Here is a 103,715-nt window from a genome sequence, read left to right as displayed (position 1 = left end):
GACATATGAGCGCAAGCGATCCGATCAAATCATCTTCAGCCAAAACCTTGCAAGCAGGGGGCCGTCCACATATGAGCACCGGAAGCGCAGGAAGCCACTGTTTGCAGGCCGGCATCCCCTGAATATCAATAGATCCAAAAAAAGGCCGGCAAGGGAAGATCCCTCGCCGGCCTGCCTCACCCGCCCGTGGGCCGGCTATCAGAACGATCCCGTCATCTGAAAGAAACCGGCCGTCATCGCCACTACCGGTTACCGCCCAGCGCCGAGGCAAGGCGCACAAGCGAAAGGAACTCGGACCTGTACCCAAACGGGTCGGCTCCTCGGGCGGCAGTGGCAATCTCCATGATCTTGTCGTAGCCGAACTTCGCGGTCGCATCCTCGTCGCGCAGCTTCTGGCCGAAGGCCGCGACCGCGACGGAAAAACGCTGATCGGTGCTCGCCTGGTCGAAGGACGCCACCTCATTGGCCGAGGTCACCGGCGTGGTGATCAGCTTCGAGACGTCCTCGTTGGGCAGCTTGTAGCGGATCTTGACGAAGGCATATTCGTCCGCATTGGCAACGCCGCCATTATTCACCGTGGCCTGGCCATAGCGCAGCGGATCGATCTGCTCGCCGCCACCGCCTTTGGGCGTGATCTCATAAATCGCGGTGACCGAATGCCCCGAGCCGATATCGCCGGCATCGACGCGGTCATTGTTGAAATCCTCCCGATTGAGCGCCCGGGTCTCGTAGCCGATCAGGCGGTATTCGGAGACCTTGTTCGGATTGAACTCGACCTGGATCTTCACATCCTTGGCGATGGTGAACAACGTCGAGGAAGCGTCCTCGACCAGCACCTTCTCGGCCTCGGCCAGCGTGTCGATATAGGCGGCGGTGCCGTTGCCGTTCTGGGCAATGATCTGCATCATTTCATCGTTGAGATTGCCGCGGCCGAAGCCGAACACCGACAGGAACACGCCGGTCTTGCGCTCGCTCTCGATCAGTCGCTTCAGGTCGTCGTCATCGGTCTGGCCGACATTGAAGTCGCCGTCGGTGGCAAGCATCACCCGGTTGACGCCGTCCTTGATGAAGGACTGCTGGGCAAGCTTGTAGGCTTCCTTGATGCCGGCTTCGCCTGCCGTCGAGCCACCGGGCCGCAGATTGTCGATGGCATTGAGGATCTTGTCCTTCTCGGCAACCTTGGTCGGCATCAGCACGGTGCCGGCGTCACCGGCATAGGTGACGATCGAGATCGTATCGTCTGCCTTCAGCTTGCTGACCAGCAGCCGGAACGCCGACTTGAGCAGCGGCAGCTTGTCCGGTTCGTCCATCGAGCCCGAGACGTCGATCAGGAAGACCAGATTGGCCTTCGGCTGCTCGGTCGGCTTGATGTCGAAACCCTTGATGGCGACATGCATCAGCTTGGTGTGCGTGTTCCACGGCGTCGGCATGACGCTGACGGTCGAGTTGAACGGCGTCGATGCCGAGTCCGGCCCCTTCCAGTCGTAGGGGAAGTAATTGATCATCTCCTCGACGCGGACCGTATCGGCCTGCGGCAGGTAGCCCTGCTTCAGCGAGCCGCGCACGAAGGAATAGGAAGCGGTGTCGACATCGATCGAGAAGGTCGAGACCGGGTCTTCCAATGCGGCGTGCACCGGATTGGTCTTGAAATCCTGGACGCGGTCGCGGTTTTCCTCCTGCGGCGCGATCTGGTCCGCCGGCGCCATGGCCGGCTGCTGGACCATCAGCTTGGATTCGGCCGCCGGCATGCGGGCCACCCGCGACGTGCTGGGCGCGCCAGTGGCGCCATCCAGCGCGAATTCACCGGTCGGCGCCGGCGGTGCTGGTTCGGACAATATTCCGCGCTCCGTCGAAGTCTGCTGCGCTGCCCTGCCCGCCTGGGCCGATTCGGACTTTGGCGGTGAGGCCGGAGCCACGAGAGCATCGGTCGCATCGCGGCTTTCCACATCCGCGTCGGCTTTCTTGTCCTTGGTCGGCGCAGTGGTCACGGTCGGCTCGTCGGCGGCCCGATCTCCCGGTGCCTGCTTGGCCAATGGCGTCAGCGTTGCCGGCTTGTCGGCCAGCGTCTCGGTGATCTTTTCGTCGCCGCCGAACGGTGACGGCTGTTCCCTCAGAATATGGAAGGTGGCGTATCCGGCGATCGGCAGGGCGACGAGCCCGGCAAGGGCCGGCGCGGCAATGAGTTTCTTTTGCATGATCTCGCTCCAGAGCTTTTGTGCTCGCTCTGTGAGACGAAGGCCGCCGACCGATCCTTGGGTGACTTCGGAAATATTTTCCTGATCGTAGGCGCGCAGGGCAGCCTCGAAGGCACGCGCCTTCGCGCTCTCGCCGGGTGCGGGTATTGCTGCGTCGCGCAGCTTCCTGAGTTCGTTGTCGTCGACCATCGTCACACTTCCCCGGCTGAACGCATCAACGTCTTCAGCCGTTTCTTCGCTTCATGGATGTGCCAGGAAACCGTCGTCTCCGAGATCGCCATCGCCTCGGCGGCGGCCGCGTGGCCCAAGCCTTCGCCATAGACAAGCATCACGGCATCGCGCTGCTTGTCCGGCAATTGCCGCACCGCCGCCCAGAGCGCCTCGGCGGGGTCTTCGCTCTCGGCCGGGACCTCGCCCGAAATCAGCGCATGGACGCCATAGGCCTCGGACTTGACCGTCTCGCGCGCGGTCTTGCGCATCATGTCGCGCGTGGCGTTCATCGTCATGGCATAGAGCCATGTCGTGAACGCGCCGCCGCCGCGATAATCGCGGATCGCCTTGCCGAGCCGGACGCAGACTTCCTGGGCGATGTCTTCCGCATCGGCCTTCCTGCCGCACCAGCGATAGGCGGCGCGATAGACGAAGTCGTAGTGGCGCTCCAGCAACTTGCCGAAAGCCCCCCGGTCTCCGCCCTTCGCCCGCCCGATCAGTTCGGCGTCGGAGGCTTCGCTCTCATCCAGCATCATCGCCATCATTTGCCTGTTGGACGAAGGCTAATGGCTAATCCTTGGGGTGATGGAAAGATTTTTTCGAACAGGGACTTTTGCAGCTGTTGGCAGGTTGAGATTCAGGTCAGGCCGGCTTCACCTGAATGTCAACACGCCTGGCCCGCCGCCCAGCCCGACGACCACGCCCATTGGAAATTATAGCCGCCGAGCCAGCCGGTGACGTCGACGACCTCGCCGATGAAAAACAGGCCCGGCACCAACTTCGCCTGCATCGTCTTCTGGTCGAGGCCGTTGGTGTCTACCCCGCCTAGCGTCACTTCGGCGGTCCGGTAGCCCTCCGAACCGGCCGGCTTGATGCGCCAGTCGTTGACCGCGGCCTCGACAGCTTTGATCTGGGCCTCGGAAAGATCGGCAAGATTGCCGTCGAGCCCGGTTCGCTCGGCTATCGCCTGGGCCAGCCGTTTCGGCAAATGATTTGCGAGCACGGTCTGCACCGCTTGCCGGCCATTGCCACGCCTGGCGGCGCGGACGAGCTCAGCCACATCCGTGCCTGGCAGCATGGCGATGCGGATTTCATCACCCTCGCGCCAATAGGATGAGATTTGCAGGATGGATGGCCCGCTGACGCCGCGATGCGTGAACAGCATCGCCTCGGAAAACCGTGTCTTGCCGCAGGCAATCTCGGCGTCGACGGCGTTTCCGGCCAGGGGCGAAAGCCGCTCGAGCGTCTTTGCATCGAAGGTCAGCGGCACCAGGGCAGGCCGCGTTTCGACGACGGCAAGGCCAAACCGGTCGGCAAGCTCGTAGCCGAAGCCCGTCGCGCCCATCTTTGGGATCGACTTGCCGCCACAGGCTACGACCAGGGACTGGCAAGAGACCGGGCCGGTGGAGAGCGTGAGGTCGAACCCTTCCTCGGCTTTGCTGATAGTCTCAACGGAAGTCGACAATACCAGCTCGGCGCCCCTGCCCCGCATTTCCGAGACCATCATGTCGATGATCTGGCGCGCGGAGCCGTCACAGAACAGCTGCCCCAATGTCTTCTCGTGATAGGCAATGCCGTGACGTTCGACGAGCGCAATGAAGTCGCGTTGCGTATAGCGGCTGAGCGCCGAGATGCAGAAATGCGGATTCCTGGAGATAAAATTCTTCGGGCTCGCATGGACGTTGGTGAAATTGCACCGGCCGCCGCCGGAGATGCGGATCTTTTCGCCAGGTGCCGCCGCATGATCGAGGATCAGCACCGAACGGCCGCGCTTGGCGGCCTCCACGGCGCACATCATTCCGGCGGCGCCGGCGCCGATGATCACGACATCATAGGATTGCATCAGGTTGATCGTTCCCGCATGACCCCGCGCCGCACCAGCCGGGCGAGCCGCTCATCCCGCCTGATACCTCCAATGTGCCGTGCGGCCAACAGGGGGGCGAAGGCTCAGACCAGCGTCTCGGCGAACAAGTCAGTCAATCGCTTCCAATGCCGCTCGGCACCGGCTGCATTGAAGACGCTGTGGTCCGGCACGCACCAGCCATGTGCCATGCCGACATAATTCTCCATCAAATGGTCGACATCAGCGTTCCGCAGTGCCTCTTCCAGCCGCGTCGACTGTTCCGGCGGAAAGCTCCGGTCGACCCCCGCCATGCCGACATAGACGCGCGCCTTGATGGAAGCCGCCTTGCGGTGCGGACTGTCGGCCGCATCGCTGGCGAGATTGCCGCCATGAAAGCTGGCGGCGGCCTTGATCCGGTCTGGGTGGGTCGCGGCGGCGTTGATCGCCCGCGCACCGCCCATGCAATAGCCGACCGTCCCGATCGGCCCCGTAACGCCTTCGCCGGCGAGCGCCTCGAGAAACGCGCCGCTGTCGCTGATGGTCATCTCCTGCGTCGTGCCGGTGACCAGCGCCATCAACGCCGCCTTGGTCTTTTCCTCGGTGAAGGCGGTCTTGGCGTCGAACGGACCGTAAGGCGCGTTGCGATAGAAGAGGTCGGGCACCAGCACCGCATAGCCCTCGCCCGCCAGCCGTTCCGCCATCTGGTCAAGCGCCGGGCGCGGACCGAAGGCGTCCTGGTAGAGAATGACACCGGCCTTGGCTGGAGAAACCTTGGCCGAACGGAACAGGCCCGCCTTCGCCACACCGTCACGGGTCTTGATCTGAAAGTCCTGCTTCGTCATTGCCTGCTCCGTTGATCAGATGCGCGATACATATCCGCGCAAGCAGCCACGGCAAGGCGTTCCCCGGGCCCGCCAGTCAACATTTCGTGGGGGATCGCGTGAGGCGCTAAAGACCGGCGAATGCAGCCATATGGAAGGCTTGAACCTCTGCCGGATAGCGGTAGCTTGTGCCATAGGGGCAGGCGTTGCGATCGAGGCAACCGCCAGTGCGGCACGGCTCGCCATTCGCCCCCCGCACATGGGCCAGGCAGGCTTGGTAGGCGAACCCTTCCGAGGAATAGGCATCGACCGGGCAGGATTTCAGACAGGGTTTATCGACGCATGTATCGCAGAGATGGACCGGCTCGCGGGGCTCGGGAAGCGCTATCTCTTCCTCGAACAGCAACGCGCCGCGATAGGCGTGCCAAAGCCCGTATTGCGGATGCATGAGGATCCCGAGCGGCGACGGCCTCAGCCCCTCCGCCCGAACAGCCCATTGCTGGAACGGCAGATAAGGCTTGTCCGACGGCGAAACGGCGCGCGCGCCAAACCTTTCTGCCACAGCGCCAATCACCTGGCGCGACCAGGTATCGAGCGGATTGGCGATCGCCTGCGGCTGCTGTTCCCGCCAGCGCAGGAAATGCCGCCAAGGCGCGGCACCCGCCTGCCCCACCAGCAGGACAGACTTTGCCGGTGCGCCCAACGCGCCATGAGCGATACCCTCGTGATCGGGAAAAAGAAAACCGCCACGCAAGATGAGGCCGTGGGCGCCAAGCGCGGCCGTGATCTCCTCGATCATGCCGCGCACGCAAATCATCCCTTCTTGTCCGGATCGGAGAAGGCGCTCCGCCAGACTTCCTTGTGGATGATGTTGGCGACTTTAGCCCCGCCTGACTCGGGCTCCTTTCAGGTGAAGGCGTCGGGCATCGACCCCTTCTTCTTGGCGATGAAGTCCTTCAGGGCTTCGTCGATGCCTTCATCGAGGTGCGGCGCCTCATAAGCCTCCAGCCAGCGCCGCGCGAGATCGTTGGCGCGCTGCGGCGCGGTCTTCTGACCCTCGGCCAGCCACTGCTCGTAGGAGTTGTTGTCGGCGATCGACGAGCGGTAGAAGGCGGTCTGGAAATTGGCCTGGGTGTGGTCGCAGCCGAGATAGTGGCTGCCCGGCCCGACCTGGCGGATGGCGTCCATCGCCTGGCCGTTTTCCGAAAGATCGACGCCCTCGGAGAATTTTTGGGTCATGCCGAGCTGGTCGATGTCCATCATGAATTTTTCGTAGCAGGACGCCAGGCCGCCTTCGAGCCAGCCGGCCGAATGCAGCACGAAATTGGTGCCGGCGAGAATGGTCGAGTTCAGCGTGTTGGCGCTCTCATACGCCGCCTGCGCGTCCGGCACTTTCGAGGCGCAGAGCGAGCCGCCGGTGCGGAACGGCAAGCCAAGACGGCGAGCGAGTTGCGCCGCGCCATAGGAGACCAGCGACGGCTCCGGCGTGCCGAAGGTCGGCGCGCCCGATTGCATCGAGATCGACGAGGCGAAGGTGCCGAACAGCACCGGCGCGCCCGGACGGATCAGCTGCGTGAACGATGCGCCGGCCAGCACTTCGGCCAGGACCTGTGTCAGCGTACCGGCCACCGTCACCGGGCTCATCGCGCCGGCGAGGATGAACGGTGTGACGATGCAGGCCTGGTTATGCCGCGAATAGACTTTCAAGGCGCCAAGCATGGTTTCGTCGAACACCATCGGTGAATTGGCGTTGATCAGGCTGGTCAGCACAGTGTTGTTCTCGACGAAGTCGTCGCCGAAGACGAGCTTGGCCATCGCCACCGTGTCCTCAGCGCGCTCCGGCGCGGTCACCGAACCCATGAACGGCTTGTCGGAATATTTGATATGCGCGTAGACCATGTCGAGATGGCGTTTGTTCACCGGCACGTCGACCGGCTCGCACACCGTGCCGCCCGAATGGTGGATCGACGGCGCCATATAGGCGAGCTTCACGAAATTCTGGAAATCCTCGATCGTCGCATAGCGCCTGACACCATCGAGATCGCGCACGAAGGGCGGACCGTAGACCGGCGCAAACACGGTCGCGTTGCCGCCGATCTGCACCGAGCGTTCCGAATTGCGGGCATGCTGGGTGTAGATGGGCGGCGCGGTCTTCAGGAGCGAACGGCAGAGCCCCTTGGGAAAATGCACGCGCTCGCCCTTGACGTCGGCTCCGGCCTCTTTCCAGAGCTGCAGCGCTTCCGCGTCATCGCGAAAAATGATGCCGATTTCCTCGAGCACCGTGTCGGTGTTCTTCTCGATCAGCGCCAGGCCTTCCTCGTTCAGCACTTCGTAGACGTTGATCTTGCGCTTGATGTAGGTGAGCTGGGTGCCCGGGCCGCCGCCGGAGCGCGCCGCGCGCCTTGCCGCTGCTCCGCCGCTGGCGCCGCGCCCACGCCGCGCGTTTGACGCTTCCTGGTCGACTGCCGCGTGTTCGCTCATGATCGCTCTTCCCTGAATATGGCCTGCCTGACTATGGCCGGTCCGTAACCGTTGCGGCCGCATGGCGCGGCTTTCGCCGGATCGTAGCCATGCACCCTATTCGAAACGGCCCGTCCGCGCCAACGCCTGTCGCAAAATCGACAAGAAATCCGATAGATTTTCCAGTCGCTTTCCTTTTGCGGGAAGTCGCAAATCAGCTATGGATACCCGCCCGTTGCGGGTTAGGTATGAACGCCATTATTTTGTGCCTTGCGACACAGTCGCGATGCCGTGAGGAGCTGGATTAAAATGTCCGACGACGAGATTATCCTTTCCGAACTTTCCGACGATGAGTTGGTGCAGCAGATGCACGACGATCTCTATGACGGTCTGAAGGAAGAAATCGAGGAAGGCACGCGCATTCTGCTCGAGCGCGGCTGGGTGCCCTACAAGGTACTGACCGAAGCGCTGGTCGAAGGCATGCGTATCGTCGGCGAGGATTTTCGCGACGGCATCCTGTTCGTTCCCGAAGTGCTGTTGTCCGCCAACGCCATGAAGGCCGGCATGTTCATCCTGCGCCCGCTGCTCGCCGCCACAGGCGCGCCGAAACAGGGCAAGATGGTGATCGGCACCGTCAAGGGCGACATCCATGACATCGGCAAGAACCTCGTCGGCATGATGATGGAAGGCGCCGGCTTCGACGTCATCGACCTCGGCATCAACAACGCGGTCGAAAAGTATCTCGATGCGATCGAGCAGCACCAGCCCGACATCATCGGCATGTCGGCGCTGCTCACCACCACCATGCCCTACATGAAGGTCGTCATCGACACGATGAAGGAAAAGGGCATTCGCGACGACTATGTCGTGCTGGTTGGCGGCGCACCGCTCAACGAGGAATTCGGCAAGGCCGTCGGCGCCGATGCCTATTGCCGCGACGCCGCGGTGGCGGTCGAGACCGCCAAGGACTTCATGAAGCGCAAGCACAACGTGCGTGCTTCGGCCTGATCCAAGGCATCAGGACGACGAAAAAGAGCCGCGCCTTGCAGCGCGGCTTTTTTGTTCCCAGATGAAGGAGGTGGCTGCCGATCAATTGGCGACAGTGTCTTTGACCGCCCTCGCGGTCGATTTGACATCCTTGCCGACACCCCGAATGGTGTTGGCGCAGGCCGTGAGTGCGAGCGCGCAGGCAAGGACAACCATCGGCGCTACCCGTAGCAGTTTCATGGACGGTGTCTCCCTCGACAGATAAATTAACCCCGCAGCGAAAAGCCGGCTCGACTTGGTCAAGACGAAAAAAACGAAACCGAATCAGACAGACAGGCTGCTCGTCATCGCCTGCGGGATGATTGCGCGCGAGGTGTTGGCCGTCAAGGAACGGCTCGGGCTGGATCACCTCGAATTGACGTGTTTGCCGGCGGAATTCCATTTCTATCCCGACCGCATCGCACCGGCCATGGACAAGGCGATCGAGAAGGCCAAGGCGGAGGGTTATGAGCACATCTTCGTCGGCTATGCCGATTGCGGCACCGGTGGCCTGCTTGACCGCGTATTGGAGAAGCATGGCGTCGAGCGCATGGCCGGCCCGCATTGCTTCGCCTTCTATCAAGGCATGGACGCCTATGCGAAGGTTGCCGACGACGACATGATGTCGTTCTACATGACGGACTTCCTGTGCCGCCAGTTCGATGCCTTCTTCATGAAGCCGCTCGGGCTGAACAAGCACCCGGAGCTGATCAAGGACTATTTCGGCAATTACGAGAAGCTGATCTACCTTGCGCAGACCGACGATCCGGAACTCGACAAGGTCGCCGAAAAGGCCGCCGCCCTGCTTGGCCTTACCTATGAGCGCCGCTCCACCGGTTTTGGCGACCTGACGCCGGGCCTGGCGCGGGCGGCCGCGAACGCCTGACGGCTCAGCTCCCGTCTTCGGCTGCCAGCGCCGCCAGCACGTCGGCAAAGCTGGTCCTGCACTCAAAACCCAGACTGTCCCTCGCCCGCGATGTATCATAGACCCGGTCGATCGAGGAAAACATCGTCCAAACTTTGCGCGCATAAAGCATGGGAAACTCGGGAAAATAACGCGCCACGACCGATGGAGCGTCTGCGATCAAGTCCGCGCAATCTTCGGGCTGGAACGGCGTTGGCGCGCAGACGATGAAGATGTCGAAGCCGAGCTCCGGTGCCTTCTCCAATGCAGCGACATGTGCCTGCGCCGCGTCGTCCACCGTCAGCCGCCGAAACAGCAATTCGTTCGCCTTGGTGTTGGCGTCCGACTGCTCGATCGCATGCGCCATGTCGTCGGCCTCGGGGAAGAAACGTGCCGTGCGCAGCACTACCACCGGCAGCCCATGTTGAAGGTGATAGAGCCGGCAGAGATGTTCGGCGGAGAGCTTGGTCACCCCATAGATGTTGCGCGGCTCGGGCGACATCGCTTCCGTCAGCCACGCCGCCTTTCGCGCACCGCCCTTGAAGCCGTCGCGTATCGCCTGCGAGATCATCAACGAAGTCGTTGACGTGAAGACGAAGCGTTGCACGTTGGCCGCCACCGCCGCATCGAGCAAGTTCAGCGTGCCGTGCACGTTGGTGGCGACGAAATCGCTGTTGGCGTGGCTTTCTATGTCGGGCTTGTGCAGCGCGCCGCTGTGAATGATGGCTTCAGTTCGATTGTCCCTGACCGCTCGCATGACCAGATCGCGATCGGCGATCGAACCGACGATCCGCGTTTCGGCCGATGGAACGGGATCGAGGCCGGTGACGTCATGTCCAAGCCCGCGCAGCAGCGGCGCCAACGCGCTTCCCAGCCAACCCGACGATCCCGTGAGCAAGATTCGCATTCGTCACACCATGAATTTCGACCGTGACGCTGTTAAGCACGGATGACAGGCGCCAGCGACCCGGTAAGTTATGCACCAGACGGCAGCGGCGCCGTTCCAGAACAAAAAACAGGGAATCCTTTGATGAACCTTCGCCCCTTGCTTGCCGCCCTTGTTTTCCTCTGCTGCGTTTTGCCCGCCCTTGCCGATGGTCAAGTGCAGAAACTGATCACCGCCGCCGACAAGGAGCGGCTCGACAAATATGGCGACATCCGCAAGGCGGCGCTCGCCGAGGCAGAGGCGGGCGACCCCGCCGAGGTCGAGCAACTCGACGCACTGCTGGCCAAGCCGCTGGCCGCCTTCTCCGACAAGGACCTCACCGGCAGCTGGCGGTGCCGCACGATCAAGGTCGGCGGGCTGAGCCCGCTCGTCATCTATGGCTGGTTCAAATGCAGAGTGACCGATGATGGCTCCGGCTGGCGGCTGGAAAAGATCAGTGGTTCGCAGCGCACCCGGGGCCGCTTCTTCGACGATGGCGACAAGCGCTCGATCTATCTTGGCTCCGGCTCCGTCAACGACGACCGGGCAAAGCCCTATGGCAGCGGCTCGCAAACCGACCAGGTCGGTTACGCTTTCCGCAACAGCGCCAAGGAATGGCGCATCGAATTCCCCGCTCCCTACTACGAATCGAAGCTCGACATCATGGAGTTCAAGCGCTGATAGGCATCTTCATGCCCTCGTAAGGCTTCCGGCATACCAAGGATTAACCCACCTGCCCTAAGGTCCCAGCCACATCAGCCGGTCCGTGGAGCTATGGCAAGATCAATGGCAGCGTCGCAATCCAATCCGCGACCGATTGTAGTCGTCACCGGTGGCGGCGCACACGTCTGGGCCATGATCAACGACCTCACCGACCGCGTCGGCCCTGTCAGCGTCGTCCTCGAAATCCCTGAATCCAAAAAACAATTGCTGCGCGGCCGCGCCCGGCGCCAAGGCTGGATCTCCGCCATGGGCCAGCTCGGCACGATGGTGCTGAGCAGGCTTGGCAAACGGCTTAATGTCAAACACGCCGCCCGGTTGATTGCCGAGGAGAAGCTTGAAACGGAACCGCGGCAAGGCCAGGTCATCGTCCATGTGGCGTCCGCCGACAGCCAGGAATGTCTGCAGGCGATCGAGACGATCAAGCCTGGTGTCGTGCTGCTCAACGGCTGTCGGCTGATTTCCAGGGAGATGCTGGGTAAAATGCCTTGTCCGGTGCTCAACTATCATGCCGGCATCACGCCGAAATATCGCGGCATGAATGGCGGCTATTGGGCGTTGACGTCAGGCGATCCGCAGAATTTCGGCACGACCGTCCATCTGGTCGATGCGGGAGTCGACACCGGCGGTGTGCTGAAGCAGGCGCGCGGCAAGCCGAAACAAGGCGACACCATCTCGAGCTATGCGCTACGCCAGACGGCGTTTTCGCGCGATATCTGCGTCGAGGCGGTCAGCGACGCGCTGGCCGGAAAACTCGCGACGTTCGATCCAGGCCTGCCATCGAAACAGTGGTACCACCCGACGATCTGGTTCTACGTCTGGAAAGGGCTGAGAACCTGCATCTGGTAACGCATCCGGCGTCGGAACAGCGCAAACTCCGCCGCCATTACTGCTGCATCGACCCCGTCGCGACATGGGTCGCAAACGAATAAACCCACCTTTCATTTTACGACATCGAAATGCGTCGCTTTTGAATGCGCGCGCGTCGTCCCATAACAAGCAGCCTTTCGACGCTTGCGGCAATGCTCGGAATATCGAGGAGCGAGAATTCATGGCCGATCTTATCGTCGTCTACTGGCGCGACATCCCTGCCCAGATCATCGTCAGGAAAGGCCGGCAGAACGCCAAGCGCGAACTGCCCTTGCGCTTCACCGAGGCGATCGACATGTGTGCCATGCGCACCGGCGCCGGTGGCACCGATGACTATCTCGCCGAATGGCGCAAGGCCGATCCGGTTCCGGTCGGTGACGATCTCGAAGCCGAGGTCGAAAAGGCGTTCCACGAACTTGACGCGAAATACGACCGCGAGCGGCTGGTCGCTCTGGTCAAGGCGGGCGGAAAAGAAAATGTCTGACGAGAACCCGGCGGTTACCCAGGCCACGCTGGTCAAGAAGGCAGCGCCGAAATCCGACTACAAGCCGGCCGACGTGTCGCCGCAGCGCCGCGTACAGCGCTCGTTCGCGGTGAGATTATGGTCTGTTCGGCACTCGCGATTGCTCGAATGGTTTTATGCCCGTTTTTCCGACGCCTTCCTGCTGCTGCACCCCTTGTGGAAGGGCATCGGTTATGGCCGCGTCGAAGCTCCGATCAAATTCGTCGAAAAGCGCGTCAAGGGATTCATGTTCGACTGCCGCATGTGTGGTCAGTGCATCCTGTCCTCGACCGGCATGTCGTGCCCGATGAATTGCCCCAAGCAGTTGCGCAACGGCCCTTGCGGTGGCGTGCGCGCCAACGGCAATTGCGAGGTCGAGCCCAATATGCCCTGCGTCTGGGTCAAGGCCTGGGAAGGTTCGCAGAACATGGTCAACTCCGACAGGATTCTCACCGTGCAGAAGCCGGTCGATCAGTCGTTGCGCGAAACCTCGGCCTGGCTGCGGGTGACCGCGCAGGCCGCGGCAGCCCGTGAAACCGCCCCTGCCGCGAAGACCGGAGCCTCCGCATGATCGGCCGCCAGCTCGACGAAAATCCGGCCGGCATCCATTTGCCGCTCGATCCCCTGCCCGGCCACACCTCTCGCGGCCGGCTGGAGCGGGTGCTCAGGCGCGGCGAGTTCGCGGTGACGACCGAGCTCAACCCGCCCGACAGCGCAGATCCCGAGGACGTCTACAACCGTGCGAAGATCTTCGACGGCTGGGTCGACGCCATCAACGCAGTCGATGCGTCCGGCGCCAATTGCCACATGTCCTCGGTCGGCATCTGCGCATTGCTGACCCGCATGGGCTATGCGCCGATCATGCAGATCGCCTGCCGCGACAAGAACCGCATCGCCATTCAGGGCGATGTGCTGGGGGGTGCTGCAATGGGCGTCGCCAACATGCTGTGCCTGACCGGCGACGGCGTGCAGGCCGGCGACCAGCCGGGTGCCAAGCCGGTGTTCGATCTCGATTCGATGTCGCTGCTCGAGACCTGCCGCATCATGCGTGACAACGGCAAGTTTCTGTCCGGCCGCAAGCTGACGACGCCGCCGCAGCTGTTCCTGGGCGCTGCAGTCAATCCGTTCGCGCCGCCCTTCGACTTTCGCCCGATCCATCTCGGCAAGAAGATCACCGCCGGCGCGCAGTTCGTGCAGACGCAGTATTGCTTCGACGTGCCGATGTTCAAAACCTTCATGCAGAAGGCCCGCGATCTCGGTCACACCGAAAAGGTGTTCATCCTGTGCGGCGTCGGCCCGCTCGCTTCCGCCAAGACGGCAAAATGGATCCGCTCCAACGTGCCCGGCATCCATATCCCCGACACCGTCATCAAGCGGCTGGAAGGCGCCCAGGACCAGAAGAAGGAAGGCAAGCAGCTCTGCACCGACATCATCAACGAGGTGAAGGAAATTCCCGGTGTCTCAGGCGTCCATGTGATGGCCTACCGTCAGGAAGAATATGTCGCCGAGATCGTCGACGAATCGGGCGTGCTGAAGGGCCGCCAGCCATGGAAGCGTGAGATCCGCCGCGACGACCAGATGGTCGCCGAACGGCTGGATCACATCCTGCACGACGAAATTACCGAAACCCAGGTGGATATGGTGAAGACCGCGCATTGAGAGCGCTGCGCGATCACCATTCGCTTGATCGACAACAGATAACGATATAAAGAACTCTTTATATCACGACGGAGAGATTTCATGACCCGGACCATCGTCGCCTCGGCGACACGAGAAATCATCATCGGCTTCGACCAGCCCTTCTGCGTGATTGGCGAACGCATCAACCCGACCGGCCGCAAGAAGCTCGCCGCCGAGATGGTGGTTGGCAATTTCGAGACCGTCATCAAGGACGCGCTGGAGCAGGCCGCATGCGGCGCCACCATGCTCGACGTCAATGCCGGCGTCACCTCGGTCAACCCGAACGAAACCGAACCTGGCCTGCTGGTGCAGACGCTGGAGATCGTCCAGGGCCTGGTCGATCTGCCGCTCTCGATCGACAGCTCCGTCAGCGCCGCGATCGAGGCCGCGCTGAAGGTCGCCAAAGGCCGCCCGCTGGTCAACTCCGTCACCGGCGAGGAAGAAAAGCTCGAGGCCATCCTGCCGCTGGTCAAGAAGTACAACGTGCCCGTCGTCGCCATCTCCAACGACGAGACCGGCATTTCGATGGACCCGGATGTGCGCTTCGCCGTCGCCAAGAAGATCGTCGAGCGCTGCGCCGATTTCGGCATTCCGGCGCATGACGTCGTCGTCGACCCGCTGGTCATGCCGATCGGTGCGCTTGGCGATGCCGGACGCCAGGTGTTCGCGCTGCTGCGCCGCCTGCGCGAGGAACTCAAGGTAAACACTACCTGCGGCCTGTCGAACATCTCGTTCGGCCTGCCGCACCGCCATGGCATCAATGCCGCCTTCATCCCGATGGTGATCGGCGCCGGCATGACCTCGGCGATCATGAACCCGGTTCGGCCGCAGGAGATGGAAGCCGTGCGCGGCGCCAACGTGCTGAACGGCACCGACGAGAACTGCACCAAGTGGATCAAGACCTACAAGGATTACAAGCCGGCCGAAGGCGGCCACGCGGTGGCGGCGCCGACAGCGGTCAATGCACCGGGCGAAGGCGGCGGCAATGGCAGCCGGCGGCGCGGCGGTCGTGAAGCCCGGATGGGCCGGGGATAAGCGCGCAATCGTGAATTCACCTGCAAATATTACCGATCCGCTCGTGCTGTTCATGCCGTCAGGCAAGCGCGGGCGGTTCCCTGTCGGCACGCCGGTGCTCGACGCCGCGCGCCAGCTCGGCGTCTATGTCGAGAGCGTGTGCGGCGGACGCGCTACTTGCGGGCGCTGCCAGATCGAGGTGCAGGAAGGCAATTTCGCCAAGCACAAGATCACCTCCTCGAACGATCACATCTCGCCCAAGGGCCCCAAGGAAGAGCGCTACGAACGCGTGCGCGGCCTGCCCGAACGGCGCCGCCTCTCCTGCTCCGCCCAGATCCTCGGCGATCTCGTCATCGACGTGCCGCAGGATACCGTCATCAATGCGCAGACCATCCGCAAGGATGCAGACACCAGGGTGATCGCCCGCGATACCGCCATCCGCATGTGCTATGTCGAGATCGAAGAGCCCGACATGCACAATCCATCAGGCGATCTCGACCGGCTCAAGATCGCGCTGATGAAGGACTGGGGTTTTAAGAACCTCGAATTCGACTTCTATCTGCTGCCGCAGGTGCAAGGCATATTGCGCAAAGGCAACTGGACCGCGACAGCCGCCATCCACAAGGATGCCGACAGCGACATCGCGCGCGTCATCGCGCTGTGGCCTGGCCTCAAGAACGAGGCCTATGGCCTGGCCTGCGACATCGGCTCGACCACCATCGCCATGCATCTGGTGTCGCTGCTGTCGGGCCGCGTCGCCGCCTCGTCCGGAACGTCGAACCCGCAGATCCGCTTCGGCGAGGATCTGATGAGCCGCGTCTCCTATGTGATGATGAACCCCGATGGCCGCGAAGGCATGACGGTTGCCGTCCGCGAGGCGATCTCCGGCCTCGTCGACAAGGTCTGCGCGGAAGGCAATGTCCAGCGCAACGACATCCTGGATTCCGTCTTCGTCGGCAATCCGATCATGCATCACCTGTTCCTCGGCATCGATCCGACCGAACTCGGCGGCGCCCCCTTCGCGCTCGCCGTCTCGGGCGCCGTGCGCATCAAGGCCTCCGACATAGGCCTCAAGCTCAACCAGGGCGCGCGCCTCTACATGCTGCCTTGCATTGCCGGCCATGTCGGCGCCGACGCGGCGGCGGTGACGCTGTCGGAAGGCCCGCATCGCCAGGATGAGATGATGCTGATCGTCGATGTCGGCACCAATGCCGAGATCGTACTCGGCAATCGCGCGCGTGTTGTCGCTGCCTCCTCGCCCACCGGTCCGGCCTTCGAAGGTGCCGAAATCTCCGGCGGCCAGCGTGCCGCGCCAGGGGCCATCGAGCGCGTGCGCATCGATCCCGACACGCTGGAGCCGAAATACCGCGTCATCGGCTCGGAACTGTGGTCCGACGAACCGGGCTTCCTCGACAGCGTGCAGGCGACCGGTGTCACCGGCATCTGCGGCTCTGGCATCATCGAGATCGTCGCCGAAATGTATCTCGCCGGCATCATCTCGGAGGATGGTGTCGTCGACGGATCGCTTGCCGCGCGCTCGCCGCGCGTCGTCGCCAACGGCCGCACTTTCTCCTATATGCTGAAGGAAGGCGAACCCAAGATCACCATCACCCAGACCGACGTGCGCGCCATCCAGCTTGCCAAGGCGGCGCTCTATGCCGGCACCAAGTTGTTGATGGAAAAGCAGAACACCGAGCATGTCGACCGCATCCATTTCGCTGGTGCCTTCGGCTCCTTCATCGATCCGAAATACGCCATGGTGCTCGGCCTTATCCCCGATTGCGATCTCGACAAGGTCTCGGCCGTCGGCAACGCTGCCGGTGCCGGTGCCCGCATGGCGCTGCTCAATCGTGGCTATCGCCGCGAGATCGAGGAGACGGTGAGCCAGATCGAGAAGATCGAGACCGCACTGGAGCCAAAATTCCAGGAGCATTTCGTCTACGCCATGGCGCTACCCAACAAGGTCGACCCGTTCCCGAAACTGTCGGCGGCGGTGAAACTGCCGCCACGCAAGACGGTGAGCGAGGATGGCATCGCCGGAGATGCAGCACCGCGCCGACGCTCCCGCGAAGGCCATGCTGCTCGGCGCAGTCGCGACTGACGCTTCAGGCCATCGCGGTCAGATTCACGAGTCCCGTGCAAGTGGGGTCTCTTGTCCGAGCTTGGAGCCTTAGGGGCGCGAGGGGTGCAGCGCCCGGATGAGCGGCTTTTCGACGACCAGATAAAGCATCGCCGAGAACGCAAGGCTGAGAACGACGATCACTGCCGGCTGCAGTGCCGGCAGCATGCCGAGCCGCAAGGTGATGCCGGTCAGCGCGACGCCCATCAGGGCGTGCCAAAGATAGATCGAATAGGAGGCCTCGCCGAGGAAGTTGAACAAGGCCACAGGCCTGAATGGCCGAGCACGTTCGGCAAAGACCGCGCCCGTCACGATCAGCATGGCCGGGATGCCCCAGCGCAGTACGCGCGGCATATCGGCATCCGCCACAGGGGTGACGGCAAGCAGAAGAAACCCTCCAACAAGCAGCGTCAGGGCCAGCGCAAACGAGAGCCGAACGTCCTGGACCCACAGGCGTCCGACAATGACACCGGCCGCGAACTCGAGCACGATCGGGCTGGTGAAGGAGCGTGGATATCCGTCAGGCAAGACAAGATGCAGCGCGACGATGATGGTGAGAACGCCGACGAGCACGCTCAAACGCCATCGTTCGCCCAGAAAAAGAGTCAACGCGAAAACGAGATAGAACATCATCTCGTAACTCAGCGTCCAACCCTGGAGGACGATTGGGTGCAATGCGCCGTTTTCCCGAAGCGGCAAGAAGAACAGCGAGCGGCCGAGATTCAGCGGACTGAACAGATGATCGTAAAAAAACTGCGGCTTGATCAGCATGGCTGCCGCAATCAGCAAGGTGACGATCCAGTAGAGCGGCACGATGCGGGTGATCCGGCGGCTGATGAAGCCCGCTGGATCCGCCGGGCGGCTCGCCGTCGTCACCCACATGATGAAACCGCTGATCACAAAGAAGATGTCGACCCCGGCGGCGCCGACCGAGAACGGGCCGCCGAACTGCTCGCTGACGTGGAAGCAGACCACGGCGCTCGCGGCCAACGCCCGCAGGTATTGAATACTATGGATACTCGGCACGATGACTCCCGGTCATGGTTTCCGTATTTGCGCTGCAGCGCACACTTCTTCTGCTGCACTGCACAATTACGGGCAGTTGCGGGGCGACTTGTCAACCACTTTCTGTTCGAGTCGCAGCGCACCACCGCGCGAGGACATGGAATTTTTCGGAGCCTGAAAACGGCTTCAGCGCCTCGGAAACTCATTTGTATGCAATGTTTCCAGATCAGGTGGATCTTGAAACGAACGCTCTATTTTCGCGAAATCTATCCGATACATGTCAGGCGCATTTACCCCGCATCGAACGGCGGCCGAAGACAGTCCTTGGCCAGCGCCGTTCATCAAGGGAGATGAAAATGTCGATGTTCGAAAATCTCGGCCGCTTCGGTGTGGCCATCAGGCAAACCCATGCCAGGAACAAGGCGATCCGCGCGCTGAACAGTCTTCCGGCGCATGTCCAGAAGGACATCGGCTGGCCCGCATCGCCGCCGAACGATCCGCAGGCCACGCTTGCCTCGCTGCTTCTGGGGACGACGCGCTGATGACCTTCTCCGAGAAATGCAAATTGCTCGGCCTCCGCCGGGGACCTCGTACGTTCCCGACGGCCAACAACCGGCTGCGCGCGGCACTTCTGCCGCGCCACTGATCACACCAGCGTGTGGACAAGGCGCTGATCTTGACATCTTTGGCCGGGGCACGATCTTCAAGAGCGAAGGGGAATTCTCTTAGTCGGCTGCAGCCGAAGTCCGTGTATCCGCATGCCAAGTTTGAAAAGCCACGTCGTGTCCTTCGTGCTCAGGTACAGCCGCAAGCAGGCCTTTTCCAGCCCGGAAAACCTGCAGCGCTGGATCGCGGCCGCGCGCAAAACCGAGGATCACCATCCGCCGGCCGCGCTGAAGCAGCGTTACGACATCCAGACGCGCACCGTTGACGGTTTCCCGGTCTACGAAATCGCCCCCAGGGCTGGAGAGCACAAACGGATACTCTACCTGCATGGCGGTGCCTATGTCTTTGAGATTACGCCTTATCACTGGTATCTGATCGCCGACATGGCCGAGCGGCTGGGCTACGGCATCACCGTGCCGATCTATCCCATCGCCCCGGAACACGATTTCCACGCCATGTTCGGCATGGTCGGCGCTGTCTATCGCCAGATGCTCGACGAGACAGAGGCGGAGGACATCATCTTCATGGGCGATTCCGCGGGCGGCAACATGGCCGTGGTACTGACCATGATGGCGGCGGAAGAGGGTTTGTCCGTACCCTCGCGTCATGTGCTGATTTCACCCGGGCTCGACGTCTCGCTCGCAAACCCCGAAGTGTTCGAGGCGGAGCGGAACGATCCATGGCTGGGCATTGCCGGTGGGCGGGAGGCAATCCGGCTCTATAGTGCCGGCATGGATCCGACCGACTGGCGCATCAGCCCGGTCTATGGCGAACTGTCGGTATTGCCGAAGACATTGCTCCTGACGGGCTCCCGCGATCTTCTCACGCCCGACAATCTGATCTTTGCACAAAAAGCCCGCGCCGCCGGTGTCGAGGTGGAGTTGGTCTACGAGGAAGGCATGTTCCACGTTTGGCCGTTGATCGACATGCCGGAAGCGCGGCGCGCGCGCCAACACATCGTCGCTTTCCTGAGCGAGAGCCCCTCGCCGATCGTTCAAGGCACGGCGGCAAGGTTCAAAGCGCCCTCCGAAGAGGTGGCGGAGCAAGGCCTTCGGTCCGAGTATCCCGGATGATCAGAACTTGCCGGTTTCCCGAAACACCTCGAAGGTCGCGCGAATGTGGTCGGCAACGGCCTTGACCGGCGCGCTGGCGTCCGGCGCCACCACCATGGCAAGATTGTAAGTGCCGATATCGGGCATTCCGTCCTTCGGGCAGAGTTCGACCATGTCGTTGCCGAGGAACGATCTCGGCAGCGGCGCGACCGCAAGGTCTGCCATGATCGCGGCACGCTGGCCTGCGGTATGGGCGCTCATGTAAGCGACGCGATAGTTGCGGCCCTCGCGGCCCAATGCTTCGAGCGCACCGGCCCGCCAGGCACAGCCTTCTTCCCACAAGGACACCGGCAGCGGTTCACGCAGATGCGCGCAGCCGCCCTTGGCGCCGGCCCACACGATCGGCTCGGTCAAAAGCACCTCGGCGCCGAGCGCGCTGGTCTTGTAGGAGTTGGTCAGAAGCGTGATGTCGAGCGCCCGGTCGTCCATGCGCCGACGCAGATTGCTGCTCTGGTCGATGGTGACGTCGACGGCGATCGAGGGATGCGACTGCGCGAAACGCTTCAGCACATGCGGCAGCACGCGCTCGCCATAGTCGTCAGGTGAGCCGAGCCGCACCACGCCGACAATGTCGGGGATGATGAACTTCGACACCACCTCGCGGTTGATCGACAAAAGCCGGCGGGCATAGCCGAGCAGCATCTCGCCGTCCGTGGTCAGCGTCACCGAACGCGCGTCGCGCGCGAACACCGAGCGGCCGAGAATGTCTTCCAGCTTTTTGATCTGCATGGAGACCGCCGACGGTGTGCGGAACACCGCATTGGCCGCGGTGGTGAAACTGCCGGTCTCGGCAATCGCCACGAAAGTGCGCAAAACATCGAGGTCGAGTAGCGGCAGCGGGTGATTGAGTGGGGCGTTCATGGCGATCAGCCTTCAATTTTTCTGATACAAAGCATCATTCCATTTCGTTTGATTGAACATCAGATCAGGAGCATAGTCAACTCCATCGAAGCAGCATGCTGCCAGAAGCGGTCACGAAACGCCCACGGCGCAGACCTGCATTCGACGTGAAATGAAGCTGAAACAGACTGACGTAACGCATTGCCGGCGCCTCCCGCGCCGCTGCAAAGGAGATCGAAATGTCTATCCTGTCGTCCCTCGGCCGCATCGCGACCGAATTCAGCGCGGCCCGCGCCCGCTACCAGACCGAACGCGCCATCCGTTCCCTGCCGATCGAGTTGCAGAAGGACATCGGTTGGCCGGAAGCTTCCGACACCAAGACCGGCATTCGCAATGGCGTCGGATCCTGGGCTGGAGTAAAGTAGATCGTGTGTACCCCGTGCTGAAGGCCTGCCGCGCAACCCGCCCGGCAGGCCTTCTCTATTTTATTTGTATTCAAATGAATTCAGGAGCCATGCTGCCGCCGCATGGCGCATATGAGCAAGCCGCATGGCAGCTCGCTTTTGAAGCTAACCATCTGTAACTATTCGTAAATATTGAGAACACCACCCACACCCTGCCCAAATTTGTCGCATTCGGTGTCGTTTTTCATATCAAGCGCTTCGCTTTTGCGATTTAGTTTCTGCTTACACGAGCCTATATCAGCGCCAGCAAACGAGCTGCCCCACTCCATCAAGCGAAGGCGACCCGTCTGAGCAACCGATTGGAGATGATCATGAAGCTTTTTGCCCGCCTCTTCGCACGCCGCGAAATGAACTTGACCACGGCTCTCGAGCGTCAGCGCCTTGCCAAGACCATGCCTGGCCAGACCGGCGCCATGGCTGCCGCGCGTCTCGGCTTCGTCGCCTGAACTGCGTAAAAAATAGCGAATACAAAGATATCTCCAGAGCCGTGCTCCCTGCCACGGCTTGAGAGTTGACTGCCGCCGCTTCGGTTCCGCCGAGGCGGCGTTTATCTCGTTGCGCTTCCATCGCCTTTTCACAACCTGGCGGTGGCCTAGTTTGAGCAGCACCGCGCGGCGATTGTCCATTTGCGACCCATGTCGCAAATTTAATCTTGCCAAAGCCGTCTAGCCAATTGACAGGAATGGTTTTTCCTGATGACGCTATGCTATTCGCGACATCCTGTTCGCGTCATGGCCAGATGAGGTTCCCCGTGAACGCCGTCAAGCATCCGATCAAGCGATCGTTTGTGTTCTTCCTTGTCCCCGATTTCACCATGATCGCTTTTGCGACCGCGCTAGACCCGTTGCGCTCCGCCAATCGGATGCTCGGCTACGAGGCCTATTGCTGGCGTCTCGCCAGCATCGACGGCAAACCCGTGCGCGCCTCGAACGGCGTGGAGTGTGCGGTCAACACCTCGCTCGAGGAGGAACGCAAGAAGATGGCAGGGCCGGATCGCCCCAACATGGCCATCGTCTGCAGCGGCATCAATGTCGAGCGCTACCAGAACAAATCGGCCTTTGCCTGGCTGCGCGAGGAATACAACCGCGGCGTCGCCGTCGGCGGCCTGTGCACCGGTGCGCATATCCTCGCCGCCGCCGGGCTGTTGTCGAACAAGCGCTGCGCCATCCATTGGGAAAACCTGCCGGGCTTTTCCGAGGCCTTCCCGAAGGCCAATGTCTTTGCCGACCTGTTCGAGATCGACCAGAACATCTACACCTGCGCCGGCGGCACCGCCGCGCTCGACATGATGCTGAAGCTGATCGGCGACGATTTCGACGAGAACCTCGTCAACCGCGTGTGCGAGCAGGTGCTGACCGACCGTGTGCGCAGCCCGACCGACCGCCAACGCCTGCCGCTGCGTGCCCGCCTCGGCGTGCAGAACTCGAAAGTGCTGACCATCATCGAACTGATGGAGGCCAATTTGTCCGAGCCGCTGTCGCTGATCGAGATCGCCGACCATGTCGACTTGTCGCGCCGCCAGATCGAGCGCCTGTTCCGGACCGAGATGGGCCGCTCCCCAGCCCGCTACTATCTCGAAATCCGCCTCGACCGCGCCCGGCATCTCTTGATCCAGTCGTCGCTGCCGGTGGTCGAAGTGGCGGTCGCCTGCGGCTTCGTCTCGGCCTCGCATTTCTCGAAATGCTATCGCGAGCTCTACGCCCGCTCGCCGCAGCAAGAGCGCGTAGACCGCAAGCAGTTGCTGGCGGCCTGATCCAAACCATACGCGCGAACGACCGAGCCGCGAGCGGTTAGTGCGCGTCTGCCGTCCGCATCGCCTCGACGCGGATGTCCTCGGTCAGCCGTGCCTTCAACGCCGAGAATTCCGGACTGGTCTTCAGCGTGTAGTGGCGCGGATGCGGCAGGTCGATGGCGACATCCGACTTGATGCGGCCGGGCCGCGCCGTCATCACGATGACCCGCGAGGCCATGAAGATCGCCTCCTCGATATCGTGGGTGACGAACAGCACCGTCTTCTTGCGCCGTTCCCATATGCCTAGCAGCAATTCCTGCATTAGCCCGCGCGTCTGGTTGTCGAGCGCCCCGAACGGCTCGTCCAGCAACAGGATTTCCGGATCGTTGGCCAGTGCCCGCGCTATCGCCGTGCGCTGCTGCATGCCGCCGGAAAGCTGCTTCGGCCAATGGTTCTCGAATCCCTTCAGCCCAACGAGATCGACATAGGAGGCAACGATCCCGTCCCTCTCCTCTTCGGCCATGCCGCGTTCGCGCAGGCCGAAGGCGATGTTTTCGGCGACCGTCAGCCAAGGGAAAAGCGTGTAGGACTGGAAGACCATGCCGCGGTCCGGTCCCGGCCTCGTCACCGCCTTGCCATCGAGCAGAACGCGGCCTTCGCTTGGCGCCTCCAGGCCGGCGACGATCCTCAACAGCGTCGACTTTCCGCAACCGGACGGCCCCAGTATGGTGATGAAATCATTCGCCGCGACCGCCAGGTCGACCGGCATCAGCGCCCTGACCGGCTCTCCGCCGCGCACGCCGGCAAAAGTCCGGGAAACGCCCTCGATGAGAAGCTTGCTCACGCCAGGCTCCACGGAAAGAGCCAGCGGTTGAACGCCTTGAAAGCGAAGTCGGACAACAGCCCGATCAGGCCGATGACGATGATGCCAAAGATGATCTGACCGGTCGCCAGCCGCGATTGGCTGTTGATGATCATGTAGCCGATGCCGGACGACGAACCGATCAGTTCGGCAACGATGACATAGGTCCAGGCCCAGCCGAGCACCAGCCGCAACGTCTCGGCGATCTCGGGCGCGTTGGCCGGCATGATCACCCGCCTGACGATGCCCTTTCCGGTCGAGCCCAGCGTATAGGCGGCCTCGACCAGGTCGCGCCGCGTGGAACCCACCTTGACGGCAATGATCAGGATGATCTGGAACACCGAACCGACGAAGATGACGAGCAGTTTTTCCAGTTCGCCAATGCCGGCCCACAGGATGAGCAGCGGAATGAAGGCCGACGCCGGCAGATAGCGGGCGAAGGAGACGAAGGGCTCCAGAAACGCTTCCACCGGCTTCCAGGCGCCCATGGCGATGCCGAGCGGCACGGCGACGACCGAGGCCAGCACAAAGCCGCCGAAGACCCGCCAGATGGTGATCAGTATGTCGAGCCAGAAACGGTCCTCGACCAGCAGCCGCCAGCCGTCCCGCAGCATCGACAGCGGGTCGGCGAGGAAGATGCGGTTGACGTGGCCGCCAAGCGTGATCCAGGCCCAGAAGGCCACGAACAGCACGAAGAAGGAAATGCCGAGCACTGTTCGCAGGCTCGGTGAGACAGGATGCAAGGGGCGCATCTTCGTCCTTTGTCAGGGGGAAGGCGGCGGCGCTCTGCGCCACCGCACGATGCCCAGGGGTTGAACCGTCAATTCGCCATGGCGCTGGTGTCGGCCAGCGTGGCGACGTCGGGCGCCTCCTTGATCAGCCCCATCTGCAGCAGCAGTGCACCCGCGGTCTTGGAAAAATCCTGGAATTCCTTGGTGAAGAACTGCTTGTTCTCAGCCTTGTCGGCCCATTTCAGGTACTTCGCCGAATCCTCGAATTCCTTGGCCGACTGTTTCACGTCGGCGCCCATGATCTCGTAGGATTTCTGCGGATCCTTCTTGATCATGTCGAGAGCATCGAAATAGCTGTCGGCAAGCGCCTTGGCGGCGTCGGGATTGGCCTTGAGGAATTCGGGCGTACAGCCGACCGTGTCGAGAACCATCGGATAGTCGAGCGTGGTCGCCAGGATATGACCCTGGTCGGCCTTGTCGCGCACGGCCGAAAGGAACGGCTCATAGGTGACCGCCGCATCGTTCTGGCCGGCGAGGAAGGCTTGCGCCGCCGCGTCAGGCTCGAGATTGACGACCGTCACGTCCTTGGTCGACATGCCGTTTTTGTTGAGCACCCAGGCGAGCAGGAAATAGGGCGACGTGCCTGGCGCCGAGGAGGCGACGGTCTTGCCCTTGAGATCGGCGACGGTCTTGATGTCGTTGCGCGCGACGATGCCGTCGGCGCCATAGGATTTGTCGAGCTGGAAAATCTGCTTGGTGGCCACCCCGCTGGCGTTCCAGACCAGCCAGGTCTCGACCGTGGTGGCGGCGCATTGCAGGTCGCCGCTGGCGATGGCGAGCGGACGGCTGGCCTGCGGCACCTTTTTCAAGGTCACGTCGAGGCCATGCTTCTCGAACAGCCCTGTCTGCTTGGCGAGCGTCAGCGGCGCGAATCCGGTCCATCCGCTGATGCCGATGGTAAGTGACGTGGCGGCCATCGCCGGCGCGGTCAAACCCGCGGCAAGCGTCAATGTCGCGGCAAAGACGGTTATCCTGTTCATGTCGGTTCCCCTTTTGTTTCTCTGGGGGAAATTGTTCACAGAGGCCGATGGGCTTGTCAATCGACAGGAACGTGTTTGCGTGGAAAGCAGCCGGCAACCGGTTTCAGATTGTTCTACCTGGTGTCGGGCATCCAGTTGCGGTTGCGCCACATTTTCTCGCCGACCTGGCAGTCGGCGGCGGGTTTGTCCTGCGCCAGCACCACTGGCGGGTGATCCGCCTCCTCCGCCGCCCATTGGCGCGACGCCGGGCCGGCAAGCTCCAGCACCAGCTTGCGGCGGATGGCTTCGGGAAATTGCGTCCAGTCGTTGACCGGGATCATGAAGGCGCCGGCGCCGCCGATGACGCAGTCGCTGTAGTAGCGGTCGAGATCGTTGACGTCATAGACGCCGGAAAAGCCGCCTCGGGTCATCAGCGGCAGGCCGTTGATGACGATGCCTTGCCTGACCACGCCGTCGCGGGCGAGATTGACCGGCGCGCCCTGGTTGTTTGGCCCGTCGCCCGAAATGTCGATGACGCGCTTGGTTCCCTGGTAGCCGCTTTCGGCGAAAAGGTCGCTACCGAACTCCAGCGCACCGGAGATCGAGGTGCGCCGCGCGCTGTCGGGCGGCTGGGCCGAAAATTGCGCCACAACCCGCTCGGCGTCGGCCCGGCTTGCGATCACCGTCCACGGCACGATGACGCGTTGCCAGCTGGTACCGGCCCATTCGACATAGGTGACGGCGATCTTGCCATAGACGCCATCGGCGATCGCCTGCAGCACATTGTCATGCGTCAGCGCCGCTGCGTAGCCATGGCGCTGGATCTCAAGCTCATCCGCCGACATCGACAGCGAAACATCCACCGCCAGCACCAGCTCGACATCGACCGGCTCGTCCGCGCGGGACATTGGCGCCGGCCAGAGCATCAGTCCCAGTACGGCAGAGGCGGAAAACAGATGTCTTGCGCAGGGCAAACCAGACATTCCGCGAGGGTAAGCCAGAATCGCCCACCGAAAAAGAGAAAAGCCCGGCCTTTGCCGGGCTGATCCAATCTGTGCGCGCCCTGGCGTTGGGCGATCAGCTCCGCGGCTTCAGATTCTCCGGGTCGTAAAGCGGCTTGTAGCCGACGCTTGCCACCTCGACCGGATAAGTCTCGCCGAAATACTCGACCTTGAGCTTGCGGCCCTCCTGGGCATAGGCCCAGGGCAGATAGGCGAGCGCGATGTTCTTGCCGATGGTCGGACCATAGGCGACCGATGTTGTGAAGGAGCGGCGGCCGAGTTCGTCAACCAATGTTTCCCCGCTCTCGGGGTCCATCACCGGCATGATGCCGACGGGATAACGGGCGACACCCTTGGAATCCGTATTCTCGGTCATCACCAGCGTGCACAGCATGGCGGGCTGATGCGCGCGTTCGCGATACCCCACATGCTTGGCCTTGCCGCAGAAATCGTTCTCCTTGACCTTCGGTCGGGCAAGGTCGGCCTCGAGCAGATTATACTCGGTCAGGAGATCGGCGTTCTGTAGCCGCAGGCTCTTCTCCATGCGGCGCGTGTTGGCGTAGGTCTCGACGCCGAATGGCATGACACCGGTCGAGCGCAACGCGTCCCAGACGGCGAGACCATCCTCGTAGCGCATATGCAGTTCCCAGCCCTGCTCGCCGACATAGGAGATGCGGAAGGCGGTGACATCCTTGCCGCCGATCCTGACCGGCTTGATCGCCGCGAACGGAAAATTCTCCGGCGAAAGCCCATCCGGGTTCTCGACCACCTTCTGCAAGGTCGTCCGCGCGTTCGGTCCCCAGATGCCGATGGTGACGTACTTCTCGGTCACATCGGTAATGGTGACGTCGAACCCTTTGTCCTGAGCCGTACGGCGCATGTACTGGAAGTCGCGCGGCCCGGCGTCGGCGCCGTCGATCAGCCGGCAGCGGTCGGCCATGCGGATCACGGTGAAGTCGGCGCGCACCATTCCTTCCTCATCGAGGAAGTGGGTGTAGATGCCCTTGCCGATGTTGTTGTCGCCGCCGATCTTGGCCGCGCACAGCCATTCCAGCAGCGCGACATGGTCGGGCCCCTCGATGTCATACATCGAGAAATGCGAGAGGTTGACGATGCCGCAATCCTCGCTCATCGCCAGGTGCTCGGCGTTGGAGACGCGCCAGAAATGGCGGTTGTCCCATTCGTTCTCGCGCACCGGCACCCGGTTGCCATACTTCTCGAGCAGATGCTCGTTGGTGGCATAGCCATGCGCGCGCTCCCAGCCGCCGAGCTCCATGAAATAGCCGCCGAGTTCCTTCTCGCGCTCCCAAAATGGCGAACGCCTGATATTGCGGGCCTTGGAGAAGGGTTCGCGCGGATGCACCGCCGGATTGTAGACCTTCATCGCCGTCTCGGTGCAGCGATCCCAGATGAACTGTTCCTTAGTCTGGTGTGGATAGAAGCGCGCATAATCGATGGCGTGGTGGTCGATCTCGGTGCGGCCGTCGGTCATCCAGTCGGCGATCAGCTTGCCCATGCCGGGGCCGTCCTTGACCCAGATGGCAACGGCATACCAAAGGCCCCTCACCTTCTGGCTTTCGCCCATCGATGGGCCGCCGTCGGCGGTCACCTGCAGCAGGCCATTGAACGAATGGCTTTCGTTATAGCCGAGTTCACCCAGGATCGGCGTCAGTTCCATGGCGCGTTCGAGCGGCGCCAGGATCTGCTCCATGTCGAGGTCGCGCTGCGACGGCGACAGCCGCGCCTGGTCCTTTTCCAGGAGATCGCGCGGATGGCAGAGGCGCGGATTGGCCTCTTCGTAATAGCCCCATTCGATCTGGCCGCCCTCGGCGGTCTTGGGATCGCCGGTGTCGCGCATATAGGCCGAGTTGCCCTGGTCGCGCAGCAGCGGCCAGCCGATCTCCTTGCCGGTGCCGGCGAACTCGGTGTAGGGGCCGAAGAAGGTCAGCGGATGGTCGATCGGCATGACAGGCAGGTCCTCGCCGACCATTTCGGCGATGAGCCGGCCCCAGATGCCGGCGCAGACGATGACATAGTCGGCCTCGATCGTGCCGCGCTCGGTCACCACGGCGCTGATGCGGCCGTCCTTGACGACGAGCGACTTCGCCGGCGTGTTGGCAAAGGATTTGAGCTTGCCGGAGGCTTCAGCCTGGTCGACCAGCTTGCCGGCGACCGTCTGTGAGCGCGGAATGACGAGACCGGCGTCCGGATCCCACAGGCCGCCCTGCACCAGATCCTGTTCGATCAGTGGGAATTTTTCCTTGATCTCGGCGGGTTCGATCAGGCGTGCGCGCGTGCCGAAAGCCTTGGCCGAAGCGATCTTGCGCTTGATCTCGTCCATGCGGCTGTCGTCGCCGACACGGGCGACTTCCAAGCCGCCGACGCGCGCATAATGACCCATCTTCTCGTAGAAATCGATGGAATAGAGCGTCGTCCAGCACGACAGGAAATCGTGGCTGGTGGTGTAGCAGAAGTCGGAAGCGTGCGCGGTCGAGCCGATGTCGGTCGGGATGCCCGACTTGTCGATCCCGACAATGTCGTCCCAACCGCGCTCGATCAGATGATGGGCGATCGATGCGCCGACAATGCCGCCGAGGCCTACGATGACGACCTTCGCCTTTTTCGGAAACTCTGCCATTGCCCGCGACTCCAGAATGCTGTTGCGGGCGGCTTCGGCGCCCGTTTGATCGGCGCACAATATGCAGGCGACGGGCACGGCGCTACCGCCTGTTTGCGACACGCCGCGGATGCGGCGCGACCCCTCCCAAATCAGGGAAAACAGCTACCCATCAGGCAAATGCCCAGACATCCTCGGCCTGGAAACCGACCTGGTAGCCCGCCGTCTTCAGCTTGACCACGACCTGACCGATCTCCAGGGCAGGCAGAGCACCGACCTCGACCTTGATCATACCGGGACGATAGCGCTTGAGGTCGAGCTGCTCGAATACGATCCAGTCTGCGCCTTCGCAATCGACGAGGAAGGCATCGATATGGGTGATGCCATTGCGGTCAAGCAATGTCTGCAAGGTCTCCGATGGCACCTCGATGTCTTTCAGGTGCGGCGCGAACTTGTTGAAATTCGCGTCGGCCTCGCCCCAGGCATTCTTGCCCGACATCAGATTGGTGTCCGTGACCGACGAGCAGCCAATGAACTCGATCGGCAGCGTGCCGGCCTCGAGCGCGGCCGCGTCAAAGGTGTGGACGGTGATCGTACCTTTTGTCCTCGTCACTGCCACCGGTTCGATGACGAAGCGGTCCGTGTCGGGATAATTGGCGCGCAGCCGTTTCTGGTTGTACGGGATTGGCTCGACCAGCATGGCGCGGGCCGTTGGAATGCGGTGCAGCCACGGCGTCACGTCATCGAACAGCGCACCATCGCAGGCGCCCACATTGACCATCTGGAATGGCCGGCCGCTACCACCGAAGCGTGCCTTCAGCGCCGCTTTGGCGAGGAACTTGGTGCCGCGCAGCGATGGCCCGCGATCCAGCAGGCCGGCGGGAAGGCCAAGCGACAGGGCAATGCGCGCCAGGCTGGAAACTGAGCTCATGATTTGTCTCCTGGTATGACGTGCAAGGCGACGCGGTGCTGGCCGCGGGCGACCGCCGCCCACAGCGCCATGAAGGGCGATGCCAGCAGCAGGAAGGGCGGGACCAGATGCGGAAAATAGATGCGCGTGTCGTGGATCGGGAAGACGGTGAATTTGGCCAGCGCACCGAGCACCAGCGCCGCAAACAGGATACCGGCGCGGCGACCGAGCCCGAAGCCGGCACGGTTGGCCGCAAACCAGCCGGCCAGCGCCAGCACCGAGACCCCGACCCAGCTGTTCAGATTGACGGCGCGCAGCAGCGAGGTGGCAAACGCCCGGAGATAGGCGGTGACGGAAAAAGCCGGCTCGAACCCGTCCATGTTGTAGTGCTGTTCGATGCTGGAGAACCACAGATGCGGCCACCAGCCTGGATGATGGGCCCAATGCGAAATGGCGAAATAGGCGAGCAGCGAGGCGGCAAAGCCCGCCAATGCGCCCCATGCCTTCTGCCGGAACACGACCAGCAGCACTGCGAAAACGGCAAGGAACACGATGTTGTCAGGCCGCACCATGAAGGCAAGGAAGAGCAGGATCGCCGTCGCCGCCTCGCGGCCTCTAATATAGGCATAGAGCCCGCCGAGCAGCAGCGCCGACGTGAGCAGGTCAGGCGTCGAGGCGCGCGCCGCATCGCCGAAATCGGCCATGGTCAGCACCGCGCCGACCACCGGCGCCAACGCCAATGCCTTTTCCCCACGCAGCCAGAGCAATGTGATCGCGCCGAACAGCAGTACCGAAAAAACCTGCACCAGCCGCATCGCCTTGATCGGCGACATTACGGAACTCAGCGTCGACAGGATCTCGGCATAGAGAAACTTGATCCGGTACATGCCGAGCAGCGAATGGAAGTCGGCGGCGTTCTGCGCCATGTGGCTGCGAAAACCGCCGCCATCGTCGGTCAGCGCCTTGTAGTCGCCGGCCGACACACCCGATTTGACGGTGTTGAAGGCATAGTCATGCAGCGTCTGCGCATCGGGATGGGCGCCCTCCTCGGCTATCGCGAGATAGGGCAGGATGTCCCAGTTGGCATCGGGCATCACCCAGGCCGTGAACGCCGTCAAAAGGATATAGAGCGCGAAAGCCGCCGCACCGATCGGAGCCGCCAGCCGTGCATAAGTCCGCTCGCCCCACGCCAGACCGGCTTCGGCGAACCGGTCAAGTGGATTTTGCGGAGCGGGCGACGTGGTCAGCATGTCTGATCAGCGAACGTTCAACGGACCTGGCTTTTCACGAAGTCCTTCACGATCGCCACGATGCCGCGTGACAGCAGGCTGTCGAAGGCGTCGACGAAACGGTCGACATGTTCGCGCTGGCAGATCAGCGGCGGCTCGAGCCGGATGACGTTGCGGTTGTATTCGGTGAAGGCGACGAGCACGTCATAGTCGCGCAAGAGCAGCGCGCCGACGAAGCCGGACAGCGAGCCTTTCAGCTTGTCGTCGAGCACGCTGACGATGGGGCGCAGCACCATCGGCAAGGTCTGCGAGAAGTCGTGGAACTCCAGGCCGATCATCAAACCCTTGCCACGCACGTCCTTGATGATCTTCGGATATTTTTCTTTCAGCGCCTGCAAGCGGGTCAGCAGATAGTCGCCGGTGATCGCGGCGTTGTCGATCAGCCCCTCGTCGTAAAGCACGTTGATGCCCTCGATCGCGGTGGCACAGGCTTCGCCCATGCCGCCGAAGGTGGCCATGGCGTGGATCATCGCCGTCTTCGGCGTGCCATAGGCCTTCATGTAGATTTCGCGACGCGCAATCATCGCGCCGACCGCGGCCTTGCCGGCGCCCAGAGACTTGGCCAATGCCGTCACATCAGGCACGACGCCATAGTGCTCGAAGGCATAGAAGCGGCCCGAGCGGCCATAACCGCACTGCACTTCGTCGGCGACCCACAGCACGCCATGCTGGTCGCACAGCGCGCGCAGCTTCTGCCAGTATTGCGCCGGCGCCTGGATGATGCCACCGCCGCCCTGGATGGTTTCCAGCACGATGACGCCGATCTCCGGATTGGAGCAGAACAGGTACTCGACCGCCTCGATGTCGGCGAAGGGGATGCGGACCGTATTGTCGGCCATCTTGAAGTCGGCGCGGTAGAGCTGGCCATCGGTGATGCCCAGCACGCCCTTGGTCTTGCCGTGGAAGGAGTTCTCCGCATAGGCGATCTTCGGCCGCTTCGGGCCGGCGGCGCGTTCGGCAAGCTTCACCGCCGCTTCCATCGCCTCCGAGCCGGACGAGCCCAAAAATACCATGTCGAGGTCGCCGGGCGAGCATTTGGCGATGTTATGCGCCAACGCGGCCGCATATTGCGACATGAAGGCGATGGCGATCTCCTGGCGCTTTTCTTCCTGGAATTTCTTCCTCGCTTCCAGAATGCGCGGATGGTTATGGCCGAAGGCCAGCGACCCGAAGCCGCCGAAGAAGTCGAGGATCTTGCGGCCATTCTGGTCGATGTAGAACATGCCCTCGGCACGCTCGATCTTGATCTTGTGGAAGCCGAGCAACCTCATGAAATGCAGCTGGCCGGGGTTCAGATGCGCCTTGAACAGGTCGGTCATCCGCGCCACGTCCATCGCCTTCGCCTGCTCGACGCTGATCAGGTCGGGCTTGGCGATGGTGGCGGGCGAAAGCGCCGGCGCGCTGACCAGGGTGCGCGCATTCGTCTGTTCCGGCTTGGCCATGATGGTCATTTCAATCTCCTGTCCGCGCCTACGACCAGCGTCGTGCGCCATAAAACTGTTTGGCTATCCGCTATTCGGCGGGCACATGTTTGGTGGCGACGGCGTGCCCGGCCTTCTTGGCACGGTATTCGCAGTAGGCGGCGATCAGCATGTCCTCATCGCGATATTGCGGGACCCAACCGAGCTGGCGCTCGGCCTTGGACACGTCGAGCACGCATTCCTCGTCGGCGATCAGATATTGCTCGGGATCCATGATCGGCAGGTTGATGAGATCGAGCAGGTCGAGCGTGCGCTTGACCGCCCAGCCGGGCGTAGGCAGCAGGATCGACTTCGAGCCGGCATGTCGGATCAGGTCGCCGAGCAATTTCTTCACCGGTGGCGGGTTGAGCGAGCCAAGATTATAGGCCTCGTTGGGCACACCGGCCTTCCAGGCGGCACGTGCGGCCTCGGCGCAGTCGAACACCGAGATGAACTGATAGGGGTTTTTGCCCGAACCGATCATCGGCACCGGAAAACTCCAGTCGATCAGCTTGAACAGTTTTTCGAGGATGCCGAGGCGGCCTGGCCCGATGATCAGGCGCGGGCGAAACAGCGAGATCGACATACCGCGCTGGCGCCATTCGGCGGCCAGTTCCTCGGTCTTCTGCTTCGACCAGCCATATTCGCCGAGTGGCGCGACCGGGTGCTCCTCGGTCATCGGCTGGGTGACCGTGTGGCCGTAGATCATGTCGGTCGTATAGTGGACGAGCTTGGGGGCACCTGCCTTGTCCATGGCCTGCATGATGTGCTCGGCGCCATGGAAATTGACCGGGAAGAAGAAGTCATGTCGCTTGGCACGCACCTGGATCGGCGACAGCATCTTGGCCGACAAATTGTAGACCATGTCGTCGGCCTTGAGCCCGACGGCGGCGACCGACGCCGGATCGGTGACATCGCACTTGATAAAGCGGACATTGCGGTAATGCGCGAAGTCGTTTTTGACGATGTCGGCAACGACAACCTCTTCGCCATCGGCCACGAGCTTCGGGGCAAGATGGCGGCCGACGAAGCCGTCACCGCCGAAAATCACATGTCTCATCGAACGATCTCGTTTGCTTGTATCTTGTCGGAGATGATGGACGCGGTCTGATCCTCATGCCCTCGCCCACTTTGCGCGATCAGCACCGTGCCGACGCAGATGCAGGCAATGCCGGCGATGCGCCAGCCATTGAGATCCTCGCGGAAGACGAAATAGGCGAAGATCGCGACGGCGACGTAAGCCAGGCTCAGGAACGGATAGGCGAAGGAGAGTTCGACCTTGGACAGCACATAAAGATGCGAGGCCATCGAAATGACGAAGGTGCACAGGCCAAGGAAGACCCAGGGGCTGAAGACGATCTGCAGCAGCTTGATCAGCGGATTGGTGCCCTCGAACGAAATCGGTCCGAGCGATATCATGCCTTGCTTCAGCATCAGCTGCGCAGCGGCATTGGTCATGACCGTAAAGAGAATGAAAAAGATATATTTCATTTCAGCCCGCCATCCTCGTGATATTAGCTAATACAAACCTAAAAATATTTCGTGAACTCACAAGACTGTTTTGGGTAAACCTTGGTGTTAAGCATTCGGAAACCATGATTCATTCTAGTTTTACCTATTCGGCCGCCTCGGCGCCGCGCCGCCGCAGTTCGATGCTCCCGGCCGTGCGCGCCCAGAAATCGGACATGAAGGCAGGGTCGCGCAACGCTTCCAGTCTCGGCCAGTCGGCGAAGGAGGCGGCGAAGGTCGCAGCGCCCATGCGCGCATCCTTGTAGGGGTTGACCGCGCCACCGGCCGCTATGGTCATGCGGTCGAGTTCGCCGAGCAGGGCAAGCGTCGCGGCTCCCTTGTTGGGGAAGTCCAGCGTCAGCGTGTAACCAGGCCTCGGGAACGACAGCAATGCCGGCGAGCGGACCGCGCCGAAGCGCTTCAAGACGGTGAGGAGCGACCCCTGCCCGGCCTGCCGGGCAGCCTCGAGCAATGCCGGCACGATCGTGCGTGCTGCCTCTTCCGGAACCACGCTCTGATGCTGGAACAGCCCCTTCGGTCCATAGAGCCTGTTCCAGTCGCGAACGCCGTCGAGCGGGAAGAAGAAGCCCTGGTATTCGATCTGGCGCGGCACGGCAGCGCGGCCCTTTTTCCACCTGTAGGCAGCGTTGAACGCGGTCAGGAATGGCCGGCCGAGCACGTTGAAAGGCGGCTGGAACGGCACGGAGAATTTCCCGCTCGCACGCACGGCCACATGCGAGCCATGCTCGGCATGGTTGCCGGTAAACAGCAGCCCCCGTCCGCTGTTGCGGCCACCGGCAAGCTGGTCGATCCAGGCGACGGCATATTCATTGGCCTGGTCCGCCGCTTCGGCGAAGTCGAAATATTCGCCGAGATCGCGGAACCGCGTCGTCTTTTCCATGATGTCGAGCGACGGAACCCGCATCAGCCGGATCGAGGCCGACAGGATCAGGCCGGTGAGACCCATGCCGCCGATGGTCGCCCGAAACAGCCGCGGATTGTCAGTCGCCGAGCAGCGATAGCTGCGTCCATCCGACCGCAGCACCGTAAAGCTTTCCACATGGCAACCGAAAGTGCCGCGCCGGTGATGGTTCTTGCCGTGGACATCGTTGGCAATTGCGCCGCCGAGCGTGACGAATTGTGTGCCGGGGACCACCGCCGGAAAGAAGCCGTGAGGCGCGGCATGTGCAATGACATCCGCAAGCAGCACACCGGCATCCGCTTCGAGCAGACCGCTCTCGGCGTTGAAGCCGCGAATGCGGTTCAAGGGCCGCATGTCGATGACCGTACCGGCCTGGTTCTGACAGGAATCGCCGTAGGACCGGCCATTGCCATAGGCAAGCAGCGATGCTTGCCTCGCCTGGCCACCCTTCAGCAATGCAATGGCGTCATCGGCATGGATCGCCCTTGCCGCTGGCGGTGTGGCACGGCCAAAGCTCTGGAAGCGTTCGGCCATACTTACCAGCCCCCGATGACCAGCAGCACGGCGCCGATCGCCACCACGATCTGGCTGCGCCAGTCGCTGATGATGAAGACGACCGGGTCGTCGTGCATTTCGTCGCGGCGCGCCAGGATCCAGACGCGCATGGTGAGATAGAGCACGATCGGCGCCAGCGGCCAGATCAGCCAGGGATGCGGATAGAGTTGGCGCACCGCGACGCTGTCCATGTAGAGCGCCAGCACCAGCGCCGAGGAGAAGGCCGAAGCCATGCCGGCCTGGGCGACGATCTCCTGATCTTCCGTGCGATAGCCGCGGCCGGCAATGCGTTCGCCTGGCGGTATGGCTGTGGTGCGCAGTTCGACGAAGCGCTTCACCAATGCCAGCGAGAGAAAGAAGAAGATCGAAAAGGCGAGCAGCCAGAACGACACGTCGACGCCGGTCGCGGCCGCGCCGGCGAGCACGCGGATCGTATAGAGCCCGGCAAGCGTCAGCACGTCGACCAGAAGCATGCGCTTGAACGACAGCGAATAGGCCGTGGTAACGACCATATAGCCACCGAGCACCCCGAGGAATTCGATCGGCAGAAGGCAGCTGGTGCCGACGCCGATCGCCAGCAGCACCGCGATTGCGCCGAGGCCGAACGGGATCGAAAGTGCGCCGCTGGCAAACGGCCTGTTGCGCTTGGTGGGATGCTTGCGGTCGAGCGCAAGATCGAAGAAATCGTTGAGGATATAGATCGCCGACGCTACTGCGCTGAACGAGATGAACGCCAGCAAACATTGCCAGATCATGTTGGGATTGAAATATTCGTGCGACAGCATCATCGGCACGGCGATCAGGGAGTTCTTCAGCCACTGGTGGACGCGCAGCATCTTGACGATGGTCCGCAATGTCGGCTTCGGCGCCGGCATCGTTTCGGCGCCATGCGCCGCCTGCCAGCGCGCGGCATGACGGTCCGGCGCCACCACGATCGCGCTGCGCGCCGCGTCGAAGACCTGGAGGTCATGGCGGCTGTTGCCGGCATAGTCGAAACCGGCATCGCCATAGGCATCGAGGAGCGAGGCGCGCTTCTTGCCCGAAGTGAGATTGTCGAGGCCGTCAGTGGCCAGCACCCGATCGAAGATGCCGAGATGGACAGCAATGGCATCGGCGAACTTGCGCGGCGTGCCGGTCGCCAGAACGAGCTTGCGGCCTTCGGCGTGCTCGGCGCGGAGCCGGTCGAGCAGCGGCGCCCGATAGGGCAGCATCGCGGGGTCGATGTCGATGCGCTGGGCGATCGCCTGCTTCAGCCGCGCTGGCCCGCCGGCCGCCCAGAAAGGGACAAGGAAGAGATAGAGCGGGTTCTTCTTGAGGAGGATGAACAGTCCTTCCCACAAAAGGTCCGTCGCGATCAGCGTGCCATCGAGATCGACCGCAAGCGGTATTGCGTTCCTGTCCGACCGCGCGTCCATGCCCGTCCTGCCCTGCCAGCGTGTGATCCGGAAACCGGAATCCCGTTGAGCGCCGTGTTTCGGCGTCTTGGACAGCGGTATAGCGGGGGATCGCCTAGCAAACGTTAAAACGCAGGGTTGCAAGCGGCTGCCGAGGCGGTATTTTCAGCGTCATTGTTAAACAACCGCTACCGGAAACGATAAAAGGCAGGACAAACGCCCGGCCTTTCCAATCATGCCGCAGAGACTACTTGATGCGGGCGACGCCGCCGGAAATCTCGACGGTTTCCGAACCGGTCAGAGCTTCGAGGTCACCGTTCGGCAAGGTGACGAAGCAGCCGTTCTGGCAGAACTCGACGGTTTCACCGCCGGCCAGCGCGAGCTCGGTCTTGCTGCCGCCCTCGGTCACGACCAGCGTGCGGGTCTCGGCGTCCTTGTTGACCGCGCTTGCGGCATGGGCCGAGCCGCTCACGGCGAGCATGGCCAGGGCAGCGACGAGAGACTTCCACATTTTGCAGTATCGGTGTTCCCACCGCCTCTGTTGCATTTCACAAGGCATTTTCGCCTTTGCATGGGAGCTTATATGAGATGGAAGCTGAACCGCAACTGAATGCCGCATTCATGCCGCAATTGGCCTTGGCGACGTGCAACCCTGAAATTCCAATCTAATCCGGATCGGGCTTGCGTGTCCTGCGGCCCGATTTGGCTTGACGCTTCGCCTCGGCTTCGGCTTGCGCTTTGGCCTCCTGCTGCTCCGCGAAATCGGCCTCGATCTTGTCGTCATCGGTCGGCCAAGCCACGTGCTTCTTGGCCTCGACGACCGCGCGCGGCGTGGAAGGGATTTCGATGTGCTGGTCGACGAATTTCTCCAGCACGGTGAAGCGGACGTCGTTCTGCACGACGTTGCCGTTCGTCACATCGGCCAGGAACAGACGAATCTCGAATTCGAGCGCGGCGGGTCCGAAATTGGAAAACAGCACGAACGGCTCGGGGTTCTTCAGCACCAGCGGATGGCTGCGCGCGATATCCAGCAGGACGGCGTGAACCTGCTTGACGTCGCTGCCATAGGCGACGCCAACCTTGATGTCGATGCGGCCGAGCTTGTTGCGGTGCGTCCAGTTGCCGACGGCATTGTTGATCAGGTTCGAATTGGGCAGGATCACCGACTGCCGCTGGAAAGTCTCGATCTCGGTGGCGCGCACGCTGATCTTCTTGACCGTACCGCTGACGTCGCCGGCCACGATCCAGTCGCCGACCTTGAACGGGCGTTCGGCCAAAAGGATCAGGCCGGAGACGAAATTGGACACCACATTCTGCAGACCAAAGCCGATACCGAGGGAAAGCGCACCCGCGACCAGCGCCAGGCTGGAGAGGTCGATGCCGGCCGCCGAAATACCGACCAGCGCGGCGAGCGCAACGCCGGCATAGCCCACTGCCAGCCGGATCGAGTTGCGGACCCCGGTATCGACCTTGCCGCGCGCCATGACCGAGCCGTCCAGCCAGCCCTGGAACCAGCGCGTCAGGAAATAGCCGATGACGAAGACGACGATGCCCGAAAGGATCCCGGTGACCGAGATCGTCACCGAACCGATGGTGATCCCAGTCGCCAGCTTGTAGGCCCAAGCTTCGATGTCGCCGGGCTGGAAGCCCCACATCAAAAGGATCAGCGGCAGGAACACCAGCACGATCATCACGTTGATGGCGATGCTGACGACCAGGCCGAGCTGGTCGAGTGCGGTATCCTCGTAGCTGGAATTGGCCGACAGCCAGCGCCCGACCGACGTGTTGGTGAAAGCGCCCTCCTCGCCGATCGCCTGCGCCGACAGGAAGCCGATATAGGCGGTGATCAAGGCTGTGCCTGTGACCACGACTTGCAAGGAGACAAAGAGCGCAAGGCCAATATAGCCAAGCAAGGCGGCTATGATTGTGAACAGGCCAAGGGATAGCGACAGGTAACGCAGCCATGCGGGCCAAGGTCGCCAGCTACCGTCGCGCGCCTTGAACGGCCGCAGCATCGCCATCAGGATCAGGATGATGCCGACGACGATGGTGGCGACGAAGCTGCGCGCGATCGTCAGTGACAGGGGCGACCCCATCTTGTCATTGATCACCGAGAGGAAGGTGTTGAAGCTGATGACCACGGCCATGGCTGTGGCCAAGCGGACCAGCCAGCGCGCCGGCCCGGTCTCGACAGGGATCAGGCGCCAGTTCGGCAGCCGCGGCGAAAGGGCTGCGTTTGTCAGCCGGTTGACGCAGAACACCACTCCGACGACCATCGCAAGGGCATTGAGAAAGAGGCCGATATCGCCGCGCAAGACATTGTAATAATTGAAGAAGAAGATCGTCGATCCGAGAAAGGCGCCGACTGCAAGCGTCGGCAGTAGGGTCGACCAGAAGGCCACCGAAAGGCGAGTGAGATAGGACGGGTCCTCGTTGGTCGGATCGGCTTCGAAAACCCGTCCGAACAGGCGCCTGCCGCCGACCAGCAGCACCAGCGCAAGGCCGAGCGCCACGAAGGTTGCCGCGAGGATGGCCTGGAACTTGAACCTGAAGGCGAAGCTCAGCCAGGATGACACTGCCTTGTAAAAATTGCCGAACTCTTCCCGGGCATCGGAAAAGACCTGCGGGCTCAAGGCGTCCGAGAGCACATAGCGCTTGGTCAAAAGATTGCGGAAAAGCGCGCTGCGCATGTTGCCGATCTTGTCGATCAGCCCGCTGATACGGATCGACAAGGCCTGAGCTTGCGAGATGACCGCGTTGATCTCCGCCTTTTCGGACGTCAGCGCCTGGCGTTCGCCGCTGACGATGCCGGGCTCCGCCGGTTGGCCGGCGGCAGGTGCCGGCCCGAGCTGTTCGAGCCTGCTGTTGATTTCGCCCAGGCGTGTCCGGAACGCCAGCGCGCTGGTCAGCGATTGCCGTGACAATTCCTCGAGTTGCAGGCGGATATCGACGAGGTTGCTGTCGTCCTCGCCATCCTGTTGTATCTGCTTCTCGAAATTGTCGGCCTTGGTCGTCAGGCCCTGGATGATCTTCTGCTGGTCGGCGACCAGTCCCGCGGGCGCCTGGCCAACGCCTTGCGCCGCCGCCTCGAACGACAGCGGCGCCGAAACGACAAGCGCCAGGATCAATATGAGGCGAAGCAATCGAAAAAACATGATGGATCGGCGACTCGCGGGCGGCAAAGGCATTCAAAAAGCCTGTCCTTGATAAAGACGGCCATATCATGGGGCAAGCCACCGCGACCGATCGCACACATCAAGCGTCGGCCAGTCGAAAGGCGATGGCGCAATATTGGCTTTCTATCAGCCCCCTGCTCTATAGTCTGCCGCATCGCCCGCAACGGACACCATACACATGGCAGAGTACTCGGCCCTTTCGCTGCTTGCGAACGCGTTCAAGGGAAACAAGGACTGGAAGCCGGCCTGGCGCAAGCCGGATCCGAAGGCATCCTACGACGTCATCATCATCGGCGGCGGCGGTCACGGCCTGGCGACGGCCTACTATCTGGCCAAGGAGCACGGCATCACCAATGTCGCGGTGCTGGAAAAAGGCTGGCTCGGCTCCGGCAATGTCGGCCGCAACACCACGGCCGTTCGCTCGAACTATCTCCTGCCCGCCAACACCCGCTTCTACGAACATTCGATGAAGCTGTGGGAGAACCTGTCGCACGAACTCAATTACAACGTCATGTTCTCGCAGCGCGGCTGCCTGAACCTGGCGCACACGCCGGCTCAGTTCGACGACTATGCAAGGCGCGGCAATGCCATGCGCCATCTCGGCGTCGATGCGGAATTGATGACCCCAGCCGAGATCAAGCGCCTGATCCCGGCGCTCGACATCTCCAGCGATGCACGCTTTCCTGTCGTCGGCGGCCTGATGCAGCGGCGCGCCGGCACCGCGCGACACGATGCGGTCGCCTGGGGCTATGCACGCGGCGCCGACCGGCGCGGCGTCGACATCGTCGAGAATTGCGAGGTCACCGGCTTCCTGCGTGACGGCGACCGCGTCACCGGCGTTACCACCTCGCGCGGCGATATCAGGGCCAAGAAGGTCGCGGTCGCGGTCGCCGGCAGCACCGGCCGCGTCATGCAACTTGCCGGCGTCGAGACGATGCCGATCGAAAGCCATGTGCTGCAGGCCTTCGTCACCGAATCACTGAAACCCTTCATCGACACGGTCGTGACCTTCGGCATGGGCCATTTCTACATGTCGCAGTCCGACAAGGGCGGCCTTGTCTATGGCGGCGACATCGACGGCTACAACAGCTACGCCCAGCGCGGCAACCTGCCCATCGTCGACGAGGTGATGAGCGAGATGCTCGCGCTTTTCCCGGGCCTTGCGCGTGTGCGCATGCTGCGCTCCTGGGGCGGCGTCTGCGACATGTCGATGGACGGCTCGCCGATCATCACCATGGGGCCCCTGCCCGGCATGTATCTCAATTGCGGCTGGTGCTATGGCGGCTTCAAGGCAACGCCGGCTTCCGGCTGGTGCTTTGCCTGGACCATCGCCAAGGACCAACCGCACGATTTCAACGCCCCTTTCACGCTCGACCGCTTCCATCGAGGCCTCGTGATCGACGACAAGGGCCAGGGCGCGAATCCGCGGCTTCATTAGGAACATTCCGTGCTGATCACTTGCCCCTATTGCGGCCCACGCGACGTCATCGAGTTCACCTATCAGGGTGACGGCAACCGCGAACGTCCCGATCCTGCCTCGCAGAATTTCGAGGCCTGGAACGCCTATGTCTACGACCGGCTGAACCCGGCCGGCGACCACAACGAGATCTGGCAGCATTCCGGCGGCTGCCGGGCTCACCTGAGGGTTGTGCGCAACACGCTGACGCATGAGATTTCCAGTGTCGCCTTCGTGCGCGGCGATCACAGCTCGGCCGCGCGCCGCAAGGCGGAGGACAAGCCATGAGCCCGCGCCGCACCGACACCGGCGGCCGCATCGACCGGCTGAAGACGATCCGCTTCACTTTCGACGGCGTTGCCTATACCGGGCATGGCGGCGACACGCTGGCATCCGCCCTGCTGGCCAGCGGCGTCACGCTGTTCGGGCGTTCTTTCAAATACCACCGCCCGCGCGGCCTGCTGAGCGCAGGCGTGGAAGAACCCAATGCGCTGGTAACGGTGCTGAAGGGTGAAGTGCGCGAGCCCAACATTCCTGCAACCATGGTCGAGATCCATGACGGGCTGATCGCCGTCAGCCAGAACCGTTTTCCCTCGCTCACCTGGGACATCCATGCCGTCAACCAGCTCGGCGGCAAGCTGCTGTCGGCCGGCTTCTACTACAAGACCTTCATGGGACCGGTTGTCGGCCCGCTGAAAGGCACGCGCTTCTGGATGTTCTGCGAACACTTCATCCGCCGAGCCGCCGGCCTCGGCAGCGCCGGATCGGCAAAGGACCCGGCCCGCTATGAGCGCATGAGCGCCTTTTGCGACGTTCTGGTGGTCGGCTCGGGCCCGGCCGGCCTGATGGCCGCCAAGACCGCCGCGGATCAAGGCGCCCGCGTCATGCTGGCCGATCTCGAGCCGCGTTTCGGGGGTTCGGCCAACTGGTCCGGCGAAACCATCGATGGCGCGCCCGCCGCAGATTGGGTGCGGCGCACCGTCGCCCAACTCGAGGCGCGGGACAATGTCCGGCTTCTGCCGCGCACCACGGTCTGGGGTTACTACGACAGCAACACGCTTGCCGCGCTCGAGCGGGTCAGCGACCACAAGGCGCAGCCCGCCAAGGGTGAGCCGCGCCATCGCTACTGGGCGATCCGCGCCGGATCCGTCGTGCTGGCCACCGGCGCCTTCGAAAGGCCGCTGGTGTTTCCGGGCAATGACAGGCCCGGCGTCATGCTGGCGCATGCGGCGGAGCGCTACGCCAACGAATTCGGCGTGCTGCCGGGGCAGCGGGTCGTCGTGTTCACCAACAATGACAGCGCCTACCGGTCGGCGTTGGCGCTGAAGCAGGCAGGTGCGGCGATCGTTGCCATCGTCGACGTGCGCCCGCAACCGTCCGCCGAGATGAGCGCCCTGGCCGGCGAAGCCGAGGCGGAATTGCTTTCCGGCCATGCGGTTGTCGCCACGGAAGGCAGCAAGGCCTTGTCCGGCCTCAAGGTTCAGCGGTTCGACATGGTCGCCGGTGCGCTGAGCGGCGATGCACGCAGCGTCCATGCCGATTGCCTGCTGATGTCGGGCGGCTGGTCGCCGACCATCCATCTGGCCAGCCAGGCCGGCGCCAGGGCGGAATGGAATGAGGCGCTGCAAGCCTTCCTACCGCCGATGCCGACGCAGAAATGGGTAGGCGCCGGCGCCTTCAACGGCCATTTCATGACCCTTGAAGCAATATTGGACGGCCGCAACGCAGGTCTCACCGCGGTCGGGGCGACAGTTGCGCCAATGGCGTACCCGGACATCGAATCCTTGCCTTGTGACCCCTGTCCCGCGCCCGTGTTCGAGATCAAGGGCAGCGGCAAGAGCTTTGTCGATTTCCAGCACGACGTCACGGCGGAGGATGTCCGCCTGGCGCATCGCGAAGGCTTCGTCTCTGTCGAGCACCTGAAGCGCTACACCACGCTCGGCATGGCCACCGACCAAGGCAAGAGCTCCAACGTTCCCGGCCTCGCCATCATGGCGGAAGCGCTCGGCAGGCCGATCCCGGAAGTCGGCACGACGCGCTTCCGACCGCCCTTCGCGCCGGTGTCGATCGGCTCGCTGGCAGCCGAACGTTTCGGCGACCTCAAGCCCGAACGGCTGACGCCGATGTATGACTGGCATGTCGACAATGGCGCGACCATGTATTCGGCCGGCCTCTGGTACCGGCCGATGATCTACGGCCACGCGGGCGAAACCGTCGAACAGGCCTATGTGCGCGAAGCCAAGGCGACGCGCGAAAGTGCGGGCATCGTCGATGTCTCGACGCTGGGCAAGATCGCCGTGCAAGGCCCCGACGCCGCCGCGTTCCTCGACCGTGTCTACACCAACATGTTCTCGACGCTCGCCGTCGGCAAGGCACGCTATGGGCTGATGCTGCGCGAGGACGGCTTCGCCTTCGACGACGGCACCACCTGGCGGCTCGGCGAACAGGATTTCCTGATGACCACCACCACGGCCAATGCCGGCAAGGTGATGCAGCATCTGGAATATTTCCTCGACGTGATCTGGCCGGAACTCAAGGTCCACGTCACCTCGGTGACCGACGAATGGGCGGGAGCCGCGATCGGCGGCCCGAAAGCGAGGGAGATTCTCGCAGCCTGTGTCACCGGCACTGCTGTCGACAATGCGACGCTGCCCTTCATGGGCATCGTGCATGGCGAGATCTCAGGCGTGCCGGTGATGATTTGCCGGTTATCCTTCTCCGGTGAAATGGCCTTCGAGGTCTATTGTGGCGCCGGGTACGGCACCAATGTCTGGGAAGCGTTGGTCGAGGCCGGCAAGCCGTTCGGGCTGGTCACCTACGGACTCGAGGCGCTGGGCACGATGCGCATCGAGAAGGGCCATGTCACCGGCGCCGAGATCGACGGCCGCACCACGGCGCGCGACCTGCATCTCGACTGGATGCTGTCGAAGAAGAAGCCGTTCATCGGCTCGGCGATGATGGACCGGGAAGGCCTCGTCGCGTCCGAGCGGCTGGAATTGGTCGGCCTGATCGCGCTCGACAACCGGCCGCTCAATGGCGGCGCACACATTGTCGAGGAAGTCGACGAAGCCAATCCGCACGGCTCGATCGGGCACATCACCGCCTGCTGCTATTCGCCGGCGCTCGGCAAGCATATCGCGCTGGCACTGGTCAAGGGCGGCAAGGCCAGGCACGGCACGCGTGCCCATGTCTCCGATCCCTTACGCAACCGCTTCGGGCCCGTGGAGATCGTCTCCAACCACTTCTACGATCCGGAAGGGACCCGCATGCATGGCTGAGCGTCAATCGCCTCTCGAGCCGGAATTCCATGTCGGCTCACACGGCAATTTCGAGCATGGCGTCGAGATCCTGCTCACCGAAACCAGGCCGGGCTCGATCGTGCAACTCGCGGCATGGCCTGGCGAGGAGAAGAAACTGATCGCGGCCATCCACGCTGTCACCGGGCTTGCGCTGCCCGACGGCGCCGGCGGCGGCTCGAGCGACGGCGTGAAATCGGTGTTCGGCTTCGCACCGGGAAAGTTCACGGTAGCAGATGAGGCCGAAGGACTGGCTGCGGCCTTCGCCGAGCCGGTGACGCCGGCCATCGGCACGGTGACAGATCTGTCGCATGGCCGCACCGCCATCCGCATCGCCGGGCCGAAAGCCGAATGGGTGCTGTCGAAATTCTTCGCCATCGACTTCGCCCTGCCCGCCTTTCCGGTCGGCGCCGGCCGCTCGACAACGCACCACGATGTCTTCGCCCAGATCCAGCGCACCGGCACCGACCAATTCGACATCTATGTCTTCCGCTCCTTCGCCCGCTCGTTCTGGAAGGCGCTTTGCCACGCCAGCGAGGAAGTCGGCTACGAGGTGCAGTAGGCGGCCTGCCCTTAGAGCCGCTGCCTCTGGCCTCAATGCCGGCCGGTTCTGCCGCTAGAGAATCCCGCCTTTGGCGCCCATGATGGAAAACGTGGCCGCCCAACCGGTCCAAGGGATGAAAGTCCCGTCTCAGAGTCGGCATATTTGGTTCGAACATCCCTATGACCGCTGAACTATCAGCCGGCGCCACCGATCGCGCCGATGTGCCGGCAAGAGCGATGCTCCTACTGCCGCTGACGGTCGCCTGCGGCGTGTTCATGACCAGCCTCGACCAGAATGTCGTGGTGACGGCGCTGCCGGGCATCAGTGAAAGCCTTGGCCGTCCGCCAAGCCAGCTCGGCCTGCTGATCACCGTCTACGTCGCGAGCCTGATCATCTCGATGCCGCTTGGCGGCTGGGCCGCCGATCGTTTCGGCCTGCGCAACGTCTATTGCTTCGCCTTGCTGGTGTTTGCCGCTTCATCGGCCCTGTGCGGGCTGTCGAACGACATCTGGACACTCGTCGGCGCCCGCGCGCTGCAGGGCTTCGGCGGTGCGCTGATGGGCACGCTCGGCCAAGTCGTCATCCTGTCGACCTTCCCTCGTAGCCGGACCTTGAAGATCAACATGTATATCTCGCTGGCCGGCCAGTCCGGGCCGCTGGTCGGTCCGCTCGTCGGCGGCGCGCTGACCACCTACATCTCCTGGCGCTGGATCTTCTTCATCAACGTGCCGTTCGCGCTCGTGGCGGCAATCCTTGCCGCCTCACTGTTCCCGACAATGACCAAGCCGTTGCGCACGCGGTTCGATTTTCCAGGCTTTTTGCTGGTCGGCAGCGGCATGGTCCTGCTGGTCTTCGGCATGGACTCGCTCGCGGCGAAAGACGCGGCCGGCAGCATGATCGCCGCCGAGCTCGTGCTGGCGCTCATCATCCTTGCGTCCGCCTCCTTCTACTGTCTGCGTGTGCGCAATCCCCTGCTCGATCTCAAGCTCCTGCGCATCCGCACCTTCCGCATCTCCTTCCTTACCGGCGGCGGGCCGGATACGATCGGTCTCAGCTCCGTCGTCTTCCTGCTGCCACTGATGTTCCAGCTCGGCTTCGGCATGAGCGCGGTGCAGGCGGGATCGCTGACCTTCGTGGCAGCGGTCGGCTCGGTGGGTATGCGTGTCTTCATGCCATGCCTTCTCAACCGCTTCGGTTTTCGCCGCGTGCTGGTCTTCAACACGCCCGTTGTTGCCGGCATGGTCGCTGGCTTCGCCTTGATGCAAGCAACGACGCCGGTCTGGGTCACGCTCACCTACATCTTCGTCTTTGGCGTCTTTCGCTCGGTGCAATGGGCTTCGACCGGCAACCTCGCCTATTCCGACATCGCGCCCGAACAGCTCGCCCGCTTCAGTGCGCTCTACTACATCCTGTGGCAGCTGGCGGTCGCGATCAGCGTCGGCCTGGCGGCTGCGATGCTGTCGTTTCTCGCCGGCGGCGGGCCGGCCGTCGCCAGCGACTTCCGGATCCTGTTCGTGATCGAAGGCGTCATCACGCTCTGCGCCCTGCTCGCCTATCTCAAGCTGACGCCACAGGACGGCGCCCATGTCAGCGGTCACGGCGCGCACATGAATACGGAATAGCGGGCCTGCGGCGGGCGAAACCTACTCGCTGAACGTCACCCATTCCTCGAGCGGCTCACGATCGGTGCGGAAGGCGTTCTCAGGCTTGGAAATGTCTTCATAGCCGAGCGCCATGCCGCAGACGACGATCTCCTCGTCGGGAATGTCGAGCACCGGCCGGATCTGCCGGTGGTAGGGTGCGAAGGCCGCCTGCGGACAGGTATGCAGACCCCTGCCCCGCGCCGCGACCATGATGTTTTGCAGGAACATGCCGTAGTCGATCCACGAACCCTGGTTGAGCCGGCGGTCGATGGTGAAGATCATGCCGACCGGCGCGTCGAAGAAGACGAAGTTGCGGTCATGCTGGGCACGCATCTTGTCGACTTCCCGGCGGCCTATGCCGAGCGCGCCGTAGAGGCCGAACCCGTTGGCACGGCGGCGGGTGAGATACGGTTCGAAGAACTGGGTCGGATAATAGCGATATTCGTCCCAGTCGGCTTTTTCCGCGCGGATGCCGGAATTCATGATGGCATCCGTTATCCGCTGCTTGGTCCCGCCCTTGGTGACGTAGACCCGCCAGGGCTGCATGTTGGTGCCGGAGGGAGCGCGCGCCGCGACAGCCAGTATGTCACGGATCGTCTCGTCGTCGATCATGTCGGGCAGAAATGCGCGCACCGAACGGCGCGACATGATCGCATCGTCGACGATCTCGGCATCAACCGCGATTCGAGCCTTCTTTTCCAGCATGGGCCGTCCCTTAGCCATGTTCTCGATCGGACGTCCCCACTCGCCGCTCGCGGCGGAGCCTTTGCATGAACCGTCAAAATCCTGCAAGCAAATCTTGAGCATTGGTGAAAATCTACTTGATTTTTTCATGAGCTTCATTTCTCATGAAATTCGACTGGAATTTTTCATGAAGTGAGCGATTTGGTCTCCCCTACCGCACGAACATTACAGGGACCTGACGAGCGAGTCCTGGCCGGCGATATCAGGGCCTTGCGCCGGGTGCGAGGGCTGACGCTTGCCGAGATCGCGCTGCAACTCGGCCGTTCGGTCGGCTGGGTCAGCCAGGTCGAGCGCGGACTGTCGACGCCGTCGCTCAGCGACCTCAGGGCTTTCGCCGATTTGTTCGGCGTGCCGATCAGCCTGTTCTTCAGCCATGACGTGCCCGTGGAAAGCGAGCGCGGCGTGGTGGTGCGCGCCGGCAAGCGCCGCACCCTTGGCACCAGCGAATCCGGCCTTGTGGAGGAGCTTCTGTCACCGGACCTCGGTGGTAGCTTCGAGATGGTGCGCTCAGTCTTCGCGCCTGGCGCGGAGTTGAAGAACGAGGCCCGCCGGCCGACCGAGGAGGCTGGATACATCGTGTCCGGGCAGTTCGACATCGAAATAGCCGGGGTCTGGCACCGGCTCGGCGAAGGCGACTCCTTCCGCTTCGAAGGCAAGCCTTACCGCTGGCGCAACCCGGGTAGCGAGCCGGCGATCGTAATCTGGGTGGTTTCGCCACCCGTCTATTGAATGCATGGCACCTAAAACCGTGCAGCGGTTTTGGGAAAAGGACGTGCATCAAACAAAGATAGAAGCGCGACGCGCTCGAAGATTGGGAGAAGAACATGGCGGGTTTGCCGAGCACGGCGCGCGTGGTGATCATCGGAGGTGGCGTTGTCGGCACCTCTTCGCTCTATCATCTGGCCAAGGCCGGCTGGACCGACTGCGTTCTTCTGGAAAAGAACGAGCTGACCTCGGGCTCGACTTGGCATGCCGCCGGCAATGTGCCGACCTTCTCCTCCTCCTGGTCGCTGATGAACATGCAGCGCTATTCGACCGAGCTCTATCGTGGCCTCGCCGACGCGGTCGACTATCCCATGAACTACCATGTCACCGGTTCGCTCAGGCTCGCCCACACAAACGAGCGCATGCAGGAATTCCAGCGCGCCAAGGGCATGGGCCGCTACCAGGGCATGGACATAGACGTGGTCGGGCTCGACGAGATCAAGCGCCGCTACCCCTTCCTTGAAACGCATGAGTTGAAGGGCGCGCTCTACGATCCGAGCGACGGCGACATCGACCCGGCGCAGTTGACGCAGGCGCTGGCCAAGGGCGCGCGCGACATGGGCGCGAAAATCATCCGCTTCTGCCCCGTCACCGGCGTGCGCCGTGAGAAGGACGAGTGGGTGGTCGTTACGGCGCAAGGCGAGATCCGCTGCGAGATCGTCGTCAATGCGGCCGGCTATCGTGCCGCCGAAGTCGGCAGGATGTTCGGGCGCGAAGTGCCGATGATGGTGATGAGCCATCAATACATATTGTTCGAGGAGATCCCCGAACTCGCCGCATGGTCGAAGGAACAGGGCAAGAAACTGCCGCTGCTGCGCGACGTCGACACCTCATACTATTTGCGCCAGGAAAAGGCCGGCATGAATCTTGGCCCCTATGAGCGCAATTGCCGCGCGCATTGGGCCACCCACGACGATCCCATGCCGGACGACTTTTCCTTCCAGCTCTTCCCCGACGATCTCGACCGGCTGGAACATTACCTGGCCGATGCGGTCGCCCGCGTGCCGATCCTCGGCACCGCCGGCCTGTCCAAGGTCATCAACGGCCCGATCCCTTATGCGCCGGACGGCAATCCGCTGATCGGGCCGATGCCGGGCGTTCCCAATGCTTTCGAGGCTTGCGTCTTCACCTTCGGCATCGCCCAGGGCGGCGGCGCCGGCAAGGTGCTGGCCGAATGGGTGACGCAAGGCCAGACTGAATGGGACATGTGGTCGTGCGATCCGCGCCGCTTTACCTCTTTCGCCTCAGCACCGGATTATTGCGTGGCCAAGGGCATGGAAATCTATGGCAATGAATACGCCATCCAATTCCCGCGTCACGCCTGGCCGGAAGGACGTGACAGGAAACTGTCGCCGATCCACGATCGCATCAAGGCGTTCGGCGCCCGCTTCGATGCCTATAATGGCTGGGAACGCGCCACCTGGTACGCGCAGGACGGCGACGACGTCTCCGAGGAAGCGACGCTGACCTTCCGCCGCGAAGGGCCCTGGCAGCAACGCGTCCGCGAAGAGTGCCTGGCGGTCCGCGACGCCGCCGGCATCCTCGACCTGCCCGGCTTCTCGCGCTTCAACCTCGAGGGTCCAGGTGCCGCCGAATGGTTGAGCCGGCAAGTGACCGGCCTGGTGCCGAAGCCGGGCCGCATCGGCCTCGTCTATTTCTCCGACGACAAGGGTCGCATCGTCACCGAAATGTCGGTGGTGCGCCATGGCGAAGAGTCCATGACGCTGATCACCGCGGCGGTGGCGCAGTGGCATGACTTCGAATGGCTGAAGTCGCACATGCCCGGCAATGCAGAGTTCAAGCTGATCGACCGGACAGAGGAATTCTCCACGCAGATCCTGGCCGGTCCGAATTCGCGAAAAATCCTTGCCGATGTCTGTGAGGCCGACCTGACCTTGCCATGGCTGACGCATCAGGAGACCAGGATCGCCGGTCGCTGGGCCAAGCTGGTCCGCGTCTCCTTTGCCGGCGAGCTCGGATGGGAGATCCACACCAGGGTCGACGACACCGCGGCAATCTTCGACGCGATCTGCGCCGCCGGGCAAAATCATGGGCTGAAGCCATTCGGCATGTACGCGCTGGATTCGCTGCGTCTGGAAAAGGGCTACCGCACCTGGAAGGGCGACCTGTCGACCGACTACTCGATTCTGCAGGGCGGGCTCGAGCGTTTCGTCAAATGGGAAAAGCCGGACTTCCGCGGCAAGGCGGCGCTGCAGAACGAGAAACAACAAGGCGTGAAGAAGCGTTTCGTCACGCTGGTGGTCGAAAATCCCGGCGACTGCGACGCGCCCTACATGTCGACGCTCTGGCATGACGGCCAGATCGTCGGCGAGACGACCTCGGGGGGCTGGGGCCATCGCATCGACAAGTCGATCGCGCTCGGCATGCTGCGCGCTGATCTGACCGAACCCGGTACCTCTGTCGAGGTCGATATCTTCGGCGACCGCTTCAAGGCAGTCGTGCAGCCGGACGAGCCCTTGTGGGACCCCAGGAACGAAAGGCTGCGCGCATGAAGCCTGTCATTCTCACCGACGGTGGCATGGGCCAGGAGTTGGTGCGGCGCAGCAAGTCCGAGCCGACGCCGCTGTGGTCGGCCAGGGTGCTGATCGACGAACCCGACCTCGTGCGCGGCTTGCACGCCGAATTCATTCGCGCCGGCGCCAGCGTCATCACCATAAACACCTATTCGGCGACGCCCGAACGGCTGGCGCGCGAAGGTGCAGAAGACCTGTTCAAGCCATTGCAGAAGCGTGGCATCGACCTCGCCAGGCAAGCGCGCGACGAAGCCGGCGACGCGGCGATCGCCGGCTGCCTGTCACCGCTTTTCGGCAGCTACGCGCCGGCGCTGACCATTTCATTCCAAGACACGCTCGACATCTACCGTCGTATCGTCGCCGAGCAGGCTGATGACGTCGACCTGTTCCTGTGCGAGACCATGGCGTCGGCCGAAGAGGCACGCGCTGCGGCCACCGCCGCATCGGAAAGCGGCAAGCCTGTCTGGGTGTCATGGACGCTGGCAGATCACGGCACGCCGCGCTTGCGCAGTGGCGAGACGATTGCTTCGGCGGCGGAGGCGCTCGGAGATCTGCCGGTCGCGGCGCGGCTGCTCAACTGCTGCCGCCCGGAAGCGATCGCGGCGGCCTTGCCGGAACTGATCGAGTTGGGCGGCACGGTCGGCGCCTATGCCAATGGCTTCACCTCCACCGAAGCGCTCAAGCATGGCGGCACGGTGGATGTACTGCATGCCCGCCACGACCTCGGTCCGGATGCGTACGCCGACCAGGCTGTCGGCTGGGTGGAAGCGGGTGCGGACATCGTCGGCGGTTGCTGCGAGGTCGGTCCTGCCCATATCGCCGCCTTGCGCGACCGACTGCAACAGGACGGCTACGCGATCTCGGGAGTCTCACATGCCTAAGCCATCATCGCGCATTACCGGCATCGTGCCATCGGGCAAGGACGGCTGGGAGGTTCACTTCGCCGCCTGGAACCGCAAGGAAGCCGGCGAGGACATCATCATGCTGTCGGTCGGCGACCATGATTTCGACACGCCGTCGGAAACGATCGAAGCCTGCGTTGCCGCGGTTCGCGGCAGCAATCATCACTACACGCCGCTCCCCGGCCTGCCGCGCCTGCGCAAGGCGATGGCGGCGGCCTCCAGCGCCTGCACCGGCGTCGAGACGATGCCGGAAGAGGTCATCGCCACGCCGGGCGGCCAAGCCGCACTTTACGCGGCCGTGCAGGCCGTTCTCGACCCGGGCGACCACGCCATCGTCGTCGCACCCTACTATGCCACCTATCCCAACACCTTCAGCGCGGCGGGTGCCAGTTTCACCGTGGTCGAGACACCCGCCGAGGATGGGTTCCAACCCCGCGCCGACATGATCCGCGCGGCACTCAGGCCCAACACGCGCGCCATCTTGATCAACACGCCGAACAACCCGACCGGTGCGGTCTATTCGCGCGAGCGGCTGGAACAGCTGGCCGAGGTTTGCCGCGAGCATGACCTGTGGCTGCTGTCGGACGAGGTCTACTGGACGCTGGGCGGCGGCGAGCACATCTCGCCGCGCTCGCTGCCAGGCATGGCCGAGCGCACGCTGGTCATCAATTCCATGTCCAAGAGCCACGGCATGACCGGCTGGCGCATGGGCTGGCTGACCGGTCCGGAGAAAATGATCAAACTGCTGATCAACCTCAACCTGGTGACGACCTACGGCCTGCCGGCCTTCATTTCGATCGCTTGCACCGAGGCGCTGGAGCAAAACTATGGCGTCAAGGACATCGCCGAACGCTACGCCGCACGCCGCACCGTCCTGCTCGATGCGGTACGCGGCATGAACGATGTCACCGTGCGCGGTTCCGAAGGCGGCATGTATGTCATGCTCGACATATCGGATGTCGAACCCGATGACGAGAAATTCGCCTTCGCCTTCCTCGACAAGGAGAAGGTCGGCGTCATGCCGGGCTCGAGTTTCGGCGAAGCCGCGGCCGGCCATATCCGCATCAGCCTGTGCCAGCCCGAGCCGGTACTGCGCGAAGCAGCCGCCCGGCTGCGCCGTTTTGTTTCCAGCTATCGCCGCGAGGCCGCATGACCGCCAGGACCATTCCCACCAAAGCGCGGGCCGTCATCATTGGCGGCGGCGTCTCCGGCTGCTCGGTCGCCTACCACCTGGCCAAGCTCGGCTGGACCGACATCGTGCTTTTGGAGCGCAAACAGCTGACCTCGGGCACGACGTGGCACGCCGCCGGGCTGATCGGACAGTTGCGCGGTTCGCAGAACATGACAAGGCTGGCGAAATACTCGGCCGATCTCTACGTCAAGCTGGAAGCCGAGACCGAGGTCGGCACCGGCATGCGCCAGGTCGGCTCGATCACCGTGGCGTTGACCGAGGAGCGCAAGCACGAGATCTACCGGCAGGCGTCGCTGGCCCGCGCCTTCGACGTCGACGTGCGTGAGATTTCTCCCAACGAAGTCAAGGAGATGTACCCGCACGTCAACGTCTCCGACGTGATCGGCGCCGTGCATCTGCCGCTCGACGGCCAGTGCGACCCGGCCAACATCGCCATGGCGCTGGCCAAGGGTGCGCGTCAGCGCGGCGCCACCATCGCCGAGAATGTGAAGGTCACCAAGGTCCATACGAAAAATGGCCGCGTCTCCGGCGTGTCCTGGGCGCAAGGCGAAGAGCAAGGCACGATCGAGGCCGACATCGTGGTCAACTGCGCCGGCATGTGGGCGCGCGACCTCGGCGCACAAAATGGCGTTAACATCCCGCTGCACGCCTGCGAGCACTTCTATCTCGTCACCGAGCCGATCCCCGGCCTCGGCCGCCTGCCGGTGCTGCGCGTGCCGGACGAGTGCGCCTACTACAAGGAAGACGCCGGCAAGATGATGCTCGGCGCCTTCGAACCGGTGGCAAAGCCATGGGGCATGGACGGCATCCGCGAGGATTTCTGCTTCGACCAGTTGCCCGAGGACATGGACCATTTCGAACCGATCCTCGAAATGGGCGTCAATCGGATGCCGATGCTGGCCACCGCCGGCATCCACACCTTCTTCAACGGCCCGGAAAGTTTCACCCCCGACGACCGCTACTATCTTGGCGAGGCGCCGGAGCTGCGTGGTTACTGGATGGCTACCGGCTACAATTCGATCGGCATCGTCTCGTCCGGCGGCGCCGGCATGGCGCTGGCGCAGTGGATCAACGATGGCGAAGCGCCGTTCGACCTCTGGGAAGTGGACATCCGCCGCACCCAGCCGTTCCAGAAGAACCGCCGCTATCTCAAGGAGCGCGTTTCCGAAACGCTCGGCCTGCTCTATGCCGACCACTTTCCCTATCGCCAGATGGCGACGTCGCGTGGCGTGCGCCGCTCGCCCCTGCATGAGCATCTGAAGGCGCGCGGCGCCGTGTTCGGCGAAGTCGCCGGCTGGGAGCGCGCCAACTGGTTCGCGCGCGAAGGCCAGGAGCGCGAATATCGCTATTCCTGGAAGCGGCAGAACTGGTTCTACAACCAGCGTGAAGAACATCTGGCCGTCCGCAACAAGGTCGGCCTGTTCGACATGACTTCGTTCGGCAAGATCCGCGTCGAGGGCCGCGACGCCTGCGCCTTCCTGCAAAGATTGTGCGCCAACGACATGGATGTGGCGCCGGGCAAGATCGTCTACACCCAGATGCTCAACCAGCGCGGCGGCATAGAGAGCGACCTCACCGTGTCGCGGCTTTCGGATACGGCCTATTTCCTCGTCGTGCCGGGCGCCACGCTGCAACGCGACCTCGCCTGGCTGCGCCGGCATATCAGCGAGCAGTTCGTCGTCATCACGGACGTAACCGCGGCCGAAAGCGTGCTCTGCCTGATGGGGCCGGATGCGCGAAAACTGATCCAGAAGGTCAGCCCGAACGACTTCTCCAACGAGAACAATCCGTTCGGCACCTTCCAGGAGATCGAGATTGGCATGGGCCTCGCTCGGGCGCACCGCGTCACCTATGTCGGCGAACTCGGCTGGGAGCTTTATGTCTCGACCGACCAGGCGGCGCACGTCTTCGAGGCCATCGACGAGGCCGGCGCGGATGTAGGCTTGAGGCTCTGTGGCCTGCACACGCTGGATTCCTGCCGCATCGAAAAGGCTTTCCGCCATTTCGGCCATGACATCACCGATGAAGACAACGTGCTGGAAGCGGGCCTCGGCTTCGCGGTGAAGACGGCCAAGGGCGATTTCATCGGCCGCGATGCCGTGCTGCGGAAGAAAGAGGCCGGAGTGAACCGCCGTCTCGTCCAGTTCCGCCTCAAGGACTCGCAGCCGTTGCTCTTCCACAATGAGGCGATCCTGCGCGATGGCAAGATCGTCGGTCCGATCACTTCGGGCAACTATGGTCACCATCTCGGCGGGGCGATCGGGCTGGGCTATGTGCCTTGCCAGGGCGAGAGCGAGGCGGATGTGCTCGCCTCGACCTACGAAATCGAAATCGCCGGCGAACGGTTTGCGGCCGAGGCGTCGCTGAAGCCGATGTATGATCCAAAGGCGGAACGGACGAAGATGTAGCGCCTTTTACCCTTCTCCCCGTTCTACGGGGAGAAGGTGGCCCGAAGGCCCGGATGAGGGGCGGCGCCGGATCCGGAAAAGTTCGCGCTGCCCCTCATCTGCCTGCCGGCATCTTCTCCCCGTAGAACGGGGAGAAGGACGCTAATTTCGCCGCTCAAAACCGCTCCAGCTTCGCCCGCACCTTCACCAGGAACGCCGCCCTCGTCGCCGGCGTCGAAGCGTCCATCAAATAATGCGCCAGGAAGAAAGTCTTGCAGCGTCTGGCGCACAGCGCCCGCATGCCGCGCAGCAAGGTTTTGCGGCCGGGTTGGCCGACGACGACGCTCCACCAGGTCGGCGCACCACAGGTGGTGATGACGCCGACCTTGGTGACATGCGTCATCAGCGACCTGATCCCGCCCTTGCCCACTGGGAGCTTGAAGGCGATGTCGGTCGCCCACACCCGGTCGAGCCAGCCTTTCAGCATCGCCGGCAGCCCATACCACCAGGTCGGATAGACGAACAGGATCGCCTCGGCCCAGTTGAGCAGTTCGAAATGCGGCTTCAGCGCCGGATCCTGCGGCGCCTGATTGTTATAGCTGCGCCGCTCCTCGCAGCTCATCACCGGGTTGAATTTTTCGGCATAGAGATCAAGCAGCCGCACGTCCCAGCCTCGTCGCGTCAGCACATCCAGGGCGGTGTCGCGGATCGCGGCGCAAAAGCTCTCCGGCACCGGATGGCAATAAACGACAAGCGCACGCATCAGAATGCATCCATTCTGGCCGCGACCTTCGCCGTGAAGGTCTTCCGGGTTTCATCGGTCGACAGGTTCATCGCGTAATGCGCGAGGTAAGTTACCGGTGCGCCCGGCTTTACCGTGGCGCGCAGCATGCGCTTGATCAGCTTGCGCGGCGGGTCGCCCATGAGCATGGCGCGGAACCGGCTGCCGCCATAGGTGGTGACCGCCGCGACTTTTTTTATGTTGTGCAACGACGGCTGCACCTTGCCGTCGACCAGCCTGAACGACACGCCCGGCAGGAAGACGCGATCGAAGAAGCCTTTCAGGACCGCGGGAAAGCCGTAATTCCAGACCGGATAGGAAAGCACCAGCGCATCGGCGTGCAGCAGGCGCTCGACATAAGGCGCCGCAGGATCTCCGGGGCCGCGTTGATCGTGATAATCCAGCCTCTCCCTGCGCGTCAGCCGTGGGTCGAAATCCTCGGCGTAGAGATCGCAATCGTCGACCGTATGACCCGCCGCCGTCAGCCGCTCGACGATCATCCGGTGCAGGCCGGCATTGAAGCTGGTCTCGACCGGATGGGCGTAGAGGACGAGGATGTTCATGGAAGGACATCCCGCAAGTCAGCGCGAGGCGCCCCCCTCTGCCCTGCCGGGCATCTCCCCCTCAAGGGGGGAGATTGGCAGGTTCGACGTCCCCAATCTGTTTCGGCGTTGGTAATTGGCGAAAGCCCAAGCGACATCCAATCTCCCCCCTTGAGGGGGAGATGGCCGGCAGGCCAGAGGGGGGTGGCTTGGCGCCAACGCTTCATGGATCAGCTTGCCCTCTGCAGCCCCTTGAACAGAAAGGTCCGGCCGGAACGATAATCGTAGTCCGGGTTTTCCCAGGCGATCATCTTGCCGGGGTTGAGCAGGCCTTGCGGGTCGGTCTCGCGCTTGAAGGCGAGTTGCACCGCGTCGGTCTGCTTCATGCCGCCCTCTTCCAGCGTGTAGCGGTGTGGGTTGAAGATCGGGCAGCCATTTTCCTCATGCAGGCGGATGATCTCGTCGAGCCGCGCCTCGGTGGTGAACTTGACCAGCGGCAGGCCGAAGCAGGTGATATTGCCGTCCAGCCGCACGAATTCGAGATGAGAAAACACTTCGCCGGGAAACATCGCATCCATTTTCTCGACCAGCGCCAGCTGGTTGGGAAAGGGATAGAGCGACTGCAGGTAGGTGATGGCGGGATCGACCCGCAGCGCCCTGAGCGTGGTGTGGTTCCAGGCCAGTTCATAGGCCGGCGGCAGGCCCTTTTTCTCTTCCGGCGCAGCAAGAGCGGCGTTGAAGATCACTTCGCCCCCGGCGCGTCGCGTAAAGGCAAGGAACGCGTCCAGCCCATGCTGCGCCACCATGACGACGCATATGCTTTGCCCTTCCCTGAAGAATTTCTGGTGCCGCTTGAAATAGAGCTGCGGCACGGGCGCTGCGATCGGCGTGATCAGCTTGGTCAGGATGCCGTCCTGGCAGGCCAGCGCGTTACCATAGCGGGCCGCATCCATGAAGGCGTCGAAGCCGACGATGACGTCGATCCACTCATAGGCTGCCGTCAGCGGCATCTCGACTTCCGAGATAATGCCATTGGTGCCATAGGCATGGGTCACCTTGTGCAGGTCTTCGCCGGTGAGTTCGAGCACCCTCGGCTCGGCCTCCATCGTCACCACGCGCAGCCGCAGCACATTGCCGAAATCACGCAATCCGCCGAAATTGATCGAGCCGACGCCGCCGGAGCCGCCGGCGATGAAGCCGCCGATCGAGGCGGTGTTGTAGGTTGAGGGCGACAGCCGCAGTTCCTGTCCGGAATGCGCCCGTGTCGCCTTGTCGATGTCGGCCAGCACCGCGCCCGGACCAGTCACCACGCGGCCCGGGGCGATTGACTTGATCTCGTTCATCTCGGCAAGGTTCAGCACCACCCCGCCCGACAGCGGCATCGCCTGGCCGTAATTGCCGGTGCCGCTGCCGCGCGGCGTCACCGGCACGCCATGGCGATGACAGGCGGTAAGCACGCGGATCAGTTCGGCTTCGGTCTTCGGCGTCACGATGAGGTCACCGGTGACATGGTCGAGCTGCTGTTTCAGCACCGGGCTGTACCAGTAGAAGTCGCGGCTCTTCTGCTGCACGATGGCCGGATTGTCGTCGAGTTTTATCCCGTCCAGATCGCTTTTGAGCGCCGAAACATCCATCATTCCACCATCAGCTCGTCGAGTTCGGCATAGTCGGGCAATTGCCGGTCGATCGCGCGTCCGGCGCGCACAACGATGCGATCCGATTCGGGCCGTGACAGCAATTCCGTCCAGCTTCGACCTTTGAACAGCACGAAGTCGGCATCGCCGCCGGCGGCAAGCGTGCCGAAGCCATCGAGCCGCATCACCTTGGCCGGCGTCGCGGTGACCGTCTGCGGCCAGTCGGCGACCGGATGGTCGAAATGCAGGATGCGTGTCGCCATGCGGTAGACCTCCAGCATGTCGAGATCGCCATAGGCGTAGAACGGGTCGCGCGTGTTGTCGGAAGCGACGGCCACTGGAATGCCCCTCGCCTTCATCTCGTGCAGCAGCGTCACGCCACGCCAGCGCGGAGTGGTTTGGTCAGCGCGACGGTCCTGCAAATAGAGATTGCACATCGGCAGCGATACGATTGCCAGCCTGGCTTTCGCCACTTTGTCCAGCGTGTCCAGCACCTCGAGATCGGGCTGCCGTGCCAGCGAGCAGCAATGGCCGACGAGGATTTTTCCCTCGAATCCGTTCCACAGGGCTGCTTCGGCGATCTTCTTCAGCGAGATCGCGGCGACATCGTCGGTCTCGTCGGCGTGAAAATCGAGGTCGAGTCCGTGCTTGATGGCCTGCGCGAAGACGTGGTCGAGCAGTTCTTCCAGGTCCGGCACCATATAGGTGACGACGCCGAGCACACCCTTGGCGGCGGCCACCCTTTTGGCCAGCCTGTCGAACCATTTCTTGTCGCGCACGCCCTCGATGCCGAGCAGGCAGGCACCCTGCAATTCGATGCGGCCGCGCCATGCCTCGCGCATCGTCTCGAACACCGGCCAGGAGATTTCCTCCTGCGGCGCGACGCTGTCGATATGAGTCCTGAGCGCCCTGGTGCCATGCGCGTAGGCCGAGCGCAGCGAGAAGTCCATGCGGCGCGCGACGTCCTCGGCGCTCCAGCGCGCCACGCGGTCGGCGCCGGTGGCATTCAGCGCGCCCATGAACGTACCGTCGGGATTGGGCTTTCGCGGCCAGATATGGCCCTTGTCGATATGCGTGTGGCAGTCGACGAAACACGGCAGCACGATACGGCCGCCAAGGTCTATGGCGCCGGCCGGTACCTTCGATGCGGCGTGCGTGGCGATGCTGGAAATCTTGCCGTCGGCGACGGTGATGTCGGCAAGGGCGAAACCATCGCTGTCGAAGGTCGCAGCACGACCCGGCGTCAGCGACGCATGAAGCCGGATGTTGGTTAGGTGGTAAGGACCGGAGGTTGGTATCAAGGCACTAGCGCTCCTGCTTCAGCGCGCTCTCGTGCCAGCGCCGCAGAATGAGATGCGAAATCAGCGACAGCACGAGGAAGATCAGGATGCCGGTAAGCGAAATCAAAAACAGCGCCGCGAACAGCCTGGGCGCATTCAGCCGGTAGCCGGCCTCGATGATGCGCGACGCCAGCCCCGAGGACTGACCGGTGGTGCCGGCGACGAACTCGGCGACCACGGCGCCGATCAGCGACAGGCCGCCGGCGATCTTCAGCCCACCGAGAAAATACGGCATCGCCGCCGGCAGCCTGAGATAGCGCAGCTGCTGCCAGCGCGTCGCGCCGTTGAGCTTGAATAGGTCGCGCAGATTGCGGTCGACCGAGTTGAGGCCAAGCGTGGTGTTGGACAGGATCGGGAAGAAGGCGACGATCCAGGCGCAGAGCAGAAGCTTGGTCGTCTGATTGTCGACATAGATGTTGATCAGCGGAAAGATCGCCACGATCGGCGTTACCTGCAGCACGATGGCGAACGGGAAGAACGACATCTCCACCCACTTCGACTGGGCGAACAAGACCGCCAGCCCGACCCCGCCGACAACCGCGAGCAGCAGACTGAGGAAGGTGATGCGCAAGGTGACCAGCAGTGCGGAAAACAGCAGGCCGGCATCGTTGTAGAGCGTTGTCAGCACGACGCCGGGTCGCGGCAGGATGTACTGCGGAATCCCGTTCCACACGCAGATACGGTCCCACAGCCAGATCGCCAGGATCATGATCGCCAGCGGCAGCACCCAGCGGCCGATCCGCTCGAGCCGTTCCTGGCGCACGCGGCGCGCTTCCTCGGGGTCGAGTTTCAACGTGCCGTCAATGACCGTCATGATGCGAGCCCGCTGTTGAATTGATGGCATTGACCAGCACATCCGAGGCTTGCCGGCAGAGGGCCGCATAATCCGGCGAGGTGCGGAAAGCCTCGTCGCGCGGATAGGAGGCCTCGATGGCGAGTTCGTCGAACACCCTGCCCGGCCGCGCCGCCATGACGACGACGCGGTTGGACAGAAAGACGCTTTCGAACACACTGTGGGTGACGAAGACGACGGTGAAGCGCTCATCCTGCCACAGTTCCAGCAGATCGTTGTTGAGCTTGAAGCGGGTGATCTCGTCGAGCGCCGCGAACGGCTCGTCCATCAACAGCACGCGCGGCTTGGTCACCATGGCCCGCGCGATCGAGACACGCATCTTCATGCCGCCGGACAGCTCGCGCGGCACGGCGTCCTCGAAGCCGGTCAGGTGCACCCGCGCCAGCATCTCCGTGATCGCCGGGGCGGCCTTGGCGCGGGAAATGCCTTTCAGCCTGAGCGGCAGCCAGACATTGTCGAAGACGCTGGCCCAGGGCAGCAGCGTCGGCTCCTGGAAAACAAAGCCGATATTGGCGCGGTCGAGCGAACCGCCGCCGCGCCAGTCGAGCCCACCCGATGTCGGCGTCGACAGGCCGGCAATCAGCCGCAGCGCCGTCGACTTGCCGCAGCCCGACGGCCCGAGCAAGCTGAGGAAATCCCCTTCCCGGATCGTCAGGTCGACATCGCTGAGCGCCGTCACGCCATTGGAAAAGACCTTGCCGACGCCACGCAGCGCCAGCAAGGTCGGAGCCATGTCCGAGGCGGGCGTTTTCGCCACCTGTTCCCGCATCATGCCGGGCCGGCCTATTTCTTCAGCTCGAGCCCGACACCCTTGTTGATGAAGGCCAGCGTGTAGGCCTTCGTGATGTCGATGCCTGCAGGCGTGACCTTGGCCTTGACCATCTTGTCGTAGAAACTCTTGATCCGCGCATCGGTCATGGCGCCGATGCCGAGTTTCTCTGTGTCGCCGGAATCGGCAAGGCCGAACTTCTTCATCTGCTCGATCGAGAAGGCGATCTGCTCGTCGCTCATGTCAGGATTGTCTTTCTTGATCATGTCGTTGGCGGCCTTGTTGTCGCCGTAGAGGTACTTGTACCAGCCCTTGGCCGAGCCATCGACGAAGCACTGGACCACCTCGGGTTTCTTGTCGATCGTGTCCTGCATCACCTCGATCGTGGTCGAATAGGTGTCCCAACCGTAGTCGGCGAGCAGGAACTGGTTCGGCACGAAGCCGCCTTCCTTCTTGACCGCGAATGGCTCCGAAGTGACGTAGCCCTGCTGGATCGACTTCTTGTTGGCGATGAAAGGAGCGGTGTTGTAGGTATAGGGCACGCGCTTTGACGCGTCGAAGCCGAGTTCGATGACCATCCACTGGAAGAAGGTCTGCGCACCTTCATCGCCCAGAATGTACTGGTCGGCATTCTTCAGGTCTTCCCATTTGTCCAGCCCCTCACCGGGGTGGGACATGATGACCTGCGGATCCTTCTGGAAGTCGGCGGCCACGACACGCATCGGAATGCCCTGCTGGACGGCATCGAAGGCCGACAGCAAATTGCCGCCCATGTAGAAATCGATCTTGCCGGCCAGGAGCATCGGCCGGCCGCTGACCTGCGGGCCGCCCTGCATGATGGTGACGTCGAGACCACAGGCGGCATAGGTGCCATCCGCCACGGCCTGGTAATAGCCGCCATGTTCCGGCTCGGCGAGCCAGTTGGTGCCGAAGGTGACTTTTTCATTCGCCGCCGCACCCAGAGTGCTGCCCGCAAGGAGCGCCACCACCGCGACCGAAATCTTCTGTTTCACGTACATTGACACCGCCCTTATTTTGCACCGGCGCGCTGCGCGCCGTGCTTGACACCAAAGATTCAAGAAGCAAGACACATGCCACCGGCGTCGCTCGCCAGGACCCGCCCGCCTGCACCACAGCCATCTGCGAAAGCCGGAAAGGTCGTGCTGCACCGAAGGGCATCGTGCCTATTTTTTGAACGCCTGTCCACAATCGCACCGGCGACATGCACTGCCATCTTGATGGTGCAAGGCATCCGGCCTTAGGCTGGCGATATCCAGGAGATTGCCATGTTCAAGTTCCTCGCCCCGAAGTCGATCAAGCCGCCCTTTGCCCGTTACAGCCACGGCGTCGAGGTGCCGGCCGGCAAGAGGCTGGTGCTGTGCTCCGGCCAGGTTGCCATCACGGCGGACGACCAGATCCCGGAAGACGCCGGTGCGCAGGCAGAACTCTGCTTCAGGAACATCGCGGCGATCCTGGGCGAGGCCGGGCTGGGACTTGGCGACATCGTGCGCATCAATGCCTACGTCACCGACCGTGCGCATCTGCGGCCCTATATGGAGGTTCGCGACCGGCTGTTTTCGAGCCCGGCGCCGGCCTCGACGCTGATGATCGTTTCCGGCTTTGCCCGGCCCGAATTCAAGGTCGAGGTCGAAGCCATCGCGGCCGGGTGATCGACAGGCCGGCCGCACCGCGCTAGGTCTGCCCTGTTCATTTGAAGAGGCGTGACATGACCGTAGCAAAAAGACGCGTCTGGTGGGGCGACTACCGGACAACCGAGTATGCCTCGATGGATCCCGAGGCGACGATAGCCGTGCTGCCGGTCGCGGCGATCGAGCAGCATGGGCCGCATCTGCCCGTCTCGACCGACACCTCGATCATGAACGGCATGCTCGACACGGTGATTTCACGCCTGCCCGAGGACCTCGACATCCGCATCCTGCCGGTCCAGGCGGTGGGCAAGTCGAACGAGCATCTGCACGCGCCGGGCACACTGACCCTGCCGGCAACGACGCTGATCGAGGCGTGGACCGAGCTAGGCCTGTCGATCGCGCGCGCCGGCGTGCGCAAGCTCATCGTCGTCAATTCGCATGGCGGCAATGAAGAGATCATGGGCATCGTCACGCGCGAACTGCGCGTGCGCGAAAAGATGCTGGCGGTGAAGACCAGCTGGCAGCGCTTTGGCCGCCCGGCCGGCATGTACACCGAGCTCGAGGACCGTCACGGCATTCATGGCGGCGACGTCGAGACTTCGCTGATGCTGCATTTCCGGCCGGATCTCGTCGACATGGGCAAGGCCGACAATTTCGTTTCCAACGTCGCGGACGCCGAGAAGGAATTCGCGCTGCTGCGCCAGACCGGCACGCATGCCTTTGCCTGGATCGCCAGCGATCTCAACCCGAACGGCGTGGTCGGTGATGCCAGCATTGCAACGGCAGAGAAAGGCCGATTGACCGCGGAATATCAGGCCGACGGCTTCATCGGCCTGGTGCGGGACGTGCGCAAGGCAAAGCTCGCCGAGTGGCTGAAGTAGCTAGCCGTCGATCTTGAGGGCGAAGGGCGTGCCTTCGAAGGCGTCGGCGCCGCGCCCGATCGCCTCGATCGCCTCGATCATGCGGCCATTGCGGTCGAGCAGCGTGTCCGCCGCCGCGATCAGCCGCGGATTGGGCGTCGCCGAAGGCGACAGCGCGCGCAACGTCTGCGCCAGTTCCACCTCGTCGCGTTTCGGCGCCAAAGCTGCGGCGATAATATAGGCCGAAGCGGTCGAGCGGCTGATGCCGGCATAGCAATGCACGACCATGGGCTTCACCCGGTCCCAGCGGCGCGCGAAATCGAGCAGGTTGCGCACATGCTCCTCGCCCGGCATGGTCATGCCCTCCTGCGCCACCGCGATGTCATGCATGACCAGATGCAGGTGGTTTTCCCTGGGGATCGAAGCCGGACGCACCACCTCGGTGCCGGCCGCAAGCAGCGACAGCATGCGGTCGGCGCCGGTCCTGGCCACGGTTTCCTCGATCTTCGCCAGCGAGCAGACATGGATCATTGTTTCGAACCTTTCGACCGATCCTCGCGCCGCGACGCCCAGTCCGCAAGAGCGGATTCAAGCCTGCGCCATTCCTCCTCACTCCCCGGCAGACCGGCGCGCAGGACATGCGGCCGGTCGGAGAAATGCCGGAGCAAGATGCCGCTCTCGCCAAGCGCGGAAAACAGGCCGCCGGCATCGGGCAGGCTGAGATAGCGGAACAATGTGGTGCCGCCCGCGACGCGAATGCCGAAACGACCGAACAGCGCATCGAGCCGCGCCGCGGCATCCGCCAGCGACGTCCGCATCGCATCCTGCCAGTCGAGATCGGCGAGCGCGCGGATGCCGTATTCCAGTGCCGGTCCGGCGACGGCCCACGGCCCGAACTGCATGTTCAGCCGTTCAGCCGTCGGCGCATCGGCAAGCGCGAACCCAAGCCGTAGACCGGCCAGACCAAAGAACTTGCCGAAGGAACGCAGTACGATGATGCCACCCTGGCCGACATAGGCGGCGAGACTGTGTTCGCGTGGACCGACATCCATGAACGCCTCGTCGACGACCAGCAGCCCGCCCTTGGCGCGAAGTCCGGCAGCCAGCGCCAGCAGCCGGTCACGCTCGATGATGCGCCCATCCGGATTGTTCGGATTGACGATGATGGCGAGGTCGGCTTCGGCCAGCGCCGCGAAGTCACGGACCTCGACCACCTCGTGCCCGGCAATCGCGGCCGCCCGGGCGTGTTCGGCATAGGTCGGCCCCAGCACCAATGCCTTGCCGGGCTTCACCAGCGAAGTCACCCGCGGCAGCAGGATCTGCGTACCGGGCGCCGCCACGACGTTTCCTGCGGAAGGCGCGCCATATGTCTTGGCCGCGATCTCAATCAGTTCGCGCCCACGCGCGGCCTCCGGCAATCGCCACAGGGAGGTGGCGGGCAGGTCGAAAAGCGGGTAGGAGTGCGGATTGATACCGGTCGAGAGGTCGACGAAAGGCAGCACGGCACTGGGGAAAAGCGCCCTTGCCCGGCCAAGACTTCCACCATGGTCCACCGCTCCTTCAAGAAGCCTCATGTCAGTCCTGATCGCTTTCCTGTCATTGGTTGTCGAATTCGCCCTCGGTTATCCCGACTGGCTGTTTCGCGCCATCGGCCATCCGGTGACGTGGTTCGGCAGGCTCATATCCTTTCTCGACTTAAGCCTCAACCGCGCCACTGATCCCGACGCGCTGCGTCGTCAACGCGGTGTCCAGGCGCTTTTGGTCATTGTGCTGATGCCGGCGCTAACAGGTCTTTGCGTGCAGCTTGTTCTACTCTGGTTCGTCCCCTTGGGGTGGATCATTGCCGTCCTTCTGGCGACATCGCTTCTGTCGCAGAAGAGCCTCTATGAACATGTCGAAGCCGTCGCCGACGCGCTCGACAGTGGAGGCCTCGACATGGGCCGAGCCGCCGTCTCGCGGATCGTCGGCCGTGATCCAGAAACGCTGGATCGCGCCGGCGTCTGCCGTGCCGCGATCGAAAGCCTGGCGGAGAATTTTTCCGATGGCATCGTCGCCCCAGCCTTCTGGATCGGCGTCGGCGGGCTGGCCGGCGGCGCCGCCTACAAGGCGGCCAACACCGCCGATTCGATGATCGGCCACCGCACCCCACGCCACGAGGCCTTCGGCTGGGCGGCGGCGCGCTTCGACGATTGGATCAACCTGCCGGCATCACGGCTGACGGCGCTGCTGATCGTGCTGGCGGCTTTCCTGGTTAAGGGCACCGACCCCAGCAATGCCTGGCAGGCGGTACGGCGCGACGCGAAAAAACACCGCTCGCCCAATGCCGGCTGGCCGGAAGCAGCGATGGCCGGCGCGCTTGGCCTGGCGCTCGCCGGGCCACGCAGCTATGGCGGCGTGGTGGTGGACGACATTTTCATGGGCGAAGGCGGCCGGCGCGAAGCCGACAGCCTCGACATAAGGCGGGCGCTAACCCTCTATCGAGTCGCCGATTATCTGCTGATTGGCCTGTTTGGGCTGGTCTCGGTGGTTGTTTTTGTAGTGTGATCGTCCGGAGCGGTTGCGAACTGCCTCACCAGCTAACACGGGCCTCTTTTGCATTTGGATTTGCTGCCTTCCCGAACCTTTTGATCGCATAGCCACCGGTAGCTGCAGGAGAAGATTTGAGCACGGGTTCGATGACAGCAAAAAGTCGTTCGGCATCCGGTCCATACATGTAGAGGACACATTTGCCCCCACCAAATTCATCGCCATCAAACTCGCCTGCGGATGCGTTCCCGACAGCTTGCTCCAGTCTCTGCTCAAGAGCGATAATGGTTTCTCGTTCCTGTGGCGTTCCGAACTGACCGTCGCTGAGAAGAAGATAGACGATTACTGCTTGCTCCAATGAACAGCCTCCGGTTGGTGAACAATCAGAACTCGATCCCCTGCTGAGCTTTCACGCCCGCCGAGAAATGATGCTTGGTCACGCCCATCTCGGTGACCAGATCGGCGGCCCCGATCAGCGCTGGCTTGGCGTTGCGGCCGGTAACGACGACATGCAGGCCCTCGCGCCGGCCCTTCAGCGCCGCTACCACCTTGTCGAGATCGAGATAATCGTAGCGCAGCGCGATGTTGAGTTCGTCGAGCACGACAAGGCTGATCGAGGGATCGTCGATCAATTCCCGCGCTTTGGCCCAGGCAGCCTCGGCGGCCGCGATGTCGCGCTTCAAATCCTGCGTCTCCCAGGTGAAACCCTCGCCCATGGCGTGCCAGACGACCCGGTCGCCAAAGGCGGCGAAAGCGTCCTTCTCGCCTGTGTGCCATCTGCCCTTGATGAACTGCACGACACCGACGCGCTTGCCGTAGCCGAGCATTCTAAGCGCCAGCCCGAAGGCGGCCGTGGTCTTGCCCTTGCCGGGACCGGTGTTGACGATCAGCAACCCCTTCTCGATCGTCTTGCCAGCAACCTCGGCGTCCTGCACCGCCTTGCGCTTGGCCATTTTGGCGCGATGGCGTTCTTCATCCTTGTCGTCGATGTCAGTCATTTCACTTCACCTTGAGCGGTAGCCCCGCCACCATCAGCAGCACCGTGTCGGCGACCGCGGCGACCCGCTGGTTGAGCCGGCCGGCGTCGTCGCGAAAACGCCGCGCCAGCGCATTGTCGGGCACGATACCTTGCCCGACCTCGTTCGATACCACGATCCATGGTCCGCGCGGCCGCGACAGCACGTAGGCCAGCCGTCGGCACGCCGCGTCCACGTCGTGGTCGGCCAGCATGTGATTGGTCAGCCACAGCGTCAGGCAGTCGACAAGCACCGGCTGATCATCCGGCAAGGCTTCCAGCGCTTCGGCAAGGTCGAGTGGCGCATCGATGGTCGACCACCCTTCGCCGCGCCGCGAGCGGTGCAACGCGATGCGCTCGCGCATCTCGTCGTCATAGGCTTGCGCCGTGGCGATATAGGCCCATGGCGAGGGCAATGCCGCCACCAGGGTTTCGGCGTGCGCGCTCTTGCCGGAGCGCGCGCCACCGATGATGAAGGTCAGCTTGCGGCGATCAGGCAAAGCTGTCGCGCAGGCTGGTCGCCGTGCCGGTGAAGCGTCTGCGCACCACGCCGACGACGGCGCCGAGCACCAGCCAGAACACCAGATTGGTCACCGTCACCGCCACCACGAACTGGTGGTGCAGGCCTTCCGGGATCGGTGTTTCGAAACTGTCGGGCTGCGGCGCGCCGACGATATGCGGGGCGACGATCAGCAAGACGGCGAGAATGGTCAACGGCAGCGATCTGCGAAACACGATCAGGCCAAGGCCGATGGCGGTCGCCGCCGCCGTTGCCGTCCACCAGATCTGACGCGGAAGAAGATCGGCCGCCGGCATTGCCGGCAGTTCCGGCTGCAGGCCGAGGCCAGGCGCCAGCGTGAACACGGCAAAGCCGGCCAGCCCCCAGAACACGCCCTGGCGCCAATTGCCGATGCCGCCGGCAAACTCGGAAACCGCGACCAGGACCAGCGCGAAACCGATGCCGGTGACGATATTGGCAACCACGCTGAAGGCGAAACGCTCGAAACCGTCGGCCGGCGCCCAGGCTTCGTCTTCCTCCGCCGGCGTCTTGGCTTCGACGGCTGCTGGCGCGGCAGAACTCATCGCATTCCCAGCGGGCGCGACCGTGCTTACGGCGCTGGTATCGGTTGCGGCGGGTGCCGCGCCATGGTCGTGGTGATGGCCGCCGCCGGCCTTTTCGTAGACCTCCGCCTTGAGGATCAGCGGCACTGTCGCATAGGCCTGCATGCAGGCGAGAACGACACCGGCCACGAGCCCCGCGATCGCCGCGACGAACACGACGTTGCGAAACAGATTCATGATGTCAGATCCTCGTCAGTGGCAGGGAAACGCCATCGAGTGGCGATAGTCGTGGGCGGCATTGTGGACCGCATCGATATGCGAGAAACCGACAAAGCCGACGACGAAGATGCCGAGCAGCGCCGCGAGCGCGAGCTGCATGAGGCGCGACTGCGAGGAGACGGAGGCGCCGAGGGAGACGGAAGCGGTAGTCATGTCTTGTCCTTTCGCCCTCCACCCGAGGGCATCGAAGTCAGTTTCCTGTCGCCGGCAGGTCTCCTGGCTCGCGGATAAGCGCCCTTCCCCACCTTCCCGAAGGAAAACCTTCAGTGGCATATGGAGAGGACTACCGCACACAGTTGCGGGGGCAGCCACGGCATTAGACAGGAATTCCTGTCCGCACCGCATTCCCTCTTGGCTCCAAAAAGGAACCGACGACGCTGGTGACTATAGGGAAATTCGCCGCGCGCGGCAAACCAAATTCCGACAGCCGCCAGCGCAGGAGCGTCGTATCGGCAAAGCCGCTCCCATCCCGTCCTGATTGACAAACTCCATGGCCGGGTGTCGGCTGGCAACCCGCACAGGAAGCCAGCCATGCAGCCCGATGCCAGCGAGCGCGAGCCCTATAACGGCCTGACCCGAAGCGAGCCGTCGCTGCCCTCATCGGCCTATTGGGACCAGGAGAACTATCAGCGTGATCTCGACGCCATCTGGTACAGAGACTGGCTGCTCGTCTGCCGCGAGGCCGACCTTGCCCAGCCTTTGGCATTCCGCACCTTCCGCGTCGGTACGCAGGAAATTCTTGTCCTGCGCGACGAGACCGGTGCGTTGCGTGCCTTCCACAACACGTGCCGGCATCGCGGCTCGCAGCTTTGCCAGGAAAGCGAAGGACGGCTGAAGGCGCGGCTGATCACCTGCCCGTATCATGCCTGGTCCTATTCGCTGCGCGGCGACCTTGTGCGCGTGCCATCGAAGTCGCTGCCTGATGGCTTCGACAAGGCCGATTATCCGCTTTATCGCGTCGCACTCTCGGTGTGGCGGGGCTTCGTCTTCGTCAATCTTGCTGAAGATGCCGCCGGCTCGGCGCAGTCATCCTTCGACCCGGCCTCCGGCGACCTCGGCAACTGGCCGCTGGACACGCTGGTGTCGGGCCATGTGCTGCGCAAGGTCATGAACTGCAACTGGAAGATTTTCTGGGAGAACTTCAACGAGTGCCTGCACTGCCCGGGCGTCCACAAGGACCTGTCGCGGCTTGTGCCCATCTATGGCCGCGGTCTGATGAGCCGGCATGACGATCCCGAATGGGCGCGCCATGCCGCCAATGATGCGCCGGAGTTTTCCGGAGGCCTGCGCGCCGGGGCTGAAACATGGTCGCGTGACGGGCAGACGCATGGGCCGGTCTTCCCGGGCTTGACGCAGGCGGAACGCACCGCCGGCCAGACTTACGCCAGCAGCCTGCCCTCGATGTTCATCGTCGGCCATGTCGACTATGTCAGGACCGTGCGGCTGGTGCCGCTGGGTCCGGAACAGACCGAATTGACCGCTGAATGGCTGTTCGCGCCCGAGGCGCTCGCCGAGACCGATATCGACAACATCGTCGCCTTCGGCACGCAGGTGCTGGAGGAGGATGCCGCGATCTGCGAGGTCAACCAGAAAGGCCTGCGCTCGATGCGTCATACAGCCGGCGTGCTGATGCCCGAGGAGTACGACTTGCATCGTTTCCACAATTGGGTACGCGAGCGCCATACGGCGCTTTCGCCCTGATTTTTACAGAGACTTCGGCAGGTAGTGCCACGTCATGAAGCCGCAAAACGCCGCCAGCAGGCCGAGCGTGACGAACACCGATCCCAGTCCGAAGAAGGCCAGTACCACCGAATAGACCAGCGGCGGCGTCAGTTCGGAAAAGTCGAGATAGGTGCGGTAGACCGCCGCCATCTGCGCGCGCTCATAGGAGCGCACCGAGCGCATGAAGGCGGTCGAACCCAGCGCATCGAGTGCGATGGTGAAGAAGGCGCCGCACAACAGGAAGGCGCCGGTGAGCAGCGGTACGGTTTCGCCCACGGCACCGGCGGCCAGCAGCGTCGCCGACATGGCGAAATAGGCAAATGTCATGGTCCGGCGGCCGCCAAAGCGCTTTCCCGCCTTGCCCCAGAAGATCGCCATGAACAGCAGCGCATTGCCGGCCGAGACCAGCAGGCCGCCCGCCAGTTCACCCTCGCCGGTGATCACCATGAACAGCGGTCCATAGACGAAGAACGTCGTCCAGAAGCAGGATCGGCCGAAGGCGATCAGCCAGGCGAGCCTGAGCCTCGGCTGTGCCACGAAGCGGCCGATATTGGCGAGCGGATTGGCCGGCCGCGTCTTGCCGGGGCGGATCGACGGGTTGTCGCCCAGCCGGTACGTCCAGAACAGCGCCAGCAAGGCCATGGCGAAAACCGCCACCGCGCCATGCGCGGCGTAGATGCCGAAATGCGCGTAAAGGAAGATGCCGAGCGTCGGCCCGCCCGTCCAGGCGACCATCGACCACGCCATGCGCAGCGATTCGGCTTGCATGAAGTCGGTCTTGCGGATGTGGTCCATGATGTAGAGGTTGAGCGTGATCGAAAGCGCACTGGCACCCATCACCCGGCACAGCATGCCGGCCAGTTGCCCGGCGAGCGTGTGCGTGACGAAGAACAGCGAGCCGATGGCGAGCAGGCAGGCGCCTGCCGTGTAGACCCAGCGCCGCGCAAAGCGGCGGATCAGCATCGGCATGAACAAGGTCACCGACAGGCCGAGCATGGAAACGACGGTATAGAGGATCGAGACGATCTGCTCGTTGTGGAGGATCTCGTAGGCCTGGATCGGTATGACGCTCGACACCATGGCGCGGGCGAAGGATTCCACCGCGTAGAGCGAGGCGAAGGTGCGCGCATCCGCGGCCTTGAGGGCCGGAAGCCAGATCGGATGGCGCACATGCGTGGACATTGCTTCCCCAAAGCAGAATCGCGACGTCAAATCTGCCGTGGACATTTCAGGCCCATTAAGAGGAAACCGACGCACATCCGGCAAAAGCGAAGCCGGTCAAAGGCTTTCCCGCAGTGGCCTAACCCGGTGGCTGGCGCGGACCCGCCGCGCGGCCCGGGCCAAGGGCGACCGGTCTTCTTCTATCCGGTGCAACCGTGATAGTCGTCTTGTTGGGGTTGAATCAGATCGCGAGACCATGAGCATCCACACGCCGACCGCACCCGCTCCGGAGCCATCGAAGCGCATCGCCGCGATCGATATTTTGCGCGGCGTCGCGCTGATCGCGATGGCGAGCTACCATTTCACCTGGGATCTGGAATTCTTCGGCTACACCGATCCCGGTCTCACCGCCTTCGGCTGGTGGAAGATCTACGCCCGCTGCATCGCCTCGACCTTCCTGTTCCTGGTCGGCGTCAGCCTGTATCTCGCGCATGGCCGGCAAATCCGCTGGAACGGCTTCTGGAAGCGGTTCGCCATGGTCGCAGGTGCTGCGATCACCATCTCGGTCGTTACCCGCATCGTCACGCCCGACGGATTCATCTTCTTCGGCATCCTGCACGAGATCGCACTCGCCAGCCTGCTTGGCCTCGCCTTCCTGCGCCTGCCGGCGCTGCTGACGCTTGTCGTCGCCGCGCTCGTCATCGCCGCGCCCGTCTACCTGCGCTTCGAGGACCTCGATCACCCCTGGCTGTGGTGGATCGGCCTTTCCGCCGTCAATCCGCGTTCCAACGACTACGTGCCGCTGTTCCCCTGGTTCGGCGCGGTGCTTGGGGGCATTGCGGTGACGAAACTGGCGTCCGCTTCCGGCATACGGGCACGCCTGGCGAGCCTCGTGCCCGGCCGTTGGGCCAATCCGCTGGTCTTCATCGGCCGCCACAGCCTGGCCTTCTACCTGATCCACCAGCCGCTGCTGATCGGTTGCGTCTGGCTGTTCTCACAAGTGATGCCGGCCCAGGTCGAGCCTCCGCAGGTCAATTTCCTGAAAACCTGCCAGCGCTCGTGCGAGCAGATGCGCAACGCAACCTTCTGTTCGAGCTATTGCGGCTGCATGCTCGATACGCTTCAAGGTGAAGGCTCTCTTGATCGGCTCTTCGACAACGACCAGACTGCCGACTTCAGGGCGCATCTGTCCGATCTTGCCGCAACGTGCACCGCCAAGACCGACGACAAGATGACGGAGGGAGGGACACAATGATCGAGCCGAAGCCTGGGACCGAACCGAAGCCTGGGGTGATACCGTGGCCGCCGGTGATCTACGCTGCCGCGATCGCGATCAGCATCATCCTCGGCATGCTCTATCCCTTGCCCTGGATCGGCGACCTCCTGGGCGACATTCTGTTCGCCGCCGGCTGGGTGGCACTGTTCACCGTCGCCGTACTCTGGTTCACCGCAATCCGCACCATGATACGGGCCAGGACAACGCTCAATCCCAACGCCGTACCCGATCATCTCGTCACGACCGGTCCCTTCGGCGTCACCCGCAACCCGATGTACCTGGCCAATACGCTGCTGTTGATCGGCGTTGCCTTCGTCTCGGGCATCGCCTGGTTTTTCCTGCTTGCCTTCGTCGCCGCCTTCGCCACCCAGAAGGTCGCGATCGAGCGCGAGGAAAAGATGTTGGCGGCGAAATTCGGCAAGAAATACCGCGATTATGCAAAAAGAGTGCGGCGCTGGATCTGAGCAGGGCTAGGTGTTGACGCCGAGCTCGACCAGCCGCTCGACGCAAGACTCCTCGGCCTGGTCGAGTTCGGCCAGCGTCTCCTCAAGGTCGCGGCGTTTTTGCCTGAGATCCTCGCGCTTTTCCTCGATGCGCTTGATCATCAGCTTGAGCTGCCCGACCTCGCCCGGCGGCTCCTTGTACATCTGGATGATCTCGCGGATCTCGTTGATCGAGAAGCCGAGGCGTTTTCCGCGCATGATCTGCCGGATGAGGTGACGGTCGGAAGGGCGAAACAGCCGCGTGCGACCGCGACGCACCGGCTGCACCAGTCCCTCGTCTTCGTAGAAACGCAGCGTCCGCGTCGACACGTCGAATTCGCGGGTCAGTTCGGTGATCGAATAATATTCCCGCATTGTCACTCCATGCGGGAATTCCGGGCATTCGCCATGCGGCGCCCTTCCCTCCCGAACCAAACCGTTGCCACACCGGAATCGACGCGGCACCCCGTGCGAGCCTCGCACGGCATTTACGTAAAAGTCAATTGAGACGCCTAACGGACGCTGAACCACCAGGTCGCGAGGCCCAGGAAAGCAAAGAATCCAACGACATCGGTAACGGTGGTGACAAAGACCGCCGAAGCGACTGCGGGGTCGACTTTGAACCGATCGAGCAGCAACGGGATCAGGATGCCGGCAAGGGCCGCCACGAACATGTTGATGATCATCGCCGCCGCGATGATGCCGCCCAGATTGGGGTCGTGGAACCAGACAGCCGCGACGATGCCGATCAGGATGGCGAAGACGATGCCGTTGATGAAGCCGACGCCCATTTCGCGGCGGATGATGCGGCCGGCATTGTAGATGTCGAGGTCCCTCGTCGCCAGCGCCCGCACGGTGACGGTCATGGTCTGCGAACCCGCATTGCCGCCCATGCCGGCCACGATCGGCATCAGCACGGCGAGCGCCACGATATGCTCGATCGTGCGGTCGAACAGGCCGATCACGGAGGCCGCCAAAAATGCCGTCAGCAGGTTGACGAGCAGCCAGGGAACGCGCGAGCGCGAAGTCGCCAGAATGCTGTCGGAGAGCTCCTCGTCGCCGACGCCGCCCATGCGCAGCAGGTCTTCCTCCGCTTCCTGCTGGATGACGTCGACAACGTCGTCGATGGTCAGCACGCCGACCAGCCGCTCGTTCTCGTCGACGACGGCAGCCGACAAAAGGTCGTATTGCTCGAATTCCCGCGCCGCCTCTTCCTGGTCCATGGTGGCCGGGATGGCGTGCCGCGTTTCATGCATGACTTCCTCGACCTTGACCGCGCGCTTGGTGCGCAGGATCTGGTCGAGATCGATGGCCCCCAGCAGCTTGAAGGTCGGATCGATGACGAAGATCTGGCTGAAGCGGTCGGGAAGGTTCTTGTCTTCGCGCATGTAGTCGATGGTCTGGCCGATGGTCCAGAAGGGCGGCACCGCGACGAACTCGGTCTGCATGCGCCGCCCGGCGGTCTCTTCCGGGTAGTCGAGCGAGCGGCGCAGCCTAATCCGCTCGGTGAACGGCAGCCGCGACAGGATCTCGTCCTGGTCTTCCGGCTCCAGGTCTTCGAGGATGTAGACCGCGTCGTCGGAATCGAGTGCCTGCACGGCCTGCGCGATCTGCGCATTGGGCAGGCTATCGATGATATCCATGCGGATCGCCTCGTCGACCTCGGTCAGCGCGGAAAAATCGAAGTCGGCGCCCAGCAGTTCGACCAGCGCGCGCCGCTGTTCGGGGTGCAGCGCCTCGATGAGGTCGCCAAGTTCCGACTGATGCAGGTCGTCGACCTGGCGCTTGAGGGTCAGCGTATCGCGATCGGCGATCGCCGCGCCGATCTGGGCAAGGAAGGACGATAGGACGGCACCGTCCTCGCCATAGATATCAGCGTGGTGCTCGTCGGCGGCCCTGGCGCCGGTCGTCCGTTCGTCCTGGCCTTCCACCAGCGCCTCCCGCCATCAGAATCCCGGAAAAGGTGCAAATCAGGTCTAGACCATGAGTCCGCAAAGTGGAAACCGGTTTTCGGGTCCGGTGCCCATACAAAAGTAACGGCGACCCGGAACGCTTCAACGTCGCAACATTTTCTTCCAACGCACGGGAATCTCAGGCCAAACGCGTTCTTGCCAGCTCATCCCGTGTTTTACCAATGCCAAGTTGTCGTACCCGCGCGGACTGCCGATTTCATCAAAGGCCGGCCACGCTTCGGCTTCCGGCAGCGCGACAGCCGATGTCGCTGGGGAAAGAGCACCCCCGCGCCATTGGAGCAGAATTGTCATGATGCAGGTCCAGGCATCGCCTGGACCCGCCAGGCCGCAACAAAAAAGCCGGAAACCCTTGAAGATCAGATCGAGGACAGAGAACAAGGCAATCGAAGAGCAGCGCGTTCGCGTGGTCGTGGCCGAGCGCAATCCGCTCGTCATATCGGCGCTGCGTGAAATGCTGGACTGCGACGGGCGCTTCGAACTTTTGGCCTCGGTACAAAGCGGCAGGCATTTCCTGGAGCTTGCGGCGGCACAGGAGTTCGATGTCGCCGTAATCGGCTGGAAGCTCTCCGATATGGACGGCGCCGACGTCCTGGCCGAGGTCCAGGGCAGCAAGCTCAACGTTCGCATCGCGGTCTTTTCAAACGACCACGACATCGGCATCCTGAAACAGTGCGTCCGCCTCGGGGCTCAGGGCTACTGCTTCCAGTTCGACGATCCCGCCATTATCTTCGATACGATCCTGGCTGTCGCGCATGGCCGTATCTGCATCCCCTATATCGACATCAACAAGGTCAACGACACGCCTCTGTCCCGGCTTACGGTGCGCGAGCGTGAGCTGCTGGCGGTACTGTCCGATGGCTGGACCAATTTGCAGATCGCGACCCGGACCGGGATCTCCGAGAATACGGTGAAGTACCATCTCAAGAATCTCTACGACAAGCTGGATGTCCGCAACCGCGCCATGGCGGTCGCGCTCTATTCACGAGAGAGGCGCAGCCAGAAGCAGCCTTTCGGGTAGGGCGACCGGGTAGGCCATGCCCACCCGCACGCGGCAAGTTCTTACCCACCAAGGTGTTGTTGCAATCAGCCGTCGAAACGAAACTCCCCACCACCGCTTTGCTGGATCAGGAGGAGTTCGCACCATGGCCGGTTTCACCCATCTTTTCATTCCCGGGCCGACCAATATCCCCGAACAGGTGCGGCAGGCGATGAACCTGCCCATGGAGGACATGCGCGCGGCCTCCTTCCCCGACCTCACCCTGCCGCTGTTCGAGGACATCAAAAAAGTCTTCAAGAACCAGACCGGCCGCGTCTTCATCTATCCGTCCTCCGGCACCGGCGCCTGGGAAGCGGCGATGACCAATGTGCTCAGCCCTGGCGACCGCGTGCTGATGTCTCGCTTCGGCCAGTTCTCGCATTTGTGGGTCGACATGGCCGAGCGCCTCGGCTTCGAGGTCGAGGTGATCGACTGCGAATGGGGAACCGGCGTTCCGCTGGACCTCTATGCGGAGCGGTTGAAGGCGGACAAGACGCACCGCATCAAGGCGATCTTCTGCACCCAGAACGAGACGGCGACAGGTGTCACCAGTGACGTGGCCGGCTGCCGCGCCGCGCTCGACGATGCGAACCACCCAGCGCTCCTCTTCGTCGACGGCGTCTCGTCGATCGGCTCGATCGATTTCCGCCAGGAAGAATGGGGTGTCGACTGCGCCGTCAGCGGTTCGCAGAAGGGTTTCATGCTGCCGGCGGGTCTCGGCTTCCTGTCGGTCAGCAAGAAGGCGCTCGTGGCTTCGAGAATCGCCACTCACCGGCGCTGCTTCTTCTCCTTCGAGGACATGATCCGCGCCAACGATGCCGGCTATTTTCCCTACACGCCGGCGACGCAATTGCTGCGCGGCCTGCGCGCCTCGCTCGACCTGATCGCCGAGGAAGGGCTGGACACCATCTTTGCCCGCCACCACCGGCTGGCTGAAGGCGTGCGCAAGGCGGTCGATGCCTGGGGCCTGAAGCTCTGTGCCAAGGCGCCGAAATGGCATTCGGACACGGTCAGCGCCATTCTCGTGCCCGATGGCATCGACAGCGGCGATGTCGTCAAGCGCGCCTCCCAGGCCTACCAGACATCGCTCGGCGGTGGCCTCAACAAGGTGTTCGGCAAGGTTTTCCGCATTGGCCATCTCGGCTGGCTGAACGAGGTGATGGTGCTGGCCTCGCTGTCATCGGCTGAAATGGCGCTGCTCGATTGCGGCGTCCGGCTGGCGCCGGGCTCGGGCGTCGGCGCCGCCATCCAGCATTTCCGCGCCTCGGCCGCAATGCCTGTCGCCGCAGCCGCCTGAGGGGAGAGAAGATGAGCCACACCATCAACCACCTCAGGAAACTCAGGCTGCAGCGCAGCGAACTGGCGGTTCCCGGCTCCAGCCCGGAGATGATCGACAAGGCGGCCAACAGCGCCGCCGACTTCGTCTTCCTCGACATCGAGGACGCTGTCGCCCCGCCCGACAAGGAACGCGCCCGCAAGAACATCATCCAGGCCCTGAACGACATCGACTGGCGCGCCAAGGGAAAGACCGTCTCGGTGCGCATCAACGGGCTCGACACCCACTACATGTACCGCGATGTCGTCGACGTGATGGAACAGGCCGGCGACCGGCTGGACACGATCCTGGTGCCGAAGGTCGGCGTGCCGGCCGACCTCTACATGGTCGAGGCCATGGTCAACCAGATCGAGATGGCCAAGGGATTCAAGACCCGTGTCGGCCTTGAAGCCCTGATCGAGACCGCGCTCGGCATGGCCAATGTCGAGGCCATTGCCGCGACGCCAGGCCGGCTGGAGGCGATGCATTTCGGCGTTGCCGACTATGCCGCCAGCAACAAGGCGCGCACCGTCAACATCGGCGGCCTCAATCCCGACTATCCCGGCGACCAGTGGCATTTCGCCCTGTCGCGGATGACTGTGGCCTGCCGCGCCTATGGGTTGCGCGCCATCGACGGGCCGTTCGGCGATTTCTCCGATCCGGAAGGCTACAAGGCGGCCGCCAGGCGCGCTGCCGCACTCGGCATCGAGGGCAAATGGGCGATCCATCCCTCGCAGATTGCCTTGGCCAACGAGGTGTTCTCGCCGCCGGAGAAGGAAGTCACGCGCGCCCGCCGCATCCTCGAAGTGCTGAAAGAGGCCGAGGCGCAGGGCAAGGGTGCCGCCGCGCTCGACGGCAAGATGATCGACGCCGCATCGGAACGCATGGCCAGGAACGTTCTGGTGGTCAACGACGCCATCGAACGCGCCGGCCAGCTTAATTAGCCAACGAGGGCCTCGCGTCGCGGCATCTTGGCGATTTGGGGAGGAGAAAAAATGGACATCCACGAATATCAAGCCAAGGAACTGCTCGCCCGGCATGGAGTGCATGTGCCGCGCGGCGGCCTGGCCTACAGCCCCGAACAGGCGACCTACCGGGCGCGCGAGATCGGCGGCGGCAAATGGGTGCTGAAGGCGCAGGTCCATTCCGGCGCGCGCGGCAAGGCCGGCGGCATCAAGCTGTGCGCCAATGACGAGGAGATTTCCAACGCCGCCGAAGCCATGCTCGGGCGCAAGCTGGTGACCCACCAGACCGGCCCGCGCGGCAAGCTGATCTCGCGCCTCTATCTGGAGGAAGCCGTCGACATCGCGCAGGAGCTCTATCTCGGCTTCGTGCTCGACCGCAAGGAAGAGCGCGTCATGATCGTGGCCTCGGCGGCCGGCGGCATGGAGATCGAGGAGATCGCCGAAAGAGCGCCGGATTCCATCATCCGCGCCACCGTCGATCCGGGCGTCGGCATGCAGCGCTTCCAGGCGCGCGAGATCGCCTTCGGGCTCGGGCTGGAGGACAGCCTGATCGGCAAGGCGACCGAGACCATCTTCAGCTGTTACCAGGTGTTCCGCGACTACGACGCCTCGATGCTGGAGATCAATCCGCTGGTGGTGACCCGCGACGGCAGCCTAGTGGCGCTCGATGCCAAGATGTCGTTCGACGAGAACGCGCTGTTCCGGCGGCCCGAAATCTCCGAATTGCGCGACAAGAGCCAGGAAGACCCGCGCGAAACCTTCGCCAGCGACCGCGGCCTCTCCTATGTCGGCCTCGACGGCAATATTGGCTGCATCATCAATGGCGCCGGGCTCGCCATGGCGACGATGGACATGATCAAGATCGCCGGCGGCGAGCCGGCCAATTTCCTCGACATCGGCGGCGGCGCTTCGCCCGAGCGTGTGGCGAAATCCTTCCGCGCCGTGCTCGGCGACAAGAATGTCGAGACCATCCTGGTCAACATCTTTGCCGGCATCAACCGTTGCGACTGGGTTGCCGAGGGCGTCATCAAGGCGATCCGCGAGGTCGGCGTCAACGTGCCGCTGGTGGTGCGGCTTTCCGGTACCAGGGCCGAGGAAGGACGCAAGATCCTGGCCGATTCCGGCGAGGCGGTGATCGTCGCCGCCACGCTCGCCGAAGCCGCCGAAAAAGCCGTCGCCGCCTGGCGCGCGGCCACCAAGAAAAAAGCAGCCTGAGGGAGGACGGAAAAATGGCAATCCTGCTCAACCGCAGCACGCGCGTCATCGTGCAAGGTTTCACCGGCAAGATCGGCAGCTTCCATGCCGAGGACATGAAACGCTACGGCACCAAGCTCGTCGGCGGCGTCACCCCCGGCAAGGGCGGCCAGACGCATCTCGGCCTGCCGATCTTCAACACCGTCAAGGGCGCGGTGCGCGAAACCCGGGCCGAGGCCAGCATCGTCTTCGTGCCGCCGCCCTTCGCCGCCGATTCGATCATGGAGGCGGCGGATGCGGGGATAAAGCTCTGCGTCTGCATCACCGACGGCATCCCCTCGCAGGACATGATGCAGGTCAAGCGCTACATGCGCCGCTACCGCTTCGAGGACCGCATGCGGCTGGTCGGGCCGAACTGCGCCGGCATCATCACGCCGGGACAGGCGCTGATGGGCATCATGCCCGGCTCGATCTACCTTCCCGGCCGCGTCGGCATCGTCGGACGCTCGGGGACGCTGGGCTACGAGGCCGCCTCGCAGATGAAGGCGCTCGGCATCGGCGTCTCGACCAGCGTCGGCATCGGCGGCGATCCGATCAACGGCTCCTCCTTCAAGGACGTTCTGAAGCTGTTCGAGCAGGACGACGAAACCGACGCCGTGGTGATGATCGGCGAGATCGGCGGACCGCAGGAAGCCGAAGCCGCGATCTGGGCGCGCGACAATATGAGGAAGCCGCTGATCGCCTACATTGCCGGGCTCTCCGCGCCGAAAGGCCGGCGCATGGGCCATGCCGGCGCCATAATCTCGGCCTTCGGCGAGTCCGCGCAGGAAAAGGTCGAGATCCTGAAAGAGGCCGGCGTCATCATCGTGCCGACGCCGTCGTCCTTCGGCGAGGTGGTGGCGGAGACGCTGGAGCGAACCAAGAAGGCGGCTTGAAGCGGTTTGGAACAGAGCAGACGCATCAAATTTCGTGAGGACGAACGCAGCCTCTTGTTGCGCCTGCTGCTTCAGGTCGCAAGCGCGCGTGAGCCCGAGATCGCCGCCGTCCTGACCGGACGCAGGTCACTTGTCTCGCTTGCCGCGGAGCAGCGCGTCCCGGCGCTTCAGGCGAGCGGCGTCTGGTTCCAGTTGCTGGCGATTGCCGACGAGTTGCTTGCCATGCGGGCGCGTCGCGAACTCGAACAAGGCGCCGGCGTCGACGACGTGCCCGGCTCCTTCGGCAGCGTGATCGCGCGGATGGCGGCGAACGGCCATTCAGCGGAGGAAGTCCAGGTGGCGCTCGACGGGCTTTGCGTCGGCCCGACCATGACCGCGCACCCGACGGAGGCCAAACGCGTCACGGTGCTGGAGATCCACCGTCGTATCTATCGCAAGCTGACCGAGCTCGACCAACCGCGCTGGGCGCCACGCGAACGCGACCTGCTGGTCGCCGATCTGGAAAGCGAGATCGAGCTTCTGTGGATGACAGGCGAGCTACGATTGGAGCGCCCGACGGTCGAACGCGAAATCGCCTGGGGCCTGCATTTCTTTCGCGAAGTCATCTTTGAGGCAACGCCGCAGCTCTATGGAAAGCTTGAAGGCGCCATCGAGCGTCACTATTCGGCAGCGCCGATCAGAATTCCTTCCTTCATGCGCTATGCCTCGTGGATCGGCGGCGACCGCGACGGCAACCCGAATGTGACGGCCGCCGTCACCGCCCATGCCCTGGCCGAATACCGCGATACCGCCATGGGCTGGTATCTGGCGCAGATGCAGCGGCTGGTGACGGTGCTCAGCGCCAGTTCGAACGTCATCGACCTGCCGGCCAGCTTCAAGCCGGTGTTGCATACTGCGCTTGATAAAAGCGGACAGGCTGACGTGATCAGCGCCCGCAACCCTGACGAACCGCTTCGCCAGTTTGCTTCGGCCTTGTTTGCCCGCCTAATAGCCACGCGGGACGGCAGCGCGGCAGCGTACCCGTCGGCAGAGGGGTTTCGTTCCGATTTGAACGCGCTGTCTCGCGTTCTCGAAGCAATCGGAGGGCGCGCGGTAGCCAGGCGTTTCGTCCAGCCCCTGCTTTGGCAAGTCGGAAGCTTCGGCTTCCGCACCGTCTCGCTCGACATCCGGCAGAACTCCACGGTCGTCAACCGCGTGCTGGCCGAGCTGTTTGCACTGACAAATCCCGCCGATCCGGCCGAAGCCGGCACGCCGCAATGGTCGGCGCGCATTCGCAAAGCTATCGCTGAGGGTGAGCGGCTGGAGATCGACGCCAGGCACCTCTCGCCTGAAGCAGGTGAACTGCTTTCGACATTCTCCGTCATCGCCAAGCACATCTCCAGCTCGGATCCCGACGCTGTCGGCTCTTTCGTTCTCTCGATGACCCGCTCGGTCGACGATCTGCTCGCGGTCTATCTGCTGGCACAATATTGCGGACTCTCAACCGCGCCCGCCGGCGGCACAATCAGGCTGCGGATCGTGCCATTGTTCGAGACCATCGCCGATCTGCAGGCCGCGCCGGGCATATTGAACGGATTGCTCGACGTCTCTTTGGTGAGGCGCACGGTGCGCGATTTCGGCGCGCGCCAGGAAATCATGCTTGGCTATTCGGATTCCAACAAGGACGGCGGCTTTCTCGCTTCCAATTGGGAACTGGCCAAAGCGCAAAAGCGCCTCGCTGCCGTCGGGCGCAAGCACAAGGTCAGGATCAGTTTCTTTCACGGTCGCGGCGGCTCCGTCAGCCGTGGCGGCGCGCCGACCGGCCGAGCAATCGCGGCGCAGCCGCAAGGCACCGTCACTGGCACCATGCGGGTGACCGAGCAGGGCGAGGTCGTGTCATCGAAATTCGCCAATCGCGGCACCGGCCTCAACCAGCTCGAAATTCTCGCCGCCGCAGTTCTCGCCCACAGCGTCGTATCGCCCGGAGATGTCGAACCGAAGGAAACGCCGGAATTCGACGAGGCGCTGGAAGCGCTGGCGGGCATGTCACAGGCATCCTATGCCCGGTTGATGGCCGAGCCCGGCTTCCTCCAGTATTTCAACGAGGCGAGCCCGGTCGCGGAACTGGCGCTCCTGAAAATGGGCTCACGGCCGGATCGCCGTTTCGATGCCAGCGGCATTGCCGACCTGCGCGCCATTCCATGGGTGTTCGCCTGGAGCCAGAACCGTCATCTGCTGACCGGCTGGTATGGCATTGGCAGCGCGCTCAGCGCTTTCGTCACGGTGCGTGGCGAGGCTGGGCGCGAACTTCTGGGCCACATGTTCGAGCACTCGCGCTTCTTTCGCCTGATCGTCGACGAGGCCGAGAAGACGCTTTACCAATCGGACATGGAGATCGCGCGGCTCTACGCCGGCCTGGTGTCCGACAGCGACGCGGCCCACCGAATCCATGCCCGCATCGCCGCTGAACACGAATTGACGCGACGCCTGATCGGCGACCTTACGGGAGGCGATCTTCCCGAGCGCTTTCCGATGTTCAGGCGGCGTTTCGACAGTCTGCGGCGACAGATGGACGACATCCACAGGCTGCAGGTCGATCTGTTGCGCGATGTCAGGGCAAAGACGGCGGATCAAAAGCGTGCGACCGACGCTCTGCTTGTATCGATCAATTCATCTCGGCTGGCCTTGGGTGGACGGGATAGGCCGGGGTTAACCACCTACGCCCTCGGCAATCATCATGCGCCGAACTTAGTTCTATCAATCGCCGCTAGAAAATCATCCTTTGTCTTGAATCTTTGAAGGTTGGCTACCGCTTGAGCAAGAGCAGTCCTTATGTTAACGAAAACTTGGTCAAGCTCAATTTCATCTAATGCCGTCAGCCGATGGTGAATGTATTGAGATCTCATCTTATATGAACTCTTAAAATTTTCAACTATTTTCTGCCGTTTATCAGGAACTCTAGTAGTCAAGAAGGCCACCCTCTCCGCTACGTTTTGCTGAATGGGCTCGCTCGCATTTCTCAACATCAGCCCTTCAATAGCCGAGAAGGCGAACACCAACCGGTCAGAAAGTTCGGGAAACGTAATGGCACGTGCGAAAGCGAGGATACTTGAGCGAATAGCGCGCCCAAAATCCGATAACTTATCAAGGTCAAGGAGACTGCCCACGACGGCCAGATTTTCCTCCCGAAATCCGATAATGTCGCGTTTGCTGATGCGCCAGTGCTCAACGCTGTCAATAGCGACTCGTGACGCATATCCGAGAGCCCCATCTGCACCTTGAGTAAGAACATGGCTCTCAGGGACCGAGAGTGCGCCAAGCAGCGTAACCGGGGACATCATGGTCGAAGCTACAGTTGCTACAGAGAAAAATCGCAGCAGCCCAATGGCATCGGTAGCTCTCTGCAATGCGGCTTCTTGAGCGTAACCGGGTTCCGATATAATTTGCATTTCTATCGCGGAACAATCCTCCATCTTTTTGCGTAAATGAGTTATAAAAGAAGCAATACTTTCCTCTTTGTATGGCACTACCTGGAGGATACGCTCACTTAAATCGTCAAAATATTTCGGGCCCATTGGAACTATTTTTGTAGGGCCAAATTCAAACGCCTCCTCAACGGCCAGATGCTGAATGGGCACGACGGCCGTCAGAGGGACAACTTCTTTTGAACATCCCTCTAGGAAGAAATCGCAGAATGGACCATCTGAACGCGTTCGGAAGCGATGACGCACCCAGTCGATGAACACTCGCTCGACGAACTTCCAACTGACGGATTTTTGCGCCCACTTAGCTTTGAGAATAGCATCAATCAGCTTGATCAATTTCTCGTAGTCTAGCCGAGTCAGCCCGAAAGAGCGCGAATCGTGCCACATAAAGATCAAGGCATCATCACGGGATGACTGATGCAGCCACATCATCGGCTCACCTACGATATCATCGTCAGTGATAGTGGTAGCGTTATCCGGTTGCCACCAGTCGCCTTCCTTGCTGTTCTTCTTAGCTATTTCGATTTCTCGGACAAGCAAGAAAGCCTCTGAGGCCAGAGCCTCTATTGAGGCGGCCGCAGATGGATGAAACTCAAAGACGATTGCCGTCATTCACGCTCCGTGAATATGCTCATTCATCAACTGCGACAACGCAGGAAATATACGGCATAGCGACGATACCAGCATTCGTTTATCCCCAATATGCCCGAAGATGGCAGGCACTCCTACATGCACAAGTAGGCCACAAGCCACTACGGCTGTGAATACAGGCAGCAACTGAGAGAACTTGCGGATGAAGCAGTCACACTCTCTCCACCAGAGACGACATGCAAATTTCGCACTTTGGCCCCGAAGTGGATGAACGGCTCAAGATTTCATCCACTCCCTTCACTCAAGGGCATTTTGGAAGGGAGAATGGTGCGGTCGAGACGGCTCGAACTGAAATTTAGATGTTTTAAATCAGATAGTTACCTGTCGTATTTCGAAATTTTGTAGTGCAATTAGCAGTGCATTTTACCGGTAGATGTGAATACGCTCCGCGACCCTTTCTGGAGAATCGCCGACCGAGAAACCCGGGGTCGACCGTAGAGTCCTCACGGATTTGGCGACCTTCCTTCGGAGATTTGGTGGGCCCGGAGGGCGTCGGAAGAAAATCGATTTCATTGGCTTCTTCGTGGGCCCGAACCGTCAAATTTCCCGCATTGTTCCGTATCATCCCGCGACGAATTGCTGACTGGAGGCGATCGAGGAAACGCTATCGCCTCGCTACGCGGGCAATTCGCGTCGGAACCTAAAATTCGAATGCTAAGCTTGCTGTGCCACGATTGGCCCTGGCGCCAAAATTCATGAACTAGCGAGGCCAAATGCAGAAGATGACGCCTCAGATATTGGCCAGCGTAGCCAGCATCAGAGCCTGATCGCCAGCGTCGTCATGCCGGGCGGCAGCTCCAGCATCGGCTCCTACTCGTGCAGATAACAGTGTCGGGCGCATCGAAAGATCAACCATTCGACCTATTGGTGAGTACAAGTTTTGGCCGTTCATGACGGGCGAATAAAGCCTCGTTGGACCGTATCTGCTCGTCGTCCTGCGGAAGCCATGGACAGGAGTATCCATCGGCGTCTCGGCTCAAGACGCTCGCCGGTCGTCGGCGATGGGAAAGCTCTAAGCCTCCTCCTTCTTTGCTTTCGCAAAGCCGCGATCGGTTGCGATGAACCGTTCAAGCATCGGCGCGATCAAGCGCGATGGATTGGCAGATGGCTGCCCGGTCTCGCGCCCAAGAATTTCTGCGTATTTCACCAAATCACGGTGCAAAGGCGCCGGCAATTCCACCGTAATCTTGACTGGCTTGTCGTCGCTGATCGTTGCGAGTTTCAACTTGGCCATATCAACCTCCGTATGGTTCCAGCGCAAGGTCGCGGGTGACGAGGACGCGAACGGGAAACCCGGGTCGGATCGTAAGCGTCGGCGCCACATCGAGTTGCCGCTGAACGACCTGTTGGCCTACTTGGCTAACGCTATCGGAGGCGCCGCTGCGCAGAGCACGCACGATATCGCTGTCCTGGTCGGACGAACCGGCCTGCGCGCCAACGCTTAGAACGGTCGACAACGCCGCAGCCTTGAACAACTCGCCCCAATGATAGTCGACGCCGTCCTCGAGCCCGGCATACCCCTGCTCATCCGCCCCAGGCTGCCGCTCCAGAACGATCGAGCGTCCGTCGGGAAAGATCAGTCTGTTCCAGACGAGCAGCACGCGACGCTGTCCCGAACCAATTGCGTTATCGTATTGCCCAATAATACGAGTGCCTTGCGGGATGAGCAGCGAGCGGCCGGTGGGACTGTCATAGACATTTTCGGTTACCTGAGCGCTGATCTGCCCCGGAAGGTCCGACCGGATACCCGTGATAAGTCGGCCGGGATCACGGCACCGGCTTGAAGCACATAAGGTGACGCCGGCGGCGTGACGCGATCTGGCGCCACGGTCCGCCGGTCAGCGGCAGCGGACAGGAAGGCAAGCTGGCGATCCTGCGCATTTGGTTGACCGTTCTGACTGGCAGGGTCGATAACTGCAGGGGCGGACGCCTCCGCGGTCCTGGCATCTCCTTGCGTTGTCTGGAAAAAGATGCGTGAGGTTCTGGCCGCTTCCTCTTCGGCTCGCCGGCGTTGCTCGGCTTCGTCAATCGCGGCGCTGGCGATCGACGGTGGCACGACGGCCTGTCCCTTGTTTTGGGCATCAAGGATCGGCCTGCCGAGATCACCAGGCAGCGGCGGCCCAAGGATCGGGCCGGCATAGTCGCGCGGCAGGCGCGCCAGTCCGTCGGCGGGCGGCCGATTGGAGGTAGGGTAGAGCTCTTCACCCTGCTTGATTGTGTTAGCATCCTGCAGCGCGTAGATCAGCGCGCCCGCGACACCGAGCGAGGCGACGAAGCCGATGCCTGCGAGCATCTTGCGCGACAGGCGCGTCACACGCGGCGGGTCGGCGCGAAGCCGCATGGGTTCGACGGCCATATCATTCTCGTTCATGCCTAAAGCTCTCCCCTGTGCCTTGCGTTCGGCGCCTTCGACGCGACGCCGTCGCTTGGTCTCCGCCACAACCCATCGGTTCTTCCTCCATCGATCCGGACGATCCTTACCGTCTGCTGCCGCTTTCCAGCGCCAAGACGCAGTTCGGCCGCACCAAAAAGGCGGTCGACGATCAGGACGTTTCGATAGACGCGGCTGTTGGTGATTTCAGCCTCGCCGTCCGGACCGATCACGAAAATCGGCGGCATCTCGCCTTGCACGATGCCGCGCGGAAACTCGATGTAGACCCGGCGGCCATCGTCATAGGCGCTCACCGGCTTCCAGGGCGGGCTGTCACCGGTAAGGCCGTAGCGATAGTTGCGTGCTGTAACGTCCGGTATGGTCGGTGTTGTGGTGACGGTCTGCAGGAGGCCCGCTTTCAGAGCCGGATAGGACCACGCAACGGCAGGCATGTAGGGCTTCGCGCCTGAGCGTAGCTCAAGCATATAGCTGCGCCGGTCGGTGGCGATGACAAGGTTCGTTGTGATGTCCGCCCGCGAGGGTTTCACCAGGACGTGGACGCGTCGGGCAATGCCGGACCCGCTTTCGGTGTCGCCGATGATCCAGCGCGCGGTATCACCGGCCGCGATCGGACCGTCGCCGGTCAGGCTCTCGCCCGGCTCAAGCGCGATGTCCGTTATCTGGCCAGGTGCGGCGTAGACCTGATAGAGCGCTCCTTCGCTCCATGGGTAGATCTGGATCGCGTTGTAGTAGCCCTCGCGGCGCGGTTCCACGCGCGCCGCGGCGTTGGCGTTCTCGACACGGGCGGCCGGCGTTTCGCCGATGGCGCCGCCCCGTGCCGGGGCCCAGCCCGGTGGCACGCGAAGAGGTTTCGGCCTTGGATCGGTCGCGGCGGCCGGAGCCGGCGGCAAGGGCGGAACATAGGTATCGTAGCTGATCTTCGGCGGCTTCTTCGCAGGCGTGGCGCAACTCGCAAGCAGCGTCGTCCCCGAGACCAGCATGGCCGATAGCAGGTATCTTGAGAAAGTCGTGCCGGCAACAAGACGCGACGTCGGGCTCATTGGCTCATCTCCCGCGACCAGTTGATGGCGTTGACGTAAATGCCGAGGGGATTGGCGCGAAGCCGTTCGGCGTCGCTTGGCATCTGCGTCACGATCGTCAGGATCGCGGTCCAGCGCTCGGTGCCTGAAAGCTGACCGTTTTCGTAGTGATGCTCGATCCAGGCGACACGAAAGGAGTCCGGCGAGGCCCTGATGACCGAAGAAACGTCCACGGCGACTTGGCTCTTGCCGACCTTGGAGAAAGGATCCGCTGCGCGAGCATAGTCGTTGAGCGCCGCCGCGCCCTGGTCGGTGGTCCATTCATAGGCGCGCAGCCAGTCCTGACGCAGGATGATTGGGTCAGCTGGAACAGAGCGCACCTGTTCGATAAAGCGGGCGAGATGCCACGCGATCTGCGGATCGGTCGGCTTATAGTCCGCGGTTGCTGGCGCGGTCGCTTGAGCCTGGCCCAGCCTATCGACCTGCACGACCCAGGGCACGACAGTGCCGCGGCCCGACTGCCAGACGAGTGAAGTGGCGAGCCCCGCCGACAGGATGAGCGACCCGAACGCCATGGCGCGCCAGTTCCGTGCCTGCACGCGTGCCGAGCCGATGCGTTCGTCCCAGATCTGCTCGGCCTTTTGATAGGGGGTTTCCGGTCGAGGGGTCTTGCCGTAGTGGACGGCGGGGCGCCTAAAGATGTTCATGGGTCATTCGCCTTCAGAAAGAGAAACGGAAGCGCCGCCGCCATGGCTGTCGCCGGCGCGCACCGCGTGGGCAGCGGTCTGGGCGCCGTGAGAGAGGCGCTGGGAGCGATGCAAGCGTCTGGCCCATTCGGGCTCTCCTTGAGCGCTGGATGGCCTGCCCGCGCCGGGCGCAGGAGCGGCTGAGGTCTCGGCGCCTCCGATTGTACCCATGGTCGACGAACCGCCGGTGGTTTCAGCGGCCGAACTGGCGCCGGAGGCGAAGCTTGACCTAAGCGATTGACCGGTGTTTGCGGCGGCGCGCTTGAGCGGAGAGGCTGCCGCCGAAGCGCCAGCGCGCGCGATGCCGCCCAAGCCGGAGGCGATGCCTGCCACGCCAGACTGGCTGGCTGCGCCAAGCGTATAGGCGGCCGAACCGCCGCCAGCGAGTGACATACCGCCACGCGCGGCCGACATCGCTCCCGAGGATGCGGCGGTCGCGCCTCGCGCCGCCAGGCCGGCTGCGCCATAGCTCGCCACCGCCATGCCGCCCGCGGCAAGGCCAGTGCCCACGGCCGCACCGGCGCCCAGCTGCGGTCCACCCGCGACGAGGCCATTGGCGATGCCGGGACCGAAGATGCCGAGGCCAAGCAGCGACAGCGCCGCCAGCACGATCGCCATGGCCTGGTCGATGGTGGGGTTCTCGCCGCCGAAGCCTTGGGTGAATTCGCTGAACAGCGTCGATCCGATGCCGATGACCACGGCAAGCACCAGAACCTTGATGCCCGACGAGATGACGTTGCCGAGCACGCGTTCGGCCATGAAGGCCGTCTTGCCGAAGAGGCCGAAAGGGATCAGCACGAACCCGGCCAGCGTCGCCAGTTTGAACTCGATCAGCGTCACAAAGAGCTGCACCGCCAGGATGAAGAAGGCGAGCAGGACAAGCGCCCAGGCGAAAAGCAGGCAAGCGATCTGGATGAAGTTTTCAAAGAAGGAGATGTAGCCCATCAAACCGGAGATCGCCTCCAGCAATGGTCGTCCCGCGTCGAGGCCGGTTTGAGCTACCTTGCCGGGGTGTAGCAGATCCTGTGCCGAAAAACCGGTTCCACCCGCCTTGAGACCAAGACCGGAAAAACTCTCGAATACGATTTGGGCGAGACCGTTCCAGTTGGAAATCAGGTAGGCGAAGACACCGACGAAGAGCGTCTTCTTGACGAGCCGTGCAAGGATGTCGTCATCGGCGCCCCAACTCCAGAAAAGCGCGGCAAGCGTCATATCAATGACGATCAGCGTGGTGGCGACGAAGGCGACCTCGCCGCCGAGCAGGCCGAAGCCGCTGTCGATGTAGCGGGTGAAGGTGGCCAGGAATTGGTCGATGACACCGGTATTGCCCATATCTACCGGGCCTCGTGCAGGGCAGCATCTGGCGGCCGCGAAGCGGCCGGCTCGCCTAAGCTGCCCGACGGCTTTTGGAGACTGAGGAAGCGATCGCGCTGTTCGGCCCACAGCCGCGCACATCCATCGTCTCGCAGAGCAGCCTCGCCCAGCGCCTGGCAGCGGCGCAGACCATCGCGAAGCGGGTTTGGCATCGAGGCCGCCTGTGTGTGTGCGCCCTCGCCCGCCGACTTGTTCTCCTTCCGGCTCACACCGAGCGCGGCGGCCGTGAGGGCGGCCGCGACAAAGATGACAGCCACGGCACGAGCGAGGGTTTTGCCGTCCATGGTCATCGACCTCAGCGGTTGAACATCTGGACCGAGCCAGCCTGGTAGCTGGGGCCTGGGGTCAGGAAGCGGCGGCGTTGCTCGCGGCCCTGATCGACCGCGGCAGCACGCTCGGCCTCGGTCAGCGCCTGGGCGCGACCGTTGGCGGCGACAACAGCGGTCAGGTCCGCGAGCTGTTGGCCCTGCAGCGCAAGAAGCTGATTGCCAGCTTGCGTCGCCTGCAGCGCTCCGGTTGCCGATTGGCTGGCGCCGACCAGCGCCGACATCTGTGCGCGGCTGGTCCCGATATTTCCGACGACGCCCGCCTGGATGCGCATGGCGTCCTGGAGACCGCCTACCGTGTTTTGCCAGCGCGAACGCGCGTCCGTGACGAGCTGCTGGTCGGAAGCGGAGAGTGAGGCGCTGCCGTATTGCTGCTGAAAGGCCTTGTCGACCTGCTGGACGTCGAAGGCGATGTTCTGTGCCTCGCCGAGAAGCTGTTGCGTGCGCTGCACCGACTGTTGCAGTTGCTGGAGCGAGGACAAAGGCAGGCTCGCCAGGTTGCGCGCCTGGTTGATCAGCATCTGGGCCTGGTTCTGAAGCGAGGTGATCTGGTTCGTGATCTGCTGCAGCGAACGCGCGGCCGTCAGGACATTCTGGGAATAGTTCGACGGATCAAACACGATGAAGGCATGCGCTGCCGCAGTCATCATCGGCGAGATCGCGACCGGCGCGGCGAGCATCGCCGCGGCCAGCAGAAGGGCGCGCCGGCGGCTTTGACGAATAGTCATTGTTGGGGATCCTTTTCAGGTTCAGGGGCGGTGAGATCGGGAATGAGGTCGGCGGCCCAGCCGACATCGCGGGCACGCAGCCAGGCTGACAGGAAGTCGTCGCGGCCGTGCTCGGCGATGATGCTGCCGATCAGGGCCTGATCGCTCTTCGAGGACGCGGCGCAAAGTGCCAGCCCGACCTCGGACAGGCCGAGCTCGAAGAGACGGTTGCCGCGACGCGACTGGCAGTAATAATCGCGCTTGGGTGTCGCTCGCGCCAGGATCTCGATCTGGCGGTCGTTCAGGCCGAAGCGGCGATAGATGGCGGTAATTTGCGGCTCAATGGCGCGTTCATTGGGCAACAGCAGCCGGGTCGGACAGCTTTCGATGATCGCCGGCGCGATAGCCGAATTGTCGATGTCGGAGAGTGACTGGGTGGCGAAGACGACGCTGGCATTCTTCTTGCGAAGCGTCTTCAGCCACTCGCGCAACTGCCCGGCGAACGCGTCATCGTCGAGGGCAAGCCAGCCTTCGTCGATGATGAGCAGTGTCGGACGACCGTCGAGCCGGTCGCCGATGCGATGAAACAGATAGGATAGGACGGCCGGCGCGGCCTGCGTGCCCACCAGACCCTCGATTTCGAACGCCTGCACGGATGCCTGGCCGAGGTGTTCGGCCTCGGCGTCGAGCAGCCGGCCGTGAGGGCCGCCAACACAGTAAGGACGAAGCGCCTGTTTCAGGTCATTGGCTTGCAAAAGCACGCTGAGCCCGGTGATGGTGCGCTCCTCGACCGGAGCCGAAGCCAGCGACGTCAGCGCCGCCCAGATATGCTCCTTTGCGTCCGGGGTGATCACGATGCCCTCGCGCGTCAGGATCGCGACGATCCAGTCAGCCGCCCAAGCGCGCTCGTACGTGTCATGAACGCGGGCGAGCGGCTGCAGCGAAACGGAGGCGTCCATGCCTTCGGTAAGATGACCGCCGAGATCGTGCCAGTCGCCGCCCATGGCTAGCGTCGCCGCCCGATTCGAGCCGCCGAAGTCGAAGGCGAAGATCTGAGCATTGCGGTAGCGGCAAAATTGCAGGGCCATCAGCGCCAGCAGAACCGACTTGCCAGCGCCGGTGGGGCCGACGACCAGCGTGTGGCCAACATCGCCGACGTGAAGGACCAACCGGAACGGGGTCGAGCCTTCGGTCTTGCCATAAAGCAAGGGAGGACTGACCAGATGCTCGTCCCGTTCCGGCCCCGCCCACACGGCAGAGAGGGGGATCATGTGGGCGAGATTGAGCGTTGAGATCGGCGGCTGGCGGACGTTGGCATAGGCGTGCCCTGGCAAGGAGCCGAGCCAGGCGTCGACGGCGTTGACGGTCTCGACAATCGCCGTGAAGTCGCGGCCCTGGATGACTTTCTCGACGAGCCGCAGTTTCTCGTCGGCCACGCGCGGGTCGGAATCCCATATGGCGACGGTCGCGGTGACATAGGCCATCCCCGCCATGTCGGCGCCGAGCTCCTGCAGCGCCGTATCGGCGTCGGCCGCCTTGTTGGCGGCGTCGGTGTCGAGCAGTGCTGATGCCTCGTTGGTCATCACCTCCTTCAGGATCAAGGCGATACTCTTGCGCTTGGCGAACCATTGCCGCCGTATCCTGGTCAACAGGCGGACAGCGTCGACCTTGTCGAGCAGGATCGCGCGGGTCGACCAGCGGTACGGGAAGGCCAACCTATTGAGGTCGTCAAGCAGGCCGGGTGTCGTGGCGGTCGGGAAGCCGACGATGGTGAGCACGCGAAGATGCTTGTCGCCAAGCCGCGGTTCGAGCCCGCCGGCGAGCGGCTCGTCGGCCAGCAGCGCATCGAGATAGATCGGGGTCTCGGGGACGCGCACCTGATGGCGTTTGGTGGAGACCGTCGTGTGCAGGTAGATCAGCGTTTGGCCGTCATCGAGCCAGTGGCATTCCGGCATGAACCCGTCGAGCAGGGACAGCACGCGCTCTGTCCGGTCGACAAAGGCGCGCATGATCTCACCCGGATCCGCGCCCGACTGGTCGCGGCCCTCATAAAGCCATCCCTCGGCGCGCGTGGCGTCTTCGGGCGGCGGCAGGAACAGGAATGTGAGAAAGTAGCTCGATACGAAATGAACTCCTTCCTCGTCGAAGTCGGCTTTGCGCTCGGCGTCGAGCAGGCCGGAGGCCGCATTGGGAAACTGGCTTTCGGGATAGGAAGCCGCTTCGTGCCGCTGTGCTTCAACGAAGATGCTCCAACCCGAGCCGAGGCGACGGAAGGCATTGTTGATGCGCGATGCCACCGCAACAAGTTCCGCCGCTACGGCGGAGTCGAGATCGGGCCCGCGAAACCTCGCGGTGCGCTGAAAGCTGCCGTCCTTGTTGAGCACGACGCCCGGCGCGACGAGAGCGACCCAAGGCAGATAGTCGGCAAGGCGGGCAGCCGTCCGGCGGTATTCGGCAAGGCTCATCATAACGACGCCCTCAAACCGACAGATGTCCGGGCAGCCGCAGGTGCCGGCGTCCGACCTCGAAAAACAGCGGATCGCGCCTGGCAGCCCACACCGCCATGACATGTCCGATTGCCCAGATGAGAAGACCGACCAGCCAGAGCCGCAGCCCAAGACCGACAGCGCCAGCCAGCGTGCCATTCAGGATCGCGATTCCGCGCGGCGCGCCGCCAAGCAGGATCTGCTCGGTCAGGGCCCGATGGACGGGCACCGACCACCCCGGCACCGCGTCGAATTGTTCGAAAGCTGCTGTCATGAGATCAACGCTCCGCCGCCGAACGAGAAGAACGACAGGAAGAAACTCGACGCCGCGAAGGCGATCGAAAGGCCGAAAACGATCTGGATCAACCGCCTGAAACCGCCCGAACTGTCGCCGAAGGCCAGCGTCAGGCCGGTGACGATGATGATGATGACGGCGATGATCTTCGACACCGGTCCCTCGACCGACTGCAGGATTTTTTCGAGCGGCTGTTCCCACGGCATCGAGGAGCCCGAGGCATGGGCGTTCGACACGACCAGGAGATTGACGGCTAGGGCGACGGCTCCTGCGGCCATATTGCCGTGGCAGTGTGCAAGGAGGCGGATCATGAGGTTTCTCCTGGGTTGGTGGGCTTGGCTTCAGCAATGCGATAATCGCCGTCGGGGCCGAGACCCTCGATCCGAACGAGTTCGCTAAGCCGCCGCGCGGCGCCACGTCCCGACAGGACAGCCACAAGGCCGATCGTGTCGGCGATCAACGCACGCGGGACAGTGACGACGGCTTCCTGGATAAGCTGCTCAAGGCGGCGCAGAGCGCCAATACCGGACCCCGCATGAAGGGTGCCGATACCGCCGGGATGCCCTGTGCCCCATGCCTTCAAGAGGTCCAGGGCCTCGGCGCCGCGCACTTCGCCGATTGGGATGCGATCAGGCCGCAGGCGCAGCGAGGAACGAACCAGGTCGGAGAGCGTGGCGACGCCATCCTTGGTGCGCATTGCGACAAGGTTGGGCGCGGCGCATTGCAGTTCGCGGGTGTCCTCGATGATGACGACCCGATCCATCCCTTTCGCCACTTCGGCGAGCAGCGCGTTGGTGAGGGTCGTCTTGCCGGTCGATGTGCCACCGGCAACGAGGATGTTAGCGCGGCCAGCAACCGCGGCGCGCAACATCGCGGCCTGGCCAGAAGTCATGATGCCCGCCGCGACATAGTCATCGAGCGTGAACACGGCGACCGCAGGTTTGCGGATCGCGAAAGCCGGCGCGGCGACCACGGGCGGCAGCAGGCCTTCGAAACGCTCGCCGGTTTCCGGCAATTCGGCCGAGACGCGCGGGGAACGGGAATGGACCTCAGCGCCGACATGATGGGCGACCAGGCGCACAATCCGCTCGCCAGCGGTAGGCGCGAGCATTTCCCCCGTATCGGCCAAACCTTCCGAAAGCCGATCCACCCAGATCCGGCCATCCGGGTTCAGCATAACCTCAACGATCGCGGGATCGTCTAGGAACCGGGCGATGGCGGGTCCGAGCGCGGTCCGCAGCATACGCGAGCTGCGCGCGCGTCCCTCGGTATCGTTATGCGAGATAGCCATCCTGTCCCCGCTTGGGCCGGGAACACGTCGAACTGTCCCCGGGTCGGGGACGATCAAAGCCTTGGAGCAGTCCGATTCAACGCGTTTCAGCCGCCGTCGTAGCGTAGCGCGCAAATACCGGCGAACGGCGTCGCCGCAGGCCGTGGCGGTCTACGGCGACGCATTGCGCCATTCACCGCAAATGCGTGCAATATAAACTTCCGCAATACTATGTCCATGTTTATTGACACCCGACTCCCACCGGGTTTAAGAGAGAGCCATCGATCGCCTGGCCGTACAGCCGATCGTCCTTTTCACGGCGCGGAGGATAGCCATGAGGTCCGGTCCAGAGGGCGCGATTTCTCAACGCAACGCCGCCTTCCTCAGGCACGCCGAAACGATACTGACATCGTCGTCACCCGCCTCGACAAAGAGGGGTGGCACCCCGTGAGCATGCTGGACATCTGGCTGGGCATTCTGCAGGGGCTGGATATCACCGCACAGGTCACAGCCTACGGCCTGGTCTTCGCCGTCCCCTTCGCGCTCGTTTTCGGCGTCGCGCAGTTTCTGACCACCGGTATAGCGCGCTTTCTGGTTACCGCCGTGATCGAATTCTGGCGCAGCTCCGCGGTCGTCGTCCTGCTTTTCGTCTTTTACTACGTGCTGCCGGTCGTGGGCGTCACTCTATCGGCGCTGACCGTCAGTGCATTGGTGCTCGGCCTCAATAGCGGCGGCTATGCCAGCCAGGCGGTGCGCGCCGGGCTCCAATGTCTTCCTGCCGGCCAGCGCGAGGCTGGCATGGCGCTCGGCCTCTCGCGCCCGGCGATCCTGCTTCTGATCGAGCTCCCCCAGGCGTTGGTCGCCATGAGTCCCACCTTCGTCAACAACCTTATTCAGCTCGTCAAGGCGACTTCCCTTGTCTCGTTGGTCACGTTGACGGACATGACGTTCCGCGCCAAGGAAATCTCGCAGACCGAATACGACCCGGTCGCGATCTATTCGGCGCTGCTGCTAGCCTTCTTCGTCGTCTGTTATCCGATCGCACTCGCCGGACGCTGGCTCGAGAAGCGGGTCAATCCCGAAAGAGGAACGCCTCGTGGGATTTAACCTCGATTTCGCACTCTCGACCATCCCGACCATAATCGGCGCGATAGGGAATACCCTGCTCGCCACGGTCTTGAGTTGCCTCGGTGCGTCGGCGCTTGGCTTCACTTTCGAAATGATCCGCCGCGGGGGCGGAGCGCCTGGCCTCGCCGTGCGCTTCCTGATCGACTTCATCCGCTCAACGCCGGTCCTGGCCTGGCTCTATTTCCTGTATTTCGTCATGCCCTTCTACGGGATCCGCCTTGGCGCCATGACGGTGGGCATACTGGGGCTGAGCCTGTACTACAGCGGTTATCTGGCGGAGGTGTTCAAGGCGGGCATCGACGCAATTCCAAGCGGCCAGCTGGAAGCAGCCAGAGCCTTGTCGCTCACCCGCCGCGACACGATCATTTTCATCATCGGACCGCAAATGCTGCGCAACATCGCCGCGCCGCTCGGCAACTACCTGGTTTCGATCCTCAAGGCGACGCCTTATCTCGCGATCCTGGCCGTGCCGGAAATGCTCGGGCGCGCCTTCGATATCGCTTCCGAGACCTATCGTTACGCGGAGCCGCTGACCGTCGCCGGCGTTCTGTTTCTCGCCCTGGCGCTGATCGTTTCTTATGGCGTGAAGTGCATCGAGCAGCGCCTGCTTGCAGCTGGACGTCGCTGATGCTCGCTCAAGCCCCAATCTCCACCGCTCAATCCTTCCCCCTTGTGCGTATCGACGGCCTCAACAAGTGGTTCGGTGCCCTGCAGGTTTTGAAAGACATCGATCTGACGGTACGAGCGGGCGCACGCGTCGTCGTTTGCGGACCGTCCGGGTCCGGCAAGTCGACATTGATCCGCTGCATCAACGGTCTCGAACCTTTCCAGAAGGGAACGATCCAGTTCGAAGCGATAACTCTGGGAAAAGATGCTCGCGATACCGCGCGGGCGCGCCGACAGACAGGTATGGTCTTCCAGAGCTTCAATCTCTTTCCGCACCTCACCGTGCTCGCCAACTGCACGCTGGCGCTGCGCCGGGTTCTCCTGAAACCGGCGCGCGAGGCCGAAGAGATCGCCATACAGCATTTGACGACGGTGCACATCCCCGAAAAGGCGCATGCCTACCCGGCCCAGCTCTCGGGCGGTCAACAACAGCGAGCGGCGATCGCGCGCGCTCTCTGCCTCAATCCCCGCATCATGCTGTTCGATGAACCCACCTCGGCGCTTGACCCGGAAATGATCAAGGAAGTCCTGGACGTGATCATCGCGTTGGCGGGAACCGGCGTGACCATGGTCTGCGTGACCCATGAAATGGGTTTTGCACGCGAAGTCGCGGACGAGATCGTTTTCATGGACGAAGGCCGCATTGTCGAGCATGCCTCTTCCAATGACTTTTTCTCTAGAGCCGCTCACCCACGCGCCCGGCTGTTCCTCGATACCATCCTGAGCCATTGAGGGCAGATGCCTGTGACCCGGCGTGCCGGCCAAGAGCTCGGACGGACGCCAACACGCGTCCGGCAGGTGCCGGACGCGCCAAGCAGGTTACCACTCCGGCGCGAACGCGTAGCCTGCGGAGCGGACGGTCCTGATCACATCGCTTCCCACGGATGCCCGAAGCCTTTTGCGCAGCCTTGCTATATGAACGTCGACGCCCCGCACATCAGTTGCGGCGGCATGTTCAGGCCATGCGGTCGCGACCAGTTCCTCGCGGCTGAAAACCTTGCCTGGTTTTGCCAAAAGGCTTCGCAAAAGCTTGAACTCGATCGGCGGCATGACAATCTCGTTTTGCTTGAAGAATGTCCGGTGGGTCTGTCGCTCGAGCCGAAAATCGCCATGCACCACATCTCCCGAGTCCGTTTCGCGCGATAGCTTCGCAAGACCCGCTTTGCCATGCAGCCAGGTCAGCAGCTGTTCGGGCGCAAACGGCCGCGAAAATATCTCGTCGACGCCAGCCTTGATCAGTTCGAGCTGCAGCTTGCCGGAACGGGGAGCGACGAGGGCTGCGATGGGGATGCCTCCCGTCGCTTCGCTCGATTTCAGCGACAGGCACTGTTTGGCGATTTTGCCGTCGCCGGGTTGACAGTCCAGGATAACGGCAAGCGGCGCCGCCGCCTTGATGACACGTGCGATTTCCTTGTCTGCCGTGATCAGTCGGGTTTCGAAGCCGGCAACCGAGAGGATGTGGCCGAAAACCAGGAAGAAATCCGGGTCCTTTGAGGAGATCAGGGCCAGTGGCTTCATGCGTCCATCAACCGAATCCGAGGCACCATGGGCGCAAACGGCCACTCTGTCTGATTTTTCGCCATTTTTTATGTAACATCAAATCGGTAGAAGCTGCCGAGTGCACACGAATTTACGCCAGAATGCGACAATTTTCGCCACTTTTCGATCTCTCGTCGCACACGGAGCGCACACGAATATATGGCCACCTACCCAAAGCTCTCGTCCGGTTCCTGGCGTGTCCAAGTTCGTCGCAAAGGTCACTACGTCAGTGAGACCACCTTCCTGCGCCGAGACGACGCGCGTCGCTGGGCGACCGAAACCGAGCGCTTAGTCGAACGCGGTGAGTCGCCGACCAAGTCCCGTATAGCGCGCCTTAAAACTTTCGGCGCCTCATCGACCTTCATATCGACGACATGAGCGATGTAGGCAAGTCCCCTCGCCGCTCCAAGGCCGCACCCCTCAATATGCTCCAATGACATCTGGGGAAGATCATCCGCCACGTTTTCGGGGCGCGTCCAGGCGGACGACAAGCATGACTTACAAGGTTGGAATTCTCGCCTTCGACTCGTTGGTCGGCGACCCGAGCAAGGAGCTCGGAGCTCAAATCATCGTACGCCTCCGGCGAGGGCCGCCTTGCGCGAACATGGGCCGGTAGCGAGGCTGCGCTCTTAAGGTCGTCCTTACGAGCGGAGTTCGCAGCACAGCCATGAGCCAGATGACGATATTGACCGGGCCCGAACGCCGTCGTCGTTGGAGTGAAGAGGATCAGTGCCGGATACTGGCCGCAGCATTCGCGCCGAGGGCCACAGTGGCGGCGGCGGCGCGTCAGTACGATGTCGCGACCAGCCTGATCTATAAGTGGCGCCGCACGTTAAGAGCCCGGGAAACGGGCTTTGCCGAAGTTGTCGTGGTTCGCGATGAGCCTGCCGCCGCTTCGGTGCCGGCGCCACCAGCCGTGATCGAGCTGGAGATCGCCGGCAAGGTGCGGCTGCGGATTCCGCTGACCACGCCGCCGACCCTTGCGGCGGCGATGGTGAAGGCGCTGGGCGTATCATGATCCCGGTTCCGAGCCAGGTGCGGATCTGGTTGGCGGTCGGCCGGACCGATATGCGTCGTGGGATGCAAGGCCTCGCTCTGCAGGTCCAGGAGACGTTGGGCCGGGATCCGCATGCCGGCGATCTATATGTCTTCCCCGGCCGCAACGGCAATCTGATCAAGACTATCTGGCATGATGGGCTCAGCATGTCGCTGTATGCAAAACGGCTCGAGAAGGGCCGGTTTCTATGGCCGTCGCCGGCGGACGGCACGGTTTCCATATCACCGGCGCAGCTCGCCTACATGCTCGACGGGATCGATTGGCGCAACCCGCGCCACACGTTCCGCCCGCGGCGCGCGGGCTGAGTTTTTCTTTGATTTTGCGCCATTTTCCGCGAGCCAGCGGACGCGTTTTATGATTCACTCCAGGGCATGGTTGCCACCGCCCAGGATGCTGTTCCGGACGATATCGGCGCGCTGAGAGCAGCGCTGAGCGCGGCGCTGGCCAGAGCCGAAGCTGCGCTGGTCGAGGCCGAACTGGCGGTCGCCAGGGCCAAGGCATCGGATGATGCGGCGCTGATCGCACATCAGGACCTGACGATCCGGGAGCTGCAGCGGGCGCTGCACGGTCAGAGTTCTGAAGGCTCAGCCCGCCTGCACGACTAGATGGAGCTCACCTTCGAGGAACTCGAGAGCACGGCGACGGAAGACGAGATCGCCGCCGCACAAGCCGCGGCCCGGACCACCGAGGTGGCGCCTTATGTGCGCAAGCGAGCGGCGCGCCAGCCATTTCCCGAGCATCTGCCACGCGAGCGCGTGGTCGAGCCGGCGCCGACCGCTTGCGACTGCTGCGGCGGTCACCGGCTGCGCAAGCTGGGTGAGGACATCACCGAGACGCTGGAGGTGGTGCCACGGCAATGGAAGGTGATCCAAGACGTGCGGGAGAAGTTCACCTGCCGCGACTGCGAGGCGATCAGCCAGGCTCCGGCGCCGTTGCACGCCACCCCACGCGGCTGGGCCGGTCCCGGCCTACTGGCGATGATCCTGTTCGAGAAGTTCGGCCAGCATCAGCCGCTCAACCGCCAGGCTGAACGCTATGCCCGCGAAGGCGTGCCGCTCAGCCTGTCGACGCTCGCCGACCAGGTCGGCGCCGGCGGCGCGGCGCTGATGCCGCTGTTCAAGCGGCTCGAAGCCCATGTGCTGGCCGCTTCACGTCTGCACGGCGACGACACGACGGTGCCAGTCCTGGCCAAGGGCAAGACCGATACCGGCCGATTATGGACCTATGTGCGCGATGACCGACCGTTCGGCGGCGCCGATCCGCCGGCGGCAGTGTTCTACAATTCCCGCGATCGCCGAGGGGAACATCCCGCGGCGCATCGCCGGCTGGAGCGGCATTCTGCAGGCCGATGCCTTTGGCGGTTATGTCGATCTCTATGCGTCGGGTCGTCAGCCGGCGCCTGTTCTGGAAGCCAGCTGCTGGGCCCACGGCCGGCCCAAAGTGTTCGAGCTGGCCGATATCGAAGCGGCGGCGCGCAAGAAGGCGCGCGGCGACAAGCCCAACCTGGTCCATCCGCGAGCGGTTGAAGCCGTGAAGCGCATCGATGCCTTATTCGATATCGAGCGCGCGATCAACGGCATGTCGCCAGGCCAACGCCACGCCGCGCGCCAGGTGCGGAGCCTGCCACTGATCACCGAGCTCAAGCGCTGGATGATCGAGACACGCGACAAGCTCCCCCGCGGACACGATCTGACCAAGGCCTTCAACTACATGCTGCGCCGCTGGTCATCCTTCACCCGGTTCCTGGACGATGGGCGGATTTGTCTGTCGAACAATGCAGCCGAGCGAGCCCTGCGCCGCATCGCTCTCGGCAGAAAGTCATGGCTGTTCTGCGGTTCCGATCGCGGCGGACAGCGCGCTGCCGTTCTCTACAGCCTGATCGTCAGCGCCAAGATGAATGATATCGACCCGCAGTCCTGGCTCGCCGACGTCCTCGCCCGACTGCCCGCCTATCCGGCCCATCGGATCGATGATTTGCTGCCATGGAATTGGAGATCCGCAAAACTGCGGACTCAACCAGCGGCGGCCTGATATGCAGCGCAATAAGGTGCTTCACGTTCACACCGTCGAACGTGTCGCCAGGGACCTCGGCGTCAGCGAAGAGCTCATCCAGGACCTGACGCTCGGTCTCGAGCCCGAGGACGGCGTCATCTGGGTCTACGGGCCAACGATGACGACGGGATCTTGGCCTTCACCGATGAAGGCATCGAGGAGGTCGAACTCCTCCTCGAAGAATATCATCGCGTCTCCCCATCGAAAGCTTGACCTCAGCACTGCGGTGTCATGGCCGCCGGATACGAACGCCTGCGGTCTTCACCGGATGAGTACAAATCATCGCGACCATTCCGTGTAAAACGCCGGTGCCAACTTGTTGACCGCGAAGCCTGGCGAGGGAAGGTCTGCGCTAGGCTAGGACAGTTTGTGTTGAAGACTGGCTGTTTGGGTCCGGCTGATCGTCGCCCACGACGATTGTGTGCCAGTCCAACAATAAAGCCGTCTCGATTGTTCAGATCGAGACGGCCGGTGATTTATGGCAAAATTGGTTGCGGGGACAGGATTTGAACCTGTGACCTTCAGGTTATGAGCCTGACGAGCTACCGGGCTGCTCCACCCCGCGTCAACCGTTGGACGTAAGCCGAGGCCTACAGATAGTAAGGATGTCCACCAAATGAAAGGGCCGCTTAGAGCGGCCCGAGGTTTCCCGTTGGCGGGCCATGTGCAGAGAAGATTTCACTCCATCCGCTTGGATGTGAGTTCAACGTGCGTTTAGCAGACCTGGCAGCGACCTACTCTCCCGCGTCTTGAGACGAAGTACCATCAGCGCTGGAGCGTTTCACGGCCGAGTTCGGAATGGGATCGGGTGCAGCCGCTCCGCCATAACCACCAGGTCGGCAAAACGCACGTTGTTCGAGAAGCTGTTTTGAGCGAATGGCCGACAGAGAGTAGCGAATAGGGAACCCTATCTGCTGCTTTCTCTGAGCTGTTCGCTGGTCTTTTTTGTGCCAAGGCGACGTTTGCAGTTTGCCTTCGGGCGAAGCCCGCAAGCGCGACTGCGCGTCGCCGGTTTACCGGCGCCCTCGCGGAGCATAGGCCCGTGAGGGCCGCTCATGCGTGAGCGCTGGCAAGACCATTTGATGGACATTAGGAATGAGAACGATCAAGCCGATCGAACTATTAGTACCGGTAAGCTTCAAGCGTTGCCGCTCTTCC

The 103,715-nt window shown here is 62.9% G+C and carries 97 protein-coding genes, 1 tRNA gene, 1 rRNA gene, 2 pseudogenes and 1 riboswitch; of the genes and pseudogenes, 42 read left to right on the top strand and 59 right to left on the bottom strand.

The window, feature by feature from the left end; translation table 11 throughout:
• Positions 1 to 220 (top strand): hypothetical protein (locus FJW08_RS32710; protein ID WP_210241209.1); only part of this gene is annotated, 220 nt, incomplete at its 5' end.
• A gap of 22 nt (positions 221 to 242) precedes the next feature.
• Here FJW08_RS32710 and FJW08_RS23070 read toward each other — a convergent pair.
• The 6 genes from FJW08_RS23070 to FJW08_RS23045 all read right to left on the bottom strand — a co-directional run bounded on the left by FJW08_RS23070 (position 243) and on the right by FJW08_RS23045 (position 7,550).
• On the bottom strand, positions 243 to 2,384 hold the full coding sequence (locus FJW08_RS23070; protein WP_140812426.1) for a VWA domain-containing protein: 2,142 nt from the start codon (positions 2,382 to 2,384) through the stop codon (positions 243 to 245).
• Positions 2,385 to 2,386: 2 nt separating this feature from the next.
• Complete coding sequence (locus tag FJW08_RS23065) at positions 2,387 to 2,947, bottom strand: RNA polymerase sigma factor (RefSeq protein WP_140812425.1); 561 nt, start codon at positions 2,945 to 2,947, stop codon at positions 2,387 to 2,389.
• Positions 2,948 to 3,069: 122 nt separating this feature from the next.
• Positions 3,070 to 4,248, bottom strand: coding sequence for an NAD(P)/FAD-dependent oxidoreductase (locus FJW08_RS23060; protein ID WP_140812424.1), 1,179 nt, complete (start codon positions 4,246 to 4,248; stop codon positions 3,070 to 3,072).
• Positions 4,249 to 4,352: 104 nt separating this feature from the next.
• Entirely contained in the window at positions 4,353 to 5,090 is a 738-nt protein-coding gene (locus FJW08_RS23055) for a dienelactone hydrolase family protein (protein WP_140812423.1), read from the bottom strand.
• Positions 5,091 to 5,196: 106 nt separating this feature from the next.
• A complete protein-coding gene (locus tag FJW08_RS23050; protein WP_181183015.1) occupies positions 5,197 to 5,877 on the bottom strand; it encodes a 4Fe-4S dicluster domain-containing protein in 681 nt (226 codons plus the stop codon).
• 98 nt (positions 5,878 to 5,975) lie between these two features.
• Positions 5,976 to 7,550 carry a trimethylamine methyltransferase family protein gene (locus FJW08_RS23045; RefSeq protein WP_140615930.1) on the bottom strand — a complete coding sequence of 525 codons (1,575 nt, stop codon included), beginning with the start codon at positions 7,548 to 7,550 and terminating at the stop codon, positions 5,976 to 5,978.
• 288 nt (positions 7,551 to 7,838) lie between these two features.
• On the opposite strand from FJW08_RS23045, the gene FJW08_RS23040 reads away from it, so the two are divergent.
• On the top strand, positions 7,839 to 8,537 hold the full coding sequence (locus FJW08_RS23040) for a B12-binding domain-containing protein (RefSeq protein WP_027046950.1): 699 nt from the start codon (positions 7,839 to 7,841) through the stop codon (positions 8,535 to 8,537).
• An 81-nt stretch (positions 8,538 to 8,618) separates the two neighbouring features.
• Here FJW08_RS23040 and FJW08_RS23035 read toward each other — a convergent pair whose 3' ends face one another.
• Complete coding sequence (locus FJW08_RS23035; protein ID WP_140812421.1) at positions 8,619 to 8,756, bottom strand: entericidin A/B family lipoprotein; 138 nt, start codon at positions 8,754 to 8,756, stop codon at positions 8,619 to 8,621.
• A gap of 55 nt (positions 8,757 to 8,811) precedes the next feature.
• Between FJW08_RS23035 and FJW08_RS23030 the strand changes: the two genes are divergently transcribed.
• The gene (locus FJW08_RS23030) at positions 8,812 to 9,441 is read left to right on the top strand and encodes a DUF1638 domain-containing protein (protein ID WP_140812420.1); all 630 of its coding nucleotides are present in this window, start codon (positions 8,812 to 8,814) and stop codon (positions 9,439 to 9,441) included.
• A 4-nt stretch (positions 9,442 to 9,445) separates the two neighbouring features.
• Here the strand turns inward: FJW08_RS23030 and FJW08_RS23025 are convergent, their stop codons facing one another.
• Entirely contained in the window at positions 9,446 to 10,366 is a 921-nt protein-coding gene (locus FJW08_RS23025; RefSeq protein ID WP_140812419.1) for an NAD(P)-dependent oxidoreductase, read from the bottom strand.
• A 123-nt stretch (positions 10,367 to 10,489) separates the two neighbouring features.
• On the opposite strand from FJW08_RS23025, the gene FJW08_RS23020 reads away from it, so the two are divergent.
• The 7 genes from FJW08_RS23020 to FJW08_RS22990 all read left to right on the top strand — a co-directional run bounded on the left by FJW08_RS23020 (position 10,490) and on the right by FJW08_RS22990 (position 17,271).
• Positions 10,490 to 11,065, top strand: coding sequence for a DUF4893 domain-containing protein (locus FJW08_RS23020; protein WP_140812418.1), 576 nt, complete (start codon positions 10,490 to 10,492; stop codon positions 11,063 to 11,065).
• Positions 11,066 to 11,170: 105 nt separating this feature from the next.
• Positions 11,171 to 11,953, top strand: coding sequence for a formyl transferase (locus tag FJW08_RS23015; RefSeq protein WP_140812417.1), 783 nt, complete (start codon positions 11,171 to 11,173; stop codon positions 11,951 to 11,953).
• A 202-nt stretch (positions 11,954 to 12,155) separates the two neighbouring features.
• Positions 12,156 to 12,458: a virulence factor gene (locus FJW08_RS23010; protein WP_140812416.1), complete on the top strand. Its 303-nt coding sequence runs from the start codon at positions 12,156 to 12,158 to the stop codon at positions 12,456 to 12,458.
• Complete coding sequence (locus FJW08_RS23005) at positions 12,451 to 13,047, top strand: methylenetetrahydrofolate reductase C-terminal domain-containing protein (RefSeq protein WP_140812415.1); 597 nt, start codon at positions 12,451 to 12,453, stop codon at positions 13,045 to 13,047. Before FJW08_RS23010 ends, FJW08_RS23005 begins: the two co-directional genes overlap by 8 nt.
• A complete protein-coding gene (locus tag FJW08_RS23000; RefSeq protein WP_140812414.1) occupies positions 13,044 to 14,135 on the top strand; it encodes a methylenetetrahydrofolate reductase in 1,092 nt (363 codons plus the stop codon). The genes FJW08_RS23005 and FJW08_RS23000 overlap by 4 nt, the downstream gene beginning before the upstream one ends.
• A gap of 81 nt (positions 14,136 to 14,216) precedes the next feature.
• On the top strand, positions 14,217 to 15,191 hold the full coding sequence (locus tag FJW08_RS22995; protein WP_140758244.1) for a methyltetrahydrofolate cobalamin methyltransferase: 975 nt from the start codon (positions 14,217 to 14,219) through the stop codon (positions 15,189 to 15,191).
• Positions 15,142 to 17,271: an ASKHA domain-containing protein gene (locus FJW08_RS22990; protein WP_140812413.1), complete on the top strand. Its 2,130-nt coding sequence runs from the start codon at positions 15,142 to 15,144 to the stop codon at positions 17,269 to 17,271. Before FJW08_RS22995 ends, FJW08_RS22990 begins: the two co-directional genes overlap by 50 nt.
• 69 nt (positions 17,272 to 17,340) lie before the next feature.
• Here FJW08_RS22990 and FJW08_RS22985 read toward each other — a convergent pair whose 3' ends face one another.
• Positions 17,341 to 18,315, bottom strand: a complete 975-nt coding sequence (locus tag FJW08_RS22985) for an acyltransferase (RefSeq protein ID WP_246682498.1) — start codon at positions 18,313 to 18,315, stop codon at positions 17,341 to 17,343.
• Between the two features lie 335 nt (positions 18,316 to 18,650).
• On the opposite strand from FJW08_RS22985, the gene FJW08_RS32485 reads away from it, so the two are divergent.
• Complete coding sequence (locus tag FJW08_RS32485) at positions 18,651 to 18,836, top strand: hypothetical protein (RefSeq protein ID WP_181183014.1); 186 nt, start codon at positions 18,651 to 18,653, stop codon at positions 18,834 to 18,836.
• Positions 18,837 to 19,052: 216 nt separating this feature from the next.
• On the top strand, positions 19,053 to 20,033 hold the full coding sequence (locus tag FJW08_RS22975; RefSeq protein WP_140812412.1) for an alpha/beta hydrolase: 981 nt from the start codon (positions 19,053 to 19,055) through the stop codon (positions 20,031 to 20,033).
• On the opposite strand, the gene FJW08_RS22970 is transcribed toward FJW08_RS22975, so the two are convergent.
• On the bottom strand, positions 20,034 to 20,933 hold the full coding sequence (locus tag FJW08_RS22970; protein ID WP_015317416.1) for a LysR substrate-binding domain-containing protein: 900 nt from the start codon (positions 20,931 to 20,933) through the stop codon (positions 20,034 to 20,036).
• A gap of 218 nt (positions 20,934 to 21,151) precedes the next feature.
• Here FJW08_RS22970 and FJW08_RS22965 point away from each other — a divergent pair, with 218 nt between their 5' ends.
• On the top strand, positions 21,152 to 21,337 hold the full coding sequence (locus FJW08_RS22965) for a hypothetical protein (RefSeq protein WP_140812411.1): 186 nt from the start codon (positions 21,152 to 21,154) through the stop codon (positions 21,335 to 21,337).
• A 158-nt stretch (positions 21,338 to 21,495) separates the two neighbouring features.
• Here FJW08_RS22965 and FJW08_RS32480 read toward each other — a convergent pair whose 3' ends face one another.
• On the bottom strand, positions 21,496 to 22,002 hold the full coding sequence (locus FJW08_RS32480; RefSeq protein WP_181183013.1) for a hypothetical protein: 507 nt from the start codon (positions 22,000 to 22,002) through the stop codon (positions 21,496 to 21,498).
• Between the two features lie 188 nt (positions 22,003 to 22,190).
• Here FJW08_RS32480 and FJW08_RS22955 point away from each other — a divergent pair, with 188 nt between their 5' ends.
• Positions 22,191 to 23,129 carry a GlxA family transcriptional regulator gene (locus tag FJW08_RS22955; protein WP_348642693.1) on the top strand — a complete coding sequence of 313 codons (939 nt, stop codon included), beginning with the start codon at positions 22,191 to 22,193 and terminating at the stop codon, positions 23,127 to 23,129.
• Between the two features lie 37 nt (positions 23,130 to 23,166).
• Here FJW08_RS22955 and FJW08_RS22950 read toward each other — a convergent pair whose 3' ends face one another.
• The 14 genes from FJW08_RS22950 to FJW08_RS22885 form a co-directional block, all read right to left on the bottom strand.
• Positions 23,167 to 23,952 (bottom strand): ABC transporter ATP-binding protein, encoded by a 786-nt coding sequence (locus tag FJW08_RS22950; RefSeq protein ID WP_140758240.1) that lies wholly within the window; start codon positions 23,950 to 23,952, stop codon positions 23,167 to 23,169.
• On the bottom strand, positions 23,949 to 24,722 hold the full coding sequence (locus FJW08_RS22945) for an ABC transporter permease (RefSeq protein WP_140812410.1): 774 nt from the start codon (positions 24,720 to 24,722) through the stop codon (positions 23,949 to 23,951). Before FJW08_RS22945 ends, FJW08_RS22950 begins: the two co-directional genes overlap by 4 nt.
• A 68-nt stretch (positions 24,723 to 24,790) precedes the next feature.
• On the bottom strand, positions 24,791 to 25,741 hold the full coding sequence (locus tag FJW08_RS22940; RefSeq protein ID WP_140812409.1) for an ABC transporter substrate-binding protein: 951 nt from the start codon (positions 25,739 to 25,741) through the stop codon (positions 24,791 to 24,793).
• A 113-nt stretch (positions 25,742 to 25,854) separates the two neighbouring features.
• Positions 25,855 to 26,646 carry a DUF1194 domain-containing protein gene (locus FJW08_RS22935; protein WP_224595433.1) on the bottom strand — a complete coding sequence of 264 codons (792 nt, stop codon included), beginning with the start codon at positions 26,644 to 26,646 and terminating at the stop codon, positions 25,855 to 25,857.
• A 151-nt stretch (positions 26,647 to 26,797) separates the two neighbouring features.
• Positions 26,798 to 29,359, bottom strand: a complete 2,562-nt coding sequence (locus FJW08_RS22930; protein ID WP_140812408.1) for an FAD-dependent oxidoreductase — start codon at positions 29,357 to 29,359, stop codon at positions 26,798 to 26,800.
• 151 nt (positions 29,360 to 29,510) lie between these two features.
• Positions 29,511 to 30,269, bottom strand: coding sequence for an FkbM family methyltransferase (locus FJW08_RS22925; protein ID WP_140812407.1), 759 nt, complete (start codon positions 30,267 to 30,269; stop codon positions 29,511 to 29,513).
• The gene (locus FJW08_RS22920) at positions 30,266 to 31,498 is read right to left on the bottom strand and encodes a hypothetical protein (RefSeq protein ID WP_140812406.1); all 1,233 of its coding nucleotides are present in this window, start codon (positions 31,496 to 31,498) and stop codon (positions 30,266 to 30,268) included. The genes FJW08_RS22925 and FJW08_RS22920 overlap by 4 nt, the downstream gene beginning before the upstream one ends.
• Before the next feature lie 17 nt (positions 31,499 to 31,515).
• Complete coding sequence (locus FJW08_RS22915) at positions 31,516 to 32,979, bottom strand: aspartate aminotransferase family protein (protein WP_181183017.1); 1,464 nt, start codon at positions 32,977 to 32,979, stop codon at positions 31,516 to 31,518.
• Between the two features lie 70 nt (positions 32,980 to 33,049).
• Complete coding sequence (locus FJW08_RS22910; RefSeq protein ID WP_140812404.1) at positions 33,050 to 34,057, bottom strand: NAD(P)-dependent oxidoreductase; 1,008 nt, start codon at positions 34,055 to 34,057, stop codon at positions 33,050 to 33,052.
• The gene (locus FJW08_RS22905; protein ID WP_140812403.1) at positions 34,054 to 34,488 is read right to left on the bottom strand and encodes an EamA family transporter; all 435 of its coding nucleotides are present in this window, start codon (positions 34,486 to 34,488) and stop codon (positions 34,054 to 34,056) included. The genes FJW08_RS22910 and FJW08_RS22905 overlap by 4 nt, the downstream gene beginning before the upstream one ends.
• Positions 34,489 to 34,612: 124 nt before the next feature.
• The gene (locus FJW08_RS22900) at positions 34,613 to 35,962 is read right to left on the bottom strand and encodes an FAD-binding oxidoreductase (RefSeq protein ID WP_140812402.1); all 1,350 of its coding nucleotides are present in this window, start codon (positions 35,960 to 35,962) and stop codon (positions 34,613 to 34,615) included.
• 2 nt (positions 35,963 to 35,964) lie between these two features.
• The gene (locus FJW08_RS22895; protein ID WP_140812401.1) at positions 35,965 to 37,398 is read right to left on the bottom strand and encodes a UbiA family prenyltransferase; all 1,434 of its coding nucleotides are present in this window, start codon (positions 37,396 to 37,398) and stop codon (positions 35,965 to 35,967) included.
• Positions 37,399 to 37,624: 226 nt separating this feature from the next.
• Complete coding sequence (locus FJW08_RS22890) at positions 37,625 to 37,888, bottom strand: hypothetical protein (protein ID WP_181178483.1); 264 nt, start codon at positions 37,886 to 37,888, stop codon at positions 37,625 to 37,627.
• 154 nt (positions 37,889 to 38,042) lie between these two features.
• Entirely contained in the window at positions 38,043 to 40,532 is a 2,490-nt protein-coding gene (locus FJW08_RS22885; protein WP_140812400.1) for a mechanosensitive ion channel family protein, read from the bottom strand.
• A 199-nt stretch (positions 40,533 to 40,731) separates the two neighbouring features.
• On the opposite strand from FJW08_RS22885, the gene FJW08_RS22880 reads away from it, so the two are divergent.
• From FJW08_RS22880 to FJW08_RS22860, 5 genes are all read left to right on the top strand, one after another.
• Complete coding sequence (locus FJW08_RS22880) at positions 40,732 to 41,991, top strand: sarcosine oxidase subunit beta (RefSeq protein ID WP_140758226.1); 1,260 nt, start codon at positions 40,732 to 40,734, stop codon at positions 41,989 to 41,991.
• A 9-nt stretch (positions 41,992 to 42,000) separates the two neighbouring features.
• Positions 42,001 to 42,297, top strand: coding sequence for a sarcosine oxidase subunit delta (locus FJW08_RS22875; RefSeq protein WP_027145874.1), 297 nt, complete (start codon positions 42,001 to 42,003; stop codon positions 42,295 to 42,297).
• On the top strand, positions 42,294 to 45,287 hold the full coding sequence (locus tag FJW08_RS22870; RefSeq protein ID WP_140812399.1) for a sarcosine oxidase subunit alpha: 2,994 nt from the start codon (positions 42,294 to 42,296) through the stop codon (positions 45,285 to 45,287). The genes FJW08_RS22875 and FJW08_RS22870 overlap by 4 nt, the downstream gene beginning before the upstream one ends.
• Positions 45,280 to 45,867, top strand: a complete 588-nt coding sequence (locus FJW08_RS22865; RefSeq protein ID WP_140758224.1) for a sarcosine oxidase subunit gamma — start codon at positions 45,280 to 45,282, stop codon at positions 45,865 to 45,867. The genes FJW08_RS22870 and FJW08_RS22865 overlap by 8 nt, the downstream gene beginning before the upstream one ends.
• Positions 45,868 to 46,028: 161 nt before the next feature.
• Positions 46,029 to 47,471, top strand: a complete 1,443-nt coding sequence (locus FJW08_RS22860; RefSeq protein WP_140812398.1) for an MFS transporter — start codon at positions 46,029 to 46,031, stop codon at positions 47,469 to 47,471.
• A gap of 21 nt (positions 47,472 to 47,492) precedes the next feature.
• On the opposite strand, the gene FJW08_RS22855 is transcribed toward FJW08_RS22860, so the two are convergent.
• Entirely contained in the window at positions 47,493 to 48,197 is a 705-nt protein-coding gene (locus FJW08_RS22855) for a nitroreductase (protein WP_181183012.1), read from the bottom strand.
• Positions 48,198 to 48,368: 171 nt separating this feature from the next.
• On the opposite strand from FJW08_RS22855, the gene FJW08_RS22850 reads away from it, so the two are divergent.
• From FJW08_RS22850 to FJW08_RS22830, 5 genes are all read left to right on the top strand, one after another.
• Complete coding sequence (locus FJW08_RS22850; RefSeq protein WP_181183011.1) at positions 48,369 to 48,965, top strand: XRE family transcriptional regulator; 597 nt, start codon at positions 48,369 to 48,371, stop codon at positions 48,963 to 48,965.
• 95 nt (positions 48,966 to 49,060) lie between these two features.
• The gene (locus FJW08_RS22845) at positions 49,061 to 51,514 is read left to right on the top strand and encodes an FAD-dependent oxidoreductase (RefSeq protein WP_140812396.1); all 2,454 of its coding nucleotides are present in this window, start codon (positions 49,061 to 49,063) and stop codon (positions 51,512 to 51,514) included.
• Entirely contained in the window at positions 51,511 to 52,416 is a 906-nt protein-coding gene (locus FJW08_RS22840; RefSeq protein ID WP_140812395.1) for a homocysteine S-methyltransferase family protein, read from the top strand. The genes FJW08_RS22845 and FJW08_RS22840 overlap by 4 nt, the downstream gene beginning before the upstream one ends.
• A complete protein-coding gene (locus tag FJW08_RS22835) occupies positions 52,409 to 53,590 on the top strand; it encodes a pyridoxal phosphate-dependent aminotransferase (protein ID WP_140812394.1) in 1,182 nt (393 codons plus the stop codon). The genes FJW08_RS22840 and FJW08_RS22835 overlap by 8 nt, the downstream gene beginning before the upstream one ends.
• Positions 53,587 to 56,037 carry an FAD-dependent oxidoreductase gene (locus tag FJW08_RS22830; protein ID WP_140812393.1) on the top strand — a complete coding sequence of 817 codons (2,451 nt, stop codon included), beginning with the start codon at positions 53,587 to 53,589 and terminating at the stop codon, positions 56,035 to 56,037. The genes FJW08_RS22835 and FJW08_RS22830 overlap by 4 nt, the downstream gene beginning before the upstream one ends.
• Positions 56,038 to 56,191: 154 nt before the next feature.
• On the opposite strand, the gene FJW08_RS22825 is transcribed toward FJW08_RS22830, so the two are convergent.
• The 7 genes from FJW08_RS22825 to FJW08_RS22790 all read right to left on the bottom strand — a co-directional run bounded on the left by FJW08_RS22825 (position 56,192) and on the right by FJW08_RS22790 (position 62,954).
• Positions 56,192 to 56,779, bottom strand: coding sequence for an NAD(P)H-dependent oxidoreductase (locus tag FJW08_RS22825; RefSeq protein ID WP_140812392.1), 588 nt, complete (start codon positions 56,777 to 56,779; stop codon positions 56,192 to 56,194).
• The gene (locus tag FJW08_RS22820; protein WP_140812391.1) at positions 56,779 to 57,360 is read right to left on the bottom strand and encodes an NAD(P)H-dependent oxidoreductase; all 582 of its coding nucleotides are present in this window, start codon (positions 57,358 to 57,360) and stop codon (positions 56,779 to 56,781) included. Before FJW08_RS22820 ends, FJW08_RS22825 begins: the two co-directional genes overlap by 1 nt.
• 209 nt (positions 57,361 to 57,569) lie before the next feature.
• Positions 57,570 to 58,973: an FAD-binding oxidoreductase gene (locus FJW08_RS22810; RefSeq protein WP_140812430.1), complete on the bottom strand. Its 1,404-nt coding sequence runs from the start codon at positions 58,971 to 58,973 to the stop codon at positions 57,570 to 57,572.
• Positions 58,973 to 60,274 (bottom strand): cytosine deaminase, encoded by a 1,302-nt coding sequence (locus tag FJW08_RS22805; protein WP_140812389.1) that lies wholly within the window; start codon positions 60,272 to 60,274, stop codon positions 58,973 to 58,975. The genes FJW08_RS22810 and FJW08_RS22805 overlap by 1 nt, the downstream gene beginning before the upstream one ends.
• A gap of 4 nt (positions 60,275 to 60,278) precedes the next feature.
• A complete protein-coding gene (locus FJW08_RS22800) occupies positions 60,279 to 61,127 on the bottom strand; it encodes an ABC transporter permease (protein WP_140812388.1) in 849 nt (282 codons plus the stop codon).
• Positions 61,114 to 61,938 (bottom strand): ABC transporter ATP-binding protein, encoded by an 825-nt coding sequence (locus FJW08_RS22795; RefSeq protein ID WP_140812387.1) that lies wholly within the window; start codon positions 61,936 to 61,938, stop codon positions 61,114 to 61,116. Before FJW08_RS22795 ends, FJW08_RS22800 begins: the two co-directional genes overlap by 14 nt.
• 11 nt (positions 61,939 to 61,949) lie before the next feature.
• On the bottom strand, positions 61,950 to 62,954 hold the full coding sequence (locus FJW08_RS22790) for an ABC transporter substrate-binding protein (RefSeq protein WP_140758211.1): 1,005 nt from the start codon (positions 62,952 to 62,954) through the stop codon (positions 61,950 to 61,952).
• 267 nt (positions 62,955 to 63,221) lie between these two features.
• On the opposite strand from FJW08_RS22790, the gene FJW08_RS22785 reads away from it, so the two are divergent.
• A complete protein-coding gene (locus FJW08_RS22785; protein ID WP_140758210.1) occupies positions 63,222 to 63,605 on the top strand; it encodes a RidA family protein in 384 nt (127 codons plus the stop codon).
• Between the two features lie 56 nt (positions 63,606 to 63,661).
• Positions 63,662 to 64,465, top strand: coding sequence for a creatininase family protein (locus FJW08_RS22780; RefSeq protein ID WP_140758209.1), 804 nt, complete (start codon positions 63,662 to 63,664; stop codon positions 64,463 to 64,465).
• Here FJW08_RS22780 and FJW08_RS22775 read toward each other — a convergent pair whose 3' ends face one another.
• Positions 64,466 to 64,975: a tyrosine phosphatase family protein gene (locus tag FJW08_RS22775; RefSeq protein WP_140758208.1), complete on the bottom strand. Its 510-nt coding sequence runs from the start codon at positions 64,973 to 64,975 to the stop codon at positions 64,466 to 64,468.
• Positions 64,972 to 66,018, bottom strand: coding sequence for a threonine-phosphate decarboxylase CobD (gene cobD / locus FJW08_RS22770; protein ID WP_140812386.1), 1,047 nt, complete (start codon positions 66,016 to 66,018; stop codon positions 64,972 to 64,974). The genes FJW08_RS22775 and cobD overlap by 4 nt, the downstream gene beginning before the upstream one ends.
• Between cobD and cbiB the strand changes: the two genes are divergently transcribed.
• Positions 66,017 to 66,988: an adenosylcobinamide-phosphate synthase CbiB gene (gene cbiB, locus FJW08_RS22765; protein ID WP_140812385.1), complete on the top strand. Its 972-nt coding sequence runs from the start codon at positions 66,017 to 66,019 to the stop codon at positions 66,986 to 66,988. The genes cobD and cbiB overlap by 2 nt on opposite strands.
• A gap of 25 nt (positions 66,989 to 67,013) precedes the next feature.
• On the opposite strand, the gene FJW08_RS22760 is transcribed toward cbiB, so the two are convergent.
• The 5 genes from FJW08_RS22760 to FJW08_RS22740 are packed head-to-tail and all read right to left on the bottom strand — an operon-like array spanning position 67,014 to position 69,479.
• Positions 67,014 to 67,328, bottom strand: coding sequence for a hypothetical protein (locus FJW08_RS22760; RefSeq protein WP_140812384.1), 315 nt, complete (start codon positions 67,326 to 67,328; stop codon positions 67,014 to 67,016).
• Positions 67,329 to 67,353: 25 nt separating this feature from the next.
• Entirely contained in the window at positions 67,354 to 67,968 is a 615-nt protein-coding gene (gene cobO / locus FJW08_RS22755; RefSeq protein WP_140812383.1) for a cob(I)yrinic acid a,c-diamide adenosyltransferase, read from the bottom strand.
• A 1-nt stretch (position 67,969) separates the two neighbouring features.
• The gene (gene cobU / locus FJW08_RS22750; protein ID WP_140812382.1) at positions 67,970 to 68,485 is read right to left on the bottom strand and encodes a bifunctional adenosylcobinamide kinase/adenosylcobinamide-phosphate guanylyltransferase; all 516 of its coding nucleotides are present in this window, start codon (positions 68,483 to 68,485) and stop codon (positions 67,970 to 67,972) included.
• The gene (locus tag FJW08_RS22745) at positions 68,478 to 69,284 is read right to left on the bottom strand and encodes a CbtA family protein (protein ID WP_140812381.1); all 807 of its coding nucleotides are present in this window, start codon (positions 69,282 to 69,284) and stop codon (positions 68,478 to 68,480) included. Before FJW08_RS22745 ends, cobU begins: the two co-directional genes overlap by 8 nt.
• A 15-nt stretch (positions 69,285 to 69,299) precedes the next feature.
• Complete coding sequence (locus FJW08_RS22740) at positions 69,300 to 69,479, bottom strand: CbtB domain-containing protein (RefSeq protein ID WP_140812380.1); 180 nt, start codon at positions 69,477 to 69,479, stop codon at positions 69,300 to 69,302.
• Positions 69,480 to 69,514: 35 nt separating this feature from the next.
• A riboswitch (cobalamin riboswitch) is annotated at positions 69,515 to 69,714 on the bottom strand.
• Between the two features lie 143 nt (positions 69,715 to 69,857).
• Here FJW08_RS22740 and FJW08_RS22735 point away from each other — a divergent pair.
• A complete protein-coding gene (locus FJW08_RS22735) occupies positions 69,858 to 71,027 on the top strand; it encodes an aromatic ring-hydroxylating dioxygenase subunit alpha (RefSeq protein ID WP_140812379.1) in 1,170 nt (389 codons plus the stop codon).
• Positions 71,028 to 71,030: 3 nt separating this feature from the next.
• On the opposite strand, the gene FJW08_RS22730 is transcribed toward FJW08_RS22735, so the two are convergent.
• Positions 71,031 to 72,230 carry an MFS transporter gene (locus FJW08_RS22730; RefSeq protein WP_140812378.1) on the bottom strand — a complete coding sequence of 400 codons (1,200 nt, stop codon included), beginning with the start codon at positions 72,228 to 72,230 and terminating at the stop codon, positions 71,031 to 71,033.
• Positions 72,231 to 72,465: 235 nt separating this feature from the next.
• Here FJW08_RS22730 and FJW08_RS22725 point away from each other — a divergent pair, with 235 nt between their 5' ends.
• Positions 72,466 to 73,464, top strand: a complete 999-nt coding sequence (locus tag FJW08_RS22725; RefSeq protein ID WP_140812377.1) for a DUF1624 domain-containing protein — start codon at positions 72,466 to 72,468, stop codon at positions 73,462 to 73,464.
• Positions 73,461 to 73,949 (top strand): isoprenylcysteine carboxylmethyltransferase family protein, encoded by a 489-nt coding sequence (locus FJW08_RS22720; protein WP_140812376.1) that lies wholly within the window; start codon positions 73,461 to 73,463, stop codon positions 73,947 to 73,949. The genes FJW08_RS22725 and FJW08_RS22720 overlap by 4 nt, the downstream gene beginning before the upstream one ends.
• Positions 73,950 to 73,955: 6 nt before the next feature.
• On the opposite strand, the gene FJW08_RS22715 is transcribed toward FJW08_RS22720, so the two are convergent.
• The 3 genes from FJW08_RS22715 to FJW08_RS22705 form a co-directional block, all read right to left on the bottom strand.
• Positions 73,956 to 74,342: a MerR family DNA-binding transcriptional regulator gene (locus tag FJW08_RS22715; protein WP_006203215.1), complete on the bottom strand. Its 387-nt coding sequence runs from the start codon at positions 74,340 to 74,342 to the stop codon at positions 73,956 to 73,958.
• Between the two features lie 137 nt (positions 74,343 to 74,479).
• Entirely contained in the window at positions 74,480 to 75,898 is a 1,419-nt protein-coding gene (gene mgtE / locus FJW08_RS22710) for a magnesium transporter (RefSeq protein ID WP_140812375.1), read from the bottom strand.
• Positions 75,899 to 76,021: 123 nt separating this feature from the next.
• On the bottom strand, positions 76,022 to 76,231 hold the full coding sequence (locus FJW08_RS22705; RefSeq protein WP_140812374.1) for a hypothetical protein: 210 nt from the start codon (positions 76,229 to 76,231) through the stop codon (positions 76,022 to 76,024).
• A gap of 58 nt (positions 76,232 to 76,289) precedes the next feature.
• Between FJW08_RS22705 and FJW08_RS22700 the strand changes: the two genes are divergently transcribed.
• The 6 genes from FJW08_RS22700 (at position 76,290) to FJW08_RS22675 (ending at position 84,163) form a co-directional block, all read left to right on the top strand.
• Positions 76,290 to 76,958 (top strand): response regulator transcription factor, encoded by a 669-nt coding sequence (locus tag FJW08_RS22700; protein WP_140812373.1) that lies wholly within the window; start codon positions 76,290 to 76,292, stop codon positions 76,956 to 76,958.
• 124 nt (positions 76,959 to 77,082) lie between these two features.
• Complete coding sequence (locus FJW08_RS22695) at positions 77,083 to 78,273, top strand: aminotransferase class V-fold PLP-dependent enzyme (RefSeq protein WP_140812372.1); 1,191 nt, start codon at positions 77,083 to 77,085, stop codon at positions 78,271 to 78,273.
• Positions 78,274 to 78,284: 11 nt separating this feature from the next.
• Positions 78,285 to 79,235 carry a CoA ester lyase gene (locus FJW08_RS22690; protein ID WP_140812371.1) on the top strand — a complete coding sequence of 317 codons (951 nt, stop codon included), beginning with the start codon at positions 78,285 to 78,287 and terminating at the stop codon, positions 79,233 to 79,235.
• Positions 79,236 to 79,286: 51 nt separating this feature from the next.
• Complete coding sequence (locus tag FJW08_RS22685; RefSeq protein ID WP_140812370.1) at positions 79,287 to 80,471, top strand: malate--CoA ligase subunit beta; 1,185 nt, start codon at positions 79,287 to 79,289, stop codon at positions 80,469 to 80,471.
• A 14-nt stretch (positions 80,472 to 80,485) separates the two neighbouring features.
• The gene (gene sucD, locus FJW08_RS22680) at positions 80,486 to 81,385 is read left to right on the top strand and encodes a succinate--CoA ligase subunit alpha (protein ID WP_140812369.1); all 900 of its coding nucleotides are present in this window, start codon (positions 80,486 to 80,488) and stop codon (positions 81,383 to 81,385) included.
• 6 nt (positions 81,386 to 81,391) lie between these two features.
• Positions 81,392 to 84,163 (top strand): phosphoenolpyruvate carboxylase, encoded by a 2,772-nt coding sequence (locus FJW08_RS22675; protein ID WP_246682496.1) that lies wholly within the window; start codon positions 81,392 to 81,394, stop codon positions 84,161 to 84,163.
• Here the strand turns inward: FJW08_RS22675 and FJW08_RS22670 are convergent.
• From FJW08_RS22670 to trbB, 12 genes and pseudogenes are all read right to left on the bottom strand, one after another.
• Positions 84,100 to 85,461, bottom strand: coding sequence for a HEPN domain-containing protein (locus FJW08_RS22670; protein ID WP_140812368.1), 1,362 nt, complete (start codon positions 85,459 to 85,461; stop codon positions 84,100 to 84,102). The genes FJW08_RS22675 and FJW08_RS22670 overlap by 64 nt on opposite strands.
• A 1,051-nt stretch (positions 85,462 to 86,512) precedes the next feature.
• Positions 86,513 to 86,734 (bottom strand): DUF2274 domain-containing protein, encoded by a 222-nt coding sequence (locus FJW08_RS22665; RefSeq protein ID WP_140812367.1) that lies wholly within the window; start codon positions 86,732 to 86,734, stop codon positions 86,513 to 86,515.
• Between the two features lies 1 nt (position 86,735).
• A pseudogene (locus tag FJW08_RS22660) lies at positions 86,736 to 87,871 on the bottom strand (TrbI/VirB10 family protein).
• A 2-nt stretch (positions 87,872 to 87,873) separates the two neighbouring features.
• Positions 87,874 to 88,932 (bottom strand): P-type conjugative transfer protein TrbG, encoded by a 1,059-nt coding sequence (gene trbG / locus FJW08_RS22655; protein ID WP_140812366.1) that lies wholly within the window; start codon positions 88,930 to 88,932, stop codon positions 87,874 to 87,876.
• Positions 88,929 to 89,618: a conjugal transfer protein TrbF gene (gene trbF, locus FJW08_RS22650; protein ID WP_140812365.1), complete on the bottom strand. Its 690-nt coding sequence runs from the start codon at positions 89,616 to 89,618 to the stop codon at positions 88,929 to 88,931. The genes trbG and trbF overlap by 4 nt, the downstream gene beginning before the upstream one ends.
• Before the next feature lie 3 nt (positions 89,619 to 89,621).
• Positions 89,622 to 90,989 carry a P-type conjugative transfer protein TrbL gene (gene trbL, locus FJW08_RS22645; protein ID WP_140812364.1) on the bottom strand — a complete coding sequence of 456 codons (1,368 nt, stop codon included), beginning with the start codon at positions 90,987 to 90,989 and terminating at the stop codon, positions 89,622 to 89,624.
• Positions 90,990 to 90,991: 2 nt separating this feature from the next.
• Positions 90,992 to 91,315, bottom strand: coding sequence for a putative entry exclusion protein TrbK-alt (gene trbK-alt, locus FJW08_RS22640; RefSeq protein ID WP_140812363.1), 324 nt, complete (start codon positions 91,313 to 91,315; stop codon positions 90,992 to 90,994).
• Positions 91,316 to 91,326: 11 nt separating this feature from the next.
• The gene (gene trbJ / locus FJW08_RS22635; RefSeq protein ID WP_140812362.1) at positions 91,327 to 92,085 is read right to left on the bottom strand and encodes a P-type conjugative transfer protein TrbJ; all 759 of its coding nucleotides are present in this window, start codon (positions 92,083 to 92,085) and stop codon (positions 91,327 to 91,329) included.
• Positions 92,082 to 94,532, bottom strand: a complete 2,451-nt coding sequence (gene trbE, locus FJW08_RS22630; RefSeq protein WP_140812361.1) for a conjugal transfer protein TrbE — start codon at positions 94,530 to 94,532, stop codon at positions 92,082 to 92,084. Before trbE ends, trbJ begins: the two co-directional genes overlap by 4 nt.
• Positions 94,533 to 94,542: 10 nt before the next feature.
• Entirely contained in the window at positions 94,543 to 94,824 is a 282-nt protein-coding gene (locus FJW08_RS22625) for a VirB3 family type IV secretion system protein (RefSeq protein WP_140758187.1), read from the bottom strand.
• A complete protein-coding gene (locus FJW08_RS22620) occupies positions 94,821 to 95,156 on the bottom strand; it encodes a TrbC/VirB2 family protein (RefSeq protein WP_140812360.1) in 336 nt (111 codons plus the stop codon). Before FJW08_RS22620 ends, FJW08_RS22625 begins: the two co-directional genes overlap by 4 nt.
• Complete coding sequence (gene trbB, locus FJW08_RS22615) at positions 95,153 to 96,136, bottom strand: P-type conjugative transfer ATPase TrbB (protein ID WP_140812429.1); 984 nt, start codon at positions 96,134 to 96,136, stop codon at positions 95,153 to 95,155. Before trbB ends, FJW08_RS22620 begins: the two co-directional genes overlap by 4 nt.
• A gap of 426 nt (positions 96,137 to 96,562) precedes the next feature.
• Between trbB and FJW08_RS22610 the strand changes: the two genes are divergently transcribed.
• From FJW08_RS22610 to FJW08_RS22600, 3 genes are read left to right on the top strand one after another with little or no spacing between them, the layout of a single operon-like run.
• Positions 96,563 to 97,222, top strand: coding sequence for an amino acid ABC transporter permease (locus FJW08_RS22610; protein ID WP_140812359.1), 660 nt, complete (start codon positions 96,563 to 96,565; stop codon positions 97,220 to 97,222).
• Positions 97,212 to 97,871, top strand: coding sequence for an ABC transporter permease subunit (locus FJW08_RS22605; RefSeq protein WP_140758185.1), 660 nt, complete (start codon positions 97,212 to 97,214; stop codon positions 97,869 to 97,871). The genes FJW08_RS22610 and FJW08_RS22605 overlap by 11 nt, the downstream gene beginning before the upstream one ends.
• Positions 97,871 to 98,641 carry an amino acid ABC transporter ATP-binding protein gene (locus FJW08_RS22600; RefSeq protein ID WP_140812428.1) on the top strand — a complete coding sequence of 257 codons (771 nt, stop codon included), beginning with the start codon at positions 97,871 to 97,873 and terminating at the stop codon, positions 98,639 to 98,641. Before FJW08_RS22605 ends, FJW08_RS22600 begins: the two co-directional genes overlap by 1 nt.
• Before the next feature lie 87 nt (positions 98,642 to 98,728).
• Here FJW08_RS22600 and FJW08_RS22595 read toward each other — a convergent pair whose 3' ends face one another.
• A complete protein-coding gene (locus FJW08_RS22595) occupies positions 98,729 to 99,427 on the bottom strand; it encodes a response regulator transcription factor (protein ID WP_140812358.1) in 699 nt (232 codons plus the stop codon).
• A 688-nt stretch (positions 99,428 to 100,115) separates the two neighbouring features.
• On the opposite strand from FJW08_RS22595, the gene FJW08_RS22585 reads away from it, so the two are divergent.
• The 3 genes and pseudogenes from FJW08_RS22585 (at position 100,116) to FJW08_RS22575 (ending at position 102,536) form a co-directional block, all read left to right on the top strand.
• The gene (locus FJW08_RS22585) at positions 100,116 to 100,466 is read left to right on the top strand and encodes a transposase (RefSeq protein WP_224595414.1); all 351 of its coding nucleotides are present in this window, start codon (positions 100,116 to 100,118) and stop codon (positions 100,464 to 100,466) included.
• Positions 100,467 to 100,495: 29 nt separating this feature from the next.
• Positions 100,496 to 100,810: an IS66 family insertion sequence element accessory protein TnpB gene (tnpB, locus tag FJW08_RS22580; protein ID WP_210241208.1), complete on the top strand. Its 315-nt coding sequence runs from the start codon at positions 100,496 to 100,498 to the stop codon at positions 100,808 to 100,810.
• Between the two features lie 66 nt (positions 100,811 to 100,876).
• Positions 100,877 to 102,536 (top strand): annotated as a pseudogene (locus FJW08_RS22575) (IS66 family transposase).
• Between the two features lie 509 nt (positions 102,537 to 103,045).
• On the opposite strand, the gene FJW08_RS22565 reads toward FJW08_RS22575, so the two are convergent.
• Both FJW08_RS22565 and rrf read right to left on the bottom strand, forming a co-directional pair.
• Positions 103,046 to 103,122 (bottom strand) — tRNA-Met (locus FJW08_RS22565).
• A 156-nt stretch (positions 103,123 to 103,278) separates the two neighbouring features.
• Positions 103,279 to 103,393: ribosomal RNA gene (gene rrf, locus FJW08_RS22560) — 5S ribosomal RNA — on the bottom strand.
• Positions 103,394 to 103,715: the final 322 nt, after the last annotated feature.

Origin of the sequence: Mesorhizobium sp. B3-2-1 (assembly GCF_006439515.1) — a bacterium.
Lineage (GTDB): Bacteria > Pseudomonadota > Alphaproteobacteria > Rhizobiales > Rhizobiaceae > Mesorhizobium.
This window is presented reverse-complemented; position numbering and strand designations above follow the sequence as displayed.

What these genes read in the sequence shown, in the direction of transcription:
- FJW08_RS23070 (WP_140812426.1), bottom strand. Translation starts at nt 2,384, where the DNA reads ATGGTCGACGACAACGAACTCAGGAAGCTGCGCGACGCAGCAATACCC.
- FJW08_RS22585 (WP_224595414.1), top strand. Translation starts at nt 100,116, where the DNA reads ATGAGCCAGATGACGATATTGACCGGGCCCGAACGCCGTCGTCGTTGG.
- FJW08_RS22915 (WP_181183017.1), bottom strand. Translation starts at nt 32,979, where the DNA reads ATGGCCAAGCCGGAACAGACGAATGCGCGCACCCTGGTCAGCGCGCCG.
- FJW08_RS22945 (WP_140812410.1), bottom strand. Translation starts at nt 24,722, where the DNA reads ATGCGCCCCTTGCATCCTGTCTCACCGAGCCTGCGAACAGTGCTCGGC.
- cobD (WP_140812386.1), bottom strand. Translation starts at nt 66,018, where the DNA reads ATGAGGCTTCTTGAAGGAGCGGTGGACCATGGTGGAAGTCTTGGCCGG.
- FJW08_RS22905 (WP_140812403.1), bottom strand. Translation starts at nt 34,488, where the DNA reads ATGAAATATATCTTTTTCATTCTCTTTACGGTCATGACCAATGCCGCT.
- FJW08_RS22745 (WP_140812381.1), bottom strand. Translation starts at nt 69,284, where the DNA reads ATGAATCTGTTTCGCAACGTCGTGTTCGTCGCGGCGATCGCGGGGCTC.
- FJW08_RS23060 (WP_140812424.1), bottom strand. Translation starts at nt 4,248, where the DNA reads ATGCAATCCTATGATGTCGTGATCATCGGCGCCGGCGCCGCCGGAATG.
- FJW08_RS22955 (WP_348642693.1), top strand. Translation starts at nt 22,191, where the DNA reads ATGATCGCTTTTGCGACCGCGCTAGACCCGTTGCGCTCCGCCAATCGG.
- FJW08_RS23025 (WP_140812419.1), bottom strand. Translation starts at nt 10,366, where the DNA reads ATGCGAATCTTGCTCACGGGATCGTCGGGTTGGCTGGGAAGCGCGTTG.
- FJW08_RS22865 (WP_140758224.1), top strand. Translation starts at nt 45,280, where the DNA reads ATGGCTGAGCGTCAATCGCCTCTCGAGCCGGAATTCCATGTCGGCTCA.
- FJW08_RS22695 (WP_140812372.1), top strand. Translation starts at nt 77,083, where the DNA reads ATGGCCGGTTTCACCCATCTTTTCATTCCCGGGCCGACCAATATCCCC.
- FJW08_RS22990 (WP_140812413.1), top strand. Translation starts at nt 15,142, where the DNA reads ATGGCAGCCGGCGGCGCGGCGGTCGTGAAGCCCGGATGGGCCGGGGAT.
- FJW08_RS22965 (WP_140812411.1), top strand. Translation starts at nt 21,152, where the DNA reads ATGTCTATCCTGTCGTCCCTCGGCCGCATCGCGACCGAATTCAGCGCG.
- FJW08_RS22670 (WP_140812368.1), bottom strand. Translation starts at nt 85,461, where the DNA reads ATGACGGCAATCGTCTTTGAGTTTCATCCATCTGCGGCCGCCTCAATA.
- trbJ (WP_140812362.1), bottom strand. Translation starts at nt 92,085, where the DNA reads ATGACTATTCGTCAAAGCCGCCGGCGCGCCCTTCTGCTGGCCGCGGCG.
- FJW08_RS22740 (WP_140812380.1), bottom strand. Translation starts at nt 69,479, where the DNA reads ATGACTACCGCTTCCGTCTCCCTCGGCGCCTCCGTCTCCTCGCAGTCG.
- FJW08_RS22825 (WP_140812392.1), bottom strand. Translation starts at nt 56,779, where the DNA reads ATGCGTGCGCTTGTCGTTTATTGCCATCCGGTGCCGGAGAGCTTTTGC.
- FJW08_RS22940 (WP_140812409.1), bottom strand. Translation starts at nt 25,741, where the DNA reads ATGAACAGGATAACCGTCTTTGCCGCGACATTGACGCTTGCCGCGGGT.
- FJW08_RS22810 (WP_140812430.1), bottom strand. Translation starts at nt 58,973, where the DNA reads ATGGATGTTTCGGCGCTCAAAAGCGATCTGGACGGGATAAAACTCGAC.
- FJW08_RS22845 (WP_140812396.1), top strand. Translation starts at nt 49,061, where the DNA reads ATGGCGGGTTTGCCGAGCACGGCGCGCGTGGTGATCATCGGAGGTGGC.
- FJW08_RS22855 (WP_181183012.1), bottom strand. Translation starts at nt 48,197, where the DNA reads ATGCTGGAAAAGAAGGCTCGAATCGCGGTTGATGCCGAGATCGTCGAC.
- FJW08_RS22620 (WP_140812360.1), bottom strand. Translation starts at nt 95,156, where the DNA reads ATGATCCGCCTCCTTGCACACTGCCACGGCAATATGGCCGCAGGAGCC.
- FJW08_RS22975 (WP_140812412.1), top strand. Translation starts at nt 19,053, where the DNA reads ATGCCAAGTTTGAAAAGCCACGTCGTGTCCTTCGTGCTCAGGTACAGC.
- trbF (WP_140812365.1), bottom strand. Translation starts at nt 89,618, where the DNA reads ATGAACATCTTTAGGCGCCCCGCCGTCCACTACGGCAAGACCCCTCGA.
- FJW08_RS22900 (WP_140812402.1), bottom strand. Translation starts at nt 35,962, where the DNA reads ATGGCCGAACGCTTCCAGAGCTTTGGCCGTGCCACACCGCCAGCGGCA.
- FJW08_RS22735 (WP_140812379.1), top strand. Translation starts at nt 69,858, where the DNA reads ATGCAGCCCGATGCCAGCGAGCGCGAGCCCTATAACGGCCTGACCCGA.
- FJW08_RS23045 (WP_140615930.1), bottom strand. Translation starts at nt 7,550, where the DNA reads ATGAGCGAACACGCGGCAGTCGACCAGGAAGCGTCAAACGCGCGGCGT.
- FJW08_RS23000 (WP_140812414.1), top strand. Translation starts at nt 13,044, where the DNA reads ATGATCGGCCGCCAGCTCGACGAAAATCCGGCCGGCATCCATTTGCCG.
- FJW08_RS22840 (WP_140812395.1), top strand. Translation starts at nt 51,511, where the DNA reads ATGAAGCCTGTCATTCTCACCGACGGTGGCATGGGCCAGGAGTTGGTG.
- FJW08_RS22860 (WP_140812398.1), top strand. Translation starts at nt 46,029, where the DNA reads ATGACCGCTGAACTATCAGCCGGCGCCACCGATCGCGCCGATGTGCCG.
- FJW08_RS22870 (WP_140812399.1), top strand. Translation starts at nt 42,294, where the DNA reads ATGAGCCCGCGCCGCACCGACACCGGCGGCCGCATCGACCGGCTGAAG.
- FJW08_RS22795 (WP_140812387.1), bottom strand. Translation starts at nt 61,938, where the DNA reads ATGATGCGGGAACAGGTGGCGAAAACGCCCGCCTCGGACATGGCTCCG.
- sucD (WP_140812369.1), top strand. Translation starts at nt 80,486, where the DNA reads ATGGCAATCCTGCTCAACCGCAGCACGCGCGTCATCGTGCAAGGTTTC.
- FJW08_RS22785 (WP_140758210.1), top strand. Translation starts at nt 63,222, where the DNA reads ATGTTCAAGTTCCTCGCCCCGAAGTCGATCAAGCCGCCCTTTGCCCGT.
- FJW08_RS22935 (WP_224595433.1), bottom strand. Translation starts at nt 26,646, where the DNA reads ATGCTCTGGCCGGCGCCAATGTCCCGCGCGGACGAGCCGGTCGATGTC.
- FJW08_RS22820 (WP_140812391.1), bottom strand. Translation starts at nt 57,360, where the DNA reads ATGAACATCCTCGTCCTCTACGCCCATCCGGTCGAGACCAGCTTCAAT.
- trbB (WP_140812429.1), bottom strand. Translation starts at nt 96,136, where the DNA reads ATGGCTATCTCGCATAACGATACCGAGGGACGCGCGCGCAGCTCGCGT.
- FJW08_RS22720 (WP_140812376.1), top strand. Translation starts at nt 73,461, where the DNA reads ATGATCGAGCCGAAGCCTGGGACCGAACCGAAGCCTGGGGTGATACCG.
- FJW08_RS23020 (WP_140812418.1), top strand. Translation starts at nt 10,490, where the DNA reads ATGAACCTTCGCCCCTTGCTTGCCGCCCTTGTTTTCCTCTGCTGCGTT.
- FJW08_RS22835 (WP_140812394.1), top strand. Translation starts at nt 52,409, where the DNA reads ATGCCTAAGCCATCATCGCGCATTACCGGCATCGTGCCATCGGGCAAG.
- FJW08_RS22665 (WP_140812367.1), bottom strand. Translation starts at nt 86,734, where the DNA reads ATGGCCAAGTTGAAACTCGCAACGATCAGCGACGACAAGCCAGTCAAG.
- FJW08_RS22600 (WP_140812428.1), top strand. Translation starts at nt 97,871, where the DNA reads ATGCTCGCTCAAGCCCCAATCTCCACCGCTCAATCCTTCCCCCTTGTG.
- FJW08_RS22880 (WP_140758226.1), top strand. Translation starts at nt 40,732, where the DNA reads ATGGCAGAGTACTCGGCCCTTTCGCTGCTTGCGAACGCGTTCAAGGGA.
- FJW08_RS22885 (WP_140812400.1), bottom strand. Translation starts at nt 40,532, where the DNA reads ATGTTTTTTCGATTGCTTCGCCTCATATTGATCCTGGCGCTTGTCGTT.
- FJW08_RS22910 (WP_140812404.1), bottom strand. Translation starts at nt 34,057, where the DNA reads ATGAGACATGTGATTTTCGGCGGTGACGGCTTCGTCGGCCGCCATCTT.
- FJW08_RS23065 (WP_140812425.1), bottom strand. Translation starts at nt 2,947, where the DNA reads ATGGCGATGATGCTGGATGAGAGCGAAGCCTCCGACGCCGAACTGATC.
- FJW08_RS22970 (WP_015317416.1), bottom strand. Translation starts at nt 20,933, where the DNA reads ATGAACGCCCCACTCAATCACCCGCTGCCGCTACTCGACCTCGATGTT.
- FJW08_RS22890 (WP_181178483.1), bottom strand. Translation starts at nt 37,888, where the DNA reads ATGTGGAAGTCTCTCGTCGCTGCCCTGGCCATGCTCGCCGTGAGCGGC.
- cobO (WP_140812383.1), bottom strand. Translation starts at nt 67,968, where the DNA reads ATGACTGACATCGACGACAAGGATGAAGAACGCCATCGCGCCAAAATG.
- FJW08_RS22715 (WP_006203215.1), bottom strand. Translation starts at nt 74,342, where the DNA reads ATGCGGGAATATTATTCGATCACCGAACTGACCCGCGAATTCGACGTG.
- FJW08_RS23035 (WP_140812421.1), bottom strand. Translation starts at nt 8,756, where the DNA reads ATGAAACTGCTACGGGTAGCGCCGATGGTTGTCCTTGCCTGCGCGCTC.
- FJW08_RS23015 (WP_140812417.1), top strand. Translation starts at nt 11,171, where the DNA reads ATGGCAGCGTCGCAATCCAATCCGCGACCGATTGTAGTCGTCACCGGT.
- FJW08_RS22800 (WP_140812388.1), bottom strand. Translation starts at nt 61,127, where the DNA reads ATGACGGTCATTGACGGCACGTTGAAACTCGACCCCGAGGAAGCGCGC.
- trbE (WP_140812361.1), bottom strand. Translation starts at nt 94,532, where the DNA reads ATGATGAGCCTTGCCGAATACCGCCGGACGGCTGCCCGCCTTGCCGAC.
- FJW08_RS22925 (WP_140812407.1), bottom strand. Translation starts at nt 30,269, where the DNA reads ATGAGCTCAGTTTCCAGCCTGGCGCGCATTGCCCTGTCGCTTGGCCTT.
- FJW08_RS22790 (WP_140758211.1), bottom strand. Translation starts at nt 62,954, where the DNA reads ATGTACGTGAAACAGAAGATTTCGGTCGCGGTGGTGGCGCTCCTTGCG.
- FJW08_RS22830 (WP_140812393.1), top strand. Translation starts at nt 53,587, where the DNA reads ATGACCGCCAGGACCATTCCCACCAAAGCGCGGGCCGTCATCATTGGC.
- FJW08_RS22995 (WP_140758244.1), top strand. Translation starts at nt 14,217, where the DNA reads ATGACCCGGACCATCGTCGCCTCGGCGACACGAGAAATCATCATCGGC.
- FJW08_RS22895 (WP_140812401.1), bottom strand. Translation starts at nt 37,398, where the DNA reads ATGGACGCGCGGTCGGACAGGAACGCAATACCGCTTGCGGTCGATCTC.
- FJW08_RS22685 (WP_140812370.1), top strand. Translation starts at nt 79,287, where the DNA reads ATGGACATCCACGAATATCAAGCCAAGGAACTGCTCGCCCGGCATGGA.
- FJW08_RS32480 (WP_181183013.1), bottom strand. Translation starts at nt 22,002, where the DNA reads ATGGACAATCGCCGCGCGGTGCTGCTCAAACTAGGCCACCGCCAGGTT.
- FJW08_RS23010 (WP_140812416.1), top strand. Translation starts at nt 12,156, where the DNA reads ATGGCCGATCTTATCGTCGTCTACTGGCGCGACATCCCTGCCCAGATC.
- FJW08_RS22725 (WP_140812377.1), top strand. Translation starts at nt 72,466, where the DNA reads ATGAGCATCCACACGCCGACCGCACCCGCTCCGGAGCCATCGAAGCGC.
- FJW08_RS22920 (WP_140812406.1), bottom strand. Translation starts at nt 31,498, where the DNA reads ATGCTGACCACGTCGCCCGCTCCGCAAAATCCACTTGACCGGTTCGCC.
- FJW08_RS22775 (WP_140758208.1), bottom strand. Translation starts at nt 64,975, where the DNA reads ATGATCCATGTCTGCTCGCTGGCGAAGATCGAGGAAACCGTGGCCAGG.
- trbL (WP_140812364.1), bottom strand. Translation starts at nt 90,989, where the DNA reads ATGGGCAATACCGGTGTCATCGACCAATTCCTGGCCACCTTCACCCGC.
- FJW08_RS22705 (WP_140812374.1), bottom strand. Translation starts at nt 76,231, where the DNA reads ATGACAATTCTGCTCCAATGGCGCGGGGGTGCTCTTTCCCCAGCGACA.
- trbK-alt (WP_140812363.1), bottom strand. Translation starts at nt 91,315, where the DNA reads ATGGACGGCAAAACCCTCGCTCGTGCCGTGGCTGTCATCTTTGTCGCG.
- trbG (WP_140812366.1), bottom strand. Translation starts at nt 88,932, where the DNA reads ATGAGCCCGACGTCGCGTCTTGTTGCCGGCACGACTTTCTCAAGATAC.
- FJW08_RS23005 (WP_140812415.1), top strand. Translation starts at nt 12,451, where the DNA reads ATGTCTGACGAGAACCCGGCGGTTACCCAGGCCACGCTGGTCAAGAAG.
- FJW08_RS22930 (WP_140812408.1), bottom strand. Translation starts at nt 29,359, where the DNA reads ATGGCAGAGTTTCCGAAAAAGGCGAAGGTCGTCATCGTAGGCCTCGGC.
- FJW08_RS22780 (WP_140758209.1), top strand. Translation starts at nt 63,662, where the DNA reads ATGACCGTAGCAAAAAGACGCGTCTGGTGGGGCGACTACCGGACAACC.
- FJW08_RS23055 (WP_140812423.1), bottom strand. Translation starts at nt 5,090, where the DNA reads ATGACGAAGCAGGACTTTCAGATCAAGACCCGTGACGGTGTGGCGAAG.
- cbiB (WP_140812385.1), top strand. Translation starts at nt 66,017, where the DNA reads ATGTCAGTCCTGATCGCTTTCCTGTCATTGGTTGTCGAATTCGCCCTC.
- FJW08_RS22690 (WP_140812371.1), top strand. Translation starts at nt 78,285, where the DNA reads ATGAGCCACACCATCAACCACCTCAGGAAACTCAGGCTGCAGCGCAGC.
- FJW08_RS23040 (WP_027046950.1), top strand. Translation starts at nt 7,839, where the DNA reads ATGTCCGACGACGAGATTATCCTTTCCGAACTTTCCGACGATGAGTTG.
- FJW08_RS22730 (WP_140812378.1), bottom strand. Translation starts at nt 72,230, where the DNA reads ATGTCCACGCATGTGCGCCATCCGATCTGGCTTCCGGCCCTCAAGGCC.
- FJW08_RS22625 (WP_140758187.1), bottom strand. Translation starts at nt 94,824, where the DNA reads ATGACAGCAGCTTTCGAACAATTCGACGCGGTGCCGGGGTGGTCGGTG.
- FJW08_RS22595 (WP_140812358.1), bottom strand. Translation starts at nt 99,427, where the DNA reads ATGAAGCCACTGGCCCTGATCTCCTCAAAGGACCCGGATTTCTTCCTG.
- FJW08_RS32485 (WP_181183014.1), top strand. Translation starts at nt 18,651, where the DNA reads ATGTCGATGTTCGAAAATCTCGGCCGCTTCGGTGTGGCCATCAGGCAA.